Source organism: Chryseobacterium sp. C39-AII1, from assembly GCF_039672645.1.
Classification (GTDB): Bacteria; Bacteroidota; Bacteroidia; order Flavobacteriales; family Weeksellaceae; genus Chryseobacterium.
Map to the genome: position 1 here is coordinate 1 of NZ_JBDFPQ010000010.1, position 115343 is coordinate 115343.

The 115343-nt window shown below is 33.8% G+C and carries 115 protein-coding genes, 1 tRNA gene, 6 pseudogenes and 1 riboswitch (1 of these 123 running past the window's edge); of the genes and pseudogenes, 54 read left to right on the forward strand and 68 right to left on the reverse strand.

Annotated features, from left to right (window positions below; translation table 11 throughout):
• The 3 genes from ABEG63_RS14765 to ABEG63_RS14775 all read right to left on the reverse strand — a co-directional run.
• Positions 1-725: DUF6443 domain-containing protein (locus ABEG63_RS14765; protein ID WP_346585817.1), on the reverse strand; the 725-nt coding region annotated here is incomplete at its 3' end.
• Positions 726-736: 11 nt separating this feature from the next.
• Positions 737-3562, reverse strand: coding sequence for a hypothetical protein (locus ABEG63_RS14770; protein ID WP_346585819.1), 2826 nt, complete (start codon positions 3560-3562; stop codon positions 737-739).
• Between the two features lie 10 nt (positions 3563-3572).
• Positions 3573-5138, reverse strand: coding sequence for a T9SS type A sorting domain-containing protein (locus ABEG63_RS14775; RefSeq protein WP_346585821.1), 1566 nt, complete (start codon positions 5136-5138; stop codon positions 3573-3575).
• Between the two features lie 313 nt (positions 5139-5451).
• Here ABEG63_RS14775 and ABEG63_RS14780 point away from each other — a divergent pair, with 313 nt between their 5' ends.
• Both ABEG63_RS14780 and ABEG63_RS14785 read left to right on the forward strand, forming a co-directional pair.
• Positions 5452-6060 carry a recombinase family protein gene (locus ABEG63_RS14780; protein WP_346585823.1) on the forward strand — a complete coding sequence of 203 codons (609 nt, stop codon included), beginning with the start codon at positions 5452-5454 and terminating at the stop codon, positions 6058-6060.
• A gap of 153 nt (positions 6061-6213) precedes the next feature.
• Positions 6214-6408, forward strand: coding sequence for a hypothetical protein (locus tag ABEG63_RS14785; RefSeq protein ID WP_346585825.1), 195 nt, complete (start codon positions 6214-6216; stop codon positions 6406-6408).
• Between the two features lie 276 nt (positions 6409-6684).
• Here ABEG63_RS14785 and ABEG63_RS14790 read toward each other — a convergent pair whose 3' ends face one another.
• A complete protein-coding gene (locus ABEG63_RS14790; RefSeq protein WP_346585827.1) occupies positions 6685-7497 on the reverse strand; it encodes a hypothetical protein in 813 nt (270 codons plus the stop codon).
• 1466 nt (positions 7498-8963) lie between these two features.
• On the opposite strand from ABEG63_RS14790, the gene ABEG63_RS14795 reads away from it, so the two are divergent.
• Positions 8964-9785 (forward strand): hypothetical protein, encoded by an 822-nt coding sequence (locus ABEG63_RS14795; RefSeq protein WP_346585829.1) that lies wholly within the window; start codon positions 8964-8966, stop codon positions 9783-9785.
• Positions 9786-9910: 125 nt separating this feature from the next.
• Here the strand turns inward: ABEG63_RS14795 and ABEG63_RS14800 are convergent.
• A pseudogene (locus ABEG63_RS14800) lies at positions 9911-11141 on the reverse strand (IS3 family transposase).
• A 317-nt stretch (positions 11142-11458) separates the two neighbouring features.
• Between ABEG63_RS14800 and ABEG63_RS14805 the strand changes: the two are divergent.
• The 5 genes from ABEG63_RS14805 to ABEG63_RS14825 all read left to right on the forward strand — a co-directional run bounded on the left by ABEG63_RS14805 (position 11459) and on the right by ABEG63_RS14825 (position 15171).
• A complete protein-coding gene (locus ABEG63_RS14805; protein ID WP_346585831.1) occupies positions 11459-11785 on the forward strand; it encodes a helix-turn-helix domain-containing protein in 327 nt (108 codons plus the stop codon).
• 974 nt (positions 11786-12759) lie between these two features.
• A complete protein-coding gene (locus tag ABEG63_RS14810; protein ID WP_346585833.1) occupies positions 12760-13071 on the forward strand; it encodes a hypothetical protein in 312 nt (103 codons plus the stop codon).
• 320 nt (positions 13072-13391) lie between these two features.
• A complete protein-coding gene (locus ABEG63_RS14815; protein WP_346585835.1) occupies positions 13392-13853 on the forward strand; it encodes a hypothetical protein in 462 nt (153 codons plus the stop codon).
• Positions 13854-14013: 160 nt separating this feature from the next.
• The gene (locus tag ABEG63_RS14820; RefSeq protein WP_346585837.1) at positions 14014-14706 is read left to right on the forward strand and encodes a YafY family protein; all 693 of its coding nucleotides are present in this window, start codon (positions 14014-14016) and stop codon (positions 14704-14706) included.
• Positions 14707-14778: 72 nt separating this feature from the next.
• The gene (locus tag ABEG63_RS14825) at positions 14779-15171 is read left to right on the forward strand and encodes a RidA family protein (RefSeq protein WP_346585839.1); all 393 of its coding nucleotides are present in this window, start codon (positions 14779-14781) and stop codon (positions 15169-15171) included.
• 306 nt (positions 15172-15477) lie between these two features.
• On the opposite strand, the gene ABEG63_RS14830 is transcribed toward ABEG63_RS14825, so the two are convergent.
• The 5 genes from ABEG63_RS14830 to ABEG63_RS14850 all read right to left on the reverse strand — a co-directional run bounded on the left by ABEG63_RS14830 (position 15478) and on the right by ABEG63_RS14850 (position 19680).
• Positions 15478-16422, reverse strand: a complete 945-nt coding sequence (locus ABEG63_RS14830; protein WP_346585841.1) for a DUF4421 family protein — start codon at positions 16420-16422, stop codon at positions 15478-15480.
• A 33-nt stretch (positions 16423-16455) separates the two neighbouring features.
• Positions 16456-17217: a LytTR family DNA-binding domain-containing protein gene (locus ABEG63_RS14835; protein WP_346585842.1), complete on the reverse strand. Its 762-nt coding sequence runs from the start codon at positions 17215-17217 to the stop codon at positions 16456-16458.
• Entirely contained in the window at positions 17198-18259 is a 1062-nt protein-coding gene (locus ABEG63_RS14840) for a histidine kinase (RefSeq protein ID WP_346585844.1), read from the reverse strand. Before ABEG63_RS14840 ends, ABEG63_RS14835 begins: the two co-directional genes overlap by 20 nt.
• 118 nt (positions 18260-18377) lie before the next feature.
• Entirely contained in the window at positions 18378-18980 is a 603-nt protein-coding gene (locus ABEG63_RS14845) for a porin family protein (RefSeq protein WP_346585846.1), read from the reverse strand.
• A 304-nt stretch (positions 18981-19284) separates the two neighbouring features.
• Complete coding sequence (locus tag ABEG63_RS14850; RefSeq protein ID WP_346585848.1) at positions 19285-19680, reverse strand: SgcJ/EcaC family oxidoreductase; 396 nt, start codon at positions 19678-19680, stop codon at positions 19285-19287.
• 197 nt (positions 19681-19877) lie between these two features.
• On the opposite strand from ABEG63_RS14850, the gene ABEG63_RS14855 reads away from it, so the two are divergent.
• Positions 19878-20207 (forward strand): hypothetical protein, encoded by a 330-nt coding sequence (locus tag ABEG63_RS14855; RefSeq protein ID WP_346585850.1) that lies wholly within the window; start codon positions 19878-19880, stop codon positions 20205-20207.
• On the forward strand, positions 20204-20692 hold the full coding sequence (locus tag ABEG63_RS14860) for a hypothetical protein (RefSeq protein WP_346585852.1): 489 nt from the start codon (positions 20204-20206) through the stop codon (positions 20690-20692). Before ABEG63_RS14855 ends, ABEG63_RS14860 begins: the two co-directional genes overlap by 4 nt.
• A gap of 554 nt (positions 20693-21246) precedes the next feature.
• Here the strand turns inward: ABEG63_RS14860 and ABEG63_RS14865 are convergent.
• From ABEG63_RS14865 to ABEG63_RS14890, 6 genes are all read right to left on the reverse strand, one after another.
• A complete protein-coding gene (locus ABEG63_RS14865) occupies positions 21247-22236 on the reverse strand; it encodes a zinc-binding alcohol dehydrogenase family protein (RefSeq protein WP_346585854.1) in 990 nt (329 codons plus the stop codon).
• A 20-nt stretch (positions 22237-22256) separates the two neighbouring features.
• The gene (locus ABEG63_RS14870; RefSeq protein ID WP_346585856.1) at positions 22257-23093 is read right to left on the reverse strand and encodes an alpha/beta hydrolase; all 837 of its coding nucleotides are present in this window, start codon (positions 23091-23093) and stop codon (positions 22257-22259) included.
• 75 nt (positions 23094-23168) lie between these two features.
• On the reverse strand, positions 23169-24065 hold the full coding sequence (locus ABEG63_RS14875; RefSeq protein ID WP_346585858.1) for an AraC family transcriptional regulator: 897 nt from the start codon (positions 24063-24065) through the stop codon (positions 23169-23171).
• A gap of 81 nt (positions 24066-24146) precedes the next feature.
• Positions 24147-24707 (reverse strand): reactive chlorine resistance membrane protein RclC, encoded by a 561-nt coding sequence (rclC, locus tag ABEG63_RS14880; RefSeq protein ID WP_346585860.1) that lies wholly within the window; start codon positions 24705-24707, stop codon positions 24147-24149.
• Between the two features lie 100 nt (positions 24708-24807).
• The gene (locus ABEG63_RS14885; RefSeq protein WP_346585862.1) at positions 24808-25347 is read right to left on the reverse strand and encodes a carboxymuconolactone decarboxylase family protein; all 540 of its coding nucleotides are present in this window, start codon (positions 25345-25347) and stop codon (positions 24808-24810) included.
• Between the two features lie 354 nt (positions 25348-25701).
• The gene (locus ABEG63_RS14890) at positions 25702-26562 is read right to left on the reverse strand and encodes an AraC family transcriptional regulator (protein WP_346585864.1); all 861 of its coding nucleotides are present in this window, start codon (positions 26560-26562) and stop codon (positions 25702-25704) included.
• A 654-nt stretch (positions 26563-27216) separates the two neighbouring features.
• On the opposite strand from ABEG63_RS14890, the gene ABEG63_RS14895 reads away from it, so the two are divergent.
• The 8 genes and pseudogenes from ABEG63_RS14895 to ABEG63_RS14930 all read left to right on the forward strand — a co-directional run bounded on the left by ABEG63_RS14895 (position 27217) and on the right by ABEG63_RS14930 (position 32347).
• Positions 27217-27678: a hypothetical protein gene (locus ABEG63_RS14895; RefSeq protein WP_346585835.1), complete on the forward strand. Its 462-nt coding sequence runs from the start codon at positions 27217-27219 to the stop codon at positions 27676-27678.
• A 111-nt stretch (positions 27679-27789) separates the two neighbouring features.
• Positions 27790-27993: pseudogene (locus tag ABEG63_RS14900) on the forward strand (IS5/IS1182 family transposase); the annotation flags it as partial.
• A 100-nt stretch (positions 27994-28093) separates the two neighbouring features.
• The gene (locus ABEG63_RS14905; protein ID WP_346585866.1) at positions 28094-28972 is read left to right on the forward strand and encodes a hypothetical protein; all 879 of its coding nucleotides are present in this window, start codon (positions 28094-28096) and stop codon (positions 28970-28972) included.
• 1011 nt (positions 28973-29983) lie between these two features.
• Positions 29984-30355 carry a hypothetical protein gene (locus ABEG63_RS14910; protein WP_346585868.1) on the forward strand — a complete coding sequence of 124 codons (372 nt, stop codon included), beginning with the start codon at positions 29984-29986 and terminating at the stop codon, positions 30353-30355.
• Between the two features lie 88 nt (positions 30356-30443).
• Positions 30444-30719: a hypothetical protein gene (locus ABEG63_RS14915; protein ID WP_346585870.1), complete on the forward strand. Its 276-nt coding sequence runs from the start codon at positions 30444-30446 to the stop codon at positions 30717-30719.
• Positions 30720-30841: 122 nt separating this feature from the next.
• Positions 30842-31252 (forward strand): hypothetical protein, encoded by a 411-nt coding sequence (locus ABEG63_RS14920; RefSeq protein WP_346585872.1) that lies wholly within the window; start codon positions 30842-30844, stop codon positions 31250-31252.
• A gap of 22 nt (positions 31253-31274) precedes the next feature.
• The gene (locus ABEG63_RS14925; protein WP_346585874.1) at positions 31275-31610 is read left to right on the forward strand and encodes a hypothetical protein; all 336 of its coding nucleotides are present in this window, start codon (positions 31275-31277) and stop codon (positions 31608-31610) included.
• A gap of 494 nt (positions 31611-32104) precedes the next feature.
• Positions 32105-32347 (forward strand): hypothetical protein, encoded by a 243-nt coding sequence (locus ABEG63_RS14930; protein WP_346585876.1) that lies wholly within the window; start codon positions 32105-32107, stop codon positions 32345-32347.
• A 256-nt stretch (positions 32348-32603) separates the two neighbouring features.
• Here ABEG63_RS14930 and ABEG63_RS14935 read toward each other — a convergent pair whose 3' ends face one another.
• The 7 genes from ABEG63_RS14935 to ABEG63_RS14965 all read right to left on the reverse strand — a co-directional run bounded on the left by ABEG63_RS14935 (position 32604) and on the right by ABEG63_RS14965 (position 38879).
• Positions 32604-32969, reverse strand: coding sequence for a response regulator (locus ABEG63_RS14935; protein WP_346585878.1), 366 nt, complete (start codon positions 32967-32969; stop codon positions 32604-32606).
• Between the two features lie 80 nt (positions 32970-33049).
• The gene (locus ABEG63_RS14940) at positions 33050-34807 is read right to left on the reverse strand and encodes an ATP-binding protein (protein WP_346585880.1); all 1758 of its coding nucleotides are present in this window, start codon (positions 34805-34807) and stop codon (positions 33050-33052) included.
• Complete coding sequence (locus tag ABEG63_RS14945) at positions 34804-35220, reverse strand: hypothetical protein (protein ID WP_346585882.1); 417 nt, start codon at positions 35218-35220, stop codon at positions 34804-34806. Before ABEG63_RS14945 ends, ABEG63_RS14940 begins: the two co-directional genes overlap by 4 nt.
• Before the next feature lie 488 nt (positions 35221-35708).
• Positions 35709-36404, reverse strand: coding sequence for a CPBP family glutamic-type intramembrane protease (locus ABEG63_RS14950; RefSeq protein WP_346585884.1), 696 nt, complete (start codon positions 36402-36404; stop codon positions 35709-35711).
• A 519-nt stretch (positions 36405-36923) separates the two neighbouring features.
• Positions 36924-37649 carry an IS3 family transposase gene (locus ABEG63_RS14955; protein WP_346585886.1) on the reverse strand — a complete coding sequence of 242 codons (726 nt, stop codon included), beginning with the start codon at positions 37647-37649 and terminating at the stop codon, positions 36924-36926.
• Between the two features lie 194 nt (positions 37650-37843).
• Complete coding sequence (locus ABEG63_RS14960) at positions 37844-38077, reverse strand: transposase (RefSeq protein ID WP_346586057.1); 234 nt, start codon at positions 38075-38077, stop codon at positions 37844-37846.
• A 205-nt stretch (positions 38078-38282) separates the two neighbouring features.
• Positions 38283-38879 carry a Crp/Fnr family transcriptional regulator gene (locus ABEG63_RS14965; protein ID WP_346585888.1) on the reverse strand — a complete coding sequence of 199 codons (597 nt, stop codon included), beginning with the start codon at positions 38877-38879 and terminating at the stop codon, positions 38283-38285.
• Positions 38880-39209: 330 nt separating this feature from the next.
• On the opposite strand from ABEG63_RS14965, the gene ABEG63_RS14970 reads away from it, so the two are divergent.
• From ABEG63_RS14970 to ABEG63_RS15010, 9 genes are all read left to right on the forward strand, one after another.
• Positions 39210-39806: a Crp/Fnr family transcriptional regulator gene (locus tag ABEG63_RS14970; protein ID WP_346585890.1), complete on the forward strand. Its 597-nt coding sequence runs from the start codon at positions 39210-39212 to the stop codon at positions 39804-39806.
• Positions 39807-40209: 403 nt separating this feature from the next.
• Positions 40210-40821 carry a DUF4142 domain-containing protein gene (locus ABEG63_RS14975; protein ID WP_346585892.1) on the forward strand — a complete coding sequence of 204 codons (612 nt, stop codon included), beginning with the start codon at positions 40210-40212 and terminating at the stop codon, positions 40819-40821.
• Between the two features lie 215 nt (positions 40822-41036).
• Positions 41037-41303 (forward strand): CCC motif membrane protein, encoded by a 267-nt coding sequence (locus ABEG63_RS14980; protein WP_346585894.1) that lies wholly within the window; start codon positions 41037-41039, stop codon positions 41301-41303.
• 647 nt (positions 41304-41950) lie between these two features.
• Positions 41951-42451 carry a nicotinamide-nucleotide amidohydrolase family protein gene (locus ABEG63_RS14985; protein WP_346585896.1) on the forward strand — a complete coding sequence of 167 codons (501 nt, stop codon included), beginning with the start codon at positions 41951-41953 and terminating at the stop codon, positions 42449-42451.
• 5 nt (positions 42452-42456) lie between these two features.
• Positions 42457-43251, forward strand: coding sequence for an SDR family oxidoreductase (locus tag ABEG63_RS14990; RefSeq protein WP_346585898.1), 795 nt, complete (start codon positions 42457-42459; stop codon positions 43249-43251).
• Positions 43252-43262: 11 nt separating this feature from the next.
• Positions 43263-44015, forward strand: coding sequence for an SDR family oxidoreductase (locus tag ABEG63_RS14995; protein ID WP_346585900.1), 753 nt, complete (start codon positions 43263-43265; stop codon positions 44013-44015).
• 11 nt (positions 44016-44026) lie between these two features.
• Positions 44027-45496 (forward strand): alpha-amylase, encoded by a 1470-nt coding sequence (locus tag ABEG63_RS15000; protein WP_346585902.1) that lies wholly within the window; start codon positions 44027-44029, stop codon positions 45494-45496.
• 48 nt (positions 45497-45544) lie between these two features.
• On the forward strand, positions 45545-46198 hold the full coding sequence (locus ABEG63_RS15005; protein ID WP_346585904.1) for a DUF6766 family protein: 654 nt from the start codon (positions 45545-45547) through the stop codon (positions 46196-46198).
• Between the two features lie 27 nt (positions 46199-46225).
• Positions 46226-46402, forward strand: coding sequence for a hypothetical protein (locus ABEG63_RS15010; RefSeq protein ID WP_346585906.1), 177 nt, complete (start codon positions 46226-46228; stop codon positions 46400-46402).
• 74 nt (positions 46403-46476) lie between these two features.
• On the opposite strand, the gene ccoG is transcribed toward ABEG63_RS15010, so the two are convergent.
• The 4 genes from ccoG to ABEG63_RS15030 form a co-directional block, all read right to left on the reverse strand.
• Positions 46477-47931 (reverse strand): cytochrome c oxidase accessory protein CcoG, encoded by a 1455-nt coding sequence (ccoG, locus tag ABEG63_RS15015; RefSeq protein WP_346585908.1) that lies wholly within the window; start codon positions 47929-47931, stop codon positions 46477-46479.
• A gap of 62 nt (positions 47932-47993) precedes the next feature.
• Positions 47994-49514, reverse strand: a complete 1521-nt coding sequence (locus ABEG63_RS15020; protein ID WP_346585910.1) for an FAD-dependent oxidoreductase — start codon at positions 49512-49514, stop codon at positions 47994-47996.
• Between the two features lie 76 nt (positions 49515-49590).
• Positions 49591-49848, reverse strand: a complete 258-nt coding sequence (locus ABEG63_RS15025) for a GlsB/YeaQ/YmgE family stress response membrane protein (RefSeq protein WP_346585912.1) — start codon at positions 49846-49848, stop codon at positions 49591-49593.
• Positions 49849-50038: 190 nt separating this feature from the next.
• Positions 50039-50557 carry a transporter gene (locus ABEG63_RS15030; RefSeq protein ID WP_346586059.1) on the reverse strand — a complete coding sequence of 173 codons (519 nt, stop codon included), beginning with the start codon at positions 50555-50557 and terminating at the stop codon, positions 50039-50041.
• Between the two features lie 13 nt (positions 50558-50570).
• Between ABEG63_RS15030 and ABEG63_RS15035 the strand changes: the two genes are divergently transcribed.
• From ABEG63_RS15035 to ABEG63_RS15050, 4 genes and pseudogenes are all read left to right on the forward strand, one after another.
• Positions 50571-51056 carry a hypothetical protein gene (locus ABEG63_RS15035; protein WP_346585914.1) on the forward strand — a complete coding sequence of 162 codons (486 nt, stop codon included), beginning with the start codon at positions 50571-50573 and terminating at the stop codon, positions 51054-51056.
• Positions 51057-51460: 404 nt separating this feature from the next.
• Positions 51461-51754 (forward strand): annotated as a pseudogene (gene ssb / locus ABEG63_RS15040) (single-stranded DNA-binding protein); the annotation flags it as partial.
• Positions 51745-52104 (forward strand): annotated as a pseudogene (locus tag ABEG63_RS15045) (DUF932 domain-containing protein); the annotation flags it as partial. The pseudogenes ssb and ABEG63_RS15045, both read left to right, overlap by 10 nt.
• 62 nt (positions 52105-52166) lie before the next feature.
• Positions 52167-52610, forward strand: a complete 444-nt coding sequence (locus tag ABEG63_RS15050) for a JAB domain-containing protein (protein ID WP_346585916.1) — start codon at positions 52167-52169, stop codon at positions 52608-52610.
• 257 nt (positions 52611-52867) lie between these two features.
• Here the strand turns inward: ABEG63_RS15050 and ABEG63_RS15055 are convergent, their stop codons facing one another.
• From ABEG63_RS15055 to ABEG63_RS15120, 14 genes are all read right to left on the reverse strand, one after another.
• Entirely contained in the window at positions 52868-53326 is a 459-nt protein-coding gene (locus tag ABEG63_RS15055) for a DUF3872 domain-containing protein (protein ID WP_346585918.1), read from the reverse strand.
• A 14-nt stretch (positions 53327-53340) separates the two neighbouring features.
• Complete coding sequence (locus tag ABEG63_RS15060; protein ID WP_346585919.1) at positions 53341-53832, reverse strand: conjugal transfer protein TraO; 492 nt, start codon at positions 53830-53832, stop codon at positions 53341-53343.
• A gap of 64 nt (positions 53833-53896) precedes the next feature.
• Complete coding sequence (gene traN, locus ABEG63_RS15065) at positions 53897-54796, reverse strand: conjugative transposon protein TraN (protein ID WP_346585921.1); 900 nt, start codon at positions 54794-54796, stop codon at positions 53897-53899.
• Positions 54797-54817: 21 nt separating this feature from the next.
• Entirely contained in the window at positions 54818-56110 is a 1293-nt protein-coding gene (gene traM, locus ABEG63_RS15070) for a conjugative transposon protein TraM (protein WP_346585923.1), read from the reverse strand.
• Positions 56107-56385, reverse strand: coding sequence for a hypothetical protein (locus tag ABEG63_RS15075; RefSeq protein WP_346585924.1), 279 nt, complete (start codon positions 56383-56385; stop codon positions 56107-56109). The genes traM and ABEG63_RS15075 overlap by 4 nt, the downstream gene beginning before the upstream one ends.
• A gap of 10 nt (positions 56386-56395) precedes the next feature.
• Positions 56396-57019, reverse strand: a complete 624-nt coding sequence (traK, locus tag ABEG63_RS15080; RefSeq protein ID WP_346585926.1) for a conjugative transposon protein TraK — start codon at positions 57017-57019, stop codon at positions 56396-56398.
• 15 nt (positions 57020-57034) lie between these two features.
• Entirely contained in the window at positions 57035-58027 is a 993-nt protein-coding gene (traJ, locus tag ABEG63_RS15085; protein WP_346585928.1) for a conjugative transposon protein TraJ, read from the reverse strand.
• A 1-nt stretch (position 58028) separates the two neighbouring features.
• Entirely contained in the window at positions 58029-58634 is a 606-nt protein-coding gene (locus ABEG63_RS15090; RefSeq protein WP_346586061.1) for a DUF4141 domain-containing protein, read from the reverse strand.
• Between the two features lie 48 nt (positions 58635-58682).
• Positions 58683-61193: a TraG family conjugative transposon ATPase gene (locus tag ABEG63_RS15095; protein WP_346585930.1), complete on the reverse strand. Its 2511-nt coding sequence runs from the start codon at positions 61191-61193 to the stop codon at positions 58683-58685.
• Position 61194: 1 nt separating this feature from the next.
• Positions 61195-61521 (reverse strand): DUF4133 domain-containing protein, encoded by a 327-nt coding sequence (locus ABEG63_RS15100; protein ID WP_346586063.1) that lies wholly within the window; start codon positions 61519-61521, stop codon positions 61195-61197.
• An 11-nt stretch (positions 61522-61532) separates the two neighbouring features.
• Positions 61533-61838 carry a DUF4134 domain-containing protein gene (locus tag ABEG63_RS15105; protein WP_089696771.1) on the reverse strand — a complete coding sequence of 102 codons (306 nt, stop codon included), beginning with the start codon at positions 61836-61838 and terminating at the stop codon, positions 61533-61535.
• A 396-nt stretch (positions 61839-62234) separates the two neighbouring features.
• Positions 62235-62678, reverse strand: coding sequence for a hypothetical protein (locus ABEG63_RS15110; protein ID WP_346585932.1), 444 nt, complete (start codon positions 62676-62678; stop codon positions 62235-62237).
• Positions 62679-62873: 195 nt separating this feature from the next.
• The gene (locus tag ABEG63_RS15115; protein WP_346585933.1) at positions 62874-63275 is read right to left on the reverse strand and encodes a DUF3408 domain-containing protein; all 402 of its coding nucleotides are present in this window, start codon (positions 63273-63275) and stop codon (positions 62874-62876) included.
• A gap of 10 nt (positions 63276-63285) precedes the next feature.
• Positions 63286-64053, reverse strand: coding sequence for a ParA family protein (locus ABEG63_RS15120; protein ID WP_346585935.1), 768 nt, complete (start codon positions 64051-64053; stop codon positions 63286-63288).
• A 572-nt stretch (positions 64054-64625) separates the two neighbouring features.
• Here ABEG63_RS15120 and mobA point away from each other — a divergent pair.
• Positions 64626-65075 carry a conjugal transfer protein MobA gene (mobA, locus tag ABEG63_RS15125; RefSeq protein WP_346585937.1) on the forward strand — a complete coding sequence of 150 codons (450 nt, stop codon included), beginning with the start codon at positions 64626-64628 and terminating at the stop codon, positions 65073-65075.
• Positions 65065-66348, forward strand: coding sequence for a conjugal transfer protein MobB (gene mobB / locus ABEG63_RS15130; protein WP_346585939.1), 1284 nt, complete (start codon positions 65065-65067; stop codon positions 66346-66348). The genes mobA and mobB overlap by 11 nt, the downstream gene beginning before the upstream one ends.
• A gap of 14 nt (positions 66349-66362) precedes the next feature.
• Here mobB and ABEG63_RS15135 read toward each other — a convergent pair whose 3' ends face one another.
• Both ABEG63_RS15135 and ABEG63_RS15140 read right to left on the reverse strand, forming a co-directional pair.
• Positions 66363-66938: a PDDEXK nuclease domain-containing protein gene (locus ABEG63_RS15135; protein ID WP_346586064.1), complete on the reverse strand. Its 576-nt coding sequence runs from the start codon at positions 66936-66938 to the stop codon at positions 66363-66365.
• Positions 66939-67205, reverse strand: a pseudogene (locus tag ABEG63_RS15140) (DUF1016 N-terminal domain-containing protein); the annotation flags it as partial.
• 341 nt (positions 67206-67546) lie between these two features.
• Between ABEG63_RS15140 and mobC the strand changes: the two are divergent.
• Complete coding sequence (gene mobC, locus ABEG63_RS15145) at positions 67547-69544, forward strand: conjugal transfer protein MobC (protein ID WP_346585941.1); 1998 nt, start codon at positions 67547-67549, stop codon at positions 69542-69544.
• 48 nt (positions 69545-69592) lie between these two features.
• Here mobC and ABEG63_RS15150 read toward each other — a convergent pair whose 3' ends face one another.
• The 4 genes from ABEG63_RS15150 to ABEG63_RS15165 form a co-directional block, all read right to left on the reverse strand.
• Entirely contained in the window at positions 69593-71668 is a 2076-nt protein-coding gene (locus ABEG63_RS15150) for a DNA topoisomerase (protein WP_346585943.1), read from the reverse strand.
• A gap of 25 nt (positions 71669-71693) precedes the next feature.
• Positions 71694-73097: a DUF3945 domain-containing protein gene (locus ABEG63_RS15155; protein ID WP_346585945.1), complete on the reverse strand. Its 1404-nt coding sequence runs from the start codon at positions 73095-73097 to the stop codon at positions 71694-71696.
• 282 nt (positions 73098-73379) lie between these two features.
• Entirely contained in the window at positions 73380-73607 is a 228-nt protein-coding gene (locus tag ABEG63_RS15160; protein WP_089690748.1) for a hypothetical protein, read from the reverse strand.
• Between the two features lie 15 nt (positions 73608-73622).
• The gene (locus ABEG63_RS15165) at positions 73623-74399 is read right to left on the reverse strand and encodes a LexA family transcriptional regulator (protein WP_346585947.1); all 777 of its coding nucleotides are present in this window, start codon (positions 74397-74399) and stop codon (positions 73623-73625) included.
• Positions 74400-74460: 61 nt separating this feature from the next.
• On the opposite strand from ABEG63_RS15165, the gene dinB reads away from it, so the two are divergent.
• From dinB to ABEG63_RS15185, 4 genes are all read left to right on the forward strand, one after another.
• The gene (gene dinB, locus ABEG63_RS15170) at positions 74461-75609 is read left to right on the forward strand and encodes a DNA polymerase IV (RefSeq protein ID WP_346585948.1); all 1149 of its coding nucleotides are present in this window, start codon (positions 74461-74463) and stop codon (positions 75607-75609) included.
• A 23-nt stretch (positions 75610-75632) separates the two neighbouring features.
• Complete coding sequence (gene dnaE, locus ABEG63_RS15175) at positions 75633-78686, forward strand: DNA polymerase III subunit alpha (protein WP_346585950.1); 3054 nt, start codon at positions 75633-75635, stop codon at positions 78684-78686.
• A gap of 21 nt (positions 78687-78707) precedes the next feature.
• The gene (locus ABEG63_RS15180) at positions 78708-79316 is read left to right on the forward strand and encodes an alpha-ketoglutarate-dependent dioxygenase AlkB (RefSeq protein ID WP_346585951.1); all 609 of its coding nucleotides are present in this window, start codon (positions 78708-78710) and stop codon (positions 79314-79316) included.
• A gap of 241 nt (positions 79317-79557) precedes the next feature.
• Entirely contained in the window at positions 79558-80379 is an 822-nt protein-coding gene (locus ABEG63_RS15185) for a hypothetical protein (RefSeq protein ID WP_346585953.1), read from the forward strand.
• A gap of 36 nt (positions 80380-80415) precedes the next feature.
• Here the strand turns inward: ABEG63_RS15185 and ABEG63_RS15190 are convergent, their stop codons facing one another.
• Positions 80416-81621 carry an AAA domain-containing protein gene (locus tag ABEG63_RS15190; RefSeq protein ID WP_346585954.1) on the reverse strand — a complete coding sequence of 402 codons (1206 nt, stop codon included), beginning with the start codon at positions 81619-81621 and terminating at the stop codon, positions 80416-80418.
• 94 nt (positions 81622-81715) lie between these two features.
• Here ABEG63_RS15190 and ABEG63_RS15195 point away from each other — a divergent pair, with 94 nt between their 5' ends.
• Complete coding sequence (locus tag ABEG63_RS15195; RefSeq protein WP_346585955.1) at positions 81716-82150, forward strand: very short patch repair endonuclease; 435 nt, start codon at positions 81716-81718, stop codon at positions 82148-82150.
• Here the strand turns inward: ABEG63_RS15195 and ABEG63_RS15200 are convergent.
• On the reverse strand, positions 82143-82700 hold the full coding sequence (locus tag ABEG63_RS15200) for a hypothetical protein (protein ID WP_346585957.1): 558 nt from the start codon (positions 82698-82700) through the stop codon (positions 82143-82145). The two genes, ABEG63_RS15195 and ABEG63_RS15200, sit on opposite strands and share 8 nt — an antisense overlap.
• Positions 82701-82793: 93 nt before the next feature.
• Here ABEG63_RS15200 and dcm point away from each other — a divergent pair, with 93 nt between their 5' ends.
• Positions 82794-84020, forward strand: coding sequence for a DNA (cytosine-5-)-methyltransferase (dcm, locus tag ABEG63_RS15205; RefSeq protein WP_346585959.1), 1227 nt, complete (start codon positions 82794-82796; stop codon positions 84018-84020).
• A 36-nt stretch (positions 84021-84056) separates the two neighbouring features.
• On the forward strand, positions 84057-84869 hold the full coding sequence (locus tag ABEG63_RS15210; protein WP_346585961.1) for a TdeIII family type II restriction endonuclease: 813 nt from the start codon (positions 84057-84059) through the stop codon (positions 84867-84869).
• Positions 84870-84965: 96 nt separating this feature from the next.
• Here ABEG63_RS15210 and ABEG63_RS15215 read toward each other — a convergent pair whose 3' ends face one another.
• The 3 genes from ABEG63_RS15215 to ABEG63_RS15225 all read right to left on the reverse strand — a co-directional run bounded on the left by ABEG63_RS15215 (position 84966) and on the right by ABEG63_RS15225 (position 88740).
• The gene (locus tag ABEG63_RS15215) at positions 84966-87398 is read right to left on the reverse strand and encodes a DEAD/DEAH box helicase (RefSeq protein WP_346585963.1); all 2433 of its coding nucleotides are present in this window, start codon (positions 87396-87398) and stop codon (positions 84966-84968) included.
• Positions 87365-88276 (reverse strand): Hachiman antiphage defense system protein HamA, encoded by a 912-nt coding sequence (locus ABEG63_RS15220; RefSeq protein ID WP_346585965.1) that lies wholly within the window; start codon positions 88274-88276, stop codon positions 87365-87367. Before ABEG63_RS15220 ends, ABEG63_RS15215 begins: the two co-directional genes overlap by 34 nt.
• 170 nt (positions 88277-88446) lie before the next feature.
• Positions 88447-88740 carry a hypothetical protein gene (locus ABEG63_RS15225; protein ID WP_346585967.1) on the reverse strand — a complete coding sequence of 98 codons (294 nt, stop codon included), beginning with the start codon at positions 88738-88740 and terminating at the stop codon, positions 88447-88449.
• A gap of 114 nt (positions 88741-88854) precedes the next feature.
• On the opposite strand from ABEG63_RS15225, the gene ABEG63_RS15230 reads away from it, so the two are divergent.
• Positions 88855-89025 (forward strand): hypothetical protein, encoded by a 171-nt coding sequence (locus ABEG63_RS15230; RefSeq protein WP_346585969.1) that lies wholly within the window; start codon positions 88855-88857, stop codon positions 89023-89025.
• 20 nt (positions 89026-89045) lie between these two features.
• On the opposite strand, the gene ABEG63_RS15235 is transcribed toward ABEG63_RS15230, so the two are convergent.
• Entirely contained in the window at positions 89046-89354 is a 309-nt protein-coding gene (locus ABEG63_RS15235; protein ID WP_346585971.1) for a helix-turn-helix transcriptional regulator, read from the reverse strand.
• Positions 89355-89993: 639 nt separating this feature from the next.
• Here ABEG63_RS15235 and ABEG63_RS15240 point away from each other — a divergent pair.
• The 3 genes from ABEG63_RS15240 to ABEG63_RS15250 are packed head-to-tail and all read left to right on the forward strand — an operon-like array spanning position 89994 to position 96845.
• Positions 89994-93008 carry a SusC/RagA family TonB-linked outer membrane protein gene (locus ABEG63_RS15240; RefSeq protein WP_346585972.1) on the forward strand — a complete coding sequence of 1005 codons (3015 nt, stop codon included), beginning with the start codon at positions 89994-89996 and terminating at the stop codon, positions 93006-93008.
• Positions 93009-93018: 10 nt separating this feature from the next.
• On the forward strand, positions 93019-94407 hold the full coding sequence (locus tag ABEG63_RS15245; RefSeq protein ID WP_346585974.1) for a RagB/SusD family nutrient uptake outer membrane protein: 1389 nt from the start codon (positions 93019-93021) through the stop codon (positions 94405-94407).
• The gene (locus ABEG63_RS15250) at positions 94407-96845 is read left to right on the forward strand and encodes a prolyl oligopeptidase family serine peptidase (protein ID WP_346585976.1); all 2439 of its coding nucleotides are present in this window, start codon (positions 94407-94409) and stop codon (positions 96843-96845) included. The genes ABEG63_RS15245 and ABEG63_RS15250 overlap by 1 nt, the downstream gene beginning before the upstream one ends.
• Before the next feature lie 29 nt (positions 96846-96874).
• Here ABEG63_RS15250 and ABEG63_RS15255 read toward each other — a convergent pair whose 3' ends face one another.
• From ABEG63_RS15255 to ABEG63_RS15270, 4 genes are read right to left on the reverse strand one after another with little or no spacing between them, the layout of a single operon-like run.
• A complete protein-coding gene (locus ABEG63_RS15255) occupies positions 96875-97153 on the reverse strand; it encodes a DUF6520 family protein (RefSeq protein ID WP_346585977.1) in 279 nt (92 codons plus the stop codon).
• 48 nt (positions 97154-97201) lie between these two features.
• A complete protein-coding gene (locus tag ABEG63_RS15260; protein WP_346585979.1) occupies positions 97202-98683 on the reverse strand; it encodes a MauE/DoxX family redox-associated membrane protein in 1482 nt (493 codons plus the stop codon).
• A gap of 7 nt (positions 98684-98690) precedes the next feature.
• Entirely contained in the window at positions 98691-98858 is a 168-nt protein-coding gene (locus ABEG63_RS15265; RefSeq protein ID WP_346585981.1) for a hypothetical protein, read from the reverse strand.
• 7 nt (positions 98859-98865) lie between these two features.
• Positions 98866-99093, reverse strand: coding sequence for a hypothetical protein (locus tag ABEG63_RS15270; RefSeq protein WP_346585983.1), 228 nt, complete (start codon positions 99091-99093; stop codon positions 98866-98868).
• Positions 99094-99388: 295 nt separating this feature from the next.
• On the opposite strand from ABEG63_RS15270, the gene ABEG63_RS15275 reads away from it, so the two are divergent.
• From ABEG63_RS15275 to ABEG63_RS15285, 3 genes are all read left to right on the forward strand, one after another.
• On the forward strand, positions 99389-101059 hold the full coding sequence (locus tag ABEG63_RS15275) for an AraC family transcriptional regulator (RefSeq protein ID WP_346585985.1): 1671 nt from the start codon (positions 99389-99391) through the stop codon (positions 101057-101059).
• Positions 101060-101098: 39 nt separating this feature from the next.
• Positions 101099-101947, forward strand: a complete 849-nt coding sequence (locus ABEG63_RS15280; protein WP_346585987.1) for an RteC domain-containing protein — start codon at positions 101099-101101, stop codon at positions 101945-101947.
• Between the two features lie 162 nt (positions 101948-102109).
• Positions 102110-102403, forward strand: a complete 294-nt coding sequence (locus tag ABEG63_RS15285) for a helix-turn-helix domain-containing protein (protein WP_346585989.1) — start codon at positions 102110-102112, stop codon at positions 102401-102403.
• Positions 102404-102502: 99 nt separating this feature from the next.
• Here ABEG63_RS15285 and ABEG63_RS15290 read toward each other — a convergent pair.
• Positions 102503-102647, reverse strand: a pseudogene (locus tag ABEG63_RS15290) (YWFCY domain-containing protein); the annotation flags it as partial.
• A gap of 519 nt (positions 102648-103166) precedes the next feature.
• Here ABEG63_RS15290 and ABEG63_RS15295 point away from each other — a divergent pair.
• Both ABEG63_RS15295 and ABEG63_RS15300 read left to right on the forward strand, forming a co-directional pair.
• A complete protein-coding gene (locus tag ABEG63_RS15295; RefSeq protein WP_346585991.1) occupies positions 103167-103337 on the forward strand; it encodes a hypothetical protein in 171 nt (56 codons plus the stop codon).
• Between the two features lie 10 nt (positions 103338-103347).
• Complete coding sequence (locus ABEG63_RS15300) at positions 103348-104922, forward strand: recombinase family protein (protein WP_346586065.1); 1575 nt, start codon at positions 103348-103350, stop codon at positions 104920-104922.
• Here ABEG63_RS15300 and ABEG63_RS15305 read toward each other — a convergent pair.
• A tRNA-Leu gene (locus tag ABEG63_RS15305) sits at positions 104876-104955 on the reverse strand. The two genes, ABEG63_RS15300 and ABEG63_RS15305, sit on opposite strands and share 47 nt — an antisense overlap.
• Positions 104956-105035: 80 nt before the next feature.
• On the reverse strand, positions 105036-105803 hold the full coding sequence (locus ABEG63_RS15310; RefSeq protein ID WP_346585993.1) for an MBL fold metallo-hydrolase: 768 nt from the start codon (positions 105801-105803) through the stop codon (positions 105036-105038).
• A 54-nt stretch (positions 105804-105857) separates the two neighbouring features.
• Between ABEG63_RS15310 and ABEG63_RS15315 the strand changes: the two genes are divergently transcribed.
• The gene (locus tag ABEG63_RS15315; RefSeq protein WP_267405204.1) at positions 105858-107285 is read left to right on the forward strand and encodes a TonB-dependent receptor; all 1428 of its coding nucleotides are present in this window, start codon (positions 105858-105860) and stop codon (positions 107283-107285) included.
• Positions 107286-107299: 14 nt separating this feature from the next.
• A complete protein-coding gene (locus tag ABEG63_RS15320; RefSeq protein WP_267405205.1) occupies positions 107300-107749 on the forward strand; it encodes a GAF domain-containing protein in 450 nt (149 codons plus the stop codon).
• A 164-nt stretch (positions 107750-107913) separates the two neighbouring features.
• On the opposite strand, the gene ABEG63_RS15325 is transcribed toward ABEG63_RS15320, so the two are convergent.
• The 4 genes from ABEG63_RS15325 to ABEG63_RS15340 form a co-directional block, all read right to left on the reverse strand.
• The gene (locus ABEG63_RS15325; protein WP_267405206.1) at positions 107914-108354 is read right to left on the reverse strand and encodes a PaaI family thioesterase; all 441 of its coding nucleotides are present in this window, start codon (positions 108352-108354) and stop codon (positions 107914-107916) included.
• Positions 108355-108375: 21 nt separating this feature from the next.
• Positions 108376-108966, reverse strand: a complete 591-nt coding sequence (locus tag ABEG63_RS15330) for a 1-acyl-sn-glycerol-3-phosphate acyltransferase (RefSeq protein WP_346585995.1) — start codon at positions 108964-108966, stop codon at positions 108376-108378.
• Between the two features lie 306 nt (positions 108967-109272).
• On the reverse strand, positions 109273-110994 hold the full coding sequence (locus ABEG63_RS15335; RefSeq protein ID WP_346585997.1) for a PspC domain-containing protein: 1722 nt from the start codon (positions 110992-110994) through the stop codon (positions 109273-109275).
• A gap of 12 nt (positions 110995-111006) precedes the next feature.
• Positions 111007-111336 carry a PadR family transcriptional regulator gene (locus ABEG63_RS15340; protein ID WP_267405209.1) on the reverse strand — a complete coding sequence of 110 codons (330 nt, stop codon included), beginning with the start codon at positions 111334-111336 and terminating at the stop codon, positions 111007-111009.
• Positions 111337-111639: 303 nt separating this feature from the next.
• Here ABEG63_RS15340 and ABEG63_RS15345 point away from each other — a divergent pair, with 303 nt between their 5' ends.
• Entirely contained in the window at positions 111640-112335 is a 696-nt protein-coding gene (locus ABEG63_RS15345; RefSeq protein WP_346585999.1) for a hypothetical protein, read from the forward strand.
• A 6-nt stretch (positions 112336-112341) separates the two neighbouring features.
• On the forward strand, positions 112342-112932 hold the full coding sequence (locus tag ABEG63_RS15350) for an HD domain-containing protein (RefSeq protein WP_267405211.1): 591 nt from the start codon (positions 112342-112344) through the stop codon (positions 112930-112932).
• 220 nt (positions 112933-113152) lie between these two features.
• Here ABEG63_RS15350 and ABEG63_RS15355 read toward each other — a convergent pair whose 3' ends face one another.
• From ABEG63_RS15355 to ABEG63_RS15370, 4 genes are all read right to left on the reverse strand, one after another.
• A complete protein-coding gene (locus tag ABEG63_RS15355) occupies positions 113153-113536 on the reverse strand; it encodes an acyl-CoA thioesterase (RefSeq protein ID WP_267405212.1) in 384 nt (127 codons plus the stop codon).
• A 113-nt stretch (positions 113537-113649) separates the two neighbouring features.
• Positions 113650-113839, reverse strand: a riboswitch (cobalamin riboswitch).
• 48 nt (positions 113840-113887) lie between these two features.
• Positions 113888-114688 carry a hypothetical protein gene (locus ABEG63_RS15360; protein ID WP_346586001.1) on the reverse strand — a complete coding sequence of 267 codons (801 nt, stop codon included), beginning with the start codon at positions 114686-114688 and terminating at the stop codon, positions 113888-113890.
• A 238-nt stretch (positions 114689-114926) separates the two neighbouring features.
• Positions 114927-115094 (reverse strand): hypothetical protein, encoded by a 168-nt coding sequence (locus ABEG63_RS15365; protein WP_346586003.1) that lies wholly within the window; start codon positions 115092-115094, stop codon positions 114927-114929.
• A 30-nt stretch (positions 115095-115124) separates the two neighbouring features.
• Positions 115125-115343, reverse strand: the final stretch of a protein-coding gene (locus ABEG63_RS15370) for a phosphotransferase (RefSeq protein ID WP_346586005.1). 774 nt of this gene lie beyond the right edge of the window; the window shows 219 of its 993 coding nt (coding positions 775-993); the start codon falls outside the window, past its right edge; it ends in the stop codon at positions 115125-115127.

The following is a 115343-nucleotide window of genomic DNA, read 5'->3' on the forward strand; positions in this document are numbered from 1 at the left end:
ATAGAATTCGGAGGCAATACAAAAGCAAGTTGGTTGTACTCATTATATACATAGTAGGTATCCACCTGCTCATTACCATTGAATTTTCTCATCAATATAAGCTGCCCTTTTGCATTTTTGAACTGTATTGTCTTGTTTCCATCTTCATCAGTCACTGTACTTTTAGACAGCCTTTCCGCAGGATAGGTTCCGGACTTGGTAAGTACACTTTTGGTAGCGCCGTTTTCCCATGAAGTAGATACGGTGAATTTATCAACCTCTCCTGCTACATTGGCCTCATAACCAAAATTTACAGGCTTGGAAGCCCATTGGGTTCCTACGTTAATCTGCTGCAATACTTTACTCAAAGGGGAACTTTCCAGCACGTTTTCAGAATAGATCTTTTCAGAGCCATAGGTAGCAGATGCATTGCTTAGTGGAGAGGTATATAAAAGTCCGTTTTGAGTTCCCGTCTGAGGAACCGGAAGATAATTTTTAACCTGTCTTCCCAAATGATCATATTCCACATGCCCTACAATATCTTTTCCTGTAGGAGATCCTTTGATGTCGATCACCTGAATCGGTTTTCCCCAGCTGTCAAAATATTGTACGCTTTCTGTTTTCCTGCTACAATCATCATTGAGACAGGTGGAGTTATAGATATAATTTTCAGTACCTGTAAGCTCTGTTTGTGCCGAAATGGTGGCCATAACCAGGATACTGAATATGCTTAGAAATTTTTTCATGATTGTTGTTTTTATGGCTTGTAGTTGTATTGATATTCTCTGGTTTTCTTCGGTACTTCCGTTCCGTTGTTATCAATATCTATTCGCTTGGAGGTTTTTAGTCTTCCTGCATCATCGTATTCATAAATCTCTCTCATGCCTGAAGGTGAAGTTACGCTGGTAAGGCCGACGATAGGATCATAGGTATACGTTGTGATCTGATAATTGGCCAATGCCGGATTGTTTCTAAAATTATCCAGCGTCTGAATCAAAGCAGGTTCTACATTGCCTGAAGTATTCGTATTATCTGCGTCTGAACCCGTAACAATACCCTGAGTATAGGCAGATACCTGCGCATAGGTAGCGCCTTCTACTTTAGCAATGACCTGGGTATTGTTATATCCATAGATTAATGTTACCGGAAATCCTGTAATATCTGTATACTGAAGCAGATTTCCTTTATTATCATACAGATCCATCTTCATGTTTTCTTTTGTGCTTCCCTGGAGGTTCACAGATTCTACCGAGGTAGGCATCAAAGAAGGGGCTGCATATTTGGTAATCGCTTTAGAAAGGGTAATTCCGTTTTGTTTTTCTTCAACAATCACAGGGCTGCTGGTCATATAAGCTGCTTCAAGGTGACCATACCCTGAAAGATTGACCGGATAAGTCATAAATCTTTCTACGACATCACCATCTACGGTGGTTTTGGTATACACCGGTTTAAACGCATTTCCTTCAATCTGAGTTTCAGAAGAATTTTCAAGCTTTTTTCCGTCTTTATAATATACAGTACTTTTATTAAGAGTCTTCTTTACATAAGCAGGTTTAGAAGAGAAATTTCCACCAGAGGCATTTACAGTATATTCGTCCGTGGAATAATAATCCAGTTCAAATTCACTTTCCTCACTTGATAAAAGATTATTCTGCTCGTCATAGACTTCTCTTTTAAAAGGAAGCCCCTGCTTGGTTATTCTATAGTAAGGCCAAAAATAAATAGGCTCTAACTGAGTTCCTCCGGTTTGATATTTAGGGTAGTCGTTCGCTGTTTTGAATCTATTCTTAATATATCCTTTTCCTGTTTCTGAAACTTTTACGCTGTTATAAATAATATAAGAAGAGTTGCTGTATTTACCAGCATCTGCTTCATTATAGAATTCGTAACCACTGGTACTGTTTACCTTATCAAACGAATCATATTCATAATTAATGATGCGCTCTGCATTGGTATCCGAATTATTTTTATAGAACTGGGTATTTTTTATTCTGTAACCTGTTGCGGGCATAGCATTTCTGAAAGGTCCCGGTCGAAGAGTGGCTCCCAGTATATTGATGGTTCCAATACCATTCATTCCTCCTATGGAAGTAAACTCTACCGTATAATCACCCGGTTTATTGGAAAAGTTAAACTCCTGTAAATAGTTTCCATTTACCGTTAAATTAGCAATAAGAATTTCATTACCTTTTTTTAATTTCATTGTAAGACGCCTAGGTGGAGTAGCATTTACAAAATTAAGATCAGGAAGCCCGGGAAGATCAGGAAAATCATCATCATCTTTTGGTGGAAGTTGGAGGTCTATTTTAAGTTCCCCCCTAAAATATTGCTTTTTATTGGCGTCACCAGGAATGGTAAAGTTATAAGACATACTTTGTGAAGAGTTTACGCTAAAGGAAGAAACATTACTGCTGATTTGAAAATCCGGGTTATAGCTATATTCTTCTAGCCCCTGCAAATAAGTTGGATCATTATGATTAAAGAATTTTTCATTGGCTTCATAGGTATACTCAGTAACGCCTCCGGTAGGAGAGATGATTCTTTTCAGCATTTGGGAATCAGAATACACAAATGAAGTTTGTTCTACTTTTTGTCCGTTTTTATCATTCTTTCGAATATAATTCAAAAGCCTTTTCCTTTCAGAAGCTTTGAACGGTAAGCTGGCGATACTATAATTGAGATCATAAGAGTAAACTGTTTTACCTGCGGGATTCTTCATTATAATTTTCTCCAAGCTATAAGGATCATTTACTGTTTCCTTTAATGCATCATTGTAAACATACTCCAGTAACACCTTACCATTAGGTGTGCTCACTGACTTAAGCTTACAGTATTGATACATAATATATGCATTTGATATCTCATTTTTCTTTTCATACTCTAGTGAAACTACTTCTGTATTTAAAGGATTTAGAATCTTGGTTAGAAAATAGGCAGATTTAAATCTATAGGTCGCTCCGTCAGAATAGCCACATGTAGTTCTACTGTAATCAAACTCATTGAAAATGTACTTATAGCCATTGTCTATAGTAATAGAAAAACTTTCGGCCCTGAATGTATTGGTGTCAGTATTATCTCTTATGTATTCTATTTTTGAATGATCCGGGGTAAGGTTAATCAATGAAAATGTGTTATTGATAACATCTCTTTTTATCCTAAACTTTCCCGAAGCACCGGGAAAATTATAGTAATAAATATCATTATATTCATTACTAGAGTCACTAAAATAGCATTCATCCACTTTGTCCACAATCTTTTTGTAAATAACGCCTGTACCAAAGAACGACCATCCGGCTCCTACATCACTGGCAGTTTCAGACTCTATTAAATTATTTAAATTATAGCTTAAGCTTAAAGGATATCCTATACCCTTATCGGCTAATGGCACATTGAATAATGGGATATTAATCTCAGGAAGACCACTCGCCAATGATACCGGAATATCAGAATATGTTGACATGGAGGACATAGAAGGTGATGCAATAGGAGAAGTTACCATTCCTCCGTTTCCTATTCCCAACTGGGAATAATAATGATTGGCAGATATCAGTAATACCGCCCACATTAATAGGTGTTTTTTCATAGTTATGTTTTTATTTCTTAATCAATTTCGCATTCGCGGTTTTATTTTCATCCGTTTTTATCGTCACCAGATAAGCTCCTTGAATCAAAGGCTGCGTATTAATTTTGGTTACTTTATTTTTAGTTTTTAGACTTTGAAGTTGTCTTCCAGACATGTCATAAAGATTAATTTCAGCGTCTTTAAAATCAAAACCGATTTCTACATACGCGTAATCTGATACCGGATTCGGATAAATTTTAACATTCTGTTTTTCAATCAGCTGATCGATTTGCTTATCGCCCAGTTTCACGATTTTCCAGTTCTCTTTTCCTAGTTCTTCAGCGCTTGTTCCTGCCAAAATAATCGAACCATCTCGGTTCAGTTTTATATCAGAAAGTCTTTCTTCACGTTTTCTGGATTCGCCTTTTACGTGCTTTCTCCATTGCTCATCTCCATCCTGATTCAAATATAGCATCCAGAACGTCTCATCATCAGCCTCAATTCTGCCTTCAGCCTGAGTGTAACCACCCAGCAAAAAGCCTTTAGACTTGTCATCTGAAGAATTAATGACGCTCATTCCCATAATTACATCTCTGTTTTTGAAGTTGTAAGATTTTTGCCAAACTTCTTCACCTCTTTCGTTCAACGAAATCAGCCAGATATCCGTTCCTTCTTCCAACCCCACGGTTTTATTTCCTGATCTTTCAGAACGGCTCTCACCTCCGATTAGATAACCATTTGATGTTAAAGAAAGTGTTCTTAAATGATCATCACCTTTGCCTCCAAAATTCTTTTCCCATTCAACTTTTCCATCTTTGTTAAGTTTGACAATCCAATAATCGCCTTCGCCAAAGTTTTCAGTTTGCTTTGGGGTTGCAGATAATAGGTTATTGGTTGTAGTTTTTCCGCTGCGCGAATAGATTCCTAACAAGGCTCCGCCGTCTTTCGTAGGAATCATTTTTTCAATTTCATCCAAACCTTTCCCTCCAAGTATAATTTGAGATGCTATGCCTCCGTTTTTGTCTAATTTGATGATTAAAGCATCTTTAGAGCCGTAACCTTTTGCTGAGTTTTGAACATTCGCAGCCACCATAAATCCAAGATCCGTGGTCTGAATAACCGCTCTGGATTCTTCATCAGAAGCAGAACCAATAGTTTTCTGCCATAATTCATCTCCGAATTCATTCAAGCGAATCAGCCAAATATCAGATCCGCCTTTAGCATCATCCTTTTTATCCAATCCCTTTGAGGAATAAGAGGCTCCTGCTAACAAAAAACCGCCCTCCTGAGTGGCAACCGTTGCCGATAAAAAATCATGATTGTTTCCCGAAAAATACTTTTCCCAGACTTCTTCGCCTTGTTGGTTAAGCTTTACCAAATGAAAATCGTAGCCGTTGTTTGAAGTAGCAGATGATAGTTTGGAGGTGGCAGCTTGAATACTACTCCCTGAAATTAAGTATTGTCCATCAATAGTCGTAGTGACTTGGCTTATAAAATCCTGTGTCGAGGATTTGATGTCTTTCTGCCAGACAACATTCTGAGCAGAGGTACTAAGGAATGCGCACAAGAAAAGTGCACCCGCGTAGATCTTTTTCATACTCGTGTTTATTTAAGTTTTATTGTTACTAATTCTTTAAGGTTGCAAAAGTAATCCTTTCATTTTACAACGAAAAGATTTATTAAAGGAAGTTAACACTGAAATTAATAACCTTCTGCAAAAATAATGTGGGGTAACGAAAGAACTTGACGTGATTGTAAAAATATAGAAAGGTTTTACAAAACGGTAGTATTATGAGATTTTTTAAATACTTAGATTTTCAAATCTTGATTTTTGAAATAGTTTCTCAAAATCTCATATCATTAAACAAAGTTTCATAAATTTACAGAGTATGAGTTTAATATAACAGAATATGAAAATAGGATATGCCCGAGTTTCAACCAAAGACCAAAATTTAGATTTGCAGATTGAGGCTCTTGAAAAAGCAGGCTGTGAAAAAATTTATCAGGAAAAAATTTCCGGTGCAACAAAAAATCGTCCCGAACTTGATAGGATGATTGAACAGTTTAGGGAAGGTGATGAACTTTATGTCTGGAGACTTGACCGATTAGGTAGAAGTTTAAAAAACATTATTGATCTTGTCTTAAGTTTGAGTGATAAAGGAATTATAATAAAAGGTCTTGTGGATGGAGTAGATACTTCAACTATTAATGGACGACTATTTTTGAATCTCATGGCTTCCTTGGCTGAATATGAAAGAGAATTAATAAGAGAAAGAACCAATGCAGGTTTACAAGCTGCCAGGGCAAGAGGTAGATTGGGAGGAAGACCAAAGGGATATACAAAAGAAACAATATCTAAATTGTTAATCATGAGGTCTATATATAAAAACCCTACTTTAACTCCGAAAGAAATTTATGAACCACTTGGATTAACCAGGGCTACATTTTATCGGTATGCTAAAATTTTGGATCATCATACAGATGAAGAAATAAAAAAAATGTCAAATAAAAAGCAATAATATAATTTATAAGCATGTTTTGTCTAATATTTTAACTAAAAATATATACTTTTGAAATATGGCATCAAGAAAAGAACGAAGAGAAATAGAAAGAAATTTAAAAAAAATTAAAAAAATAAATTATCCCAAAATACTGTATAAAATAAAATATCAGTGAATAAACACCAAGCAGATTTATTAATTAGAAATATTCCAGATAAAACTGCATTATTTGGTATTCCTATACCTAAAGAATATAAGGATTTAAGAAAATCGGGACTAACTTACAATACAGATAATTTGGATAGAGAGTTATCATGGTATACTCATGAAATTCTTGATAATTCAGGGTTTTGTTTGCAATACTAATTTTCTATTTTTCTCGGAACTTTTTTATCTAAATAAGTTTAAACAGATTCAATTTAAATATATTACTTAGCCTTAAAATAAAGTAGTTAATTTAAGAAGAACAGTTTGAAATTTTAAAAGAAATAAAACTAGGGTCCAAGATTTCGTTTTGCCGAAAATTTGTACAATTGAAAAAAAAACTGTCTCTATGGAAGAGACAGTTACAAATTAAATACACACAGACCAAATAATTTATTAAATGTATATGGTCTTAGCTTTTTTCACACAGCATTTTATTTAGTTCCCTAACTTGAATATTAAAATTTGTGTTGCATAATCAAATAGTGTCATTCCATTCCCAGAGCAATTCCCTGACTGACCACGACCCATTTTAATTGTCCAAGTATTTGATGTTGTTCCGTCAAACAAAGTTGCAAAAGTAATTGTACCACCATGGTTGGATGCACCACCCTCAATATGAGATGCCGTACTATGAATACGTCTTCCATGTAAACCCGGAAAATCCATGAAATATGAACTAAGTGTACAATTGGCAGCATTATGAGTTCCTTCATATACAAAAGTAATTTGATAAACCCCATTAGGAAAAGTAACAGTACTTGTCGCTTCATTAAAAGTTAATCCAGGAATATTATTTCTTCCGATTGATAAAGGAATATTCTGTGATCCGCCAATTCCCTGATTTGCTAGAAAATTCGATTGTGGTGATCTAAGGACTAATACCGTCGGAGAAGGAATAGCTAGACTATTAAGGCTTCCTAAAGTTTTTACAACACCGTTGGCGTCAGCTGTTAAAATATTATCGCTTGTATTTCCAGTAACTAATCCTTCAAATTGTACTGGATCTGCAGAAGCCTTAACATGCAATTTCTTTTCAGGATTAATAGTACCTATTCCAACGTTTCCCGTTGAAGTTACAGCGAAATCATTCGATTGCTGTGTAACCGAAGGAACCCCTGTAATATTATTGTCTTTTCCTCCATCAACATGAAATGTTGCTTTGGGATTAGAAGTATTAATACCGACCTGCGCGGAAATTATAGCGCTACAAAATAAACCTGTTAATAAGGCATAATAATTTTTTTTCATAATTTTTTGTATGTTTTTAAATGAATTTAGCTTTATATACTTTTAAGCATATGTATTTTCTTGAAGATATTTATTAAGTGAAAAATGTTGTATATTTTTTTACAAGTAAGAACCTAATAAAGATGGAGAAACAAATATTTAGGTATGAATATTCGTGTAAGTACTTGGTAAAGTTGATATTTTTTTTTCATAAAAGTGTTTTTCATAAGTATGCAAATTAGATACCAAAAGGTAAAAGTATTTAAAATTAATCTATTTGTACAATTATTGATTTTGACTTTGCCTTGTAAATAAAGCCTAATTTTTTTGTGAACTAAATGAAAATATCTAAACATAATTAAGGTGAGAGTTGCAATTTATGAAAATGTATGATCTTTTTTCTTCACGGAATTTAGTAAGTACATGAATTTAAACTTCTATATCTGAGACATTAAAATATTCTGTTAACCTTTCTTTTTTAGATCTATTAACAGTCTCCGCAGCCCGCAGCTGGTAGATTAAACTAAATTTTCCCATGAATTAATAAAAACATTTCTGAATTCACCTGATCATGTATTATCAGAATTTAGCGTGAAGTGAACAGAATTTAGGATAAAGGTTGTCGCAGTATTTTTAGTTCAACCCACCTGTCCATTAGTCACTGTACTTCCTACTAATAGAAGCCTTATTCCAATACTTGATCTAATCATTATTTCTTTATTTGTTTCAGATGTTTATAAATGGTAACTAATTACTTACTATAATTACAATGAGAATGATGAATAATCCATTAGGTCAGATTAAAAGTCGAAGTTCAAAAACTCGATAAAATTTTTAAAGCTTACTTAAAATGAGGTGAGGTAATAAATTTTTTGTAATTTAAAAGTATAAATCTCACATTATTAATTATTAAACTCAAAAAGTTTTGGTTTTGGTTCTACATTATTATCTTTTAAACTAAGATAACTTTTATCTTTTTATACTCGAAAAATAAAGAGTATAAGAATTGTATTCTCACAAAGTAAGCAATCCCAATTTCGATTTTCTATTTATTGTTAAGGCTTGTAAAGTGTTTCAAATTCGAAACGAAGTCATTTGTAGAATTTATTAACAATAATTAATATTTATTGGGAATTTTTTTTTGTATTCAATTTTTGTTATATTTGCTTAATAAAAGCAATTAATTTTATTAAAAATTAAGGTTTAATAAAATTGATTGTCATCTTTTCAAATCACGAATTAAAATGTTGTTGATAATTGGAGGCTGATCTATTTTAGATTTTCGATAAGATGTATTTAAACTTAAAAATAGCCTTGTCATGAAAGTATTGAATCACCATCCTTTTAAAGCTGCTGGGTAATTTACCCTTTTCACAATTGGTTTTTATTATTTGAACTATTATAAGCTTTGCTTTGGCAAAGAAGACTGTTATAGCTATGCGCTAATTTCTCTGACCAAAATTATATAACTTAATAAAGATATTAATATGAAACTGAAAAATGTTTACTTACTTACTTGCTTTCTCGGAAGTACTTTTTTACTACACGCTCAAGTAGGGATAAATACGCCCAATCCTCAAGGTGCTTTTACTATTGATGCAGGAAAAGATAATCCTACCAGTGGGGCTCCATCTGTTGCTCAGGCTGCAAATGATATTACCGTTAGTGCCGCAGGTAATATGGGCGTAGGATTAACGGTTCCTACTAATAAATTGCATGTATTGGGTACAGATCCTATTCGTGCAGAAGGTATTCAGGCCGGCAACCCAAATACAGATCGACCGATGGTTGTAGATGGTAATGGGGTATTGAAATCAATTAATACATTGAGCGTTCTGGGGATTCCAAACCCAGCAATCTTTAGATTAGAAACAGGAATTACTAATTTTTTAAATGGTGTCGCGGCTGGTGGTAATCAAATTGTTCCAATGTCTGTGGTGAAAAATACAATTAGTGGTTTAACCTATAATCCTTCCACCAGTGTGATGAGTATTCCTCCAGGAAATTATCAGATGGTATTTGTATATGAAGCTACACATTCTAATACGGGATGTACATTAAGTTCTTACATAGTCGATTTCCCTACAGGATCTGGTACTACAACTCAAAGAATTCATAATACTGCCGCACATAATGAAGGCGGTGGATCTAATCATGGTGGAACGATAACCTATACTACTCAAATAACAGCGACAAGAAATTGGACAATTCAATTGGGTAGAGGGCAGTCTGGAAACTGTTCTGGAACAGGAATGAATTTAGCACCTTTATCTACGCATCTTTTGGTCTTCAGAATTGGAGATTTATAATAATCAAACTATTAAAAAATAAATCAAGGTAAAAAGTTCCCTTTACCGTTTCAAAATATTAAGGCACAAAAATTCTAATAACACAAATATTTGACTATTCCAAAAATAGGTTTACAAGTTTTTAATTAAAATATTAATCCGGAAGATATTGATTTTTCGGATTTTTTGTGGATCATTTCCGGGGTTTTCATCTTCAGACTAAGATGTGGTCTTTTGTTGTTGTAAATATAAATACTTTCTTTCACCATTTGTTTTAGATCCTGAATGTTTTTGCATTTATAAATTAAAAATTCCTGCTTCAATATTCCATTTATTCTTTCTGCCAAAGCATTTTGATAACAATCATAGCCATCTGTCATTGAGGGTGTTATTTTGTTTTCAACAAGTACTTTCTGATACACTTGGGAATAATATTGCAATCCTCTGTCTGATTGATGAATAAGCGGAAGATGAGTTGTTCTGTTTCTGACGGCCATTTTCAGAGCTTTTACTACATTTTCACCATTCATATTTTCACTCAGCTCGTAACCCATTATTTTTCTGCTTTAAGCATCCGTTACCAAAGATAAATAACAGACATTCGACTTGGTTTTTACATAAGTGATATCACTTACAAATACCTGTTCTTTTCTTTTGAGACAAGCCGTTTTCAAAAGGTTGGGATATTTTCTGAGTCAGTGTTTGGAGAAAGTAGTTCTTGTATATCTTTTCTTAGGTTAAAATAAGCAGGTTTTCTCTTCGTAAATAATTGAACAGCGCATCTCTGCCTATTTTTATCTTTTCCAGCCTGAATTTATTTTTAAGCAAATAATAAAGTTTTCTTGTTCCTATTCCGGGCTGTTCAAAGCGAATCTCCTCAATGAATTGTTTTACTTTCTCCAATTCTTTTTCCCGAACACATAATCTTTGGCGCTGCTGGTAAACGGCTTGTCTGCTTATCCCAAACAATCTGCAGATTTTGGATAAACTCAATCCTTTTTCCTGGAGTTCTCAGACTGTTTGGGCGTAAACTTTTTTCCAATCTGCGTGCCGTACTGCTGTCGGAGATATCAATCATCATATTAAGAACTTTGGTTTTCAGTTTCTCATCAGCTAATTCTTTCTCTTATCTTTTAATCTTTTCGGCGGGTGTTTCTTTGGATTGTAACATGGTATGAATGGTGGGTTACTCCAATCTAAATTACCATATTTTCTGAGCCAAACCAAAACGGTGCTTCTCCCTTGGATACCGTAATGTTTTTGCGCCTGTTTGTAAGTGAATTCGCCCTTTTCGACACGACTCAAAACACCTAATTTAAAAGCCATTGTGTAATCTTGTTGTGTACGCTTTTCTACTGTCTTTTCTCGACTTTCCATAATAAGTCTATTTGGTGTAAACTTATTGTAGGACGGAACAGCAAACTAGCACAAAAAAGACCGCCCTTTTGAGACAGCCTCTGACCTAAACTTAATACATTTGTCATAAAATATTAAGTTTGATAAAATTTTTATTTTACAAATTATATTTTGCCTAAATTGTTTTATAAATTTTATTTAAACAAAAATAATAATCATAAAATAATAATCATAAAATAATAATCATAAAATAATAATCATAAAATAATAATCATAAAATAATAATCATAAAATAATAATCATAAAATAATAATCATAAAATAATAAAGATAGCCTATATGACACCAAATTATAAAAAAATTTATTACGATATTTTTAAAGAAAAGTATCCTGAACAACTAGATGATCCACAAATATTATATCTTCTCGATAATATCAACACAATCGAGGATGTTCTTAAAGTCAATGCACTGATCTCTGAATCTTCAAGAGAAAGCGAAAAAAATAATCAAAGACTAAAAAATTACGATAAAGCAACGGTATTGAAACTATTGCAATATCAGAAAAAACACAATTTATCAACAAATTTTATGTCAAAAAAACATAAAATGAGCAGGACAACTATTATGAAATGGTGGAAAATATTTGGTGAAGAGATTTTATAGGTAAATGAAGTCGTTTCAACCCAAAAACATTGCAGAGATCAAAAGAAACATAATTTATCTAATATGGTCATGGCCAAAAACATGAGAGTCGTACAACAATTAAAAAGTGTCGTAAAAAATTTAATTTTGACACTGGATAAGAGATATCTTAATTTAATAGTAGCTTTAAGTTTAAAATCTGATAATGATATTTTCGTGGTATTTGCGGAAAAAGAAATATAGTAAGAAAATACATTTCCAGTATACTAAGAAAAATTATAATGCTTTATATACTTAATACAGATTTATAATTTAGTGCTGATATTTTCAAACACTAAGTATCTTATACAAAAAGAAGCTGTCTTAAAAAAAGACAGCCATATAACATAAATACTTAATACATTGACATGAAATATTAAGTACGATAAAGATAACAATTTTTTCAAAAAAAATTGATAATTTATCCCAAAAATAAATTTATTTAATTTCAAATGCTATTTCTAAAATACACTAGTCATATGATTTTGAATCTGGGAGACTGTAAATAATAGTAAATTTCCAAAAGTTTAGATGATCCTATTTGAACAAAATTAAGAAAAAACAGAGAATTAGATTTGTCGTGAACACGGACCTGGCATCAATCAACCTACATTTTATAAAAGGAAGAGCAAATTTTGAGGTTGGATATAAAGCAACTTACAAAAGTGAGGAACTTGAGAAGAAGTTTTCATAGTACAAAAGTCGTAGCTGAACTTATGTTAGAAAGGTGTGATTTCAAAAAGTTTTAACTCTTTCCGAGTGATAGGAACTAGTTAATCCTTGCAGATTGAATATGGAATCCTCTTATAACCGAAGAATACCTAGAGCAATTATTTTACGACATAAATCATATGGCAAAATAAAATTAGAATTTACAGTGATACTTTTAGAATGTTTAGGTATGTCAGGTTTCAAAAATTAAAAGGGTCTATTGTTTTATCTCACAAAACGATATTATGGAAAGTATAACACCACAAGAAGTAATGCATTTTACTGCACTATTTTATCACAATTGGACTCAGAATGATTTTGAGTTAGCTTTTAAAAATTCCCGTCTTGGATGGGACTACCACTGGAATAAGCTACAAGGTAAAATTCAAGATAATGCAAATCCAACACAAGCAATTGTTTCTATAGTACTTAATATGGACGATGAGCATCAAAAAATGCTTTTAGACTATATTTTAAATGAGAAATATGTAAAAGAAATTGCGGAACATAAAGATTGGCAGATTGAATTATCAAGACTTATTGAAAACAGAAAATAATCTCAAGAAACGATATATTAGCTCAGCAATAGCAAAGCAATTATAATATGGACTCATGAAGAATAGAAAAAATTTTATTAAGTGTGCTTACAGTGACATAATTGTATTTAATGGAAATTAATTTTTACAATCATCTTAAATATACGACCAATAAATTGAACGAAATATTATTTTGGTCATTCGTAAAAGGTTTAGTAATTTCAGCAAGTATTGATATCCGAGACCAATATTTTTCAAAACTCTAGATATTTTTATATTTTGAAAATGATGATCAAAGTTTTTCAGACGGTTAAAAGTATATATATTAAATAAAATTTATTATGAAAAAAATTCTTCTATTTTCACTATTTATATTCTTAACCAATTGCGGAACATGTGACCACTGTGATGATTCTCCGGTACAATATGAATATACAATAAAAAATATATCTGGGGTAAAAATTGAAATCATTCCTCATAAAATAAATTCATCCGGGATTGATGAAATTCTTCTATCTAAAAGAATCACAATTGAAGATTCTAAAAGCTACACTGAAAAATACTCTGACGGTGCTCCTTATGACGGTTATAGCTATCGTGATTTATTAAAAAATCCCAGTAGGATTGATATAATTTTTAATGATTCAAAAAAAATAATTTATGAAGAGTGTGCATATAATGGTTCTTGCAGCGATCCAAGAAACATTTTTAATTATGATTATAATAACGAAACTACTGAAACCTACACTATAACTATAGACGACTATCAAAATGCAATTGATTGTAATGGAAATTGTTTTTGAGAATCTGTTTAAGACTTATTCAATAAATGTAAACAACCTCTTAAATAGCCAACTACACCTTTTTTCCAGGATTCAGAATCTCTTCAGTATTATGAAATATCACATAAGTGCAAACAAATAATCTCAAAAAACGATAATGTTTTTAATGTAGAACAACACAATGAATGACAATGATATCAAGCGTCTTTCAAGGCTTGCAGCAATCATCACACAACTTCAAACAACGAGACTTGTAACAGCAACAAGTCTCGCTGAAAGGTTTAGCGTAAGTATAAGAACAATATACCGCGATGTCAGAGCGTTAGAACAGGCTGGAGTTCCAATTTTAACTGAAGATGGCAAAGGTTATTATATGATGGAAGGCTATAGAATACCACCTCTAATGTTCACAGAAAAACAAGCGAATGCGTTAATTCTTGCTGAACAATTAGTTTTAAAAAATAAAGATCAATCTTTTGTCAAAGACTATTGTGATGCAATCGACAAAATCAAAGCAATATTAAGAGAGTCCGGGAAAGATAAGGTTAATTTATTAGGGCAGCGGACACGCTTTGATCAAAATGTTAACAGAGAGCGGAATAGTAGTAATATCTCAGAATTACAATATGCATTAACAAATTTTTTGTTAATCAGTATTGACTATATAAACAAAGATGATTTAGCATCAAATCGTATCGTAGAGCCGTTTGCTTTAATCAGTACCACCGAAAACTGGCTCCTCATTGCTTGGTGCCGTTTAAGAAAAGAATTTAGGTATTTTCGTTTAGACAGAATATCAAAAATGGAAGTTATGACAGAGAAATTTGAACCACACAAGATGACTTTACAGGAATATTTTGATAAATTTTATTAACTTTTTGCACCCCTGACATAAGGCTGTCACAAGTGCATTTTACCTTTGTTGCTCACAATTAAAAATAGTAAAATGCAAAAAACATCATTCGATCCTTGGACTTGGGGAAAAAACACAAATTCAGTACAAGCAGTAGAAGTTAAACAGTCAGAAGGAACTTTATATTGTTCGGGACAAGCAGCAATTAATTCGGAAGGTATTCCTAGTTCTGAAGACATGAGAAGTCAATTAGTACAGACCATTGCCAATTTGGAGCAACTTGTTAGTGAGTCAGGTTATGAGTGTAAGAATATTGTTAGATTAAATGTTTTTACAACCAACACTAATGATTTTTTTAATACCTGTATGGACATTTATGTACCGTTTTTGATGAAGCACGGTATACAGCAGGCGACAACATTACTTGAAGTAAAAGGTCTTTTTGCAACTTTGACTGTTGAGCTTGAAGCAACTGTTGTTAAGTAATTAATTTGAGTTCGTTGTAAGTGTAGCTAAAAAATAGCAAACCGTCATCTATCTTATTAGGTTGGATGACGGTTTTTCTTATGTTATAAAATATGGTTTTTCTATCAAATCAGAAAACTATTGGGATATCAATAAAACACATTTAAGTAATAAAAATAATTATTCTTCTAATGGTAGTGAGCATACTGAAAACAGCATATTAAGGTTTCTATATTTTTGTTGACAAAACACGTAAATACACTTTAATTTGAGTTTGCATCATAAGCAAATATCTTCTAAAATAATTCTAGCCTCATTAAATATCAATTATTTAAACTTTTTGAAAAGATTATTAAAATGTTTCACATAAGATAATTGCATAGTAACCGTTGTTAAGTTCAAGTCATTTGTATTAAGGGGATACAAAGACTTGTTCTCAACCATGACTACCATTGAAACTCCCCAGTTTCGTTTATAATAATTTGCAGCAAATCTAGCATAAGCGGTGGGATATATCTCTGTCTTAAATTTCTTAATGTTTTCTATGGTATTTCCCAAATTTGCACCTCCTTTTGCCATAACTGAAATCATCCACTGATTATTGATAACTAACGAATATGCATATCCTGCATTCAAGCCTAATTGAACATTTTCAAAATGATTGGAAAGGATTACGTCTTTGTTATTTTTCATCCCTTTGGTTTGATAATAAAATGCACCCCCACCTAAGAGCCAACTACCTGCAGACTTATATTGAATTTCATTCAAATCAAAAGCGGCCTTACTAGAAAACTGTTCGCTATTAATAATGTACGTTCCTTCCCCACCAATTTGTATTACTGCCATTTGTGGAAAAAATTCATCAACATGTCCGATTTTTTTTTCTGTGTAAAATCCCCGATATTTCTGAATGAACAAGTCTAAAATAATTTTGCGTCCGTAATTATGCAACTGAAAATCTACAATTTTTGACTTTCCATAAGTTCGCTTATTTTTTAATGGAATAAAACCATATCCGGCATTGATAGAAAAAACTGTATTCTTAAGAGCAATACCTATTCCTGTGCTGAGAGGATAATTAGGTGTATAAGTATTAGTTCCATCACTAACTTGTAGAAAACTTGTAGAAAAATTTCCCGTAAGCCTAAATTTTTGCGGATAAGTTCCTACAAAGGTACTGTCACGAAGTTGAGCTTTAACACATATAGGAAACAAAAAATAAATGATCAGTAAAGTGGTTTTAGTACTTAGTTTTCCTATTTTAACTTTCATATAAAAATTGTTTTTCAACCCGAATCTCCATTATTACGCACCAAGCCACTTTATAAATTTTGTTTTCTTCTCTTTACTGACAACGATATCTTTATCATAGCTTTTATATAAATTGATTCTAAGTTTCCTCGGGAAATATTCAGATACATCCTGAATTGCTTTTCTATTAACAAGATACTGTCTGTTTACTCTGAAAAAAGCGTTTCCCAATTTTGATTCAAGCTCCTCAAGACTTTCATTCACAATAAATGTCCTAGATGAAAAGTGATGAAGATAACACAAATCGTTCTCAACACAAAAGAATGCTATCTTATCTACAGTGAAGGGTAGCAGTCTGTCGCGGTACCGAACCAGCAAAGTTTTTACGGCATTGTTGTTTATGGCAGAAATTGTTGCAAGTGCTGATTCATAGCGCTCCGCGAGATCTCTAGTTATTGCTTTTTGAATATATTCATATTTATTAAGTGCCTGAGATAATGATTCCGTACTGAATGGTTTCAGTATATATTCTATACCGTTTGCTCTAAAAGCTTCGAGTGCATAAATATCAAAAGCGGTACAAAATATAACTGGTACAATTAAGTTTACAGACTTGGCTATTTCAAAACTTAACCCATCCCCAAGCTGGATATCACTGAAAATAAGATCTGGCGCCTCATTGTTATTTAGATAAAGAATAGCTTCTTTTACTGATGTCAAAATCGCAGTGATTTCAATGTTAGGACGCAATTCTCTAAGTACGCCTGCTAAATCTTCTGCGACGAGCAATTCATCTTCAATAATTATAATCTTCATTTTTAATAATTTTCATGGCTACAGAAAAATTAATACCGTCATTTTTTATGATAATCTCCTCACCACACCATAACAGATATCTTTCTGCCAAGTTACCAAGCCCACTATTAACAGATGCTTCACCAGCATTTCTTTGATTAATCAGATTTGACACTGTAATTAAATCCCCATCTTGAAAAATATTAATCCTTAATGGACTTTCAACAGTAAAAACATTATGTTTTATGGCATTCTCTAAAAGTGGTTGTATTGAAAAGGAAGGCACAAGGTCATTCAACGATTTCCGGTCAACAATTGTTATATTCCATTCCAATGCATTTCCAAACCGAATCTTTTGCATTTCCAAATAGTTTTTACAGAATCTCAGTTCCTCTTTCAATGTTGTATCTTGTTGGTCATTATGAGTTACCGCTGACCTTAAAAAGTCAGATAATTGTAAAAGATAATGCTCTCCCAATTCTCTATCTTTTTTATATAATGCTTTAAGTGTATTCAAAGAATTAAACAAAAAATGAGGATGAATTTGTTGTTTTAAAAGAAGATTTTCTGCCTGCGAAGAACGTAATTCCAACTGAGAAAACTCCAATTCATTCAGTACTTTATTGTGTCGGTAGATGATAAAGTCGTGAAGTAAAAGAACTATAGTTGTCAGTAACGTTGCAATTGCAACAAAAGCTGTCATCAACTTTAGATTATGCATCCTGCTGGGAAGACCAGCCATCTTTGCAAATATTGGCCAAAGTATAAGATATATTACTATACCAGAAAAATAGCTTAAACTGTATCTTAATAATTTAAATCTGAATTTATCCAGTGGAAACTTTCTGTAAGAATATTGTAAAATTAACAACAACAAATTACTAACAAGAAATATGTATAAACTGGTCTTAATCGCTATTATAATAATCTCAGAGACAATCTCTTCGAATAAAAACAGCATTAAAATAATAAAAAGAAATGCCAGAAAAACCAAAAGGGTATTGATTCTTCTTAAGTCTCTTATGCTTTCTGCACTGATAACAATTTTCTTCTTTTTAATCATATTCTAATTTAATAATCTACTACTTCTACTCGTCCATCACAGCCGATTGCCAGATTGAACAACCACTAAACTTCTATATTTAATGGAATTTTATAATGTACAGCAAAAATCAATACAATTAGAAGTTATAGAAGAGTCCGAACTGTACGGAATTATTCTGAAAGTTTGGGTTGAAAAATGCTGCAGATTTCTTGCTTAGATCTGTAAAAGATTGAAAATATCTTGCATTGATACCAAAACCGCTTTTAAAAACATATCCTATACCTCCCACTGCACCAGCGTCAATTTTTTTCGCAAAATCATCATCGCCTACACTTAATGCTTTTACATCCTCATCTACAAGAATTCCTACTTGCGGTCCTGCCTCGAAAAACAGTCCTACAGGCATTTTATATCTAAGCAAAATAGGAACTGCGAAATAGGACAGCTTAATCTTCTTATCGCTGGATAAGCTACCTTTTAATGTAGCTCCTTGCTGTGAATACAAAAACTCTTCTTCTATTGAAAATTTATCACTGATCCTAAATCCTAAAATTACACCAGCTTGAAAGCCTGTCAATCCTTCTGTGTTAAAACTAGCATTGGTAAAATCACTGTAATTTACTCCTGCTTTCACTCCAAAATGAAGGCGGTTCACGATATCTCCCATAAAACTTTGGCTGAAACAATTTGCTGAAATGAAAACAATCACTGCAATTGATAGATTTTTAAAAATTTTCATAATTCTAAATTTCTTGTACTTATTTTATGGCTCAAAAATATAAGATTGTAATTGTAAAAAAATGAAAAATAAAACCGAAACGGACATAACCAAAGGTGAAACGGATATATAAAAAGCTACTACTTAAAATACCTAAAAATCCTTTGTCTCTATTCTCTTTGGTTCACTATAAATTGTGTTTGATATTATATGGCAAAAAAATATTTTATAATAGTTCTATCTAAAAAAGTCTTGCAAGATTGCTCACATTTTGCTAGTTAATAAAAATCTCCAAAGCTTAACTTTGGAGATTTTTATTTTGCATTTATCTATTACTCTCAACAGCATTGGCTGCGGTTGGATGATCAATAATAAATTTCCAAGTTCCATCTTCCTGTTTACGAACTACCTCGACGTCATGACCTGAGATTTCAACATCATTATTATTTTCATCCTTTGCAGTAGCTATCCAGCTCCCTCTTAAGATTGCAATTTTATTTTGCGAATCAGGGAAAGATGCTAAATAAGTAAATTTAAAATTGGTAACATCTAAAAAAGGAGTCAAGGCTTTTTTAATCTCTTCAAGACCATTTACCTGCTCACCTGAATCTAGGATAAAAGTGGCATCTTCCTCATATAGTGCTAACATTGCATCCATATCTTTTGTTTGGATTGCTTTTTCCATTAAAAGATCGCAATCTTCTGGTTTTAGTGCTTTCATAATTGATTTTTATTTATTGTTATTGATTATACCCAATATGATAGGTATGCTAAAATTTTGGATAATCATACTGATGAAGAAATTAAAAAAATGGCAATTAAAAAGTGACAAACCCTTGAAATTAAAACTGTATTTTAGATTTTTGAACTAATAATTAGGTTGAAAAAAACTAAAAAAAATCACAAAATCATAAAGTTATGGAAGCATTATATCAGGGAAGAATTGAAAATATTGATTTACCATTTAAACATCAATTTACAAAACAAAAAATTTGGATAAGAATAATTAATAAAGGAAAATTCTTAATTGCAAATGATAAAGACTTTACCAATATCATTCTACAATTTGAAGTTGTTGATGCAGATATCAGTTTTGAAACTAAAAAGTATGTAGGAAAAGCGAGAAATATTGACAAAACTGACTATTCAATCATTAAAATTGATACCAGTAGTAAGGAGGTACAAATTTCTCTTTATAAAAGTGGATATCCCAATGACCCAATTATAATTAAAAACGTTAAATTATGATAATATTTATACTATGCATAGTAATAATCATTGTCCTTTTTGCATATCAAAAAGCATCTGATAAAGTAATAGCTAATGAAATTGATTCTAAAAAATATAAATCTCGTATTAAAGACTTAGAAAACCTACAAAATGATAAAATAAAACAGAAGTATGACTTAGTATTAACAACTATTCAAAATTTAAATAAATATTCTTCATTAAAGTTTTCTTCGCATATTAATAAACCTAACCTTTTACAAGGTAAATTGATGCTTGAAACCAAAAGGTATGATTGCCTTTTTTCTATTTTTCAAAATTACATCAATTTGCAAATATCAAATAAATCAGATCAGGTAGAAAATGATTTTTTAGACAAAGACTATCATTTCTATTATACAAATGACGATCCTACATCTGAAAAATTATTACGAGATATAATAATATTTTTAGAAATCAGAAATAATGTAAATATAGATTTACGGCAAATAAATAAAGATATATAAATGAAGAATAAAGTAAGGTTAGACGAACTTATTACTGATTAATTGATTTTTTATGCCTGATGGTATTAAAATTTACTCACAAATATTTAAATCTCAAAAAACCATCTGTTTATAAGGATCTGACAAAAGCTCCGGAAGAAATTTATAAGCCGCTAGGATTGACTAGGGGCGACATTTTACCGATATGCTAAAATATTAGATAATCACACAAATGAGGAAATAAAAAAAATGGCAGTAAAAAAATAATTACATACGCAAATAGATAGCGTACTAAAAATTTAATTTTGGATATTGTGTAATATAAAACTAAAAAAAAATGGAAAATAATTTTGAAAAAATGCAGAGGATTATTGGAGATAATGCAAAATGGGATATTTAATGATCTAAGAATTAAAAAATTCCCGAAACCTTTCTTTTTCGGGAATTTTAATGTATTACAATAAGTAAACTATTCTATAGTTCTTTCTAAACTTTCAAACATAACGTTAGTTAGAAGCTTTTAAAAACTTACCTAAGATATTAGTGATTAAATGACGAAAACAGATAGAATCATTCTAAAATTTAACAAGAACTTTACCAAATGGTCTTTCTTCAATAAGAAAACGTTGGGCTTCAGAAATGTCTTCAGCATTAAAAACTTTTGCGATTATTGGTATTAATTTTTTTTCTTCAAACAATGGCATCAATTCATTCCAGACTTCTTTTTGTGCTTCCATATCAAACCATCCGTTAAGGCTTTGTCCGCGCATCTGCAAACCTTTCCAAACGAAATCTGTAATGTTTGCAGTAAATGTAGTACCTGCCGAATAGCCGATGGTGACGAGCATTCCATTGCGGGAAAGCGCACTAATGGCGTCGCCGGTAAGATTTCCGCCGACACTGTCTATGACGATATCAACACCTTTACCTTCTGTTAAACGAAGAACTCCTTCTCTGATACTTTCTTTTGAAAGGTCGATAATATTCTTAAATCCTAAGGAGATTGCTTTCTCTACTTTTTCTGATGATCCTGCAGTGCTGATGACTTGCGATGCACCTAACATTTCAGCCAGCTGAACGGTCGCATTACCTACACCACCGCCAATGGCTAATGACAGAACACTTTTTCCTGGCTTAAATTCTGCTTTGTTCAGGCAAGCTTGCGCAGAAAAGAAACTGACAGGAAAGGCAGCTGCTTCTTCATCAGAAATATTGTCCCCAATTGCAATAAGCTCACTTGGATTTACAGTAATGTATTCTGACCAGATCCCATCTACATTGATCCCACGAATTTGCCCATCTGTTGTGAAGCACGATATCATTACTCTCGTACCTTCGGGAAATTCTGCATTACCCTTTGCCACAACTCCAACTCCTTCATTTCCAAGAATTCCGGAAGATCTTCTTCCCTTCATTTTTCCGCTTCTGATTGTATTGTCCACTGCGTTAACTGCGGCAATTTTAACCTTAACGAGTATCTGAGTGTCGCCTAGAGCAGGCATAGGTTTCTCTACAATTTTTAAAACATCGTAGTTACCCGGAACTTTAAATTCAATTACTTTCATTTTAATATTTAGTTTATTGTTTAATGAGCTAGAAATAAATTGATGTAGCCGGCAATGAGTTCGGGGTGTTGATGTTGCAAGCCGTGCCCTGAATCGTTGATGATAATATGTTGCATAGACGGTGCATTCCTCAAAAGTGGAAACCAGTTTTCTACAGCGAAACTAATGTCATGATCTGAGGAAATAACCAAAACAGGGATGTCCAGTGTTTTGTATTGCCCCCGAAAATCGTGTTCATCTTTTTTCATCATCGCAGAACCTTCGAAATAATGCTGAAATTTGTCAGGTGTAGAAGGAATTTTGCTGCGATCCAGACGTTTAGAAATTCTTTCACTGGACGCTTTCGCCGCTGCTCTACTCAATTCAGAAGTCGGTTCGAAGAAAATAACGGTTTCATCGTCCAAATCATTTTCTGGTTTTAAAGCTCTTTCGAAGAAAGTAGGATCAAACGAAACTTCGTTGATTCCCGGAGGATTGGTTCCAATCAATATTGTTTTTTGAACTGCAGCTTTATTTAAAAATAAGGCCGCCTGCGCCACGAGACCTCCATAAGACCAGCCGGCAACAGAAAATTGAGTGTACCCCAAATGTTTCATCAATTGAATTCCAACGGCTGCCATCTCTGTAATGTCGGATGAGAATTCACCTTCCGAATCTCCAAGTCCCGGATAATCAAAAAGAATTATAGTATGCTCAAAAGATAAAGAATCTAAAAACAGAGGATCCCAAGTATCTAAAATTCCCCGGAATCTGTTGTAAAAAAGTATAGGTGAACCCTGTCCGAAAGATCTGTATGCAATGTTTCGGTTATTAATGACTGCCAATTGATTTTCAGAATTTGAAAATGATGAATTCATAGTATTACGTATTTATTGATTTAATCAAATGTAGCTCATCAGATGATCACGTTATAGCACAAATCGAGGATTATCTTATCTTTTTCTCTGATTGCGGATCTCACTGGGAGAAGTTCCTTTTATTTTCCTGAAAAATCTGGAAAAGTAAGGTATATTGCTAAATCCAAGTTGATAAGCCACATCGCTTATATTCATATCGGTTTGAAGAAGTAGAATTTCCGCTTGCTCTGTGACAAATTCGTGTATGATTGTGATGGTGCTTTTCCCTGTTTCTGCACGCACGAGATCTGAAAGGTAATTTGATGTGAGATTTAATTCTCCCGCTATCGAAGAAACGGTGGGAATACTCTTAACAGGCTGTGAAAAATCGTTGTAATGATTTTGTAAAATTGATTTGATTTTTAATGATATAGAAATTGGGTTGCTTGATTTTTCTTTAAACTGTCTTTCATAAAAAAGTTCTGCGTAAGTAAGAATCACATTCAGCAACGAAAGAATGACCTCAATATTGGCATCAGCTTTTTTTTCCAGAAGTTCATAATGGATTTTTGTGAACAGCCAGGTTACGGTTTCTTCCTCCGCTGGGGTCATAAATAAAGCATTACTAATCTCGTAACTAAAATATTTATAATAGTTTATCTTATTGGCAATCGCACTTTTCTTCACCAAATCAGGATGAAAAACGAAAGCATACCCATCCCAAAACGTTAGACTGTCCCAGGAAGCAATCTGTCCCGGTTCTGTGAAAAGCATTAATCCGTTTTCTGTATAATATTGAGAACGGCCATATTTAATGTCGCCTGTAAAGTTTTTCTTTAACGAAATTCTAAAAAGATTGACCTGAATCTCCTCACTCGTCTGAGGGAAATTAGGAATTGCTTCTTTACAAACCCTGCTGTCCATCAAAGGATGCAATGGCGGATGAAGATTCAGATATTTGTTATACTCTGTTAAATCACTAAATACTCTCATAACGAAAAAATTGCAAAAATGTTTTTATTTACAGCTTTCAATTTTATAAATCTAAAGCCCATATTTCAATAGTATGGAATGCTATCCTTTTTTTACTAAAATTCTCTGTGCAGCATCCGAAGCAACCACGAGTCCGCCAGCTAGCATAATAATATCTTTGATTACTAATCTTCCCGCGCCCGACAAAAGAGGAAAACCGTGTTCCGGGCTGCCTAAATCCGGCACATAAGCTTCGGGAGTCGTTATCAAAAATGAAAGAGTGACCAGTGACATTCCAAAAGTTAGCAGGCCGCCAACCATCCCAATCTTCGGAAACCAAATCCCGAGTAAGATCAATACACTAATCACTACGATAGATATTCCAAGAGCATCAGCAAAAGTATAGGTATCATTCTTTTTATGCCATTCTATATTGGCAAGAATTGATTCACCTTCTTTATTTTTATGCGTTTTGTATTCATCCGGGTGATTATAAAAAAAATTCATCATCGGACTGTTTGCCACGAAAGGAACAATTCCTTCGGCTTCATATTGATATGCTTTCAACCCGCCTATCCAGGCCATTACAATAAAAATTGCAATTCTCAGAAAGTTGATAAAATGCTTTTGACTGTCAGCGATGACCTCAATAATATTTTTCATTATTAAAAATTATTTTACTCTTCATAGGTTTAAAATGTAAACTAAAAGCCTTCTGATCTCTGTCAACCGGCTTTTAGTTAGAATGATTTGCAAAAGTCAGTTAAATAGCTTGTGCTAATGGAAAATCTATAGGAACCTGTGTATTGGCAAAAACATAGTTTGTGAAGGTTCTCAAAGTGATTAAAGAGATCAGTTCAATTAAAGCTTTTTCATCATAACCGGCATCAAAGAAGCTCTGCAAAGCCAAATCATCAGCCATACCTCTGTTACGGGTAATGGATGCAGCCAGTTTCAATACGGAATTTAATTTAGAGTCAGCCGAGTGCTCATTTCTGATATCTATCGTTTCATCTTCAGTAAACCCTCTCATTTTGGCAATGGCAGTATGAGCTGCGAGACAGTAATCACAATGATTGATTTGGGAGATGATAAGATTGATTGCCTCTTTTTCTTTTGCTGTAAAAGAAGAATCGTGGGACAGAGCCGCTTCGGTATCGAGCATTGATTTTAAAGCGGTTGAAGAATAACCAATGGTAGCATACAAATTGGGGATTCTACCCATTTTTTTTGAAACAGATTCAAGTATAATTTGAGAATCTTGAGAAAGTTGTTCTGTTTTAGGAACTGAGATTGTTTTCATTTTTTTGATTTTAATGTTAATTATTTTTGATTGAAATGTATTTAGCAGTTTTATTCTGATTCACTATTATATCAATACTTTTTTTGTATCTATTGTGAGAACAGTTTTAAAGATGAGATTTTGGCGATATACTTTCAGCAAAAATGCCAGTTTTAAAGAATGAGTTCATTTTTATACTTTGCAGGGATAAATTCAGTTATTCCTCCAACGAAAAACCAGGGTATCAGAAAGAGGACGGCAAAATTGTCGCTGATGATTGAGCTTTGAAATCTTCATAAAGATGGAGTGTTTCATTTGTTAAATATTTATACAAATGTATAACCTTCAACAAAGTGAGTCCATGGACAAAAGTGATTAATACTGGTGCAAATCCGCTACGATGGAAATCCCTGTTTTATTTCTGAAGGTCTGAGGTGACACGTTGGTGTATTTTTTAAAAATTCGGCTAAAGTAAGATTCATCCTCAAATTTTAAGTTATAAGCTATTTCCTTAATACTTAGCCTTGTCAAATGTAATTGCTTTTTTGCCTCCAAAATCATTCTTTCAGTAATCAGCTGAGAAGGTGTTTTTTTGAAATAACGGATACAGCGCTTACTAAAATTATTAGTTGTCAATGAAAGAAGTCTTGCATAATCGGATGGTTTTCTATGCTCAAGATAATGCTCGTTTAAAAGTTCGACGAAACGTTCCATCAAAAGATCGTGGGCGGAATTACCTGCTCTGTTTTCAATCGTTCTAATTTTTATACTGGACGATTTTGCAAGAAATAATTGTAATAGAGCTCGAATAACAATCTCAGAAGGATCGGAATTTCTGAATTCATTCAGAAATTCTTCATAAATAATTGCAAGGCTACGTAATTCATCATCATTTAATGAGACAACAGGATCAATGTAAATATTATTAAATAACAAACCATTGCAAGCAACTTCCTTCCTGTGGAATTCAATACAATAAAAATCACCGTGAAACTGCAGTATTTTGCCTTCCAGCTTACAAATCTCCTGAAGATATATCGTTTGAAGCGGTGTAGCGAATAATAGGGCTGGAGCTTTGAAAGAAAATTTACCAAAGTCCGCTTGGAAACAGCCTTCACCTGATGTAAGTAATATAACAGTATACATAGAAAATTGCGATGCAATTGTAAGTTCATGGAGTTCAACTTCATCAATTTTGATTAATGCTTCAACCAAATTAGTTGTAATTTTTGGCATGAGTTATATTTTAACATATTTTAGGTAAGTTTATGATTAGATGACTGATTAACAAGACACTGTCCTATTAGCAACTTACGTTTTTACACAAATAAAGAATTGGTTACCTGTAATTTTTGATTTTTATATAATTTTAAGTAAAATAACAAAAAAATTCATTATTAAAAAAGTAACTATTTTAACTATTATCTAATCTTAGATAGTAATATGATAAAAACATTTATTAAGCAATATTCTTTTTTGTATTTTAGACATTAAAGACGATAGGTAAAAAATACTTAAAGTATATTTCTTATTGGTCGCAACTGCAAAGTGTTCTACATGTTAAAATAAATCTCAAAAAACGATATATTAGCTCAGCAATAGCAAAGCAATTATAATATGGACTCATGAAGAATAGAAAAAATTTTATTAAGTGTGCTTACAGTGACATAATTGTATTTAATGGAAATTAATTTTTACAATCATCTTAAATATACGACCAATAAATTGAACGAAATATTATTTTGGTCATTCGTAAAAGGTTTAGTAATTTCAGCAAGTATTGATATCCGAGACCAATATTTTTCAAAACTCTAGATATTTTTATATTTTGAAAATGATGATCAAAGTTTTTCAGACGGTTAAAAGTATATATATTAAATAAAATTTATTATGAAAAAAATTCTTCTATTTTCACTATTTATATTCTTAACCAATTGCGGAACATGTGACCACTGTGATGATTCTCCGGTACAATATGAATATACAATAAAAAATATATCTGGGGTAAAAATTGAAATCATTCCTCATAAAATAAATTCATCCGGGATTGATGAAATTCTTCTATCTAAAAGAATCACAATTGAAGATTCTAAAAGCTACACTGAAAAATACTCTGACGGTGCTCCTTATGACGGTTATAGCTATCGTGATTTATTAAAAAATCCCAGTAGGATTGATATAATTTTTAATGATTCAAAAAAAATAATTTATGAAGAGTGTGCATATAATGGTTCTTGCAGCGATCCAAGAAACATTTTTAATTATGATTATAATAACGAAACTACTGAAACCTACACTATAACTATAGACGACTATCAAAATGCAATTGATTGTAATGGAAATTGTTTTTGAGAATCTGTTTAAGACTTATTCAATAAATGTAAACAACCTCTTAAATAGCCAACTACACCTTTTTTCCAGGATTCAGAATCTCTTCAGTATTATGAAATATCACATAAGTGCAAACAAATAATCTCAAAAAACGATTACTTTGATCATCAATTATATAAAGAAAGATACTCAATCGAAAGAACAAATGCTTGGATGGATAGCTTCAGGTCTATACTCAATCGTTTTGATACCACTATTACAAGCTGGATAGGATTCAATTATTTAGCTTTCATTGTGATTGCCATTAGAAAGTTTCAAAAAATAAAGTCGAGATGAGTTCATAAATAAATTAATAATCATAGAAAATAATTAATTATTCTTATTTAATTATTATATTTACAATTATTAAGACTAAGCAACCTAAAACAAATTAAATATGAAAACACGATTTCAATTAGTCGGATTATTTTTGATATCCGCCTTTACGTACGCTCAAGTAGGTATTAATACCACTACTCCCGATGCATCTGCAATTCTGGATATCAACTCATCCAATAAAGGAATTTTAGGCCCAAGAATCAGCCTTACATCGGCTACAATGCAATTGAGCTCAGCACCAAACGCAAATGGATTATTGATATACAATACAGGACCAGTCATTACTCCTGGTTACTATTTTTGGAACGGAAGCGAGTGGAGAGTTTTTAATACGTCATCCGGAAATAACGGAGGCGGTGGCAACAATAATTTAGCTAATGTTGAAAGGATTGCCGTAATGGGACCCTTGGTTTCTACAACAGATAATGGAAGAGCCGGATATGCACTTTCCATCACTACACCGGATGGAAAATTCTCAGTAAGAACTTTCATACCTACAAGCACCGCATTTTCTCAGGTAAATCTACAAATTAGAAATAATACTACCGGAGTAGTAGAAATTATCTCTAACGGACATTACCTTTGGAGCGGAGCAGGAGGATATATGCAGAATCAGTTGAGATTACCTAGCGGTTCTTGGGCAGGAGATAATGCTACTTCCAGCGCAAGTCTCATTGATGCTACGACTGGAGCAAGAATACAGACAGCATCTACCAATCCATATTGGGGAGATCCTGAAACTTATGCAGGTGGTATGCCGGAACAACGTCTTTATTCTTGGACTACAAATGATGGAAACGACAAAACATTTTACAAACTTTATTATATGATGGGATCCTCTACTCCTTCCAGTGTTGGGAATACTACAACCTGCCCGGCAGGAACATGTACTTCTACAAAAGCTTTTTTCACGATAGATCAAATAACAGCGCCATAGATTCTAAAAACACATATTTTTGATTTAAAGAGACTTTAGGTCTCTTTTTATTTTTTAAGTCGTAAAAATGAGTATAGTTTTAGGGAAGTTTATATTTGTTGTTCTAAATTTCACTAAATTTATTTCTACAAAAACATAACAATGCGTCCTAATTATACAAAAATATATACCGATCTGATTCTTGAAAAGCAGCCTTAAATATTAAATGATTTGAAAATTCAAACTCTTATATCTGATTTAACAACTGTAGAAAAAGTTCTTAAATTGAATGATTGATATTTGGTTCTAAAGGAGAAGACACAATCAATAATCATAAACTTAGAAGTTATGATAAAAAAACAATTATAAAAATATTACAGTATCAAAAGAAACACAATCTATCTAATATGTTTATGGCGAAGAAATATAAAATGAGTCGTACCACCCTTCAAAAATGGCATAAAATATTTAGTCATGAAATTGAGGAATAATTACTTTGATGTAATTTTTTCTACCCCGAACTATTCTAAATACTAATCTTTACTAGATTTAATGGCAATCATAACAAAACAAGAGCAGATATAATGTCTGCTCTAAATAATCTGATTCATATAATTTTACTACCTTATGATGGTAATTTGAACAAAAAAAGGGATAAGTAATTATATTATAAATGTGTTTTTAGAATCGTATATGAATCAGATGTATAAAAAAATAAAGTGTGTAGTCTGGGACTCTACTGATATATATATATTTAAAAGAACTTTATTAGAAGGCGTTGGCTGTAATTCTTCTGAAGTCAGCCAATATCCAGAAAAAGTAAAACAATAGATTTTTTTTCATAATCAGTAATTTAAAAGGGTTTTAATAGATTATTAAATAATAAGCATTTACATTAATAATTTTCTAAAATTAATTAAAATAAACTTGTAAATTCCAGTGATATTGACCACTCAATTCCAATTTAAAGTGACCATGTAATTTCAGATTAAATTGACCACCCTTGTTTTTGATAAAAACTACTGTTTTTTTATGTGTCAATTAGTATTCAAATATAATAATTTAAATGGATCAACTCTAGTAAAATATTTTAATTACTTAAGTCTTGTAGCAAATATTGAATCAGCTTCCAAAAAACAAAAAAACTATCAAAATCTCACCCTATTTCAAAAGGTTAGAAATACGCTCGTCCATAACGGAGGAATAATGTTGACTGATAAAAACAAAAAACTAGAATTCCACGAACTTTATAAATTTTTAAAAGATAAGAAAGTTGCAATGGCTGGTAGCTCTGGAATTATTAGAATTATTAATATTGATTTTCTAGAAGATTTTAGTTTGTTATGTAGACAGGTATGCGATGAAATTGGTGACGAAATTAATACAAAACTTCCTCTGACATAGATATAGCAAAATAAAAAATATACAAACTACTTTCCTTAAATATAATAATAAAGATGAAAAAATAATATTAATAAAAATAAATGCATTTATGGAAATACCATACGGTCAAATTATAGCTTGGGCAGGAGGGTTAAGTGTTGTTGTTTCTGGTGTTGCTGCTTGGATTGGACAATTATATCTTAGTAATAGGACAGAAAGTTGGAGATCTACAACAGAGGCAAAATTAAAGATACTTGAAAACCAGCTTTCTGAGAAATCTCAAATATTGAATAACTTGATTGATGTACAAAAGTCAAATTACACTGTTAGTCAAGAAAAAAGGATTAAATCTATTGAAATATCTGGAGTAATGTTGACAAAATAAAAGGTGAAATTGATCCGATAATTGAATTCATTTATAATAGTATTACAGAAACAGAAATCAATAATCTGAATAATAATGATTTAGATGAGTCAAGTAAATTAATTTTTAAGAAATTGCAAGGTATGAACTATTTTAATTTTTTTCAACTTTCGAATAATTTCATTATAACACTTTTTCTCGAACGTCCTTTTTTGGGCGAAGATTTATATCTTTCTTTAACTATATATAATAAATTTTTAGGAAGAGCAGTATATTTAATGCAAGTAGGCTTCGATAATAAATCGATTAAACACTGGGCTCAGGACAAAGCTTTACAAGAAATGTTAAAAAGGTTTTTACCTGAGCACCAAGTAAATGCTATAATAAATAGTGAGTTAAATAGGCATGATGTGATGTGTTTTGTATTTGAAAATAAAATTATTGAGCAGATAAATGACATCATATCTGGTAAAATAGCTTCGACAAGTTCTTTGGCACAAATTAAAATAATGAAAGAAGTAATAAAAAATCAAGATAATATAAAAGCAACTTAAAATAATTTCAAAAAACGATAATATGAAAAATATAAAACCTAACGATAAAATGAATTTTCACAAAATGGAAAAATATTGCGAAGCAATAAAAGAGTACTTAGAAATCTATAACGCAAAATATCAAATGAATCATTTGGGTTTTGATGCAAAAAATGAGTTAAAAAATTTGATACAAAATTCAGAAATTAATGAAAAAAAATATTTTTTAGAGGTTGTTGAGTTTACTGGCAAATTGACGAGGGCATTAAATAATGGACATGATACATTTCCTTTTTTAAATTGGATGGGAAAAGGTGAAGAAGATACTTTTACAAAAAAGAATTTTGATGAAATGATGATAAAAGTTTGTGAAATTTAATCTCAAAAAACGATACCAATAATTGCAAAAAGTGATTATATGTAATACATTTTGTATTTTGAATAGTATATGTAAAGAATGTACGGTCGAGATTCGGCAGCTACATTCATTTTTTTTACTTTGAAAGAGATTATTGTAACTAATATATAAGGGGGAATGAATCTTATAAGCCTATCAAAACAAACAAAAAACATATTAAAATTCATCTATAAAGTCATTCTTTCCATGTGATAAAATTAGTTACGTTCTGAAACAAATTTTGTATTTGTTGTCTAAAATTGTAACAATGTCAAAATTCTCTGATAACATTGTATTTTTGAGAGAAAAGAAAAATAAGACTCAGCAAGAACTGCAGATCTATTAATTCTTACCCTACAGTACAGGGCATAATCAAAAAACTTCCCCGAAGAGAATTTAAAAAACACAAATGATGAAAAAAAATATTCCGTGCAAAGGGAATAGAACAAAGTTAAATAATTAAAAGATAAATTACAATGAGTCAGCTTAATTTATTTAATGCAGAAGAATTGTATAAGTTTCCAAAGGGCCTTTTGGAGTACAAGGAAAATTTCCACAGCAGGGAAGAAGCTGATCTTTTGAAAGGCAAGCTTCATAAAACTGCAACCTGGGAACAACGAACTCAGAAAACGTATGATAAGATGGTGCTTTCGGTTTCTGAAACCGGATATCAGTTAGGTTTTACTAATCTAAGTTATTTCGGAAGGTTGTTTGAGTAACATCACGGAATGAAACCTAAGAAATGGAGTGCACAGCATCGGTTGAAAGACAAATAAGTTTAATAACAGAGACAAACTGTAATCTGTTAAATTATAATTTTTGCAGAGATTAACGTTAACGATTTGTGTATGAGGATACAAATAAATCAATGAGAGTATTTATCACTTAAGCCCAACAACCCGCTTATTTCCACAGTTGATTTCTTTTCAGCGTTATTGCATGGTCTCAACAACATTGATTTAAATAAGAAAGATATTAACCTGTTAAGGCAGTACAATGAGCCAATGTAGTCAATACATCATCAAGATTGAATGGTTTGCTAATAAACGCATCCGGTTTGCACGATTGGTCCAGTTCAACAGCAGCTGCGTGGGCACTCATCATAATAACAGGAATGTTTTCTAAATCATTCGTCATTTTTATATAATTGCATATATCCACGCCAGAACCGTCAGGAAGCATCACGTCCAATAGATAGACATCAGGTACAATTATTTTAGATTGGACATAGAAATCCCGAACATTGGGACAACAGATTACTTGATAGTTGTCGTACGCCAGTAGTATTTCCAACGCCTCCCTTATATTTTTTTCATCCTCAAGGATCATTACTGTTTTCATATTGCTATATTAGTGATGCTATAAAAGCCAACCCTACTGACTATACAAATACTGTGCAACAAATTCTGACATACAATAAATTATCTTCTAGCGGATTTAAAACAGACTAAAAAAGTAGTTCCTGATCCTAATGTACTTTCAACAGATATTTGGGCATCCAATTTATCTGCAATCCTTTTAACAATGGAAAGACCGATACCTGAACCCTCAAATTCTCTTGTGTTCGGCATTCTTTTGAAAATTTCAAAAATATTCTGATTCGAGGATAAGTCCATTCCAATCCCGTTGTCCCTGATCGTGTAGCACGCCCTGTTGCCCTCAAGTCTACTTGAGATTTCAATTTCAGGCTGAGCTTCTTTACTACTGTATTTGATGGCGTTGCCTACTAGATTTAAAAACAGTTGGTAGACCAGTGTTCTTTCACCCCAGATGGGTAGGCAATCCTTTACATGGTACCGGAGGTTCTGAACATTGTATCGCTGAATAGCTTCCTCTATAATCCCCAATATTTTAGGTTGCGGATCAATGGTCTCAAATTCAAACTCCACCTGTGTTCTTCTGGAAATCATATAGACTTTATCCATCATTTCGGTAATCAGTTTTGAGCCTTCAATAATATTTTCTGCCATTTTCAACCTTCTTTCCTCGTACATATCTTTTTTAGAGGCAATCAACTGCGCAGAAAGCTGAATGGAGGTCAGAGGATTTTTCATATCGTGCATCAGGGTATAGCTGAAAGTCTCCAGAGCATTATTAGAGCGGATCAGCTCCCTGTTAAGCTCCTCAATTTCACCACCTCTCATCGCAAGGGCCTGCTGCACAAGAAGACCTATTTTTTTGAGGAATTTCACCTCAGAGTCATTCCATTCTTCCGACTTGCCCTCTGTGGTCCAGATCCACGCATCAAATGAGGTCCTTGGAGAAAAAGAGGTAATGCCTTTACTGTCATCGGTATGATGAACTTTTTCAGGTTTTCCGGCCCATACCTCATTAACGATTCTTTCTTTTCTGAACGCATAGATATACCACTTGCTTTGAGGAAGAACATCCAGTCGTACTACACCTGGAAATCGGTTAGCTTGTTCCGTTTCTTTGTCCTCGAATTGATGCGTAACATAAATCGAATCATAGCTGATATCATTGATCTTCCGGTCAATTTGTACGATCTGCTCAAGAGAAGGAACATTTCCATATTGCTTCAGTCCCTGATCATGACGGATGATCACACCATCAGCGGACATAAATTCCATAATTTGTGATCCATACTGCTCAAGGATATTAAATCGACCTCTGTTAACCAGTAGCTGGGTTTTGAGTTCGTCTTCCATATTTCCTATGGCATTTTGGAACATGGTCTGCTCTTTTTGCTTCCCCGCCAGGTAGTTGTTGACAGCGTATTGGGTTAAAAACACACAAACGTGACGCTGTGAAAGATCCACGTGCCTTGCCTCATAATGCTGGCAGGTGACTAGTCCCCAAAGTTCTCCGTCGATGATGATTGAAAAGCTTGCGCTGGCTTTAGCCCCTGAATTTCGGATGTACTGGAGGTGTATAGGTGACATGGCCCGAATGCTGGTCCTGCTTAGATCCACATCTTCCTTTTTCAGACCAATAATCCCATGGACTGGGGCATCAACATCAGCCGTATGCCTAGCATGAAATACCTTATACAGTTCTCTTGCCTGTTTTGGGATGTCAAATACGGGATATCGGTATCCTAAAAACGATTCTTTATCTTCAAGTTTCGATTCGGCGATCACCTGACCACCTTCATCTTCCAGAAACTGATAGACCATCACACGGTCATAGCCGATGATGTCCCTGATGAGTTCGGTCAACGACTGCCAGTTGTTCTGGTGACCACGGCGCTGATATATTTAGCGTAATAGTAAAGTCTTGTGGTCTGTACCTGCTCCTGAAGGGCTAATTCTGTTTCAAGATAAATCTTACCGTCGTATCGATAAATACTAAGGAAGTATTCACGTTCATAAAGACGGATACGCTCCACGTACCGGTAAAAGATCTGATCATCGATTTTATTTTTGATTTCCTCAAAGCTAACGGAGGGCAGGAGTACTTTCATAGTTTCTGCGAAAGAAACTCCGATTACATTGCTATATTGAATTCCCGGTAAAAGTGCATTATCACTTGCCGCTACGCATTGATCGCGGTCAAAGACTAGTAGGAAGCCCAAATCCTGAATCTGACCGGAAAGGTGGATTTTTTCCTCGTGACATTCTATGATTCTCATCAAGTTCAATTAGTATTAAAGTCATCACTATATAAACTATCAAATGAAACTTGATGTAACCAAATAATCTGTAAAGTTGTAGACCTTGCAAAATTGCTTAATTTTTTTTATTTAGAGCATTTTGATAATCCAATTTTTCTATCACCGCGTTTTGAGAAAGATTTCCGCATTATAAATAACTAAGAGTGTTATCCGATCTCCGATTTATATCGTTCACAAATCTAAATACATTGTTTGCTTCTCCCAACTCTGTTCAATTTTGGACGTAGCAAATAATTGATATCAGCTTCCTACAATGATGCTGGTAGTGGAAGCATAACCGTTTGGTTGTGCAAACTTATATAAATACAATAAAAAATTATATTATACGCACCTGCTTCAATATGTCTTTCAATACTTTACATACACATACCAGCTTGTATCATTCATAAGAGCAAGCAAAAACATCGGATTAAAAATTTAAAAACTATTCGGTCATCATTACAAACTTATAACCAGATGATCAGAGGCCATAGATTATTGGCCATATGCAAAAGTATACTCCATTGAAGACCATTTTTAGCAACTACATATGCCAATAGCAATCCATTGATCATGAATGGGAGCAGGGTGGTGATAACAGTTACAATACCCAAATTATTAAAATCAAAATTATAATAATGCCAAAGCCCGAAAGCGATAGCCCCTCCCCAGATCAAGATAAGCCGATAAGTTCTCTTTTGCAATATGATGATAGCTGAATTTATCTTCTTATTTGGTACGAGTAGCGTACACAAACTGCCTACAAATGTTATAGCTGTTGAAATACTGAATTCGTAGAAATTAAATCCAAATATCCGGCAAATAAGCAGATATGAAATAGAAACAGGAGAAATTCTGAACCACCTGAAATTTTTTTCAAGTAGCCCACGGAATGCAGTCTCCTCCACGATGGGAGCAAGAATGACGATTTCTGTGATCACTTGAAACATAGACATTGATTTCATGTAATCCGGAATCATACCTGAAGATTCAACAAGTTGGACAACTCCAAATCTTGTAAGTAAAATCTGAAATAACAAGGTAAACAGAATCACAAACAGCATTGTTGGCAAAATCAAGGCAATGAGCTTTATTTTTGCCCTTGTTTTTGATAATGTATTAATATTTTGATAGCCTAAGAGAAAAGGGAAAAGGTCTTTCATAAATATTATTTAATAATTATAATTGCTACAAATCTATGCTAATTTTATTCTTTCATAAATAAGGCAATAATTTTTATCATAATTTTAGATATTTAAAAACAATGATTCTATGAGAAATATGATTGTTATTGACAAATAATTATTCATAGAAATCAAAATAAGAGCTATTAAGAAATCAGGCAGAGATTAAGTAAGAACAGTTTATTTATCTTTTCGCAACACATCTTTTTCTTTCAATGCTAATTGAGAGTCAGTACAGAATATAATCTGGTAATCATCTGTTCCCTTTACTTATTCAATTGATGGCCTCTGCATTATAATTATTCCAAAAGTTTTAATTATTTCATAGCTCAAAGAGAAGTTTTTTAATTTAGAAAAAATTTATGAAAGTGGTCTTATCTTACAATAATTCGTTGGTCAAAATCCAATGGAATTTTCCCTTTCTTCCAAGAGTCGGAGAGACTTTACCCGTTTCGGAATTTCTTTCTGAAAAACAGAATAATTGTAATCTCACCCATCTTAGGTACACTCAAAAGTAGAGTTTTTGGTTAATAATTTACTGTTGTCGTTGTTGAAACTTTGTTGGAATGTGGGAAAATCTTCTGCGTGTTGTGTTTTTATTTTTCCATATTTCAACAAAAAATCTCTAGGTGTGAGATATTGCAATGATTTGTGAGGGCGCTCATTATTATACATCCACATCCAGATCTCTGAATAATTTCTCATCTGCTTGATGTTCTCAAAAAGATAAACATTTAAGAATTCTGTCCGGAAAGTCCTGTTGAATCTTTCTACCAGAGAGTTTTGCGTAGGTTTCCCTGGTTGTATATAATGAAGGACTATTTCATTCTTGCCGCACCAGTCTTTTAATTTTTCTGCAATAAATTCCGGACCGTTGTCAACCCTTATTTTTTCCGGTTTCCCCCGCCAGTCGATCAGTTGTTCCAACTCGGAAACTACTCTTGCCGATGGCAAACTAGTATCGATGGTAATATTCAAGATCTCTCTGTTAAAATCATCAATGATGTTAAGGCTTCTCACGCTTTTACCATTCTCCAAAGTGTCGTGCATAAAATCCATACTCCAGGTTACATTCGGATAAACTGGTCGGAGCAAAGGCTCCTTCACCCTTGCCGGAAGCCGTTTCTTACGTTTGCTTCTCAGATTCAGCTTCATCGATTTGTAGATCCTGTAAACCCGCTTATGATTCCATCCAAAGCCCATGTTTCTCAAGCGGTGGTGCATCGTTCAAAACCCCCATGTTTGGTGTTGTTCTGCGAGCAAAACCAACTCTTCCCGGATCTTATCATCTTCATTGTTTTTTCTCTTTTTGTAATAAAACACAGAACTGTTTATGATGAAAAGTCTACACGCATTCCGAGTGCTTATCCCGTGCTGTGATCCGGAATAAACAACCAGTTCCCGCTTCTCGGAAGGTGTTAAAGCTTTTTTGCGATCACATCTTTCATCACCACATTTTCCAGGGTAAGTTCCGCTACGATTTTTTTGTACTGCGAAAGTTCCTTTTCAAGTTCCTTCATTTTGGAGAGTTGCTGCACATCCAAACCTCCATATTTGCTCTTCCATTTGTAAAATGTCGGCTGGCTGATGCCGTGTTCACGGCAAATTTCATTCACTGTTTTTCCTTGATTTTGTTCAGATAGAATCTTGATAGATCTGAACTTCTTAAAATTTACTGTTTTTCATTGTCTTCCAAATTTAAAAACTATATTTTTAAATGTTCCTGTTTGTGGGGAAGATTACAGTTACCTCTTTATAATAACTATAAACTAAATGTAGATATAGGGAATCATCTTACAAATAGATTAAGAAATTAGGATACCATAGTATATTTAAATATAATTATAATGGTTAGGATTAGTAAAATATTTTGCTGTTAATAAGTTTTAGTATACCATCACTTTCCATTCTCTTAATGGTTCTAATGACTGTTTCAATTCGTAAACCCGTTATGGCAGCCAGCTGTTTTCGGGTCAAATACACTTCAAAAGAATATTTTTCTTTGAAACTACCATAGCTTTTAAAATAGTCTAGCGCACCCAAGAGTCTTACCTCCGCTTTCAATGATAAATTATGCTGCATCATCACAAATTTTTGATACAATCGTTCGGATATAAACTTGTTGATATCTAAAGATACATTTGGATGATCGGTAAGTAATTTAAAGAAGTTATCCTTTGGAATAGTAATTATTTCGCAGGGAGTTAATGTTATTGCATTTACAGGATATTTTTCGGAAATAAACAAGAGCAACTCACAAACGCTTTGTCCTGTAAATAAAATACTTTGAATAATCTCTTTTCCATCTTCATCATTATGATTTAATTTAAGTCGTCCTTCCAGTATTTGATAATAACGTTTTGGTGTATCACCTTCTTGGAATATTGTTTTATCAGCTTTAAACTCCATTATTTCTCCTCCATAAGATTGTAGAATTTTTTTTTCAATAAGCATACTAATTAATTTTTATTAAAGTTAAGAGAATTTTGAAGATGCCTCTCATTATATTTTTAATTACAAACGAGACTATTTTAAGGTGATATAAAATTAATAAGATCAAATTTTTTAATTCAGTAAGTAGTCAGTAAATTTTATAAACTATTCTATCAGTTCATTGATATCTGTTAGTTGTACTTTATGCGTATGATCTATGTCATACATCCGAAATGTCCTTTACTATTAACTTTGGGCGATAGTTAATTGCGCACTTGGCAGTGATATATAGCATTTAAATTCTGCAATTAAATTATACAAAAGTTTAATACCCTTAATAATTTTTACAATATGCTGGTCGATGAAGATTTACTCTTTCATTATGGAGGACAATTAGTTCACTTTACCAAAAATGATATCATATTCAGAGAGTCGGAAATTCCCAAATTTTATTTCCAAATAAAATTTGGCAATGTAAAAATTAACAACTATCATCAGGAAGGAAAAGAATTTATTCATAGTTTACCATCTACAGGACACTGCATAGGGGAAACTTTTATATTCTCCGAACGCCCCTACCCAGTCAATGCTATAGCAATGACTGATGTAGCAGTGATTAGAGTTGGAGTAAGCAGGTTTTTTGATCTGATTCATAATGATAAAAACATATTATTTAAACTTTACCAATATACTTCTGAGAGAATGTATTATAGGTATGTTATGTCAAATAATCTGTCCTCTGCTAATACTTTCAGTAAAATACTTTGTGTTATGGACTGTCTGAAGCAGTATCATAATGTGACAGATCAATACGCTTATCAAATTCCTTATACTCGTCTTGAAATTGCTTTACTAACAGGGCTTAGAGTCGAAACTGTGATAAGAGTATTAAAAAAGATGGAACGTGAAAATATTGTAAAAAATATTGGTGGAAAAATATTTTATTAATTCTTTTAATCGTTCACATTTATCCTACTAGTGGTTAATCTGTTTATTTTATCATTCAATACTATAAGATGATTAGAAAAAATCTAACTAGACCATATATAAATTTGCAATTAATATTTATATTTTTTTCGTAGGTATTGCGAAAATAAATTATAGTTATATGACTTAAGTCATAGGGTAGGTTTTTATGGAGCTGTAATTTTGAAATACACCATAAAAATAAAAGATTATATGAATGTCAATTACAAAAATACTGAAACAAATAACCTGTGCGGCTTACTTTTTCATGATATAGGCAATAGCCAATCACGGGGGGTAGTTTGAAAAAGAAGTAAACAGACTAGTATAAAAAATGAGTAGAAACTACTTGACATTCATATCAACACCAACAAATTAAAATATTATGAAAAAGACAATTCTAATCATTGCAGCCATTGCTGCAATAACGGCGTGTAACAAAAAAGAAACCACTACTGTTGATCATTCAGCTGATCACAGCGAAATGTCTGCTCCCGTGGATTCGGGTTCAATATCCGGAGATTCTCTTTCAACTTCCCAAACGTCTTCTGAAGCAACATCATTAAATGATCAGGATCGAAAATTTGCTGATGCAGCAGCAAAAGGAGGAATCATGGAAGTGATGGCTGGAAAACTTGCATCTCAAAATGCGACTAACTCAGCGGTTAAAAAACTGGGTGAAATGATGGTAAAGGACCACACTAAAGCCAACGAAGAATTACAACAATGGGCCTCTAAAACTGCTTATACTCTGCCTACCGGTTTAGATGCAGACCAACAGAAGACATACGATGATCTGAAGGCAAAAAAAGGAGCTGATTTTGATCGTATGTATACCGATATGATGGTTAAGGATCATGAAAAAACAATAGCTGATTTCAAGAAAGAAGCTGCTGATGGTGCCGAATCCTCTCTGAAAAATTTTGCCACTAAAACGCTTCCCACTTTAGATCATCATTTAATGGAATCTAAAAAAGCAAAAGATGCTGTAAAATAATGTCGAATAAATATCCGGTAATCTGCCTTGAAAGGGTTATCGGATATTATTCGAAGGACGTTATATTGTTTCTGAAAATCTGATGCTGACGGTTTGATGGTTTAAATTATTTATTTACAACCCAGAAAATGAATGTTTATAAAGGCAGTGTTTAATCATTAATGCCGGCTGCATTTTATTACTGGAATAATCTACTGGCTTCAAAACCTATCATCATGAGAAATTCCAAATTACCCAATGCTACAGCAGTGCTAGTGCTCGGAATTTCTTCTGTAGCCTTATGCTGTTGTTACGGAATCCCGGGAATACTTACGGGAGGCATCGCTCTTTTTCTTTACAGAAAAGATAAAAAAGTATACGATAAAAATAAAGGAGGTTACTCCAATTTCGGCAATTTAAAAACAGGAAGAATGCTAAGCATTCTTGGGATGAGTCTAAGTTCCCTTTGTCTCATTTATTTATTGTTGGTGCGCTATCTTTAGTTGTTAAGGGATGAGGATATCCTCTACCATTGCTGAGGTATAAAAAACTTTACCCAGATCTAACGTCGGCCATTTTAATCAGATTACAATTTGAAATGGCCAACGCATCAGCTTTTTAGGGTCTAATGACCACATGATAACGAATAAACACCAAACCATAAAATATAACAATATGAATGCAGCAGTTTTTCATTCGCCGGTAACGATTTATGCATAGATGCTGTAGGTTTTGACCAGACAGAAATCTGATGGATAGAGCAAAGGCAGTTGACAATTTTAAAAAAGGTTCTATCAAAGTGCTGGATGCGTGTATGAGTGGAGTACGGCGTGGGGGGGCAATATTGGGAGTTTATCCCATGAATTATGACAATTTTAGGATAGGTCAGCTTTTCGATAAAGGCCTTACTTAAAGCGGGGCAATCTCCCGTTCATGCAATCATTGATAAATTAATGAAATATGTGGAAACCGGGCAGGTAAAACTCGATGATATCATAACGCACCGCCTTTCCCTTGATGAGGTGTCAAAAGGATATGAAATATTTGATAAAAAGCAGGACGGATGTGTAAAAGTCGTGCCTGATCCTTGGAGATAAGTAATCTCTATAGTATAAGGAGACGTATTCTTAATTAATTAAAATGTATTCTCATGGAATTTAAACAGTCTTTGTTGGATTATATTGGCGGGGCACTGAAATCTGCCGATGAATCAATTTCTATGGCAGAAAGTGTTACTGCTGGCTGCCTGCAGTTTTCATTTTCGCAGATCAAAGATGCCTCTGAATTTTTTAAAGGCGGGGTAACCGCCTATACTCTTGAGGAAAAAGTACAACTTTTGAAAGTTGATGAGCAGGAAGCGATAAAGTGTGATTGTGTTTCTAAGGAAGTTGCCAATGAAATGGCGTTGAATGTTAGTGCATTATTCAATACGGATTGGGGAATATCTGTCACCGGATATGCAACTCCTGTGAAAGAATCGGATCAAAAAATTTTCGCGCATTTTTCATTCGCCTACAAAAATGAAATCATTTTATCCAAAAAACTGGAACTGCACCATAAAACAAAGGCTTCAACAGCCCAGCTGTATTACGCGGAATTTATTATCGGATGCTTTAAATGTGAACTCAATCAAATGATTATTTTAAAATAAACAATATGGAAATCAAAAGTCAATATGTGCTGATCACCGGTGCAACCAGTGGAATCGGATATGAACTGGCGAAATTATTCGCAAAAAATGGCTACCATCTGGTTATTGTATCGCGCAGTCATGATCAACTGCTTGAAAAAGCCAATGAATTTAAAAAATATGGTGTTAAGGTGGTAACACAGGCAAAAAATCTCTTTAAAGAAGATGATGTTTTTTCTATGTATGCCGAACTTAGACTCAACGATATCAGCGCGGAAATATTGGTGAATGACGCAGGACAGGGCTTCTATGGAAAATTTGAAGATACAGATATACATCGGGAATTGGATATTATCAGGCTCAATATCAATGCAGTTCTGATTTTAACCAAACTTTTCCTAAAGGATCGTATCAGCAAAGGATCAGGAAAAATACTGAATCTGGCTTCAATTGCAAGTAAAGCACCCGGTCCATGGCAATCAGTTTATCATGGAAGTAAAGCTTTTATCTTATCATGGTCTGAGGCGATTCGTCAAGAGTTAAAAGATACCGGAATTACGGTTACGGCACTTCTTCCAGGATCGACCGATACAGATTTCTTCAACAAAGCCCAGATGAACAGAAGTAAAATTATGGAAGATAAAGAGAGTTTCAGCACTCCGGAAGAAGTGGCTAAGGATGGCTATGATGCTCTGATGAATGGAGAGGATAAAATAATCTCGGGGTTGAAAAATAAATTAACGGTAGCCATATCTAATCTGGCAAGCGATAGCATGGCAGCATATCGTATGGGAAAAATGCAGGAACCACAGGATGTATAAATTTTAATAGTATGGAGAGGCAGCAATTGGAGAATAAATCAGTGCTCATTACAGGAGCAGACAGCGGAATAGGTAAAGCAATTGCCTTATTATTTGCCAAAGAAGGTTCGGATATTTCGTTTATCTATTATAAAGACGACAAAGATGCAGAGAAAACAAAATTGGAAATTGAAGCTCTAGGCAGGCGTGCTATATGTTTTGGTGGCAATATCAATGATATAGAATTCTGTAAAGCTACCGTCTCAAAAACAGTTGCTGAGTTTGGGAAAATTGATATTTTGATAAATAATGCAGGAACACAAATTCCTGCAGATAATATTATTGACCTTACAGAAGAAAACATCAGAAAGACATTTAATTCAAATATCATTGGAATGATTTTACTTACCAAGGAAGTTTTTCCCCATTTAAAAAAAGGGAGTTCCATTGTTAATACGACCTCCGCAGTGGCTTATATGGGGCATGAAGAATTATTAGATTATTCAGCTACGAAAGGGGCAATTGTTTCTTTTACGAGATCGCTGGCATTACAGGCGAAACCTAAACGTATTAGGGTCAATGCAGTAGCACCTGGACCGGTGGCGACACCCCTTACTAAGAAAACTTTTGGTGAAGAAGAAGACGATCAAAGCAAGCCTCCACTGGAAAGAAAAGCCAATACGGATGAGATTGCTTCAAGTTATCTCTTTTTAGCTACCGATGCTTCAGCACAGATGACGGGTCAGGTTCTCCATCCGAACAGTGGGCTCATTGTTAATGGTTAAATTTATTGGTTATGAACGGAGTAATGATTCAGTTTTTTCACTGGTACCATCGCGGGACTTTATGGAATGAGTTTTCAGAAAAGGCAGCCTATTTAAAACAGCTTGGTTTTACCGCGGTATGGTTTCCTCCCGCAACAAAGTGTTTTCTCGGTAAGGAAGGCCGGGGTTATGACGTATATGATCTATATGATTTAGGAGAATTTGACCAGAAAGGTAGTATTTCAACCAGATACGGAACCAAGGAAGAATACCTTAATGCAATTGAAGCAGCACATGAGGAAGGTATGGGTGTATATGCTGATATTGTTCTTAATCACAGAATGGGTGGAGATGAACCAGAAAATATCTTTGTACAACAGGTTGAGGAGGATAATCGTATTAAGACTATAGAACAACCTTTTGAAGCATCAGCAATGACAAAATTTACTTTTTCTGCCCGGAATGGAATGTATTCAGATTTTAACTGGGATTATCGTTGTTTTAGTGGAATAGACTGCATTAAGAAAAATGGAGAAGAGGTACGGGGTATCTTTAAGATTATAAATGAGTATGGCACCGAATGGAACCCTTCAGTGAGTCATCAGTTCGGAAATTATGATTATCTCATGGGCGCCGATGTAGAATACAGAAACCCAGATGTTGTTCAGGAGATGAAAAACTGGATCAAATGGTATCTTGAAAGTACCAAAGTCGACGGGATAAGGTTGGATGCCTTAAAGCATATTTCTTCAGAATTTTTAAAAGAGTGGATTACTTATATTAAAACAGAAATTAATTCTGACTATTATATTTTGGGGGAGTTCTGGAAAGAAGAGGCCGGAAAAATAAATTATTTCTCTGATGAAATGAGTAATTTAATTTCATGTTTCGATGTGCCCCTACACTATAATTTTTTCAAAGCATCTGAAGAAGGAGATCAGTACGACCTGCGTCAGATTCTTGATAATTCTTTGTTACAACAGATGCCAGTTTTTACTGTTTCTTTTGTTGAAAATCATGATACACAAAAGCTTCAGGCATTGGAGTCCACTGTTAAAGAATGGTTTAAGCCAGTAGCTTATTCCATCATTTTGTTATCAGAAAAAGCCTATCCATGTGTCTTTTATCCTGACCTATTCGGAGCTAAGTATTCGGATATGAAAGATGGTAAAGAAATACATGTTGAAATCCGTAAAGTTGAGACCCTACCAAAATTAATGGAGGCAAGACAACAATTTGGATACGGCTCACAAGTCAATTTTTTTGATGATCCCAATTGTATTGCATTCATACGTATGGGTAATAAAAACAATAAAGGCTGTCTGGTTATTATTTCAAATAATGGAAAAGCCTGCAAAGAAATAATTTGGGGTGAAGAATATTCAAATGCTGTATTCTATGATTTTTTGCAACAAAGAAAAGAAGAAATTGTGTTGGATAATAATGGCAAAGGAATTTTTACAGTGAATGCAAGGTCAGTAAGCGTTTGGGTTAAAAAATAAATAAACCCTATTTTAAAAATAAATTCAATCAAATAAAATCAAGTATCAATGAATACACATAATTTCTTTTACCGTAACAGTTTAAGTATTGTTCTTTTTATATTGATGTTTGTCTGCCTGTACGGGCAGGTCATGACGGGTTGGAAAACTGAAAACAAAGAATTGGCTGAAGAAGGGCAGCATCTTTTAAGTATCGGAGAATATCTACACAGCGGCCATTTTGTTCAGGCCACTTTTGAAAACTGGGAAAGTGAATTTTTACAAATGATGCTGTATGTTGTTCTGACTGTTTTTCTCAGACAGAAAGGGTCAAGTGAATCAAAGTCTTTGGATGAAAAAGAAGATGTTGATAAAGAACCTCGAGCTCATTCTAATGCACCCTGGTCGGTTAAAAAGGGTGGTGTATGGCTTATTCTCTATAAACATTCACTATCAATTGCTTTTGGTATTCTTTTTATTATCAGTTTTACCTGTCATTTTTATGGAAGTTATGAAGAATACAGAGGTGAGCAGATTGCTAAAGAACTTTCTGTGATGCCAATTCAGGAATATTTGTATGATGCCCGTTTTTGGTTTGAGTCGTTTCAAAACTGGCAGAGTGAGTTTTTAGCAGTTGCTTCGCTGGTTATCCTTTCAATTTGGCTCAGAGAAAAAGGTTCTCCAGAATCAAAGCCAGTTGATATGCCGCATAATGAAAATTAAATGTTTAGTTACACAAAAAAATACGAAATGAAGCCACAATTGATCACAGAGGTACCCCTGCAAGAAAAAGGAAGTTTTCACGATACGGAAAGTATTCGTTTAGCTAAAGATTTTGAAGATATAGTTGATTTGTATAAGACTTTAAAAGATCGCCTTTTGTCGGTAAATTACTGGAATTATTATGCTAGTGGAGTTGGCTTTTAACTTACGCGCTTTGCAAGACAGCCTTCAATTTTAAAGAATATGGTCTTAGAAAGTTCAATCCGTATCAATTTATTTTAAAATTGTATTTTAAACGGACCTTCAAAATAGGTTTCATACGTATCCAAGAGATTTCCTTTCTGATCATAAACTCCAAGTTTTAGATTTTGTTTTGACAGTGTTATCTGTTTTTCGGGAAAGCTTATATTAATGGTTCCTTTCACAATTTTGTCACGTTCGACTATTATTTTACGGGAAGCGCTGAAGGTAATTTCACCATTTGCTGGTTCTAATATTCGAATACTGACTACTTTTTTGTCATTTGTTTTATTTAGAAAAGTAAAGTTATAAGTATTCGTAATTTTTCCGTCCCGCACGAAAAAGGTACTGCCTGCGGGTTTAATAAATTTGGCTTCCATATCGGCACGGTTGTAAAGAAGATATCCCAATAAAAATTGTAAAGCAACTAAAAGAATGACAAAACCTTTCATTCGTGCATTAAATTTAATAGGCTGACCGTTCTCTATTTCCTTTTCTGAAGCATATCGTATTAGTCCTCTTGGTAATCCTACCTTATCCATTACTTCGTCACATGCATCAATGCAAGCTGTACAGTTGACGCATTCAAGCTGCTGACCATCTCTGATATCAATCCCTGTGGGGCAGACCACAACACATTGATAACAATCAATACAGTCGCCTTTTCCCGCAGCTCTCCTGTCTTCACCCTTTCTCCATTTTGCTCTGTTCTCACCTCTGTTAAAATCATAGAAAACATTGATCGTTTCTTTATCAATCAGTACTGCCTGTAATCTTCCGTAAGGACAAACCAATGTGCATACCTGTTCCCTAAACCATGCAAAAACAAAATAAAATGCAGCGGAGAAGAGAATCATTACTATGAAATTGGTCGGATGTTCAAAAGGTCCCTCCTGCACAATCCTGAAAACCTCCTTATATCCTACAATATACATAAACATAAAATGGGTAAAAATCAAAGAAAGTAAAATGTAGATAGACCATTTCAAGGTTCTTTTCCCTATTTTTTCAGCATTCCACTCCTGACGGTCAAGCTTCATCTGTCTGTTTCTATCACCTTCTATAGCATATTCAATTTTTCTAAAAACATTTTCCAGAAAGATTGTCTGAGGACAGATCCATCCACAGAATATTCTTCCAAATGCGATTGTAAAAATAATAATGCATATCAACGATACAATTGCACCCAAAGTAAGGATGAAAAAATCTTGTGGGTAAAAGGGCTGACCGGCAATAAAAATCTGACGGTTAAAAACATCAAATTGTAGTGAAGGGTTACCATTTATCGTGATAAATGGGAGTGTAAAATAAAATAGCAGTAAACAAAAGGCTACTAAATTCCGGTAATTGGTATATCTGCCTTTAGGTTTTTTGGGAAATACCCACTTTCTTTTACCGGATTGTTCCATGGTACCAATTGAATCCCTGTAGGTTTCCGGCTCTAATACCTGTCCCTCGCCGCCTTTAAAATCTGATGTATTATGATCTTTCATGTGCTGTTTTTTATTTGATTACGGCTGAAATAAATGTTCACCAATGTTGAGGTAATTGTCAGCTATTGAATTTCATTATCAATTTTTTTTAAATCCGACATTGCAGGTCCGTTGAGCAGTTTACCTTCAATATCAAAACGTGATCCGTGGCACGGACAGTCCCAAGAAACTTCGGAAGGATTCCATGCCACATTACAGCCCGTATGAGGACATATGGGGCTTAGCAGATGCAATTTATTTTTATCATCGCGATAGGCCGCATACGTATTGCCGTCATGCTTGATTATTCTTCCCTCACCACTGCTTATCTCATTGAGTTCAGTAATTTTATCTGCCGAAAATTTATCTTTTACAAAATGCATAGAAGCATTGACCACTTCATCGAGAATGTTTCCTGCGCTAGCTATAGGCTTGATCCGTGCCGGAGACAGGAGTTTGGCTAACTCTGTTATTTTATTCTCCATTAAATCGGGAATAATCAGGGAGCTCATCGATCCGAAAGTCATTCCATTACCTGTGAAACCTGTAGAAATATAAATATTGTCTTCACCCGGCATTTTTCCAATATAGGGTAAGCCATCTGCAGACTGATAATATTGAGATGACCATTTTGCCGTAACTTCTTTATACTTAAAATTGTAATCTACATATTCCATGAGATCTTCAAAATGTTTTTCGGTATCATTTTCATCACCGGTTTTATGGTCGAAACCTCCCACAATTAGGAAGTAATTATTGTCTGATTTATGATAACGGGCATAGTGATATGGATCATAAAGATCGGCAGTCTGCGCCATGGATTTTACAGGGTTGGCAACCTTCAGGGTTACTGCATAGCTTCTATAAGGAGCCAAAAGAACACTGAAACGGTTGTTTCCTGGGGGAATATGGGTAGCCCAAACTAAATTTTTTGCCGTGAATATTGTTTGATCGTGGGTTGTAACCGTAACGATTCCGTCTTTATTTTTTAAATCTGTAACTTGTGCTCCTGTGACAATTGCTCCGCCTTGTTTAATGTATTCTTTGAGTAACTTATTGATATATCTGAGTGGGTGAAATTGTGCCTGACCTTTAATTTCAATGGCTTTTTCAAATTTCAGGGTAAATGGAATGTTGTAAACCTGTTGAGTATCTATTCCTACTTGATGATGGGCTTCTAAGATATCAACCAATTTTTTTGATTGCTTTCCATCAGTACTGAAAAGATAATAATTACATTCGTTAAAGTCACAAGAAATATGGTATTGCAGAATATTATGTTTGATATACCGCACTGTTTCTTTTGCGGAATTGGCCAGTAATACTGCTGAGCTTTCTCCAAAATTTTTAATGATTTCGTCGTAAGATGAATCAAAAAAATTATTGATATGTGCAGTGGTTCCACCGGTTGTTCCAAATCCAGGATTTTCTTTTTCAATGAGAAGACAATTACGACCCCTATTCTGAAGTTCCTTTGCTAAAGTCACTCCTGTTATTCCTGCACCAACAATGATGGTGTCAAAATCAGTCGCTGTATAACTCTGTAACGCTTCTTGCTCTATGTTATACTGCCATAAGCTTTTATTATTACCGTCTCTGTTCATAATAATTTTTTTAGTGATTGGTGTAAAAGAAAAGTGCCGGCATACTTTTAATGAACCGACACCTAGGTGTAAATAATTATCTTTTTTTAGTAAAGGCTCCATAAATGATCAGAACAATAATGGCTCCTAGAACAGAGATTCCTATAGTTCCCAGATCCCAGGGATTTCCATCATCCCCAATTCCGAGTACCCCTGCAATAAAACCTCCTACCAATGCGCCCACTATTCCAAGAATAATGGTTATAATCCATCCTCCGCCTTGATTTCCAGGCATTAAAAACTTGGCGATTGCCCCTACTATTAATCCAAAAAGGATCCATGCTAAAATTCCCATAATATATTTTTTTGTGATAGTAATGTGGTTTTTGTTAGCAGGTAAATAACCAAATGTATACCAATCAGATCCATCAACAGCAGCGGAAAATTAATAATTATTATACTATGATTACGATCATAAATAAGTCGAATTATAAGGGAAAGTTTGCGATTTTCCAAGAATTATAAATGCTTTAAAATAATAGAATTTAATGACGGTAAAAAGCACCGATGAAATAATGTTTCGCTGCGGTATCTTGTATTCCATAATTAATTCCGATATCTAATTTAAAGTCTTTGACAACTTCCATTTGAATTACAGCATTAATAAAATTGGAAAGCTCATGGGCTTTAAAATTATAGGTGTAATAAGTTTCAGCTATCCAGTCTATTCCTTTTGATAATGGATGACTAATTGTGAATGTTTGCAGGAATTCAGTATGCATTTCCGGTTGATCCAGATCCTTGAGTTTATCTACTTCCACCTGTAGACCCAATTTCCATTTTCCAGGTAACTTATAGGACATAGGTACAATTAGTCCACCTTCCAGGCAGCTCTCTTCATCATATTTTGAAGTAGGCAATTTGACGTAGGGAAGGATTGCCAGAGCAAAGTCACCATGGTCGTTTCCTATTACATTCTGTTTAATCCTGAATGTTATATCACCTATTCCGTCAGTTATATGACATAAAAAAAGGATTAGGAAATTCGTATCGCTAAACCAAATAAAATCCTATCCCTTGTACAAACTATTAAGCAAAGATACAGTAGAATTAGAAATCGTACATTCTATTCCCGTTGTAAAGAGGGGCTTCAAATCAAAAGTACTTATTTGGGAGATTATCAACTGTATTTTATATAAACTTAAAACATGCGTTCAATGGTATCTTTTACCTATCTTTCAGTTATTCAGGAAAGAAGTTCTTCATCATAAAACAATCTTTGGCTATTATCGTAAATGTAAAGCTGGGATATGGAAATCTTGTTGGAATCTTATTTTACAAAAGAATAAATCAAAAATTGATGTATCCAGCACAGATGTAGATGGCAGCCACAGCCCAGCCTTACGAAGTGGTGAAGTGGTCGGTTATCAGGGACGAAAAAAGCGCAAAACGACCAATGCTATATATCTGACCGATAGAAACGGCTTACCTTTGGCAATGTCAATCACTGTTTGTGGAAATTTTACCAAACAATTGTTTAAATATTCTTTAAAGTATGAGTAATGAGTTCTCAGTTTTTTAATGCTTTACTTCATTGTACAGCTTTCATATTGGGAATTTTAAATAAACAATATGAAATTTCCTTTTATAATTAATGTAAACTTGGATTTATAAAAAATAAATTTTAATTTTTTATAATAAACCGGCAAAAAGGCAGCTAAGGTATAGCGGTCAGGCCATTCTTTTGCCAGCCAAAAGACTACGGCATAAACGGTTTCCTCCCTAAAGGTACCCTCCAATTATTCCGTTTCCTTTTTGCTTTCACCGCTGCCCACTAAGATTATCTGCTTTCTTTTTTCCAGTTTTTCTTTTAAAAAATATTTAGCGAAGCCCACGAGGGCTTTCAGAGAAAGGAAGGAGAAGAGATTCAAAACATATCTAAATCTACAATCTTAAAAAGAACAGTTATGAACATTATCGGAAGACTGACAAGAGATGCTGAAGTCCGCACCCTGTCAAACAAAAAACAAGTAGTCAATTTCTCTATTGCTACCAATGACAATTAACGCAATAAACAAGGCGAGCGAATCGAACAGACAACTTTCTTTGACTGCTCCTATTGGATTTCTTCAAAAGTAGCGGAATTACTTAAGAAAGGGACATTAGTAGAGCTAATCGGAAGAGTTTATACAAGAGCATGGATTGGAAAAGATGGACAAGCACACGCTGGCCTGAACTTCCATACATCACAAGTGACGCTGAAATGAAAAAATTAATTCAATTGGCACTTTGTCCCAATAAAGAAACTTTAAACCATCTGCAGAAAGGAAATGCTGAAGAATTGTCTACGGTTTTTAAAAACACGGTGGAGGATGCATTTGCCTATGCAATGATGAGTGATGCCCAACAAATGGAAACCACAAAAGAGACCTTATTCGGTGCTTACAATGCGGTAACGGGTTTCTATCAGAATGTAAAAACTTACAAAGATGACGAAGCCAAATTACAATCCATAGTTATGGGCGGAACAGCTCAAATGAAGTCTCAAAAAGCGTTTGAGCTTTGTGAAAACGTTGCTCATTTTGTAGTAGACAATTTAAAAATGAACTGAAAATAATTTATTAATTAAAACATACGGTAAATGCAAGTCTCCACCGTATAGGAGCATATCAAATGAAATTCAATATTGTAAATGAAATAAAATTAAGCTATTCACGAAAAGGTAATTCCGACATAGTAATCAGTAATTCATATGATGCGTTAGAGGTATTTCGACAACATTTTGATTCTGATGAAATAGATTATAGAGAATCTTTTTTCGCTTTATTTTTAAATCAGAGTAATAAAGTTTTAGGAAACAGAAAGATTTCTGAATCCGGAATTTCTTCAACTATAGTGGATGTTCGGATAATTATGCAAACAGCCCTTCTCTGTAATGCTTCGTCTATAATTGTAGCACATAATCATCCATCTGGAAATTTAAAACCCTCTAATGAAGATTTAAAAATTACAAAGAATATTAAAAATGCATCCGAATTCTTGAATATTAAATTACTAGATCATTGCATTTTAACATCGACAGATTATCTGTCTTTTGCCGATAACGGATATTTATAAAATTTCTAACTAATAAAATAAACGACAATATTGAATTGTCGTTTATTTATAATTTTCGGCGAAAAGACAATTCCTTCCTATGGTCGGAAACGTCTTTTCGCAAATCATAAGGAGTAACCCCATTGATAAAAATTTTCTTACTTAAATTTTTTCAAAAAGGTTACATTTATTTCGAAAGGCTACTTCTTATAGCCTGTAATGTGAAGAAAAATTAAAGGTTATTTCTGATAAAATAGCCTAATACATTATATTTTACATTATACAGGTTCTGCGTTTTGAGGACTAAACTGTATGGTTAGCTTTTGCTCATTTCCCATATTGTCTGAAATCCAAATGTCAAAACTTTGAGATACTGTTGATTCAGAAGTATAATATAACCTAAATTCCTTTTCAGTCAGGAGATATGAATCGTTGGGTAAAAAATGAGGTTTATTGAATAAACGTAATGTACCCTTTCCCTCAAACTGAAAATACCTGAAGAAATACTCAGTTTCACTATAGTTTCCAACAGGAATAATGCGACATCTGATCTCCACAGTTTCTCCAGAAGCTATATATTTTGAAACAGGCATTACCTGCACTTCAAACGGAAAATTTTTCTGTACCTGTAATTCATCTTCTGAACAAGAGGAAAAACAAAGCTCGACTGCAAATAAGGTTGCTATAAGATACAGAGTAGCAAAAAAATGTCTTTTGATATTGATTAAATCTTTCATAACAATTTTTTATTTTATAAGTTAAATCTTATTCCAAGACCAACGCCAGGTCTTATTTTTTCAAGTGAAGTATTCCATATTATTTTTGCTTTATAAAAGCCTGTTAAAACGATCCGATCCGACAGATAGGTTTCAATACTAAGTTTTACACTTCCCCCATACACCCACGATGATTCATTCAAGAGTACGGCTCCGTCATAGAGTAGTGTCTCACTTTTATTGATATTCTCATATCCTCCGGTGGCGGAAAATGTGGAATTGATTAAAAAGCTTTTTGTCCGGTCAGAAATCAAGTTGAAACTATAACCGACTTCAAGACTGTAGTTTTCAGCTGGAACATCAATCGTTTTATACGTAATGATCTGTCTGCCGTATTCAAATGAATACATCGAATAGTTCCCTTTTTTTGAATAGATAATAAAATCGGTATTGACGAAATAATTTCCGGATGACTTTTTTAACAGTAATCCTGTATTGATTCCGATACTTTTTTGCTTCGGTAACATTCTTTGTGCTTTGACTACGTAAAAACATAAAAACACTGTTATTAACGATAATAAACTTTTCATGTTAGTTTAGTTTTAATTGAATATCATTGACCACTTGGGCACTGATCAAATCTGAATTTTCTATCTGAATCTTCTGATGTCGTCCGCCATCTTTTTCCATCAATTCAATCTCTAATATCTGATCTTCTAAAAGCGTAAACTGGTCCATGAGATAAAGAAATTCACCGTCGGATTGGTAGTTGACTGTAGGGTTAGGAGAATAAGTCCGGAGAGGAGATAATACCTTATCCTGAACGACAGTTCTTTTTAGATTCTTTTTGTCGGTAATTTTGAAAGTGACAAAATCAACGTCAAAAGAAACATTGCTCTTGTTTTTAATTTGAAAAATAAAATAAAACTTTCCTTCGTGTACATACAGAGATTTTAACAGAAACTGAATTCCAAAACTTTTTGAACCAATGTGCTTTACTGTTCTTTTGGGAAGTTGGTACAAGGTTTTTATCAATAATTCAGTCAATGATGAAGATTCGCCCTTAAGTTCTTCAAACAGGACATCTGTCGAGTATTCTTTTTCCTGATTTCGCTGTAATTTCAGAAGGTCATAATTCAGAGTGTCTGGATAAGAACTGTAAAAAACATCAAAATTGTAAAATTTACCATCCTCAGTAATGACCGAAAAGTTTGTTTCTTCATCGAAATCTCTTACTGAGGATTTTATTCTGAGAACATTCGCTACATCCTCCGCTTTATTGGCAATCAAATTTTCGCTTCCCAGATCCACGTATCGTATGGGAGATGGAAATAATAAATGTGTTGTTTTATTGTACGTAACTTCCATCTTGTAAGGTTCCAGTTTGGCCTGAGAAAGCGATGCGAAACCTGAATTTTCCTGAGCTGCTAATCTGCAGATACCGAAGAGTATCAACAGAACCGAGAAAAATATATTAAGTCGTATTTTCATTAATTTTAATTTAAAGGTTAATTATTTTTTTGAAACTAAAAGCACCTGATGCCCTGCCTTAACAGTAACTTTAGGCTGTCTTACTTTCTTTTGAAAGTATCCTGAAACTCCCTGAACCAAACCTCTGGTGAGATCGGCAGCAACCTGTTGTCCTGCCGATTGGGTCATCATAATATTGGTGCCGGAATTCTGGCTCATGTTGGATGCTATATCCTTAATAGCGGTCTGTTCTGAAGAGTAGGGAATGTAAAGCCCCAACTGCCCATCATTATCATGAATATTAATCTCGACAGGGGTTATAGTGCCTTTGTATTCAATTCTTGAAATTGCTAGTAACAGTCTTCCTCCCTGAAGTTTTCCTGCTGCTTTTAGTACAGTACCTGAAGGAATGGTTGTCTTTCCAAGGAGCAAACCTTGTGTTAGTCGTAAGGGCACCATACTTTCATTTACCAATGTCATGGTTTCATGTATTACTGCATGGATACTGCTGTTATTTTGGGATACAGTATTTTCCTGTTCATTCTGTAACCCCGCAAATCGATTATGACTGATGGATGCTGAAAATGTACTGTCTGAAGGTTCTCGATACAAACTGGATACGACGTTGCGTTTTTGAAGTTGTACTGCCGTTATTTTAACTTTGTTTTCTTCAGGCTTTGCCTCAGAGGTTTTCTTTGGTTCTGGTTCTTCCTGCTGTTTTGGCGCAGGTAGATATTTTGCAGCCATCTGATAAGACTTTTCCATCAATTCTAACTGATCATTAATTCCTACAGTACTTGGAACTGCATCCTTATGTGAAATTTCATTCTTAAGCCTGTTAATTTCCCTTTTTAATTGGGTAACCTCATGGTCGTCTTTGCTGTAAAATGAGCTTAATGTTTGTTGTGCATTACGGTAGCTGTTTAAAGCATTCTGATCTGCGTTCGTATTGTTATGAGATTCTGGAGATAGAGCGGTCAGCTGATTCGAGCCGTTTGCTTCACTCCAATAATCTGAGAGGCTTGTCATAGCATTTCTTTTTTCTTCATTTTTCTGCTCCAACAATTCTAGCTCATATGCCTTCTGCTTATCTGCTTGTAATTTGTCATCCGCGGCTTGTGGCACTTCAGCATTTAAACCTACCTCTTGATTAGTTGTTTTATCATCTTTTGGTTTAAAAATCAGATACAAGGATACCATACAAGCAATGAACATTAAAAAGTAAATGATCGGCTTTTTAAATTTTTCCCACCTTGGCTTACGATCCAAAGGTTCATTTTCGTCTGAGGAATGTATACTTCCTTCAGTGATTCTGATTTGACTATTCTCTTTCATGGGGATGTTTTATGGGGTGAATAATTAGCTGGGTTTTCAAGCGGCTGATGTTGCATCTTTATCTTCTTTGGAATGTTATTGATATGTCCAACTGAAAGAATGGTTCTACTTTTTGAATCTTTTGACCATAGATGAATAACCGTTAAAATCGTCATTATCGCATACCCTGCAAAAAATATCTTGGTCAAAGAGCGTTGTCGTTTGGTAGATAAGGATTTCCATTTCCGTTCTGCTTTATTAACGAATTCCTCTATTTTTAATCTTATTTTTTTCATATAACTGTTTTTATCGGTTAACAGTTTCAACATCTTTGTTCTCAATGACATTAAATTTTTCAATCGTAAACCCCTGAGGGTTGCTGTCTGACCTGACGGAATTGACCAGTTGACAATTCGTTACAAGATTTCGGATCGTTAAATTACTTGCGCGGATAATGAATTGCTTCCCATAAGTCTTTACAGCATAGGGATAGTTGTTAAAATCTGCTACTACACTGTCAATTTCAATTCGCTGTTGAATATTTCCGCTGATGATCCTGTTGTAATACCCTTTCTCAGAGAGATCCTTATAGTAATTGAATGCAGATTGGTCGGCCATATTAAAAGCTCTTTTTACATTGCTCTCAATAGCACTTTTATCAGGAGCTACTGTAAAAAAGAGTTCGTGAAAACGTCTTACATGTTCTCTGGCTTCTACAGGTCTGTTGATAGACATATCCTGGGATAGGGCAACCATCAGTGATTTACCATTGTCAAGGACATATATCTTTTGTCTTTGTTCTTCTGCAAAACTGTACGATTTGTACACAACAATGCCGACAACTCCAAAACAAAGGATGGCAAAAACAAAGGTGAACAATCTGATTTGCTTAAAACTGTTCTCTATATTTCTTAAGGTTTTAAATTCCATTTTTTTGTTTTTTGATTATTTAAGAAGTTGTCCTGAAATATTACCTGCCGCTGCGCCAGCAGTAGCACCCGCAACATTTCCTGACTTTTGTGCCATCTGGGTAACATTACGCATAAAGTTTCCGGCTCCGCCCGCCTGAATGATCCAGCCTGTAACGGTAGGCACAGTGAAATAGCCAATGATTCCAATGATCATGTAGATAATGTAGACCGTATTGGAAGTATCTGGAATAAAGTTGGGATCTGCCAGCATTTCAATATCCCTTTCGATAATAAGGGATTGAATCTTTGCCAGGATAGCACTGAACATATCAGCAACAGGAAGCCATGAATATACACTGATGTATCTGGTCAGCCATTGGGTCAGTGTTGATTGGAAGCCATCCCAAACCGATATTGCAAATGCGATGGGACCAAGAATCGAAAGTACAATGAGAAAGAAAGTTCTGATCGTATCGATAACCAATGCAGCGGCCTGAAAGAGTATTTCTAAAAACTCTCTGAAACCATCCCGAATATCTTTTTTAATGGCAAACATTTCACGTTCGATATACATTCCCGACATTGTCACGAGATCTGAAGGTGACCATCCCAGTTCTTCCAATTTTTTGTCAAATTCTTCATCAGAAATGAGATAAGCCATTTCAGGATTTCGAAGCATAGCTTCTCTTTCCAACAGGTCTTTTTTCTGTTGCAGTTCATTGAGATCCAAGACCTGACCCTCCAGCATCGAATGGCTGCCTTGAACGACCGGACTTAATACTCCGTTGATACTGCCCAAGACAATTGTTGAAAAGAACATAATGCAGATTCCGATGGCAAAAGGTCTCAGCATAGGAAAGAGATCGATAGGTTCGGCACGACTTAATGCCTGCCAAACCTTTACAGCCACATAAAATAATGCTCCTAGCCCTGCAACTCCTTTTGCCACTGCTGCCATGTCTGCACACATCGGCATCATCTCTTCATAAACAGAACGAAGCACCTCATGTAAATTAGTAGGTTCCATTTTACCAGTATTTTTGATTAACAGTACCATACAGGTTGAGAACTCTTTGCGTATTGTTCTGCTTTTTGGCTCTCAGATAACTGACAGAGATATTCTTATTGGTATAATATCTTACCAGATTGTGATAATCTTTAACCTCTTTATATACTCTGTCGATGATTTCCATTCTTTCCTTGTCATTCAATGATAGATTGGTAGAAGTGACAATCTGCTTTAGTTCTTTAAGCAGTTCAGTGCTTTCGTTTAAAAGGGTTGAGTAACCATTAGCTATTGCTGTTAATTCCTGTGCATTGAAATTGGGATCATTCAGCATCTTTCCGAAATTATTGACATACATTTCGGAAACGTCACCCACCAATAAAACAGTCTGCTGAACTTTACGGGCGTCTTTCACCAGATTATTAACTGCTTTTAACTTGTCATAATATTCTTTCCCTTGTTCATACACCTTTTTAACTTCATTGAAATTTTTAACTACATTTGATACTGTAGATGAGGTCTGTACGATTTCATTCGCTGAGTTGAGTATTCCTGAAGCCAGATTAGCTGGATCCGTAACCACAAATTGTGCTTTTGCAAATGATGTTATAGCTAATGCAACAGCCATAACTCTTGTAATGATTAGATTTTTCACTGTTATAAAATTTTAAATGATTTAAGTTTCTTTTGTATTCGATTTGATTCTCTTAAGAGAAATCCTCTTGATGGCATGTTCTACATTGCCATCAAGTTCAGAAGCCAATTGCATGACTTCCATTTTCTCCGTTTCTTCTGTGGTATAGGCCAGATATTCTTCTGTGGAAACTTCCGTGGCATATACAGCAGAGTACGTTCCTCCTAATCCGATCCAGACTTCTTTATACAGTCTTTTCGGATCATTATTCATATTGATGGAAAGAACCTGTGCTTTTTCTTTGTCTGTAAGACCCAGCATAGACTGAATATCATCAAACTTGTTCATGTATTTCCGCTGATCCAAAAGGATCTTACAGTCTGAATTGTTGATGATGCTTTCCTTAACAATAGGAGACTGAATGATGTCATCCACCTCCTGTGTAACAACAATGGCTTCTCCAAAGAATTTTCTTACAGTTTTGAAGAGATATTTGATGTATTCAGCCATTCCTTCTTTAGCAATTGCCTTCCAGGCTTCTTCAATCAGGATCAGTTTTCTGATTCCTTTCAGTCTTCGCATTTTGTTAATGAAAACTTCCATGATGATAATGGTTACAATGGGAAAAAGGATTTTATGATCTTTGATCGCATCAATCTCGAAAACAATAAACCTCTTGGACAAAAGATCAAGCTGTTGGTCAGAATTAAGCAGGTAATCATATTCACCATCTTTATAGTACGGTTCCAGTACATTCAGGAAGTTGGCAATATCAAAATCTTTTTCCCTGACTTTTTTTTGCTCTAATACTTTTTGGTAATCATTTTTCACATACTCGTAAAAGCCATTAAATGAAGGGAACTGCTCATTATTTTTGATTCGGTCAATATAGCCGCTGACTGCATTTGATAAAGCAACTTCCTCGGAGCGGGTTGGCGGTTCATCATCTCTTTTCCATAGTGTGAGAATAAGTGTTTTGATGCTTTCCCTCTTTTCAATGTCGAAAATGCCGTCGTCGGTGTAGAATGGATTGAAGGCAATCGGATTATCTTCTGTATAGGTAAAATACACACCATCTTCACCCTTTGTTTTCCCTTTGATCAGCTCACATAACCCCTGGTAAGAATTTCCGGTATCAACTAACAAAACATGAGCTCCCTGTTCATAATACTGTCTTACCATATGGTTGGTAAAGAAAGACTTTCCACTTCCCGAAGGTCCTAAAATGAACTTATTTCGATTGGTGATGATTCCCTGCTTCATTGGAAGATCTGAAATATCCAGGTGAATAGGTTTTCCCGTCAGCCTATCAGCCATTTTGATCCCAAACGGAGAGGGTGAATTCTGATAATTGGTTTCCTCAGTGAAAAAACACAATGCTGGTTCAATAAACGTATAGAAGCTTTCCTCACTCGGAAAATCCCCGGCATTTCCAGGAATGCCAGCCCAGTATAATGTGGCAGTATCTGTTGTATTATGCCGCGGCTTACATTCCATGAGTGCCAAAGCACTTCCTGTGTCATTCTTAAGTTGTTTCAATTCATGGGGATTGTCAGACCACGACATCACATTAAAATGAGCACGGATGGATTGTAATCCAAAAGAATGAGCTTCGTTGAGGTACTTCTCAATCCATTCCTTATTGATCTGATTGGCTCTGCTGTACCTTGCCAGTGAATGCATATTTCTGGCGGATTTTTCAAACTTGTTCAGATTGTCATCACTGTTATCAATAAACAAATACTGATTGTAGATATGATTACAATTGAGCAAAAGTCCCACCGGAGAGGCAAATGAAAGCAAGCAGTCACTTCGGTCAGTACTCAGTTTCTCATATCGACTATGAGATGAGACTGTTCCCGGAAGATCATCGGTATCTGACAAGGTGTGTATGGTAATACGGTTGTTACCAATACGCAATTCTTCTGCTCCTAAATTCAGATCCTGAAGAGAAGGGTTGATTTCTCGGGATAAGGTCAGATATTGTTCAAGAAGACCTGATTGTTTTTCAGTTCCTGTAATTTCATCGGTGGTCATCTTTTCTAAGAAAATAGATCCGCTGTCGTTCATGATTCTTTCAAACTGATCAACCGCTTCCATAAATCGACTCATCACTTCCTTATCCCTGATTTCTTTTGGAATCAAGACTCCTTTGCAAAGTGTTGAGAAATTACTCTGCATCCTCATTCTTTCCTTCGTAGTCTTCGTAATAAAGAGGTAGCAGTAATGATTAAGAAAAGGTCTTTCATTAAAGTGTCTCTCAAAAGACTTTGATAAAAAGCTTTGATCGTCATTGGATAAATCAGGGCGGTAATTCTCTTTGATAAACCAGTCCTGTTTATGAACAATACTGTAATCAGGTAAAGTCTTTATGGCTTTGAACCAAGCCGAATGGATCGCTTCATACTCAGCTGATGCAGCAGTAAATAATTCGGGAAGCCTTACCTTGAAACAAACCGTAACATCAGCATCTTTTGAAATAATGCAATTCTCTTCGACAGCCAGCAGTGGAAATCTGCTTTCCAACGTTGCCACTTTGGATTGATTTCTCATGCTACAGTTTTTTAGAGTGTACCTTGATATACCTGAAAATGGATTTTCGGCTGATGATGTACCTTGGATGCTTCTTTTTTGCTCCCAATTTCATTAATCCATGTTCTCCATATTTTCTGTTGAGAGAAAAGGTCTTCCAAATGAGAAGACCAGCAGTAGTTCCTCCAAGAAGTAAGCAGATATAGGTATTGACACCAGCCATATACATGATCATGATAAATACGAGTATTCCCAATAATCCTCCTGCAAAAATGAACAGGTACTGTGCTTTCAATCCTTTGAACTCAACCGTTGTTCCTATTCCCTTGTTGATATGATAGGTATTCATCATCAATGATTTTAAAGGAAGAATGAACGTAGGATGGTAGCTGCAACTATTAAAAAGATACAGGCTCCAAACCAGCTGGCTGCGGTTTTGCTGGTATCAGGATCGCCACTGCTGAATTTGTTGTAAACCTTAACCCCACCAATCAAGCCGACCACCGCACCAATGGCGTAGATCAGTTTCGTTGCAGGATCAAAATAGGAAGTAACCATCTGCGTAGCTTCGGTGATTCCTGCAGAACCGTTTCCTTGGGCATTAATACCCAAACCTATAAGCATAAGAAATGCTGTGAACATGATTTTTTTTCTTTGTCTTTTCATAATGAATAGAATTTTATGATTTTGAAACCCATGCTTTATGGGCTTTGAGACAAAGGTTATGGATATGCTGATTTTAATCAGAGTATGACTTTTAGAAGAGATTATTTGGCATTCAGAGGAAGGTTAGTATCGAGGATTTTTATGTTTATATTTTAGATATTTTTGAGGTCATATAGACTTTCGATGCCTTTCTTTTTTCTAATAGTAGCTTAGATAGATAAATTGATTTTATTTATAAAAAAACCTAGCCGAAGCTAGGTAAAAACTAATAACCATGAAAACTCAATTAAACATGAGAATCGTTTCTCTTAGGAGCAATAAGAATGCCTAACTATTCTTAAAATATCATAATTCTAGTTATAGAGCGTTAATTTTGTGTTTTTTTACTATTTGTTATCAAATAAACTTTCCAATGTCAAATTCTCTAATATTATCATTCTGCAAAAAAGGAGTACTGTCTTCATATTCATCATCAAAACTTTTATCTAATAGCTCAGCTATTTTATAGGAAGCATTTTCAATAGAATTTTCTAGTAAGGTATATAAATCGGTTCCGTATATTTTCTGAACTACAGCGACTGCTGTTTTCTTTTCAGATGTATCACAGACTTCTTGTTGTAAGATCATCTTCGTAGTATCTAGTTCCTCGAAGGTAACCCCCTGTGCAAAACCATTATCTTCTTCGATAATTCTATATTTTTTCCATTCTTCTTCCTCTTCAAAAAAATCAAGTTCACTATTAAGATTTTTTTCCGGTTCTTCCTGTAGATTTTGAACATAGATGTTTTCGTTGACATCATATTCTATGTCTAAATTAGATGGATCAATTTCCAATTCCATTTTTTGCCTTTCAATGGGAGAGGTCGGCAGCTTGTGACTTTGAAATATTTTTGTTTCTCCCATAATGTTATGAGTGTTGTATGGAGCTCTCTTATCCTCTTTCGAAGAGCTTGGGGCTTGCTTAATAATAATTTTATCATGCAGAAGTAATAAGATTATGATGACTAAGCATATAACAATGACGATTTCCATAATTTACAGTATTGGTTTAAAATGCTGGTTAAAATATTCTGTGATGTCATTTCCATAATCCAAGAAATGTTGTTCCAGAATATTATCAATATAAGAGTAAAGCGTCGTTCGGTCTTCTCTTGTAAGCTGAACAATTCTCAACAGTCTTTCATGATATTCAGGTCTTATGTAGACCACCTTGCCATTACGACCTGAAGGAAATCGATTGATCAAGAATGTATCTTCATAGGTTCCTTTTTTGGTAGAATTAATTTTTGATTTTTCCTTAGATTTTTGAATAGATGGTTCTTTTTTTTGATGTGTTGGTTGTAACGTTGCAGGTTCTTCACCACTGATGACCTGCATTAAATAATCTTCGTCAACATGAGGGTTTTCATGCTCTGTACTTTCTTTATCTGTAGCCATCATTCTCCTTTTATAATTGTGTGATTTGTAAAAACTCTTCAATAAACAAATTCATTTTTGTAGCTTTTAGAAGCGGTGATTCTGCCGGTAATAAGCTGGATCTGAAAATACTGTTATTCATGTCATCAGATTCTTTACGGAATTTTTTGCTATCCATAATCCTAGTATTCATGATGTTAAGCTGGAGTTCTGTAATTACCTTTTCATAAATGTCATATAATCCTGTTTTTTCACGTCCATCAGTCTGATTCCAAAACAACCAAATGGACTGTTCTCTACTGTCATTTTCTGTTTGTGGTAATCCTAAAAAGGCTTTAGTAAAACCTAAAGTGCTTTCTACAACCAGACGGTCAGCAGTTAAAGGAGCAAAGATAAAGTCCATAGCTTTTAATGTACTGAGTACCCCTTTTGTATTGGCTGTTCCAGGGAGATCAAAAAATATAACATCAGGAACAATAGTCGTTTGTTGTAAATAATCTGATGCGGATTCCAATGCTGTATCTGCTTTTGACCTAATAATAGGATATGCTTTTTTGTTGAGATGTTGAAACTGCTTCATAGCTGCCTTTTTATAATAATCATTCACCATGATTGCCTTTTTATCACGCTCTCTCATATTACTTAAGCTATATTGTGGAAAATCACAATCTATAACCAGTACATTGTATCCTAAACGGTAGTGAAGTACACTTGCCAAGAGTGTTGTGATAGTCGATTTTCCAACACCTCCTTTTTGTGTAGAAAAACTTATTTTCAATGTTTTCTTTATTGTTTCCATTTTGTGAAATTTGATTGTTATTTGCTTGATTTGTTGTTTTTTATTGTGTATTTGTAATTTTCAAATAGGTATGTTTTTTTACCTGTTATAAACTTATTTGTATACTTTGAAATATTGTTAAATGTCTTTATGAACTCAGGTTTTGCAAGTGGTACTGTCGTTTTTAAATATTTATAAATGCTTTTACATTTTTATTTCTTGCTTTTTTTACCGCTTGTTTTAAATAATACCGTAAATAAAATACCTTATGAGATCAATGGGTTACTGTATGCACTATCCGGTAGTTTATGGCGCTATTTGGAAACTATGGAAGTTATGAAGTGGAGCAAATAGGATCTAAATTGCAGTATGGATAAATAGTGGATAAATCCGGTTTTTGCTACGTAATCTAAAATGTAATGTAAACTGCTCAAGCAGTTTTATCTGCTATGTTAATAGTGTTCACCTGAACACGGCAAGTTGTGTTTTGAGTGCCTCATAACTGTTTTTTGTGCCTCAAAACAACTTGCCCTGCCGGGAGCTTTAAAACACTCTCCAAAGTCGAGGTTTATAACTGTTAAAATAGAAATCTAATGGATAATCAGAAAAAAAACAATAGAAATAAAGGAGGAAGAAAACCTAAGGTTGATCCCTCTATTCATCGTTATGTTTTTCGTTTGAATGATGATGAGAATAACAAATTTTTGTCTCTTTTTGAAGCTTCAGGAATCGATAATAAAGCTCGATTTATTACTTCTGTACTATTTTCCAAAGAGATTAAAACAGTAAAGATTGACAAAGGATCTGTTGATTTTTATATGAGACTTACTTCCTTTTATTCTCAATTCAGAGCAGTCGGTGTTAATTATAATCAGGTTGTCAAATTATTATATACTCATTTTACTGAAAAAAAAGCCGCTGCATTTTTATATCAACTGGAAAAACAAACTGTTGAACTTACTATTTTATGTCGAAAAATCATTGAATTAGCAAATGAATTTAACTCAATTCATCATAGAAAATTGAAAGAAAATGATCGCTAAAATTGGACGAAGCAGCAAGTTATATAGTGCATTGGCTTACAATCATCTTAAAGTTGAGCATGGAAATGCAAAAATATTATTTACCAATAATATGATTGAAACTCCAGACAATAAATATACAATTCCAAAGCTAATTGAATCGTTTGAACCTTATTTAGCGGCCAATAAAAACACGGAAAAACACACGCTGCATATATCACTTAATCCCGATCCGAATTATAGAGTAAGCGATAAGGATTTTGTAAAGATAGCAGAAGATTACATGAATGAAATGGGCTATGGAAAACAACCCTATATCATATTTAAACATACCGATATTGACCGAACCCACATTCATATAGTTTCAGTAGGTGTGGATGAATATGGTAAAAAAATCTCAGATAAATTCGAGAAAAAAAGATCAATGGAGATATGTAGAAAGCTGGAAAGAAGTTATAATTTGCTACCAGCAACACAGCGAAAAGAATCTGAAAATAAACTGATTTTTAGTCCTGTTGATTACCGGGCAGGAAATAGTAAAAATCAAATAGCTTCTGTAATTCGAAATATAGCTGATTATTATTCATTTAAAACGCTTGGAGAGTACAACGCTTTGCTTTCACTTTTTAATATTAGCGTTGAAAAAATTGAGGGTGAATTGCATGGAAAACTACAGCGAGGTTTAGTCTATTTTGCATTAGACAAAAATAAACAAAAGATTGGGCATCCCTTTAAGGCTTCAAGCATGGGTAAAATGGCGGGACTGAACGCCTTGGAATCACACTTTTTGAAAAGTAAAGAACTTGTGCTAAACTCCTCTAATAAATCTGAAATAATGGCTATTATTGATCATGCTTTGAAATCCAGTAATAATGAAAAGGCTTTTATTGAGAAAATGAAGTCCAAAGGTTTTAATACGATGGTACGAAGAAATGAATCAGGACGTATATATGGTATTACATTTATAGACCATAATTCCAGAACCGTCTGGAATGGATCAAGTCTCGGAAAACAGTATTCAGCCAACGTATTTAATGATCTTTGGAAGAATCAACAAAACCATAGAAAAACTTCCGATTTAAAAAAGCAAGAATCTCAATCTGCTCCGACAGATAAGTTCTTCTCTGCTGAAATCCATTCTTTATTTGGTTTTTTGAATGGTGAAAATAATAATGACATCTATAGCAATGAAAATTCATTCCCTGGGCTTTTACCATTGGTACAAGGAGAGGATCACGAGAACGAAATTTTTGCACAACAAATGATGAAGCGAAAAAAGAGAAGAAAACGATAAAATGGTAAATAAATCTATCCTTCTTTTGCTATTAGAGCCTGCACTTTTCGCTGCAATTCTTTTTTATCTGGTAAGTATAACTGGTATTTTGAAACAAATATTTTATTAGAAATTCCACCCGTTGCATATTCTACTAAGACTTCATCTTTTTCTGCAGAAAGAATAATTCCTATAGGTTCATTGTCATCCACTACATTTTCTTCTGATTTAAAGTAGTTAAGGTAAAGATTCATTTGACCAATATCATGATGTTCGACCTCCTTGATTTTTAAATCAATAAGAATAAAACATTTTAGAATACGATGATAAAATACCAAATCAATATAAAAATGCCTTTTCCCTAACGATATTTTGTATTGTCTGCCAACAAACGTAAATCCTTTTCCTAATTCAAGAAGGAACATTTGAAGATTATCAATGATTTTCTGTTCCAATGCTTTTTTAGTAACCATATTTTCTTGTGGAATCTTTAAAAAATCAAGAACATAAGGATCTTTTACAGCCTCTTCTGCATCTGTAATAATATGTCCATGTTCAGAAAGTTTCAGGACTCCTTTTTTATCTTTACTCAACGCAAGTCGCTCATACAAAGAAGACTTGATCTGACGGTCAAGTTCTCTGTAACCCCAGTTTTCAATTATTGCCTGTTTTTCATAGAATTTTCTGGAATTTTTATCTGATATAGCTAACAATGTGATGATATGGGTCCAACTTAATTTGGCAGGCACTGCCTGCCATTTTGGATAAGCCAGATAAAAACGACGCATATCAAGTATATTACGCCTGCCAAATCCTTTGCCATATCGTTGTTTCAAATCTTTGGAAAGTACTGCTAATAAATTACTTCCATATTCAGCTCGTTCCTCACCATGTTGTTAATACTCCACAATGTGCCTGCCAATTTCCCAATTGGATTTCACCAGTTCACTGTTGATGGCTCGCACGGCATTTTGCCTTGCCGTTTCTATAGTTGAACCAATGCTGTTAAGTAGATTATTATAATTTGATTGTAGCGTATCCATCTTGATTTGTTGTAATGACAAATGTAAATATTTTCAATAAAGAGCAGGTCATCCAAATGCATCTAAATTATATTGTAAACAATGCCAATGATAGCCAAATGAAGCCAATAACAGCCTTTGATATTTTCATGAACTGATGACTTCTACATTCATTCCTGAACTTAAAATTATATCATATGCAGGGTGAAGACGACTTAAGGGGGCTTGCTAAAATCATGGGATTTATGAGAGCTGTAAGCATTGTAATGGTACTTATGCATCTATACTGGTACTGTTATCACGCTTTTGCAGAACAAGGTTGGACATTGGAAATTGCCAATACAATACTGACTAATTTTCAAAAGACTACCGGATTGTTTTCCTATCCTGTATATACCAAAGTTTTTGCCTTGGTATTATTGGCTTTAAGCTGTCTTGGAACCAAAGGAGTGAAAGATGAGAAAATTACATGGGCAAAAATTAGTAAAGTATTAATCATTGGTTTTCTGTTGTATTTTTTCAATTTTCCTTTATTGAAACTGAATTGGTTTCTAGGGACATTTCTTTACTTTATTTCAATTTCTGGAGGATATATTTTTCTCATGGTGGGCGGATTATGGATGCACAGACTATTGACCAATAACTTAATGGAAGATGTGTTCAATAATGAGAATGAAAGCTTTCTGCAGGAAACGAAGTTAATGGAAAATGAATACTCCGTTAATTTACCCACTAAGTTTTATTACAACGGAAAATGGACTCAAGGATGGATCAATATTGTTAACCCTTTCAGAGCCACTATTGTTTTAGGCACACCGGGATCAGGGAAATCTTATGCAATTGTAAACAATTTTATTAAGCAGCAGATTGAGAAAGGCTTTTCCATGTATATCTATGATTTTAAGTTTGATGATCTTTCAACTATAGCCTATAATCATTTATTGAAACATTCCGATAAGTATAAGGTTAAACCAAAGTTTTACGTAATTAATTTTGATGATCCGAGGAAAAGTCATCGTTGTAATCCCTTAGATCCTAATTTCATGACAGATATATCAGATGCTTATGAAGCCGCTTACACTATAATGCTAAATCTAAACCGCAGTTGGATACAGAAACAAGGAGATTTTTTTGTAGAGTCACCCATTATTTTGTTGGCAGCGATAATTTGGTTTTTAAAAATTTATGAAGACGGTAAATATTGTACTTTTCCTCATGCTATTGAACTACTGAATAAAAAATATTCAGACGTTTTTACCATTTTAACTTCTTATCCTGATCTTGAAAATTACCTGTCTCCGTTTATGGATGCATGGCAGGGTGGAGCACAGGATCAACTCCAAGGACAGATAGCTTCAGCTAAAATTCCTTTATCAAGAATGATTTCCCCACAACTATATTGGGTGATGACCGGTGATGACTTTTCACTCGATATTAATAACCCAAAAGAACCTAAGATTTTGTGTGTTGGAAATAATCCGGACAGACAAAATATTTATTCGGCTGCATTGGGGTTATATAATTCCCGTATCGTAAAGCTGATTAATAAAAAAGAAAAGCTGAAAAGTTCGGTTATTATTGATGAACTTCCTACCATTTATTTCAGAGGGCTTGATAATCTGATTGCAACAGCAAGAAGTAATAAAGTAGCGGTATGTTTAGGATTTCAAGATTTCTCTCAATTAACAAGAGATTATGGTGACAAAGAAAGTAAAGTAATACAGAACACGGTAGGTAATATTTTTAGCGGACAGGTCGTGGGAGAGACAGCGAAAAACCTTTCAGAACGCTTCGGAAAAGTATTACAGAAACGTCAAAGCATGACCATCAACAGAAATGATAAATCTACTTCAATATCTACTCAGTTGGACAGTCTGATACCGGCTTCAAAAATTTCAACCTTGTCGCAAGGTATGTTTGTAGGGGCAGTATCGGATAATTTTGATGAACGTATTGAACAAAAAATGTTTCATGCTGAAATCGTTGTTGACAACGAAAAAGTTTTAGAAGAAGCAAAAGAGTATCAGAAAATCCCGGAGATCTTATTTTTTACAGATTTGCAGGGTAATGATAATATGAAAGAGGTAATTGATGGTAATTATAAACACATTAAAAATGATATTATTTTGATTATCCAAAATGAGATGGAAAGGATTAAAAATGATCCTGATTTAGAGTATTTAATTCAAAATTAAAAAGACTGTTTCATATGGAGACAGTCTTTTTAATGCGATTCTAAAAAATTATTTGTTTTTGGGTTCAAATGTAAAAGAGGTTGTATAATCTTCGTTTAAAGCAATGTAGGCGTTAAATTGATTACCAGATTTACTTTTCATCCCTCTAATGAGAGAAGTCTTACCTTTTTTAACAAGACTTTCAATATCAGGAAGGCTCAATTGTATTTCACAAATATTTCTAAATTGTAGCCAATTGCAATTTTCATCAGGACATTTTATTATTGTATGATGAATAATCAAGTGCTGTACTTTACATTTAGGGCATACTAGCTTTGGAAGATCACTTCTCTCTACATGATTTTGTAATAATTCTTCTGTGACAGATTGAGTATAAACTTCAATTTTTTTTTGAAAAGCAGTAGCATCCAATTCTTTATTTTTAATACGTTGAAAATCCAATTCCCATTCAGCAGTCAAAGATACATCAGCAATTTTTCTATCTTTTACCAGTTCATACACTCGAAGACCTTTTTCAGTCGGAATGAGTGATTTCTGCTTTCTGAGAATGTAACCTCTGTCAAGTAATATTTCAATGATAGAAGCTCGTGTAGCCGGAGTGCCTATACCTAAATTTTTTAAAACTTTTTTCTGCTCTTCATTTTCAATTTCTTTTCCGGCATTTTCCATGGCAGACAGTAAACTTGCTTCAGTATAAAGTGCAGGAGCCTGAGTTTTTTTATCCAATATATTGATCATTTTAGTCTTTACTTCCATTCCTTCTTTTAACTCAGGGAATTCTTGTACTTTTTCAAGATCATCTGAAAAACTTCCATAGATACTTCGCCAACCTTTTTGCAATACCTTAGATCCTTTGGCTGCAAAATCGTAATGAAGTATTTTCAAAGTAATAGTAGTAATTTCCTTTATACAGGGTTGTGAAACTGATTCAAGCAATCGAAAAGCAATCAGTTCATAGATTGCTTTTTCTTGCCCTGACAGAGCAGACGGAACCTTTTCAGTAGTCAATAAACCATGATGATCTGTCACCTTTAGGTTGTTAACTATTTTTTTATTGAAGTTTCCCCAAGGAAGAATGCTCGTAAATGGTTTGTATTGTTCGTTTTCATGCAATGCTCTTATCAGGTCAGGTATTTCTGGCCAGACGTCCTCCGGAATATATTGACTTCCTGTTCGTGGATAGGTGATGAATTTTTTTTCATACAGACTTTGAGCAATATTCAACGTTTCTTCTGCTGTAAAGTTGAATCTTTTGTTGGCTTCTTTCTGTAGTCCCGTAAGATCAAATAACAAAGGAGACTGTTCAGTCACTGTTTTTGTATCAATTGCTGCAATAGTAGACTGTATACCGTTTCTTTCTATTAATTTAACAAGATCTTCAGCCTGTTTTTTTTCAGTAAATCTAGTAACACTTAGACTTTTAAACTCTACAAAATCTTTATTATGCAATAATTCAATCTGCAAGTATTTCTGGGATGTGAAATTTTGATTTTCCTGATATCGTTTACAAATGACTGCTAATGTTGGAGTCTGAACTCTCCCTAATGAATAAATACCATCACCTACTGCAATACTTAATGCCTGTGTTGAGTTGATTCCCAATAACCAGTCGGCTCTGCTTCTGCACTGGGCTGCCGCATATAAACCATCATAATAATTCCCGGGTTTTAAATGTTTAAACCCTTCTTGAATGGCTTTTTCTGTTAAAGAGCTGATCCATAATCTTTGAAAAGTTTTTTTACAATTAAGATATTCATAGATATATCGGAATATAAGTTCACCTTCCCGTCCTGCATCAGTAGCAACAATAATGCTTTCACATTCTTTAAATAACCTTTCAATAACTCTTAATTGGTGACCTGCTCTTTTATCAATAACCAATTCCTTACCTTTTTTTACTTTTCTTAAAGTCAGGATAAAAGGATTGGGTAAGAAGGGTAAAGCTTTTTTATCAAAACCTGATATACCGTAATCTTCTGGCATTCCAAGAGCTATAAGATGTCCAAAAGCCCAGGTGACAGAATATCCGTTACCTGCCAGATAACCATCTTTTTTTTCTGATGCTCCCAGTAAATTGGCAATTTCTCTCGCTACACTGGGCTTTTCTGCTAATACTACTTTCATTCAATGTTTATTTTGGCAGTTCGTATTATATTCTGGGTCTGCGGACACGGGTCTGCGGTTTATTTTGCTGTTCCTGCTGCTTTTTATCTTTTGGAGACTGTTGCCCTTTTTTTAAAGATTCCTTTAAACTTTTGGTGGCTTCGTTGGTTTTGCCTTCCGAATTGACAGCCGTCTGGGTGGTATGCGTGTCCGTAGGTTTTACCTGCTCAATTAATTTAACTGGATTTTGGAAAGAAAAATCAATTTTTCCATTTTCTAGATTTAGCGTAATATAGCCTTGATAAGGCTGGTTTTTTTTATCAATCAGACCATCGATATAAATGGTTTGGCCCTGCTTGAATTGATTATATTGCTCATCACTCAGTTCTTTTCCTCTGAATGTTCGGGGAATTTCATTATTCTGATTGGTTTGGTTTTGTTGCTGATTTTGGTTTTTATCAAAAAGAAATTCAACATATTTCTTATCGGCATTAAATTGAACATGCGCATTAAAAGGTTCCCCTTTGGTGGAAATCATTCCTTCCAGATATAATGCCTTGCCTTCCATCAGCATTTGCTTTTGTTCTTCATTTAATTTGATACCTTTAATTTCATTGGGAATTTTAATATTCTCAACTTTGTAAGCCACAAGTTCATTGGTTAATCGGTCTCTGCTAATAAGAGAAGGTATGATTTCATCAGTCTTTGGGTTAATAAGGTCTACAACACGTCCCATGTTGCCATTTTCCATTAGATTTTTTTTATCCTCAAGACTGAATTCATGTCCAAGGAATTTAAAGTTTAAATTAGGTTCTTTTCTTATTCCATGGATATTGATGACAACGTCTCCTGCATCATTAGTGTTTAGTGAAAGACGGGCATCCATTCTGGTAAGAGCTGTCCCAAGATTAATGGTTACAGGAACAAGACCATTGGTTTTAAATCCTTTTAACATAGGATCTAAGGCATTGGCTTTTTCTAGTTTTTCCTGGGTTAAGCCAAATTTTGACATCATATTCCAGTCAATTTGATCAGCAGAATACTGATATTCTTTTTTCGATAATGGAGTAGTACTCATAGTATTGGTATTTGAGGTTAATATTTTGTAGGTATTTAGAAATTCTTCCCCTTCAGTACTGGGGTTTTTAAGATGGTGCTGGATCTGTTTTCCTATATTTTCAGACTCTTTAAGTGGAGATTTAAAGAAATTGAATAGGGTCGGGTTTTTGAGCTGACTTAAAAAGTTGGAGAAAAAATTAGAGAATAAATCCCCTTGCTTATCAATTTTTAAAAATTGATTTTGATACTTTTCTGTATTGGGTACTGTCTTCAAATCCCCTTTATTGTCAACTGTTTTGACTGCTTCAATCTTATTGGTTTTTGGATTTAAAACCAATAGAATATTGATTAAAGAAGGATCTGGATTTTGAGCATTAGTAATATTTTCCATGATGCTAAATGTTTATTTAACATCGAATGTAAAAGATTAGAGTAACATAAATTGAAGATGGAAGTGAGTGGAGAAATTTGGCTTAGATTGTCAGCGATATTATCACCAAGATATTTTAAAAGAACTTAAATAATTTTTTGATAGCTCTTTGTTATCTCTTATTATCTAAAAATAGTTAACTTTATAGTGTCTCTAGTAAGAGATATTTTTTTTTCATCATTTGTGTTTTAATCCTGTTCCATGAATAATAGAACAGGATTTTTATTTTTTGCCAGAAAGTTTTTAATATCCGTTCAGATGAGAAGTCTTATTTTCAAAAACATTGATGTCTATAATTTTATTATTAAAAATATCGTAAATAAGCTCTACTGAAAAATTTGAAACTTCATACAAAACATATTTTGATTGAGAAGTTGTTCTTTCGCTTATTAAACGTCCATGAGTAATAACAAAATCATATTGAGCTTGGCGGTCAGGTAAGTTCTGGAAATCGTAATAAGATATGATCATAATAGGTTTAAGTTATTAGTTTTTTTTTGAAATCTTTTCATCGAGTCCCTGAATATCTTTTCGGATTTCAAGAAACATTTCTTTTAGATTGTAATTTTCAAGACGGTCAGGTTCAAAGTCTTCTGGGAAAATTCCTGAAGCATACTGCCATATTTCAACGATTTCTCCTAAAGGAACATCATAAGGTTTATAAAATGAGTTGTCTGCAGAAACAGTTATTGATTTCTTATTTCTGAAAGTAAATCGTTTATAAGAAATACCATCATTTAATGTAACAAAAACATAACTTTTATTTGGTTTCAGATCATCAATATTTTCAAGATATTTTCCAATAATATAAGAGCCATCTTTAAAAGGAGGCATGGAGTCCCCTTGAGCAGGAAAAGCTCTGTATTTACCATTGGTTAAGAAAGGTAAAGAAATCCTCTGTAAGCTTTCAATATATTCAGGATCACTGTACCCTGACAGATAGCCCATAGATGCCTTTTGCGGAACAATTTCAATGCTGTTATTACCCAGTTGATCCACAACAACGGGTAAAACAATTCTGTTATCCGGAAGTTTTAATACATCTTCCAACGGATACTTTCTGATATCTACCGTGAGAAGTAAATCAATACTTAAATTAAAATACTTGGAAATCCTGATAAGCAACTCATAGGGAGCCTCAGAACGTCCATCTTCGTATTTGGAATAGCGAACCCTGCTCATCAAAATTTGATCTGCAAGCTCCTGCTGAGATAAATTTTTCTGAGTTCTTAAAAACCTGATGTTATCTGAAAAAATTGACATTGATACAAATTGTATCTGCAAATATAATAAAAATGATACAATTAGTATCTAATTTTGTAACGTGAACCGAGCAATTGTACATATGGATCTGGATACATTCTTTGTATCCTGTGAGAGACGTAATAACTCTCAACTTGACGGGATTCCCCTCATCATAGGAGGTGGTGACCGTGGAGTGGTAGCATCATGTTCCTATGAAGCAAGAAAATTCGGAGTACGTTCTGCTATGCCAATTCGAATGGCACTCAGATTATGCCCGGATGCGAAAGTAATTCGGGGAGATCATGAATTGTATTCCAATTTATCCCATACTGTCACTCAGATTATTCAGGAAAAAGTTCCGGTCATGGAAAAGGCAAGTATCGATGAATTTTATCTCGATCTTTCAGGAATGGATAAGTTCTTTGGGTGCTACCAATGGACTAAAGAAATTGCCACAGCCGTAACCAAAGAAACCGGACTTCCCATAAGCTTTGCTTTATCAGCCAATAAAACAGTTTCGAAGATTGGAACAGGAGAAGCAAAACCTGTCGGAAGATTGGAAATTAAAGATTTAGAGATTAAACCGTTTTTAAATCCGTTATCAATCAAAAAAATTCCGATGGTGGGCGATAAAACATTTCAGTTGTTATCAAGAATCGGAATACGTACTATTCGTACCTTATCGGAAATGCCTGTTCTCGTCTTACAGCAAATGATTGGATTAAATGGAAAAGAGCTTTGGAAAAAAGCCAATGGTATCGATGAAAATCCAGTAGTGCCTTATTCCGAAAGGAAATCTATTTCTACAGAAAGAACTTTTACCAACGATACCATGGATGTTATAGAACTGAAAAGGCTGATCTCAGGAATGGCAGAGCAATTAGCCTATCAGTTAAGAAAAGAAAAATGGCTAACTTCTACGGTAGTTGTGAAGATCCGTTACGCCAATTTCGACACCGAAACCAAGCAATGCAAAGTTTCTTATACTTCTGCTGATCATACTCTATCAAGAGTAGCTTTGGAGCTTTTTAATAAAGTATATACAAGAAGAATGAGGCTTAGGTTGGTAGGATTACGCTTTACCGGGCTCGTTCACGGTAATCATCAGATGAACCTTTTTGAAGATACCGAAGAGCAGATGAGCCTATATCAAACAATGGATTACCTGAAAAACCGCTTTGGTATTGATGCAGTAGGCAGAGCCTCTGGTTTTGATTTTGAGAAATAAAATAGAATTATAAATTTTCCAGCATGTTTTTAAATTGTCATTCTTTCCACAGCCTTCGTTATGGAACTTTATCCATAAAAGAAATGGTAAAGCAGGCTTCCGATTTAGGAATTAAAGAATTAGTGCTTACCGATATCAATACCGTTACGGGCATTTATGATTTTAAAACAGAATGTGAGAATGTTGGTATTAAACCTGTTGCAGGAGTTGAAATCAGAAAAGAAGGGAAACTGCTTTATATTGCTGTAGCAAAAGAATTCTCAGGAATTGGTGAAGTCAATACCCTCATTACGGAGCATAATTGTGATGGCAAAGAACTCTCGGAAACGGCACCGGAATTTAAAAACGTTTTTATTGTCTACCCTATGAGCAATATTCCTGCTGAACTTAAGGAAAATGAATTCATAGGCATAAGAATAGAGGAATTGAATTTTCTGATCAGACCTGAATATCAGAAGCTACTATCGAAGATGCTTGTTTTACATCCTGTTACTTTCAGTACTGATGAAGAATATGAACTTCATAAAATTCTCAGGGCAATCGATAACAATACCTTATTGTCAAAGCTTACCAAAAGAGAGGTCTGTAGAAAATCTGAATATTTTATAAGCGAACAGGCTATTGCAGCAGCATTCGAAAGATACCCTGAAATTATTCAGAGAACAAAAGATAGGCTGACACAATGTAGTTTTGAATTTGATTTTAAAAAGGTCAAGAATAAACAGTTTTATACTAAATCAAAAGCTGATGATGTAAAATTGCTCAGGAGGTTGGCGTATTCAGGCTTGGAAAAGCGATATGGCAACCGACATGAAATAGCTCAAAAAAGAGTGGAAAAGGAGTTGAAAGTAATTGATGAGCTTAATTTTTGTTCTTATTTTCTGATTACCTGGGATATTATCTGTTATAGCAACAGCATGGGCTTTATGCATGTAGGAAGGGGGAGTGGTGCCAATTCTATTGTGAGTTACTGTTTGGGAATAACCGACATCTGCCCGTTGGAGCTGGATCTTTATTTCGAAAGATTCCTTAACCTTAACCGAAAATCTCCACCCGATTTTGATATCGACTGGAGCTGGCAGAACAGGGATACCATACTGGAATATATTTTTGACCGGTACGGGAAGGATCATGTTGCTTTTTGCGGAACCAACGTAGAATTTAAGTACAAATCCATTTTCAGAGAAGTGGGAAAAGTATTTGGACTCCCTAAGGAAGAGCTGGATGAGTTGGCAAAGAGACCAATGATACAGCATGACCAGAATCAGGTAGTACAACTGGTGCATCAATACGGCAAGCTGTTAGAAAAATTTCCTAATCAGCGAAGCATGCATTCCTGTGGAATTTTAATCTCAGAAGAACCTATTACAAATTACACCGCTCTAGAAATGCCTCCTAAGGGATTTCCGATCGTTCAGTTCGATATGAATGTCGCCGAAGATATCGGCCTCGAAAAATTCGATATTCTTTCCCAGAGAGGATTGGGTACCATCAATGATACGGTAGAGCTGATCAAAAAGACAAGAGGAATTAGTGTCGATATCAGAGATACCACTTTGTCTAAAGATGAAGGGAAAGCCAATGAATATCTGGCTATCGGAAAAACCATAGGCTGTTTTTATATCGAATCTCCCGCAATGCGGGGGCTTTTAAGAAGATTAAAGTGCGATAATTACAGAATTCTTGTTGCCGCTTCCTCCATTATCCGTCCCGGAGTGGCACAAAGCGGAATGATGCGCGAGTATATTTTCAGGCATAACCATCCCGATCAATTCGAATATTTCCATTCGGTATTCGAAGAACACCTGAAAGAAACCTATGGCATTATGGTCTATCAGGAAGATGTAATCAAGATTGCCCAGTATTTTGGCGGTTTGTCTCTGGCAGATGGAGATATTCTCCGCAGAGCCATGAGTGGAAAAGGTCGTTCCATTGAGAAACTCAGAGAGGTAAAAAACAATTTTTTTGAATCCTGCAAAAAGTGGGGACATTCAGAAGCATTAACGGCTGAAGCATACCGACAGATAGAATCTTTCGCAGGATATTCTTTCTGTAAGGCACACTCCGCTTCCTATGCAGTAGAAAGCTATCAGAGTTTGTATCTCAAAGTATATTACCCCTTAGAGTTTATGGTTTCGGTGATTAATAATCAGGGAGGGTTTTACCGTACAGAAGTCTATATTCATGAAGCAAAAATGTCGGGAGGAAATATTCAGGTTCCCTGTGTGAATACCAGTGAATTTCAAACCATACTCCAAGGAAAAGATATTTATTTAGGCTTGATGGTATTAGAAGGCCTCGAAACAAGGATTGCCCACGGAATTGTAGAAGAACGGGAAAGGAATGGTGGCTATAGATCATTAGAAGACTTTATAAAACGTATTCCTATAGGTATTGAAACCGTGCAGATTCTGATTTTTATAGGTGCTTTCAGGTTCACAGGAAAGCCCAAAAATGAGCTCCTCGTAGAAGCAAGAATTTTACTGGTCAACTTTAAACCCGAAAACAGAGGGCTTATGCTCATTGAAGAACCTGTTCAGGAATTTAAGTTGCCCCAATTGAAAAGAGAAGCCTTTGAAGACGCTTTTGATGAAATAGAACTCATCGGATTTCCGGTTTCATGCAGTCCTTTTGATTTATTGCAGACAAAATACAGAGGCTCCGTTTTTGTAAAAGATCTCTTGGCATTTCACAAACGACAGGTAAAAATGTTGGCGTATCTCATTTCCAGAAAACATGTTCCCACCAAGAAAGGCACGATGTATTTCGGAACATGGATCGATGCAAACGGGGAGTATTTTGATACGGCACATTTTCCGGATAGTCTGAAGCAATACGATTTTCAGGGGGGAGGATGTTATTTATTGCTAGGAACAGTGGAAGTAGATTTCCATTTTCCTACCATCACTATTCACAAAATGGCAAAAATGCCCATGATTCCAGATCCTCGGTATGCTTATGACAAAGAAAAGCAATATGATATTCACCGCCAGATTAAAGAAGATGTGAGTATGACCCATAGAAAGCCTTATCCTCAGGCGCATGAGATCGGATTGATAAGATACAAAATAGAATAACCCTACTATTACAATATAAAAATGAATCAGTTGAGTTTATTTAACACAGAAGAATTCTACGAATTTCCGAAAGATCTTTTGGATTACAGGGAAAGCTTTCTAAACAAGGAAGAAGCAGACCTGCTTAAAGATATATTATTACATACAGCTCCATGGGAACAGAGTACTCAGAAGATGTATGATAAAACCGTGCTGACCCCACGATTAACAGCATGGTATGGGGATTCAAAATATGCTACATTAAAAGAAAATAAAAAGCCTACGAATCCATGGACTCCAGAATTGTTTTCTTTAAAGCAAAAAATTGAGGAAGAGTTTGGCTGTCAGTTTAATGGGGTTTTACTTAATCTCTACAGAGACCACAATGATTCTGTTGCTTGGCACAGAGATAAAGAAAGCCGTTATGGGAAACGTCCTGTGATTGCATCCATCAGTCTGGGACAAACCAGAAACTTTGATTTTAGAAAAAAGGAACATCATCAGAGTAAATATAGTCTTCCGCTTCCACACGGTTCATTGCTCATCATGAAAGGAGATTTGCAGGAACATTGGGAGCATCGAATTGCTAAATCTACATTCCTGATGAAGGAGCGGATTAATCTAACTTTTCGTTTTGTGAAAGAAATATAAACAAAATAATCCTGACCATTTTTAGTGGAGGGTACATTTTAATGATTTATAATGGTCGACAATCTAATTTTAATCCATCGATATGACAACAAACGAATATGGAAATTAAAACCATTTTCTAAAAAATAGAGTGAAGTCAAGTAGTTTCAAAATAAGATTCGTTCATAATAATTATTAGGTAATTTATATTCAATTAATAGATGATCTTAAGAATTTATTACTTTTGTGAAAACTTATAATCATGAAACAACTACTGCTGTTCTGTGCAGTGCTATTTTTGCATTTTTATTCTTGTCAGCTGAAAATTGACTCGACAGTTATTTTATACAGTAAAAATTCCCTTATTTATTCAAGTATGAGTAATTCCTGCTATGGAAATGGAGATTATAGTAAAAAGTATCAGGCTCAAAATATGCTTTTTGTAAGTGGAATTTCAGAATGTATCAACTATTCTAGTAAAAAAGATATTATCAGTTTTTATTTTGATGGAAAAAAATACTACATGGCCGATGAAGCGGAACAAAAGAATGCATTTTTTGTAAATGGTTATCGAAAACAATTATCAGATCTAAAAAATAAATTCAAAAATTTTACACCATCTGAACTAGATAGTATTGATGGTTGGTCACGGCGTTTATCAGAAGCTTATATGCGCCAACTTAGGAAGGAGGCTTCAGATAAAGTTTTTAGTAAAGAAAAAAATGGAATCGCCATTCTTGCTGCGCATCCTATTGAAGAGTATTCATTTACCGGAGCAAAGTTCAAAATATTAAATTTCAGTCGAAAAACTATTAAATATATTACTTTCAATTTCTACGGTAAAAATGCAGTAAATGATAGAGTAGGTAAAAATGTTAGTAGAAAAGGTATTGGTCCAGTTGAAAGTTCAGCAACGGGATCGTGGTTATTTGAGAATGTTTGGCTGACCGATATAGTCGAATCGATGAAGTTAATTTCAGCTAATATTATTTATATGGATGGCACAACAAGGGTCATAACAATAACAGATAACCATTGGTTAGATGAAGAAGATTTGGATCATTTAGATCGTCTGCTTGAATAAAAGTCTAAGTGATTAAAAATGCTGTTAATCTCTTGTTTACAATCGATTTAGCGCACTAATCAATTTTTCCTTCTCCCCACTTCCCGTAGTTGAAAACCTCATCAACGGAATTCCATATTTCTCCAAAATCGCATTCTTCATGACATCTCTTTCAGCTTGTCTGCTTTCCAATTTATGGTACTCATAACCATCAACTTCTATGGCTAATACAGGATTTTTTCCCAGCTTATTGTAAATTAGAAAATCAAGATGGGTGGCGTGATGCCTTGCATATCTTTCTTCTTCAGGACTTAATTTTGAATAATCTAACAGTAAATTTCTTAATGGATGATGCAGAATAACGCCATATTTTGAAAATTGATCGTCGGACAACACTTCTCTAATTAATGCATACATGAGATTCTCACTATCAAAAACAGATTTCTTTTTTTGAGCCGATAAAAGGGCTCTTCTTTTTTCTTCATAACCTTTGTACAGGTAATCGAAAATGGAATGTACCTCACTTTTGATCGTGCTGAAATTATTGTAATCGATATATCGGATCAGATCTGAGATATTCGTTTCATTGTCACTTTCATTTCCGTTCACTAATAGAATCAGCTGATCTTTGGCTCTGGAAATAGCAACATTCAGGCGGTTGGAGTTGTCGGTAAATTCAGAGATTTCATTATCTACGGTAGAGAGAATGATCACATCATTTTCTCTTCCCTGAAATTTATCCACCGTATCGGCTTTGATATCCGTTCCCTGAAAGGTTCTTTGAAGTGCGATGGTCTGATTTCGGTATGGCGTTACAATTCCCAGATTCACACCTTCCAGCTTTTGCTGTGGAATGATTTCCTGAATAATCACATCAATCTGCCGCTGATTCTCTCTTTGGCGGGCATGATTGCCCTCAGTTGTTTTATAGACTAGCAATGGCTCTCTTTCCGTCTGTCCTTCCGAAAGGATGACTAACTGATCATTATAGAACTTACGGTTACAAAAATCAATGATTTTTGGATGACAGCGATAATGTTCTTTTAACAGTGTTTTAGGTACCTTCGGAAATACTTCTGTTACGGAAGAAAGCAGGCTATGACTGGAATACCGATAAGGTTCTGGAATATCATAGTTCTTAAAGATCTGATCTGTATTTACTGCTGTTTCAGAATCTACTACATTGGGAAGCTGTTTTAAATCTCCTACGATAACAGCCTGTTTTGCGCAGGATAATGCGAGGACACCCGTTGCAAGATCCACCTGTAAATTTGTTTAAGCTAAACTGAAAATATTATTTACAATTCTAAATTTGACACTGTTTTTGCTCTGTAATGTCAAATAATTGATATTTATAATGGAAAAATATATCTTCAATACCACGCCAGAACGCTCTAAGTTGATGTCGAAAATAAAGGGCAAGGACACGCAGCCTGAGATCATGTTCAGGAATGCACTTTATTCATTGGGTATCCGCTACCGGATAAATGTTGCTAAGCTTCCCGGCAAGCCGGATATTGCTATCAAGAAATACAAGCTCGCGATTTTTATCGACGGCGATTTCTGGCACGGCTACAAATGGGAAGAAAAAAAGATTAGAATCAAGTCGAATGCAGAGTATTGGATAGAAAAGATAGAAAGGAACATGGAGCGCGACATCGAAAATACAATCGCATTGGAACGCATGGGCTACACTGTGCTGAGATTTTGGGAGCATGAAGTAAAGAAAGACTTGCAAAGCTGTATATTCCGTGTCAAGTCTTTCCTCGAAAACCTAACTAATGTTATATAAGCTTTTCGAAAGTTTCGTTCCTGATATCACACACATAGCTTCCTTTTGCGTTTCCTTTAGTATCATCGACCCTTTGCTGGTAATAATGGAGGTTGCAGGTAGCAAGGTAGCTGTTGAATTTTTTGAATTCGGTTTTCCATACTCCGTATAAAGGTTGCACAACCATTTCGTTGGCTCCCATTTTAAATTTTACGGCTTTCCAGTCGACCCAGTAATATATTGTTATGCCCGGATATTTCTCTTGGTATCTCAGCTTGTCTTTTTCGTTAAAGACGACTGCGTAAGTGGGATCGATGCCATACAGTTTTTGAGCTTTGAAAAATGGGGTAGATTGTAGCTTTAAATCTGCAAGTTGCCCAGTCTGTGTATTGATGAGGTCTGGGGCATAAGGGTCAGTTGCCTTTGCCGGGTTTATAGCTAGATTAAGTTCGTTGCCATACAGCCTTACGAAGGCTTCTTCAATCTTTTCGCCGTCTTTGCACCAATGGGATTTGTCCTGAAGGTCATGGTGCTCTATTTTTTTTCCCTCAATATCAAATAGTTCGTACATAGTTGAAAGTTTTTGTAAATATAATGGTTTATTTTTATTGTTCGGTTTATTAAAAAAGTTTATATTTGTAACCATTGTTTAATGTTGTGTATTATGGTTATTAATGAGTATTTGTCTTTGGCAGAAACAGCAGAATTGCTGGGTAAGAACAAGGAGACGCTTAGGCGTTGGGATCGTGATGGGAAGCTTGTAGCAGTCAGGGAACCAATCAGCAATTACAGGATGTACAAGAGGGCAGATGTGGAGAAAATATTTAAAGGATTTATGCATGAGCCCTTCAACGAAGGAAACTATGTGGAAGCTGAAAATGACTATAAAGTACTTGAGCTATTTGCAGGTGCAGGGGGCTTAGCTGTTGGCTTAGAGAAGGCAGGGCTTAAATGCGTAGCTTTAAACGAAATCGACAAGTTCGCATGCCAGACATTGCGTAATAACCGCCCGAACTGGAGGGTTATGGAAGGCGATATCAAGGATTTTGATTTCACTGAATATAAAGACAAGGTAGATGTGGTTACTGGGGGATTTCCTTGTCAGGCATTCAGCTATGCAGGCAAGAAGCTTGGGCTTGCGGATGCTAGGGGAACATTGTTCTACGAGTTCGCGAGGGTAGTGAAGGAAGTAAACCCGCCTATCTGTATTGGCGAAAATGTACGAGGTCTCCTTAACCATGACAATGGCAAAACCTTGCAGGGGATGATATCTGTATTGGACGAAATCGGTTATAAAGTTGTACCTGTGGAGGTCTTGAAAGCCATTAACTTCAAGGTGCCTCAAAAGAGGGAAAGGCTGATTTTGGTTGGCATACGTAAGGATATTAGCCTTGATTATCAATACCCTTCTCCATATAATAAGGTTTATAACTTGAAGGATGCTTTGAAGAAAGGGGAGCTTTACGATTCGGACGTCCCCCTGTCAGGAGGTGCAAAATATCCAAAAAGGAAAGCAGAAATACTGGATCTTATCCCGCCAAAAGGCTATTGGCGCGATTTGCCTCTAGACTTGCAAAAAGAATACATGGGAGGCAGCTTTTATTTGGGCGGCGGAAAAACTGGGATTGCCAGAAGAATCGGATGGGACGAGCCGAGCCTTACCCTGACTTGCAGCCCTGCACAGAAGCAGACGGAGCGTTGCCATCCGGATGAGACCCGGCCATTTACGGTAAGGGAATATGCAAGGATCCAGACATTCCCAGACGACTGGGAGTTTGCAGGTTCGCTAGCCCAGCAATACAAGCAGATAGGAAATGCAGTGCCTGTAAACCTAGGGACTGAAGTGGGCTATTCCATTATAAAATTCCTTAATTCGCTTTACAAAGGATAATTTGCTATATTTATAGCCAAAAATTACCTGATAAGCATGCCAACAAGGGAAGAAGTATATACAATTGTTCGTGAAACAGTTGTAAGTTCGATATCAAAATATATTAGGAACAGGCGCAACGTGGTTCCTAACTTCCAGATACTTGATTTAATAATACCAACGGAGCGCAAGATACGTTCTGTTGTGGGAGGAATGGAAACGTCTTTAGGGACTACGTTGTGGGAGCCTTTAGCCAAAGCAATTGCTAGATCCAATGGGTTTGAAGTCATCAATTCAAACCTTCAAGCTCCGGCCAATATGCCTGCAATACTTCAGAATACAGTGCAAATGCTGATTGAGGGCCGGAACAATAAGAACGTGACTTATAATGCCCAGTACTGCCATGATAGGATCAAGGAATCGTGTCAGAATTTCCTTATTAACCCAATCAACGACTTTATTCCGGCACCTAAAGGCTTCGGCGTGGATATTTGGCTGAAGAAAGGCGGTATAGATTATTTCTTTGATACAAAAACGGTTCAAGCAAATGTAGGCAGTTATGCACGATGCTTTGTTCAGGTTCTGAATTGGTATTCTTACTTTTATTCTAAGTACCCGAGTGGAAATGCATTTTCAAGGATCGTTTTTCCCTACAACCCTTATGGCGAAATCGATTTTTGGTCAAAGACAATAGGGAAGGGTTGGCCTTTAGAACCTTATAATGAAGGCTGGGTGCAGGATGATTTCTGGGATTTTATTTCTGGTATTGAGAATACTTACTCGATAATTTATCAAGCTTTTAACAGTATTTCGGAAACAGGAGACTTGGAAGATGTAATACAAGAAATATTTTATGGAAATAGCCAATAAACTATTTACTATAGGATATTGAGGATAGAAAATGTTGCAAAGGCTTTATATAAAATCTGCAACATTTTTTATTAAAGGATATTATATAATTGAAAATTATTCTTCTATTATATTTCTTATTTTTTCAAAAATTTTCTTTTCATAATTATCAAAACTATTACTTATACTTTTTGCTTGCTCAGGCGTTTTTGCATCATAGAAAGCAACTATTTTATTAGGAACTCCATAATCACTAGCAATTTTTGCTTCCTCCGAAAATGCATTGTATTCAAGTTTAATTAAAAGTATGTCAATACCTGAAGTCTCCTCTAATGATTTGTTTTCAATTTTTGAAATATAGTACTTATACATTAGGTTGAACACTCCTAAATATTTAACCAGTTGATATTTGAATGTATTATAAATTAACTCTGCTGTCTCTCTCATTGCAGAATCTACACACATTGAAATTTCATCATTATTAAGAGTAATATTATTTCCTTTCAATTTTTTACCTGTCTTTTTAGATTCCTTTTTTAGTTTATTTTCTAACTCGACTTTCTTTTTAGAGATAGTTCTTTGTAAGAAATAGTCATAATTACCTTTAAATCCATCTGAAATGTATTTATGTAACGCTATATATAGAATTGAATATGTTTTTTGATTAAACTTATCAGTATATAGACTAGTTATTAAATGCTTTAAAGCTTCACTCTCGACTTGAGGTAAAATAATATTTAAAACAATTTGAAAGCCATCTTTATCTAAACTCATTGTAGTAGAGTTTAAACTACTAATCAGTTTTTTTATAAGTGATATTTGTGTAGATGTTAATTGGGAAATATCTTTATAAATATTTATTTTTTGTCTTTTACTTATAACTTTAAATTGATTGATTATGTAATCTGGAATTCCAAATTGTTCTTGAAGTTTTTTTAATTCTTCAATTTGTTTTTTTGTTCTATCGTCTAAATACTCTGCTTTAGTCATTTCAAATTCTACTTCGTTTTTCGAAGTCTCAATATCATAATTTTTATGTTCTATTGGTTTTCCTTCTTGTTCAATTACTTCTAAAAATTCATTGTCAAGAGTAATAACTCTACCAACATAATGCTCCATAAATCGACCGGCTCTTCCTGCGATATTTTTTGCATCAAATTTCAGTAACGGTTTGATATGTTCACCACCCCCTTTACTGCTTTTGTAAACAATCATATTTTTTGCAGTCGTATTAACGCCTTCTGTTATTGTAGTTGTAGCGGATAAAATATTCAAGTTGTTTTCAGCTTGATTAAATAAATCAATGATTTCTTTCTGAATGTATTTCGGAACAACACCGTGGTGAACACCAATCCCTTTTTTTAAAGCTTTAATAACAATCCATCTTTCGTCAAAAGTTGTTGTTAGATGATTTAAGAAATCAGAAAAGGTTTCAGTTGAAATTTCAATTCTTTCATAATCTCGGGCTATTTTCTCTGCATTTGATTTGGTGTTACAATAAATTATTGCGTTTTCGTTTTGTAAAAGAATACGGTCAAATAATTCTTGAATCTTGGCTTTTTTTGTTCCTTTTCCTTTCAAATTGACATCAAGAGAATCAAAATTGGTTTGTATTTTAATATCAGCAGAGTATTTATTTACTTTTACAATTTCATATTCATTAAGAAGTACTTTTTCAATCTTAAAGTCTTCTAAAAATAAATCAAATGACGGATTGTATTTGTCATCGGTTTTCTCAAATACATCAATGTATGGGCCTGCAATAAATAAATCAACATTTGTATTGATTGTTAAACCAAAAAATAACGACATTCTATACGCAATATCTCTTTCGTTTTCTTTGCTTTCATTGTCAATAATATAGCTGTTATCAATTTTATAAACTTCATCAACAAAAATAAAATCTACGTTAAGTTCTTTATTTTTGTCTAGATATGACAAATACCTTTCTGGTGTAAAAATTAATATATTATTTTCTTCGGGATTTATTTCCGAATCACTTAGAGTATGGATTTTGAAATCATTTAATAATTTTATCTTTCCCTCTTTTATTCTTGATAGATTTTCTGATAATAATGCAATGCTCGGAAATATTAGAATTACGTTTTTGTAATTCATTTTATTGATTATTTCATACACTAAATGGGTTTTTCCAAATGAAGTGGAAGCAGATAAGAAATAACGATTTATTTTTCCAGTTGTAAAAAAGTCTAAAACTTCTTTTTGGTAGAGATGTAGTTTTGAATTTTCGTTTGTATATAAAGTCGATTCAAAAATCACAGCTGAAATAACGTCTAATTTCACATTTTCTTCATTTTTTAAAAGTATTTTGTCTTCATTGAACTTATGTAAAATATCGTAGTAATGAGGTACCCCAGCCTTTGAAGATAGGTGAATTAAAAAACGGTAATCTGCATCGTCTAACTCGTAACTTTTAATGAAGTCAAAATATTCACAAACTTTTTCTAGGAATTTATGTCTTGGTAATTCCTGATTTTGAAATTGATTTAAAGCAATTACAACATCAAGGGTTCTTTGTTGTCTATCCATTCTATAATTTGTTTTTTACATTGCTTTACATCAGATATTGGAAGTAAAATGAAAAAAATTGAATAATCGATTCCGATGTTTGGGAAGCTTGTGGTGTTATATTTCGTATTAATGTGCGTAATTATTTCGTTGATTGAATCATTGTAGCCATCTTTATGCTGGTCATAGGTTATTAGAATTGGATAAACTAATTTAATGTTATTTTTTTTTAATTCTTCAACCATATTGCTTATCAATCTTTTATTCCAATCTTCTAAAAGCTTATAAATCTTAGTTGTCTTATCTTCTATATTCCCTCTGAATTGTCTAATTGTAGCAAAATTGGTATTAACCAAATAGTCATCACTGATTGCTTTAGAAATGTTTTTGAATACATCATTCACTGCTGCTTTACCATTTTGCCAAAATTTGGTTTCTCCAAACCACAATTCTAATTCATCATCTTTTTGTATAAGGTGGAAACAATCATATCCTGTAACTTCTGTCTTCTTTTGAATATCGTAAAAATAACCTCTACTGATTAAAGTATTATTCTTATAAAAAATTTTCAACATTGAGTACAGGAGGGCTTCTCCATAAAAACCAAGGCTAAGTTTATATGTTTCTTTAGCTTTATGATTAAATTTAAATTTTTGACCGAAAGCATTTTCAAACATACCTTGATGAAATCCACCATCTAATTCATACTGGTCATATGAATAGTATAAAATACTCTCATAAATAATTTTAGATAATTTTTCTAAATCATCAATTTTATAGCAGTCGTCATTTAAATCGTTGTGAGTAATACAAGATTTCTGATAGCTTAATGTTTGATTAGGTAAGTTATATTCCAGTATAATACTATTGGTAATTAAATCAATTAAACTTTGTCTCATTTAGTTTGCATTGTATTAGTTTCTTATTTCAAATATACAAAACCATATAATCAGCTGATTACGGTTTTCAGTAAAAAAATGATAATCCCAACTGTTGTCGGGATTATTTGTAATCACTAAATTTTAATTATCATTGTAATTCCGTCAAGAGTCTTATGAAATTACGTTAATTAAGAATGAGTCACATTAATATTTGCAATGGTACGAACATTCTTGTCTACTACTAATACAGTTTTATATGTATCAGTTGAACTAATTGCTTCATTATAGTGAACATTGAAAAATTCTGTACCTTCTTCTGTTACTAAATTTCCGAATTCTAATGTGAGTAATAATTCAGTAGGGTTTATACCCTGCGGATCATTTTTTATTAAATGATATCCTGGTTTTTGTCCATCAGTAGGGAACGTACCATTTACATTAATTTGAGGAGTTTTACCTTCATTTTTGTAATAGCTGTCCATTCGCCGATGTTGTTTTTTGTTTCCATTGTAATTATTATTAGTTTGTTGTTCGAATACAAAATTATTATAAATTAGATGAATTGTAATTTTTTACATTTAAATAAAATCACATCTATGAAATTACTAAAAATCTACAGCATTTTTTCAACTATTGCAATTGTTGTTTTATCAATTGGTCTATATCAAACGAATAAAGACTATATCAAAGCCAAAAAAGAATTTAAAGAAACAGAAGAAGTTCTAAAAAAATGTTCTGAACGTTATTATGAAGAAATTGGTAAATAAGAGAAAATCCCAACATTTAGTTAGGATTTTCTCTTATTTTTATTTTTAAATTCTTTTTGTAAACCATCAATTTCTAATTCTATTTTTTGCAGTTCTTTTGAGTCCAATTTTGTGAAAAGAAATAATATATCAATGTCTAAAAAGTTGCTGAGCTTCACAATATTTTCAATTGTTGGATTGGTCAATCCTCTTTCAATCCTACCTACGTGATCTTTAGAAATATTTAATTCCAATCCTAATTGGAATTGGGATAATTCTCTCCTTAATCTATGGACTTGAATTAATTTACCAATTTGAAACTTTAAATCCTCTATCTGCCATTTATACATGAAGTAAATTTTGATCTTTTAAATTCTTTTCATGAAGATATATATGTCGTTTATTATTTTTTTATTATATTTGTAAAATAGGTTACAGATAATGTAACTTTGCGATACTTCAACGAAATATTAGAAGCTATTGCTTAGAGTCTCGGTTCGAAAACTGGTAATTTTTAAATCCCTGAGATGATAAGTAAGCGGCTCACGACCTAGGCGTGGGTCTCTCTTATCTTGGGATAGGTATACCAGTACCTCGAATCGGATAATGTAGAGTACCCATGCCGTTTTATTTTCCAATGCTGTTCTGCTTTTCTACATTATTACTATTTCTAAGCTGCTTATCCACATAGAGTATCTACGACATGTTACAATGGGGTGTACAGCCCATTGAGGCTTTGCAGCTTTCAGAGAACACAAATTTCATTCATATTAATTTTTATGATATGCTTTGGGTAGGGAGTGTTTTTATTACTAGAATGCTTCCTCCCAGGCATAAATTTACGATCAGGAACCTAAAAAAACATACAAGAAACAGAAAGTGTAGAGTAACCATAGAAAAAAGAAAGCCCTTTCCGCATGATAGTTTATTGGCATTAGACTGTGCAGGAAAGAGCCGTGAGCTTAATTTAATTAAACGTATTCAAAAGTATGAAAAAAAACTTTTGCAGCCTGAGTCATCTTCAAATGGCTTTGGGCTTCACATTGCTCGCTTCCAGCGTAGCAATAGGGCAGATGCGTACCATTTCAGGTACTGTCACAGAGAATAATAAGCCGTTACAGGGGGTATCGGTATTTCAACAAGGTAGTGAGTCCGTCGCAATTACAAATGACAAAGGGTACTACCAAATTCAAATTGTAGGAGCCGAAGCAGTTCTTGTGTTCAGGCATCCGGATTATCCTGATCGTAAGGTGGTGTTGGGAGATCGAAAGGTAATGAATATTACGTTAGGAGGGCAGGAAAAGGAGATTGAAGAAGTTACTATTAATGCAGGATATTATAAGGTAAAGGAAAAGGAGAGTACAGGAAGTATTGCCAAAGTAACCGCGAAAGACCTTGGAAATCAACCGGTCAATAATGTGCTATCTGCAGCACAAGGAAGAATGGCAGGAGTAAGTATTACCCAAAATTCGGGTATTGCAGGCGGAGGCTATGATGTGCAGATCAGAGGGAGAAACAGTTTAAGAACATTATCCAATAGTGCTGTAGATGGAAATCAACCGCTATATGTTCTGGATGGTGTTCCAATGTCTACGTCAGTGACTTCTACCTTTTCGTCACAAATACTTCCTTTCAGAAATATTAATCCATTAAATAGCCTAAATCCCAATGATATTGAAAGTCTTGAAATTTTAAAGGATGCAGATGCAACGGCAATTTATGGGAGCAGAGGAGCTAATGGAGTCATTTTAATTACTACAAAAAAAGGAAATAAAAATAAGTCTACCATTAGCATCAATTCAAGTCTGGCTTTCAGTAATGTCGCATCTCATCTGAAAATGATGAATACTTCAGAATATATTGCCATGCGTAAATCAGCATTTACAAATGATAATATTTCTGCATATCCAGCAACGGCATATGATGTAAATGGAGCTTGGGATGAAAACCGTTACACTGATTGGCAAAAAACACTTATTGGTAAAACTGCCACAACCTCTAATACGAGTGTAGGTTTATCAGGAGGCTCAGACGGCTGGACATATCGTGTTAATGTCACACATAATGAGCAAACAACGGTCTACCCTGCCGACTATCAATATAAAAATAATACCTTATCAATGGGGTTCACTCATAGGTCAAAGGATAAAAAATTAAATATTGCGCTGTCAAACAATTTTTCACAGCAATTTAATAATGTGATTAATGAAGATTTAACAACTACAAGCATCTTTTTAAGTCCTAATGCTCCAACATTATATAATGCAGATGGTTCATTAAACTGGCAAAATAATACTTTTACCAATCCGATGGCTTCCTCGGTTGTTACGTATCAGAATGATACAAAACAGATCAATAACAGCCTGAATATTTCTTATCAGATTTTTCCCAATATAAGTTTCAGTATTAATTCTGGGTTTAATTATCAGAATTTTGAGGAATTTAATTTAAGGCCTCATACAAGATATAATCCTGCCTTAAATTTTACAAGTGCCAACGGATCAAGTACTTTTATAAGTAGTTTTTCTTCATTTTCATATAATGTAGAACCTCAATTGACAGCAGATTATAAATGGGGAAGACACAAATTAAATGTATTAGTTGGAACTACAATCAATTCATCGGAATCTAAACAATCTTCTATTCAAGGTTCCGGATTCGAAAGTAATGCACTTATGATGAATATCAATGCAGCAAAAACAAAGATATTTTCTGATATTATTTCTACAGACTACAAATATGTTGCTGTTTTTGGAAGGGTAAATTATCAGTTTGATAATAAGTATATTATTAATTTTACAGCAAGAAGAGACGGCTCCAGCCGCTTTGGACCGAACAACAGATTTGCAAATTTTGGAGCTGTCGGAGCAGCATGGCTCTTTTCAAAAGAAAATTTTTTGAATAGTAAAAAATGGCTGAGCTTTGGTAAAATAAGGGGAAGCTACGGAATAGCAGGCAGTGATAATATTGGAGAGGCTCAATATCGGGATACATATTCTGTTGCGTCGTCAAGCATTTATAATGGAGTAGTAGGACTTGTTCCCACCAGATTGTTCAATGGAAATTTTAGCTGGGAAAAAACAAAGAAACTTGAATTTGCGCTTGAAACCTCATTTTTTAAAGATATAATAGGGCTTAACATCTCTTGGTTTAGAAACAGATCAGATAACCAGCTAGTAGGATTGCCTATGCCTGCAACAACAGGATTTACCTCGGTTCAGGCCAATTTGGCCGCAACTGTTGAAAACACAGGTTGGGAGTTTGAATTCAGAACTTCCCCAGTGAAGACAAAAACGTTTTCATGGCAATCAGATTTCAATCTGACTATACCTCGAAACCGCTTATTGGAATTTCCGGGGCTTGAAGGCTCTACCTATGCCAATCAATATGTCATAGGCTCTAGTACATCAATTGTTAAACTCTACAATTTTTCGGGAATCAATCCCAATACAGGGCTTTATTCATTTGCCGATGTCAATGGAGACGGTAAAATATTATCTCCTGACGATAATAAAAGTATTGAAGATTTAGCGGTTAAGTTTTATGGCGGATGGTCAAACAGGTTGAGATACAAGAATTGGGATTTATCGTTTTTATTTCAATTTACAAAACAAAGAAATTATAATTATCATAGTTATATGCCTGTTGCAGGAACGATGAATAATCAAGCTCAGGTAGTTTCGAATGTTTGGTCTGAAACAAATCCAATGGGATACTATATGCCTTATTCCACCGGTGTTAATGCGGGAAAGAATGCCGCTCATGCCAATTTCATGCGAAGTACCGCAGCAGTAGGTGATGCATCATTTATTAGACTGAAGAACGTTCAGCTTAATTATAGAATCCCTTTAAATAATGCTGCTACCACAGAGGTTATTCTGTATGTTCAAGGGCAGAATGTTTTAACGTGGACAAAATATTTTGGACTAGATCCGGAATTTGTGACAACAGGTTTTTTACCACCCTTAAGAACATGGTCAATTGGAACTCAAATTAACTTTTAAATCTTACAAAATGAAAAATACTATTATAAATATATTTAAGTGTCTGTCAGTGGGTGTTGGGATGATTTGCTTGTTTTCATGTGAAAAATTTATTGACACAGACCTACCCATAAATCAGATAGGAACTTCTGAGGTATTTTCAGATATATCATCTGCAAATGCAGCTTTAGCAGGTTTATATGCCGAATTATGGAGCTCTTCAATGATTTCAGGGGATGTTACTGGTTCTGCAGCTATTCTTGGAACATATACAGACGATCTTACCTGCTACGCCCCTTATATTCAAAATGGGTTAGTCGATGTATATAACAACGTACAAATTCCAAGCAACACGATTGTTTATAATTTGTGGTCGAAAGCTTATAAACACATCTATTACGCAAATTCAATTATCAAAGGGGTTAAAGAATCCTCTTCAATTTCTCAAGTAAATAAAGACCGTTTAATAGGTGAGGCAACTGTCATACGCTCTCTGCTGTATTATAATCTAGCTCAAATTTTTGATGAAGTGCCTTATACGGATACTACGGATTACCTATACAATAGCCAGCTAAAAAAAATAAGCAAAGTACAACTCATGTCAAATCTTGAAAGTGATCTCCAAACAGTATTAAATGGTTTGAACGATCAATATGCGAATCAGGAAAGAATCTATGTCAATCGAAAGGTGGCAGAACTTCTATTAGCAAAGGTATTTTTAAGTCAGGAAAAATGGAATCAAGCAGAAAATCTGCTTTTTCAAATTACGCAGTCTCCTTTATATGTCTGGGAGACAGATTTGAGTAAAGTTTTTACCAAAACAGGAAAACATATTTTATGGCAGCTAAAACCTGCAAATTCAACAGATGCTACCAAAGAATATCTTCTCTATAATTTTACGACAAGCTTACCAACATCTTTTTCATTATCGGATGCTTTAGTGAATTCCTTTGAACTAGGTGATCTACGAAAAACAGCTTGGATGCTTCCAATCGTAATCAATCAAAAAACCTATTTCCGTCCCATGAAGTATAGAAATCCCGCAAATTCCAATACCACTGAAAATTCAGTAATATTTAGAATTGAAGAAGTGTATTTATTGTATGCTGAGAGTTTAGCGAATCAGAATAAAATACAGGAAGCTAAAATAATAGTGGATAAAATTAGACAAAGAGCAGGATTGAATCCTTTACCTATAGGTCTTTCAAAACAGGAAATGATTGACAAAGTTTTAGATGAGTCCAGACATGAGTTTTTTGCTGAAATGGGACATCGTTTTTTTGATCTTAAGCGTTTAAAAAAAATAGATATTCTTGCTTTATCTAAACCAAACTGGAAAAGTTTCCATAGTGCATTTCCAATTCCTGAAAAAGAAATGGTCATTAATCCTAATCTTAATCCGCAAAATCCTGGGTACTGATGGAAAAGTTAATGTTATTCCTTTTAATGTGTATATATCAATGGGCATATACACAAAAGGAAAAAGATTCCATTCCCTACACCGAACAAAATAAAGCCTATGATATTTATTTAAAAAGTACATCGAAAGAAGGGAAATGGATAGCGTTTTTTAAAGTGTATGATAGCAACAGTGACAGCCTTTTCATAATGAATCGATTAAATCCAGACAAAAAATATTATAGAATAAAGGTTTTAGATCATCAATGGAGCAGGGATAAGCTCATTTTAAAATATCAGAATCAAACAGAAATTTTTGATTATCACAATGGCAAGAACAAGATTTTACCCGCTTGCGAAAGCATAGGTACAATAGAACATGAAAATGTACTTGTTCTAAAAACCTCAGACAACGTACAGATTTACGATTTAAGTAGAGAAGAAATAATCGGTCGTATCAATAATGTTATAAATGTTTTTTACGTAAACAACCGTATTTATCTGCAGATTAAGGAGAACAATAAATTTCAAATCATAGAATGGAGTGAAATGAAAAAAAATAAACTCTATTCTTCGTCAGAACAGATTTCGAACGTTGTGGGAGCACAGGTTAATTCATTTTTAATATTTAAAAAACAGAAAAATAAGTTGAATGATATTATATATTATAATACGAAACATCAATTGGAATATAAGTTTTCAGAAGTTCAGCCACTACAGTTTAATTCGGCAACAGCATACCAGAGATCCGACGGCAGAATTGTGATTAATGCCGAAAAAGTTAAAGATAAAAAATCAGCTGAAACACCGGAAATCTGGTTAACATCTGACAATAACCTTATTGAGAAATTTAAAAAGTCCGAAACAACAAAGTTTCTCTGGTCACCAGTAGAACAAAACGTCAAGGTGATGGGAACGGACAAGTTAAACAGGGTGGTGGATATTGGCAATAAGACTTATTTCTTAGCTTTTAGTTTTTCTGAATTACAAGACTATACAGCTAAAAAAGTACCTGCTATAGTGTATCGTTATAATGCATCGAGTAATCAATATGATTATATTGATACAATAAGATCAAATGTCAATTATTCTCCTGATGGTAACTATCTTATTTATAAGCACGGACAGAAATGGAAGTTGTTGGATGTGAATACAATGAGTTATAAATATATAGGAAATTTGAACTTCGAGAATGCTTATTTTACAGATGAGAATAATGTTTACTTTGATGGTCCCACAGGTATATGGAAATATAATAGCAAATTAAGTAAGATTAAGCAAGTGTTCACAAATAATAAAGGCAGTTGTAAAATTTTAGATTTTAAGAATAAATCAAACTTTGCCAATTATCCTTTTGAGCTTTCATTTTATTCTAAAGTTCTTAATGAACTTAACTATATATTCGAAGTGAATGACGAAGCGAGTTTTACAAAATCTATATTTGAAAAATATGCGGACAAGTATTATCAAATAGCTGATTTTACCACATCTAAAATGATTTATCAGAAGACGGATAAGGCAAAAAATGCTTATTTATTTACTGAAGAAAATTTCAATAAACCCAAACGGATTATTGATTTAAGCAGAGCATCTCCTAAAAAAGTACTTTTTCAATCCAATGCTAACGATAAGGATCAATCGAAAATGAAAGTGGAAACTATTAAATACAAAAATAGGGAAGGGGTTGAGCTAAAAGGTATTTTGTATTATCCTTTAGATGTTGAAGCAGGAAAGAAGTATCCTATGGTGGTACATGTTTATCAAATTCAGAGCGATAAAATTAATGAATATCCTCTTTTTTTAGAAAACAGTGTAGATGTTGGGTTCAGCATCAGGAAGCTTATTGAAAAAGGATATTTTGTCTATATGCCGGATATTGTTTTTGATAAAAAAGGAACTGGAATTGCAGCATTGGATTGTGTTAATAAATCAATAGATGCTTTGGAATATAATGAATTGATTGACTTCAATAAGATGGGCTTAACTGGACATTCGCATGGGGGATATATTACCAATTTTATTGCGACGCATTCAGATAGATTCGCAACATATGTTTCAGGTGCTGGTAATAGCGATATTGTTAGATCTTATTTCTCATTAAATGAATATTTTGTGAGCCCTTTTTACTGGCAGTTTGAAAATGGACAATATGAAATGAATACTCCGTTTATAATGAACAAAGACCTATATTTCAAAAATAATCCAATATATTATGTTGAAAATGTATCAAAACCAATGCTTTTGTGGACAGGAAAAAAGGATTTGAATATAGAGTGGGGGCAAATCATGGAATTTTATATAGGACTAAAAAGAAATAATAAAAATGCAACGGTCTTGGTTTATCCAGATGAGGGGCATACGATTATTTCTAAAAATACTGCTAAAGATCTTCATGATAAGGTTCTGCAATGGTTCGGTTATTATTTGAAAGGAGAAAAAAAAGCAGAATGGATGAATTAAAAAAGGATGCCTGTAGGCATCCTTCTTTTTTAATTTCTGTGTAATGTTACTCCGCATTCAGTTTCACTTAAGAACTGCTGCATAACTTTGGGTGAGCCACCAATCAACTCGGTACAAACGGGTCCGCTGGTAGGATTGCAATCAACTTCTCCTACAAAGATACATTTCTCATCCGGAGCTGATGCATCAAAGTAATAGGCTGTTTCGCTTGCTTTTTTTTCTGTTTTTGCCTTATTAGTAGCAAAAGCACTTCCGACACCAAATACCAAGATGGCTACGGGAACTAGAATGGTTTTAAGATTTTTCATAATAATAAAGTATTAAGATGTGCCTACAATTAATTCAGGTTTTCGGCATTACCTGTGAAGTTGTTCAAGTATCGGTTGCGCAAATTGATACTTGACAATTTCATTTCCAATTAAAATGTATAAGTACTTACCATCAATAAACATATCCTTCAGTTTTTCACCATGGCGATCCGGTACCAAAAAACTTCCGGAATAATACTGCTGATCCGTCTTATAAATATCAATGATGCTTGCTTTGTTCCATTGCAAAATTCCGTCATGAATTGCTTTGGAATTTGAATTAATAAACAAAAGCTTATCTGAAATGACTGCATTCTTTACGGATTGCTGTAAAGGGTTTTTGATTTTCGTAGTTCCATCAGACAGCTTAACAGTTTCCATACTTTGCTCCTTTTTGAAGCTGATTAATCTAAATTTGTTACGCTTCCCGAATGTATTGTTAAATGAAACAAATTCATTTTTATAATAATATACATAAACAAAAGATTTGTTGTCTAAATCGGAAATAAGTAAGCCGTCATTTTCTATGTAACCTGTATTTTCTGTTCCAAGAAGATCATAATGAAGATTCATTTGATGATTTTTGTAATCTCCAATGATAAAGCTTTTGTATTTTGAACTCTGTGATCTAAATAAAAAAGAATTATCTGAAGTTGCATACAGTTGATCAAAATACATTTCATCAAAACTTACAATACGTAACGAATCCGATTTCTCTAAGCTTCCTCTATAAATAATTGGTACAGTCCCATCATAGATATAATAATTTGGAGATCTCCAATTTACTTTCAGGCTTTTAAAAGGATGAATGTTTGTTTTTAAAGGAATTCTAAATTTTGAAAAACCTTTAAGGTCTTTTCTTACAATGGTAATATTTAAAGGAGCTGTGGTATTTCCTAAATAAATATTACCATCATCCTGCCCGGCAAAGTAAAAAGAGTTATAATTAAGATCAAGTGAAACTTCATTTTCTATCGCATGAGGAATATATCTGCGAGTAAAATTATTATCTATTCTTAGCTGCTTTTCTGATTTAATATATAACAGAAATACACTGAAAGAACTCAAAATAATGATTGTGAAAATTAAAAAAGTATATTGTAATAGCTTTATTTTTCTACTAGTTTCAACAACAATAACGGTAATAATTAGGACTAATACACAAACTATATTAAAATACAAATGTTGTCTCCAATTCATATTTTCAAGAATTCCTCCACAGGAACAAGGTACAAATTCACTGTACTCAAGAATTAAATAAATATAAACAGTAAAAGCAGACATAATACCTATTGAAGAGTAAAGTCCAATTAATTTGCTTTTTTGAAAGATAAGTGCTGCAACAATAATCAGCTCTGCTATAATGACTAGATATGATATCGTTCCTGCATATGTGCTAAGCAAGGGTGATTGAGCAATTTGAATCTGAAAATTTTCAAAATCCAATACTTTGCTTACACTAGCGTATATAAAAAGCAAAATAAAAAAATATACAGCCGTATTGATTATTAGTTTGTTTATATTTTTCATATCAATGTTAACATTTATATAATAATATCCATGATACTTTCATTCCGCCATAATTGGGCATCTTGTTTTTTTGAAGTATAGGCATGGTTGTAGTGTATTTACCAATTACTTTCCACATGCCACTAATAGGACATTCTGTGCCTGACTCAGCAATTGTTTCTTTTTTAGTATCCATAAGTAAACTAATTAGATACTTTCCAGTTATCCCGATCTTTAGGAGGATCGTTTTCTGTAATCTCTATTTCTTTCTCTTGACTGGTGCTGTCCGATTTCGAAGAAGTTGTATAATGATTTTCCTCTGTTGCTAGTTTTGGGATTTCATTGTGATCTAAAATTTCTTCTGATCGGCATGACTGTGCAGTAATGACTAATAAAATACTTGCTAGAATATAGATTGTTTTAATGTTCATGATTTGGGATTTAAAAGTTGATTAATCCCGGCCGGTGTTAGATGTTACTGTTAGAATTCTGAAGCGAAATTAGAGAGCTAAGCCTTCAAAAAAAAAAGTTTAAAGACCTGATTTATAAACTGAAAATACTTTTTTTATAAATCAGGTCAGACTATTTTTATATAGCAATGTGCTGATATTCAGTTATTAAATCTCTTTTATAAGGTTGTGTAATTCCCTGCTTTTGGAAATTACTTTAAGCTCTGTTCATTTTGCTTAATTTTATATCATAATTACCAGATAATAATAATTTACTATGAAAACTATTTTTGGCTTGAATAGAATGTCAATCATTCTTCTGTTTTTTTGTGTTTTTTTCAAGGCAACTGATTTCGAGAAATTAAGAGCAGCTTATGATAATTTTGCAGAGAATGATGAGAGAGGATTGGAATTTGTTGGTTTCTATATGAAGCAAGCTAAAGCTGAAAATAATTTCAAAGAATTATCTCAGGCTTATCGAGATGCAACAAGCTTTTCAGAAAATAATAAACTTCTGTATGCAGACAGTATAATATGGGCAGCTCAGCAATCAAAAAATCGTGATGTTATTGGAAATGCATATTTGACAAAAGGAAGTGTTTATTATTTTACTTACAGAAAATATCAAAATGCCCTAGATGAGTATCTTAGAGCATGGAGATATCTGAAAAATTCCAATAATTCATATTTACATTATAAGAATTTATATCATATTGGATTGGTGAAGAGTTATTTAGGGTATTATGAAGAAGCATTTCAAATTTTTTCAAAATGTAGATCATATTATCAGGTTTATAAACTTAATGATCACCTACCCAATTTAAAATACAATACCAAAAAAGGTTATTTAAACAGCGTCAATCAAATGGCTATCTGCTTATTCTATCAAAATAAATTAGATGATGCATCAGAACTTATTGAAGAAGGGATGAGAGAATCTGCAAATGACTTGAATTTTGATATAGAGAGAAGCAATTTTTATAAACTAAGAGGAGTCTTAAATTTTATTAAAAAAAATGATAAAATGGCATTGTCCGATTTTAATATTGCTTTAATAGGAATAGAGAAAAAACAGGACTTTACAAATACTTCATTAATTTACTTTTTAAAAGGAAAAATTTTTCTGAGAAATAATCAAGTAGAAGAAGGATATACCAATTTGAAGAAAATAGATTCCATATTTGTAGAACACAGATTTGTTTTACCGAGAGTCAGGGAAGCTTATGAATTACTTATAGACTATTGTAGAGATACAAGAAATGCCGAAGATGAACTCTATTACACAAAGCAACTTTTAAGTTTTGATAAAATACTATCTACAGATTTCAAATATTTGTCAGGAAAAATTTATAAGGAGTATGACACAGAGGATTTAATTCGTTCAAAAGAAAAATTAGAGTCATCATCATTGTTTGGTTATATTTTAGCCGGAGCTACAATAACGACATGTATTTTATTTTCAGGTGCTAAATATTACCAAGTCAAACGAAAAAAAACAAGTACTGAAAATAAAAAAACTTCATCAATTGATCCAATATATCTTGATGAGAAAGATAAATTACCGCAGAAACTATCTAAGCTCACAGATAAAGTTGTAAATGATATCTTGAATAAGTTAGAAATCATGGAGGGAAATAAATTCTATTTAGAAAAAGGATTAACACAAAATCAACTTGCTAAAAGATTAAAAACAAATACAACTTACTTATCTGGTATTATTAATGAATACAAAGGTTCAAATTTCAATACATACATTAATCTTTTAAGAGTGGAGTACGCTAAACAAATGCTAACATCAAACAACGAATGGAGAAAGTATTCAATAGAGACCATAGCAAAGGAATGTGGATTTACGAATAGGTCTAATTTTTCTAAGATATTTATAGAAGTTGTAGGTGTTAATCCAGCTGAATTTGTGGAGAGGATCCAAATGAATCGTAGTGAATAGTCAACTTCCTATTTAATTCGTATTTTTTAATAAAAAAATATGGATAAAAACTTATTTATTAAAGAATGTAAAGTAAAATTAAGTTCTTTAGAAAAAAAATTGAATCTGATTGAGGCAAAGTTTCAAAATGAGAAAGTTGATTTGTGTGAAAGAGCGTTAATGGAAATTGATATTCCTGTTAGAGAAATTAAAATTTTATTAGCGGAGTACAAATTTGAAGCCCTTGCCGAAGAAGTTTATTTCTTTAAAATAGTTAAACCTCAATTTATTTCTAAGTTTATTTATTATTCTAAATTACTTTCGATCGAAGTTGCTATTCCAAATGCAGGAAAAGCCATACTTAAAGAATATTTTGAATGTGAACTTCTGACGCTCAAAACTTTTTACGATCAATACACTGATTTTTACGAATATTATCGTCGTAAAGCAACTTTTCTTGACGATAAGTACTTTGTGAGGAATCAGTTCGATCTTAAAATAAAGCTTGAAACAGGACTTTATGACTACGATGAAAAGTTTGCGACTTCTCATGATCATATCGTATCAAAGATCATAGCCAACGATTTACTTGAAAAATATCTGTTGGAATCAATCAAGAATATTGATGGATATACTTTTAAAGAATCAGAAGAAAAACTCATTTTATTATGGTCTTCTTCAAAGTCTTCATTGGTTGAACTTCTCTATGCTTTATACTGTTCCCATGCTTTTAACGGTGGAAATATTGAGTTTTCCGAAATTGTAAGATATACTGAGAAAACCTTAAATATTGACCTTGGAAATTTCTACAAAACGATACATGAAATCAAGAATAGAAAAACAAATAAAACTAAATTTTTGCAACTTTTAAACGAAAATTTAAGTAATAAGCTGTTAGAGGACGATTAAAAAAGCTTAAAAAAATGACATTTACTAAGTAAGAGTAAATTTTTTAGAAAGACAATCTATCTATTTATTATCCTTTACATATAATCTCTCGGTAGTGCGAAGAACTACCGAGAGATTCTTATATTTTTTTTAAAACTTTGCGATAACCATAAAACAAAAATCATGAATATTGATAAAGCAGAATTTCTTTCATGGATGGACAGAATTATGACAAGATTCGATATCTTAAGTGAAAAAGTAAAAGAAAGTCAAAATGCATTACGGAGTATTGATGGAGAACAATTATTAGATAACCAAGATGTTCTACAGTTATTAAAAATCAGTCCCAGGACTCTCCAGCGGTATCGTTCAGAGGAAAGGTTATCATATTACACCATCAGCGGCAAGCTTTACTATAAGCTTTCTGATGTTCATCAATTAATTAGAGACAGTTTTAAATCTTCTCACAAAAAATAATCTGACAGCTATTAATAATTTGTTGAGTTTTCGGAAAATGCACCGTTGAGATCCCCAGCAGCTTAATGTCAAAAGAATTACTTCAAAGATTTTAGCTTATAATGGATGAATGAATAATCCTGTGGTCTTCTGAAAATTCGAAGATTTTATCAATAATCTCTAAAACCCACCCGTGCTCCAAAAAGAACGTGTAGCACAACCGATAAAATTGCATTAAAACCAGCAGAATACTTACTGCTCTCATAAATCAGATTATTTTAGCTAAAACTCTAAAATCATCTTCTCCTTGCATAATTATTTTTTTTAATTATTATGGTCGAAAGTAATGTTGAATCTTGGGGATTCTGATAATTGCCATTGTATGGCTATACATTTCTGCTATTATCTCAATGCACTTTTGAGAAGAAACCATGAAATTTAAAATTAATTAGGTTAGAAGTTTAGTATTTATCTGATTATTTGTATTTTAGTTGAATCTAAGAACACTGAATTTCTTCATAATATTTTTCTTGATACCATTTGAGAATTAAATTTGCGACTAAACTATATCTGCTTAAGAATTATTATTAAAATTTAAATGAAAATTACTGTTTTTAAAAGCATTATTTTATTTGACTATTATGCAAAATATTCAGATAGGAGTCTAAGATTTTTAAAAGCTTACTTTTAGATAATCACTTCCGAAGCCAAGTACTACAGTAAGAATGTCTTTGTTCAAAGAAAATAAGATGTACCTGATATATTTATTTTAAATACATCAGGCATGAAAAATAAGATTGACGTTAATATTATTAACATTGAGGAGATTGTTAAAATCTTTAAAGAAGAGGAGGGAGTTGACTTAACCTATGAGGAAGCAGAACAAGTAAGTATTTTTCTATCAATGCTTTTAAAAGCTACAGTAAAATGTTTTTTAGAAGATAATTTTTTTTAAAATTTCAAAAATGAAAAGAGCTGATTTATATATTCGAGTTTCAACTGATGAACAAGCAGATAAGGGATATTCACAGAGGGATCAGGAAGAGAGATTGAGAAGGTACTGCGACCATAATAATATTGCTGTCGGTCATGTAATCTATGAGGATTATTCAGCAAAAACTTTCAATAGACCAGAATGGGTCAAGCTGCTTGAAACACTCAAGAAAAAAAGTTCAAGGACAAATTTGTTACTATTTACAAAATGGGATCGTTTCAGTAGAAATGCTGGTGATGCCTATCAAGTGATAAATGTCCTTAAAAAACTTAACGTTGAACCACAGGCCATAGAACAGCCGTTGGATTTGTCAATTCCTGAGAATAAAATGATGCTGGCTATTTATCTCGCGGCTCCTGAAGTTGAGAATGACAGGCGTGCCCTAAATACCTATTACGGAATGCGTCGAGCAAAAAAAGAAGGTAGATTGATGGGTAGGGCTCCTTTCGGATATGTAAATAAAATTTCAGAGAATGGTAGAAAATATGTTGCTTTAAAAGAACCTGAAGCTTCTAACATGAAATGGGCGTTTAACGAAATGGCAAAAGGTATATTTTCTGCTAGCCAAATTATGGATATGATGAATAAAAAAGAAGGCAAATCAGCTAAGCTAAGTGCCTTTCTCGCCAGCTTGCGAAACACTGCATATTGTGGGAAAATATTTGTCGAGCAATATAATGAAGAAGAAGCGCATTTCGTTCCGAGCATACACGAACCTTTAATTAGTGAAGAATTATTTGAAAAGGTTCAAAATATTATGGATGGAAATATTAATATTCCCAGACCCAATGTTAAAGTTTTGTCTGATGACAACCTTCCCCTCAGAGGATTTCTTACGTGTCCGGACTGTGGTCGTATTGTTACTGGAAGTGCATCTACAGGACGTTCAGGACAGAAGTATTATTATTACCACTGTAAAACCCCTTGCGGATATCGCTATAAATCAGAAATTGTAAATAACAAATTTTTGGAGGTACTCCAATCTTTGGAAATGAGAGAGTCCATAAAGAAATGTTTAAGAAAAGTCTTGAAACAAAACTTTGAGAAGTTAATAAATAATCCTCAGCACGAAAGAAAAGCAGTGTTATCAGAAATTGATAAATTAAACAATAGGTTAAAGCTTGCTCGAAACAAGTTATTAGAAGATGTAATTGACGATGATGAGTACTTTGAAATTAAGAGCGATTGTAAAGCCCAAATTGAAAAATTGGAAAGGAAATTGACTAAAGGAAAAGATCACAAGAAGATAGATTTTCCAAAGCTATTAGATAATGCTCTAAACCATGTCGTAAATCTTGCTAAAGTCTATAGTGATGGGGATATTCAGATAAAACGTAAAATAATTGGTTCGATTTTTCCTGAAAAATTAGAATTTTTAGAAAATCATTATCGAACCGCTCGAGTCAATGTTTTCTTGTCCTATATCTTTCAAATAAACAATGAGTTAGGAGCCAAAAAAAACCGGAAAGAAAGTGAATTATCACATCTTTCCGGTCTTGTACCCAGGACCGGGATCGAACCGGTACTCCTAAGAACTGGTGTTTGAGACCAGCGCGTCTACCAATTCCGCCACCTGGGCTGGTGTGTTACCTTGTTTCTAATTGGTGTGCAAATATAGGAACTTTTCTTTATACTCCAAATGTTTTTGCAAACTTTTTTCTAGAAATTTATTTCCAAACCATCGTAGGCAAGGTGTATTCCGGGTGGAAGTTGTTTATCTTCAATATTATGCAATCCTAAATGATGACTGATGTGTGTTAAAAATAATTTTTTAGGTTTTAGCTCTTCAAACAAATTAATAACATCAGGAAGGATAAAATGTGCCGGATGCGGATCAAATTTTCGGATACAGTTTAAAATTAAAACATCAAGATCTTTTAATTTTTCTTTTTCCGTGTCTGAAATAAAGCCTGCATCAGTAATATAAGCCGAGTTTTTAAATTTATACCCGAACGCCGTAATTTTATAATGAATCACTTCAAGCGGAGTAATTTCGGTATCTAAAACTGTGAACGGTTTATTTTCAATTTCATGCAAATCAAAAGCAGGCGCTCCGGGATATCTTACATCTGCAAAAGCATAGGGAAAACGATTTTTTACCTCTTGTCCGACTCTTTGAGAACAATAAAGGGGCATATTTTTTCCACTTTTAAAGATTAAAGGGCGCATGTCATCCAAACCAATTACGTGGTCGTTATGTTCATGAGTAAGAAGTGCGATATCTACATTACTTTCTTGATTAATAAGCATTTGTTGCCTAAAATCAGGGCCGCAATCAATTAATATTTTTCTGTTTTCGTCCGTAGTTATAATTACGGACGAACGGAATCTTTTATCTTTTGGATTTTCGGAAGTACACACCTCACAAGTGCAGCCAATAACGGGTACACCCTGCGAAGTTCCAGTTCCTAAAAATTTCAACTTCATTTTCTTTTGAGGTTGGTTTAATTTTGGTAAATTTACGAAAAATTTAATGTCCTAATGTATCAGAAACTAACTCCTAAACAAAAAGCATTAACAATTAATCTAGATCCTACTATTTATGGTACTTTCGCAGAAATTGGAGCAGGGCAGGAGACAGTCCGACACTTTTTTAGAGCTGGTGGAGCTTCAGGTACAATTGCTAAGGCAATGTCTGCTTACGACAAAGATTTTAGTGATGCGATCTACGGAAAAGAAGTAAAAAACAGGTATGTTACACAAAACAGACTTCGCAAAATGCTTCGCTATGAAGTGGCTTTAATTGAGGAAAGAATTTCCAGAGAAAACAACCCGAACAGAAAGTTTTTTTCTTATGCTAATACGGTGACTACCATCAATTTTGATAAGACGGTAAGAGGTCATGGTTGGGTAGGAATTCGTTTTCAGGTGAAAGAAAATGAGGATTATAACGAGATTGTAATTCACGTAAAATTCAAAGAAAACGATGCTACTTTGCAGCAGGAAACTTTAGGGAATCTTGGAGTAAATCTTATTTTCGGTGCCTTCACATATTTTGACAATCCACGAAGATTAATCGAATCTCTTTACGATGATGTGGCAAAAGACAATCTTGAAATTGATATGATCGATTTCAGTGGTCCTGCATTCTCTTATGTTGATAATCGATTGATGTCTTTGCAGTTAGTGAAAAACGGAATGACGGATGCCGTAATTTTCAATTCTGAAGGGAACAATATGCTTCCGGCGGATGTTTTGTACAAGAAAAATATTTTCGCGGTAAGGGGAAGTTTCAGACCGGTAACAAAGGTAAATATCGATATGCTGAAAAACGGTATGGATATGTTCCTGAAAGATGCGGTTTGTACCCATGAAGAAACGGAAGTTTTGATTGAAATTACGATTTCAAACCTTCGTGCAGACGGAGATATTGATGAAAGAGATTTCCTTGATAGGGTAGATGTCCTCGGTAGATTAGGCTATACAGTTATTATTTCGAATTACTCAGAATATTATCGATTGATTGATTATTTTGCGTCTTATACAAGTGGAAATATTGGTGTAGCAATGGGTGTAAATAACCTATTGATGGTATTTGACGAGAAGTACTATAAAAATCTTTCAGGTGGAATTTTGGAAGCTTTTGGTAAATTCTTCAGAAACGGAATGAGAGTGTATCTTTATCCTTATAAAGATCCTGAGACCCACGAATTGCTAGATTCTGAAACGCTTAAAGTGGAAGAAAATCTTAAAGAATTGTATAAATATTTCAAGCTGAATAATCGTATTGTTGATATTAAGAATCATAATCCCGATTTCTTGGAAATTTATTCAAGAGATATATTAAAGAAAATTGCTTGTAACATGAAAGGTTGGGAAACTCAACTTCCTGATGGTGTTGCAGAAATGATAAAAGAGCGAGGAATGTTCGGATATAAAGAAGAACTTTCATTAAAACAATTCTCTTAAAAAATTTAATTAAAATGTCAGAATTAAAGAAAAGACTTTCATCTATTCTTGAAAGTCCTAAACATAATACAGAAGAAAAATTAGAAAAAGTTTGTCATCTTTTGGATCAGGAGATTTCTTATTTCAACTGGACGGGTTTTTATTTCAAAAACGGAGATAAAGACGAATTGAAATTAGGTCCTTATGTTGGAGCCCCTACAGATCACGATATTATTCCTTACGGAAAAGGAATTTGCGGTCAGGTTGCGGTTTCCAATGAAACTTTTGTAGTGCCTGATGTTCACGAACAAAGCAATTATCTAAGTTGCTCAATCGATACAAAAGCTGAAATTGTAGTTCCGATCTTCAAAGACGGACAAAATATCGGACAAATTGATATTGATTCTCATACAATTGATCCGTTTACAGATGAAGATAGAGAACTTTTGGAATGGCTTTGTAATGAAGTTTCTAAGATTCTATAATTAAGAATTTCTAACCACAAAAGTTGCAAAAGTAAGTATAGTTTATTAAGAGTGTTTATTGAAGAGTATTTTCTTCTTCGGCTTTTGAGACTTTTGTGGTTTAAAATATAAACTCCGATTATCAACGATAATCGGAGTTTTTTATATAAATATTATATTTAAAATTATCTTAAAATAATATTATTCGTCATTGTTGTGTGATTGATTAGTTTTCCTTTTTCATCACTAATTTCAATTTCAGAAACGTGCATCGATTTTCCTTTTCTGATGAATCTTGCCACAGCCGTCACAATTCCATCTTTTTTACTTCTTAAATGGTTTGAATTGATGTTCGTACCGACACCATAATATTTAGAACCATCAATGAAGATATTAGACAGGCTAGAGCCCATTGTTTCTGCCAAAACACAACTTGCGCCACCGTGCAAAATACCAAAGGGCTGATGAACTTTCGGCTGAACAGGCATCGTGGCAGTCAGGGTTTCATTTTCAAGATCAATATCTATGAATTTTATTTCCAGCGTTTTCGCTAAAGTTACCTCGCCGCCCCAACTGTTTAGAAATGCTAATATTTCTTCCTTCGTTTTATCTTTCGTATAATACATAAATCTGTTGGTTGATAGTTATTAGTTGCTGGTTTCCGTTCCCATGATATTTGGATTCCAGTTTTCAGGAATTTTCGGAACAATATCATTTTTGATATAATAATTCTGAATTTCTTCCATAATTTCTGAAAAAGAAGCAGAAGCAATTCTTTCATAAGGAATTGTATATCCTAAATAAACGATGTTTCTTTTGAAATCTCCGGCTGCCAAAACAATAGGAACTTTTGCCGCCAAAGCCATGTGATAAAACCCTTTTCTCCATTTCGGAACCCAGCTTCTTGTTCCTTCCGGAGTAATTACTAAACTAAAATCTTCTTTTGCAAACTGATTGGCAACGAAGTTTACCAAGTCGTTTTTCTGACTTCTGTCGATCCCGATTCCTCCCAAACCTCTTACCACACTTCCGTACCAAGCTTTGGTGTGAGCATCTTTAATGATGATTTTGATGGGTTTCTCCAAAGACCAATAGGCAAGGTTTCCTAAAATATATTCCATATTATGGGTGTGGGGTGCCACAACAAGGATACATCTGTTAAGGCTGCTTGCATCGCCTTGCAGAACGACCTTCCAGCCCAATAATTTTAGCATTGCTTTGCCAATTAGTTTTTTCATAGATCTTGTATTAAAAACAGAAAAGTATAACCAAACTTTGGTTATACTTTACAAATATATTGAAATATTATTGCTCTTTAAAACAAACCGCTGATTAAATCTACGATTTTCATTACTATTTCTAAGGCTACTTGTACCATTTGTTTATGTTTTTGATTTGGGTTATTAATTTTGTACGAAGATAGTATAATTTTCTGATATACAGTGTTTAAAATTAAATTATTTTCGATAGTTTTGAGAGAAGAAGAATGTGAATTTCAAGCTTTTGACCATTCATTCACATCTTCTGCCACTCTCTAAAGTTTATTATTTGGTTTTAATGGAAATTTCATCTTTACCATCCTTGATCTTGATGTCTACATTTCCTTTCATTTTTTTGATGCTGGATTTCATAGAATCAATCACGTTATCAGCTTGTGAAGCAGGAACTTTTTTACCGTTGATGATAATACTGTCCTTATCGTCTGAGCTGTACTCAATCGTAGAACCGTTTACAGAGATTTTGTTTTTCTCAATTTTGATTCCGTTGTTGTTATGGTCGTCATCCTGATCATTATCGTTGATTCCGTCTCCGTCTAAATCTCCGTCAAAATAAATTTTGTCTTTATTTACCGGAATAATCACCATTCTTTGCGGAACCACAAGCTCATAGCTGATTCTGTAATCTCTGAATCTGTGCTCGTAAGGATACTTCATGTAGTTTGGAAGAAGCACTTTATTGTTTTCAACCTCTACAGGAACCGTAATTTGTACCGGAACATTGTATCCGTTTCCTTCTTTTTTAATGATTAGATAAGGTGTTTTTACATCAGATTTTCTTACAACATCTACATCCGGATAATCTTCTTCGAAAACTGTTTTCTTATCCGAATAAATATCGCTGTCATACCCTTTGAAGTTTTGTGGAATAACCACTTGCTTTACATCAACATACAATGTGTCTGAAGTTGTATTGATCGCTACATTTTCAACATCTTCTTTGCTGCCTCTGTAGATAAGGTCTTTTTTCGCCATGCTGATTCCAAAGTAAGTACCCAATCCGATTAATAAAAGGAATAAACCTCCTAATACCCATCCGATATTTCTCAATTTAGTTTTCGGAGAGAAAATTTTGATACTTAATAAGCTGAAGATAATTGCCGGGATCAAAGCTCCAACCACCATGATAGCAGTTAATACTTTGTCTAAACCATTATCATCCATATAGAATTTCATTTCAGAAGCTCCTGGGAAATCTGCATTTACTCCGAAAATCCCGATGATTGCGAATATTCCTGCAATGCTTCCTACTGTCATTAAAACGAAAAGTGAACCAATGATATATTTAAAAACATTCCATATTCCGCTGCTTGCGTTGCTGATGTAAGGTTTGTTTTCGATATATATTTCTCCGACCCTCTGAGTAGATTCATTGGCGAATTGCACCAATTTGTTAGACTCATTCTTAAGATTGTCGAAGTTCATAGGCTTTCCCTGCATTTTCAGGAAATCTGCCGCAGATTCTGCTTTTGGTAACACGGCCCAAAGAATAATATATAATAAGAAAACCAATGTTGAAGAAACTGCCGCTGTGAAAGCTCCCAGGATGAAAATTCCCAACCAGATTGCTCTCATTGCTGTAATATCCATTCCAACATATTGAGCTAAACCTGCGCATACTCCGGCAATTTTCTGTTTTTCTGGATCACGGAACAATTGTTTTTTATCACTATATTCAGTTCCTGCGCTTCTTTTTTTCGAAGTATTTTTTTCAGAATAATATGCCTCTTCCTGCTCTTCTATTTTTTCGGGTGTTCCAATTTGTGCAATTACCTTCTCTACATCCGAATCGTTGATTACTTCGCGTTTTCCTAAAGAATCTTTGAAGATTTCCACCATTCTGATTTCTATGTCGTGCATTACCTCATCTGCTTCCGAAGCATCCAGAGCGCTTCTAAGAGCATTCAGATAATCGCTAAGCTTTATGTATGCATGTTCTTCTATCGTAAAAGAAAAACCTGCAAGTCCTATTGAGAGTGTTTTGTTCATAGCTTTGTTTTTTTAATTTTTTTGAGTGATTTGGTTTACAGAATCTGTCAATTCATTCCAGGTATTTTGAAGTTCATTTAGAAACAGTTTACCTTTTTCTGTGATCTGATAATATTTTCTAGGCGGCCCTCCGGTAGATTCTTCCCATCTGTACGATAAAAATTCTCCGTTTTTCAATCTTGTTAAAAGAGGGTAGAGGGTTCCTTCCACTACATCCAGTTTTCCTTTTTTTAGTTCATCTATAAGGTCGGAAACATACATTTCACGATGATTGATGAGACTTAAAATACAGAATTCCAGAATGCCTTTTCGCATTTGCGCTTTGGTATTTTCAGTATTCATCTTTAATAAGTTTTGTTAATTAGTTATATCTAAAACCGATTTCAGTTCCTAGCTAGTTGAACCTATTTCGATTTTACATTACAAAGATATGTAAATAAAATGGTATTATGCAATACAAAGTAGTGTAATTTTTTAAATATAATATTTAAATTACTGATTTTCAATGGAATAAATTTTAATTGAAATTTTGCATATTTTGATTTTCAACTTAAAAAAGTGTGAAAGACTTTAAAATTTTGTATTTTTGGCAGGAAATTGGGTTATTAATCTAGCCAGAATTTAAATTTTTATTTAAACACAATTATGATATATTCTAAATTTTTATTGCCATTTATTTTAGTTGGAACAAGTTGCTTTGCTCAATATAAGTTTGAAATGAAAGATGCTTCTGCTTATTATGATGCAAAAATTATGATGGAAGACTGCTCGGGGGACGAATGCCGAGGTAAAGCGGTTATTGACTTATTCAAAAAAAATGGTTCGAAAATCGAACAAACATTAACTTCTGAGAATTTAGTTTTTTATTTAAATCAGAATAATAAAATATCACAGGAAGAAATTGTTCGATTGGATAAAAATGTGGTTTCAGATGGCCCTTTAATTTTTGATGATTTTAATTTCGACGGAACTGAAGATGTTGCCGTAAGAAACGGAAATTTAGGAAATTACGGAGCTGCTTCTTATGATGTATATGTTTACAATGTTACCAAGAAAAAATTTGTGCCTAGTGAAGAGCTTACCGATCTTGCCAGCAACTCTTTTGGAATGTTTGAAGTAGATCATGAAAGGAAACGGTTGATTACCTATGCGAAATCGGGAGCGGCAATGCATTATATTACAGAATTTACTGTTATTCCCAACCGAGGTTTGGTGAAAGTATATGAAGTGGAAGAAGATGCGAGTGGCGGTGAGCGAGTGATTGTAACAACCAAGGAATTTAAAGATGATAAATGGATAAAAACGGTTAAAAATTATCCAATTGATGAATATTATAAGTAACAGATAATGAAGATACAGAAGGAGATCGATTTTATTTTGGCAGTTGATGCCTTAAAGAACGTACAACGAAGAAATTACAATGCAGATGATTCCAGAAGAGAAAATACAGCTGAGCATTCTTGGCAGATTATTATTTTGGCTCAAATTCTTTTTCCTTATGCGAAAAACAGAGCGGATATTGATTTGTTAAGAGTGATCAGAATGCTTTCCATTCACGATTTGGTAGAAATTGAAGCGGGTGATACTTTTCTTTTTGATGAAGCGGGAATGGTTGGTAAGTTTGAAAGAGAGAAAGTTTCTGCTCAAAACATTTTCGGAATTCTAGATGAGCCTTTAAGAACTGAGTTTTTCAATCTTTGGCTTGAATTTGAAGAGGAAAAAACTCCGGATGCTATTTTTGCCTGTGCAATTGACCGAATTATGCCTTTTATTCTGAATTCGCATACTTCTGGAAAAAGCTGGACGGAAGCCGGAGTTACTGAAAAACAAATCCGAAATATGTTGGAAAACGCCATCAGCAGAGCTTCTGATGAAATGGGAGAGGCTTTCCAAACATTATTGAATTTGAGTTTGGAAACTGAAAAGGTGTTGAGATAATTTTTTAACGGAATATCTTATTTTCCCATGGATTGCGCAGATTTTTACAGATGATTATATTTAATTTTCAATTACATAAAAAATATACACCATCATTCGTGAAATTCGTGATAAATAAAAAATATAAAAGTTTCGGCGAGCCTTTGGCTCGCCGAAACTGCTTTAAAAAACATTTGAAAATATTGGGTTCGGGCGGCCGAAGGCCGCCCGAACCTTTTCTTTATAGTATTTGAATTGGTTTTTTGAATTCGTCGATCGCTACAAAAGTGAAATCACCTACAATCGCTTTTTCCTTTTCATAAGAATACATTTGTTCGGTGTAGATTTCAACATTTACCTTCATACTCGTTTTTCCTACATGAGAAACTTTTCCTACCAATTCTACGATAGTACCTGCAGGAATTGGCTTTTTAAAATCAATTTTATCGCTGCTTACCGTTACCACGCGTTTCCTGGCAAATCGGGTCGCGGTGATAAAAGCCACTTCGTCCATCAACTGCATGGCAGTACCTCCGAAAAGCGTATCGTAATGATTGGTTGTATTAGGGAAAACCGCTTTAAAAATTCTGGTTACGGATGCTTCAATTCTTTCTTCTGTAGTCATATTTCATTATAAATTAAGGCGAAATGAAATAGTATCAAACAACAGAACAATAACAGGAATCTTAGAAATTCCTGAAACATCTATTAGATCAATAAAACTTCAAATCGCGAAAGTTTTTTGTTTAAGAAATAGGCAGGTCTCCTGACTCGTAACATCATTTATCTCCTTCCCATCTCGCCTGATAACGAAACAGTGGACTTTTGATAAAGACTTTAGTTACTTACAGTTGCGCGACAGTTCGTGATTTTCACACGATTCCCTTTTAATCTGCAATTAAGCAGAACCGATTTCTGAAAAAGCGATTGGCTTTTCTGGGTGCAAAAATAAGGATAAAACAGTAGAAAATAAGATTTATTCCGGATTATTATAAATTATTTGATTGATGGCTCTTCCTTTATTGATGCTCCAAAGGGTGGTATAACGGTTTTCACCGGAACCATTAATCATATAAAGGAAAATATGGTCATCATCCAAGGCGGTTACCCCAATATTTTCAAAATCCATAGAAGGCTGGAACAAATTTTTAATCGCATCTCTCACAAATACAGAACCTCTTCCGGGTTGTTGTACTCGGATAGATTTTATTTCCGTCATACCTTCAGGGATTTCATTGCCAATTCCCCAAGGTTTTACTTTATCAACCGTCAAAATTTTCCCGCTTGCATCTTTTTCCTGTCTTTTAAGATGAGCATACGAAGGGTAAACATCAATGATAACCTTCGTTCTCTGATTAGTCGGAATTTTCTGATTAGTATCGTCTGTAAAAATTAATGATTTTCCGTTTTTAGATTTTGAAGGTGTAAATTTCGGAAGCTGATCAATAAAGGCAACACGCTCTTTATTTACCATTCCTTCTTTATTCAGGCTGTCGTATCTTACGAAAGGTTTTTCAGAATCTTGTTTTTCAGGATATTTTATCCAGATCCATTCTGTTTCTCCCGGTGCAGGTTTTACGTAAACAAAAACATCTCCCGTTTTCATGCGAATTTTATCAATAATTTTTCGGTAGTCGTCTTTATGAACGCGTACCATCGCATAACCTTCCTGAGCTTTTACTACCCCAAAAGGAACTTTATTTTGCCCTTTTACAGAAGCTAAAGAAAACAGACTGAAAACAGATAAATATAATGCCTTTTTTACGGAAATCATCATGAAATTTTTTTGACTGTTCAAATATATAAATTAAATACTTTTCTGAAGATAATTAAACTGTTGCAATTCTTTTAAATCTTTAATTTGTTTTAAATAATTATCAAAAATCGGGTAAATCACAATAGTCAATTATTTTTCATTAAGAATTTGCTGCATATTAATGCTGTTGCTTTTGCATCATCTAATGCTCTGTGAAATTTAAAATCTTCTTTTATATTCATTTTTTCTAGCATTCTTTCTAATGAAATTCCAGATGTAGAATCAAAATAGAAAATTCACTTTTTATTTCAAAAGTTTTCTTGTCTAGTTTTACGGCACCAATTTCTAAAATATTCGTTTCATTTTTTCCAAAAGTTTTGCAACTTCCTTCTAAATCATAAATTACGAGATCGCTTGAAAATTTCATAAGGTAGTTTTAGTTTTTTAAGTTTGTTTGCTATTCAATTTCAATTTTGTGGTAAGACATCCAACGCTTCAAATTCCCAACCATCCTTTTTAAATGATCTTCATTCAGGAAAATATTCGTCCAATATTCAAATCTATCGCATTGCACACTTATATAATAGCTCATAATTGCTAAACATCCGAAAGGAAGAAGCTTTTTTTCTTCATCGCTAATTTCAATCACAGATTCATACCCTTTCAAAAAATTGTT

Excerpts from the sequence above, each read along its gene's own strand:
- ABEG63_RS14790 (WP_346585827.1), bottom strand. The coding sequence starts at position 7,497 with ATGAAAAAAAATTATTATGCCTTATTAACAGGTTTATTTTGTAGCGCT.
- ABEG63_RS14945 (WP_346585882.1), bottom strand. The coding sequence starts at position 35,220 with ATGAGAATCATAGAATGTCACGAGGAAAAAATCCACCTTTCCGGTCAG.
- ABEG63_RS15115 (WP_346585933.1), bottom strand. The coding sequence starts at position 63,275 with ATGGCTACAGATAAAGAAAGTACAGAGCATGAAAACCCTCATGTTGAC.
- ABEG63_RS15120 (WP_346585935.1), bottom strand. The coding sequence starts at position 64,053 with ATGGAAACAATAAAGAAAACATTGAAAATAAGTTTTTCTACACAAAAA.
- ABEG63_RS15245 (WP_346585974.1), top strand. The coding sequence starts at position 93,019 with ATGAAAAATACTATTATAAATATATTTAAGTGTCTGTCAGTGGGTGTT.
- ABEG63_RS14915 (WP_346585870.1), top strand. The coding sequence starts at position 30,444 with ATGGAAATACCATACGGTCAAATTATAGCTTGGGCAGGAGGGTTAAGT.
- ABEG63_RS14975 (WP_346585892.1), top strand. The coding sequence starts at position 40,210 with ATGAAAAAGACAATTCTAATCATTGCAGCCATTGCTGCAATAACGGCG.
- ABEG63_RS15000 (WP_346585902.1), top strand. The coding sequence starts at position 44,027 with ATGAACGGAGTAATGATTCAGTTTTTTCACTGGTACCATCGCGGGACT.
- ABEG63_RS14810 (WP_346585833.1), top strand. The coding sequence starts at position 12,760 with ATGGAAAGTATAACACCACAAGAAGTAATGCATTTTACTGCACTATTT.
- mobA (WP_346585937.1), top strand. The coding sequence starts at position 64,626 with ATGGATAATCAGAAAAAAAACAATAGAAATAAAGGAGGAAGAAAACCT.
- ABEG63_RS15225 (WP_346585967.1), bottom strand. The coding sequence starts at position 88,740 with ATGGACAGCTATTACAAAAATGAAGGTAAAACTCCTCAAATTAATGTA.
- ABEG63_RS14770 (WP_346585819.1), bottom strand. The coding sequence starts at position 3,562 with ATGAAAAAACACCTATTAATGTGGGCGGTATTACTGATATCTGCCAAT.
- ABEG63_RS15195 (WP_346585955.1), top strand. The coding sequence starts at position 81,716 with ATGGAAAAATATATCTTCAATACCACGCCAGAACGCTCTAAGTTGATG.
- ABEG63_RS15220 (WP_346585965.1), bottom strand. The coding sequence starts at position 88,276 with ATGAGACAAAGTTTAATTGATTTAATTACCAATAGTATTATACTGGAA.
- ABEG63_RS15345 (WP_346585999.1), top strand. The coding sequence starts at position 111,640 with ATGATATATTCTAAATTTTTATTGCCATTTATTTTAGTTGGAACAAGT.
- ABEG63_RS14780 (WP_346585823.1), top strand. The coding sequence starts at position 5,452 with ATGAAAATAGGATATGCCCGAGTTTCAACCAAAGACCAAAATTTAGAT.
- ABEG63_RS15060 (WP_346585919.1), bottom strand. The coding sequence starts at position 53,832 with ATGTTACCGAAGCAAAAAAGTATCGGAATCAATACAGGATTACTGTTA.
- ABEG63_RS15275 (WP_346585985.1), top strand. The coding sequence starts at position 99,389 with ATGAAAACTATTTTTGGCTTGAATAGAATGTCAATCATTCTTCTGTTT.
- ABEG63_RS14925 (WP_346585874.1), top strand. The coding sequence starts at position 31,275 with ATGAAAAATATAAAACCTAACGATAAAATGAATTTTCACAAAATGGAA.
- ABEG63_RS15150 (WP_346585943.1), bottom strand. The coding sequence starts at position 71,668 with ATGAAAGTAGTATTAGCAGAAAAGCCCAGTGTAGCGAGAGAAATTGCC.
- ABEG63_RS14805 (WP_346585831.1), top strand. The coding sequence starts at position 11,459 with ATGACACCAAATTATAAAAAAATTTATTACGATATTTTTAAAGAAAAG.
- ABEG63_RS14965 (WP_346585888.1), bottom strand. The coding sequence starts at position 38,879 with ATGCTTATTGAAAAAAAAATTCTACAATCTTATGGAGGAGAAATAATG.
- rclC (WP_346585860.1), bottom strand. The coding sequence starts at position 24,707 with ATGAAAAATATTATTGAGGTCATCGCTGACAGTCAAAAGCATTTTATC.
- ABEG63_RS15280 (WP_346585987.1), top strand. The coding sequence starts at position 101,099 with ATGGATAAAAACTTATTTATTAAAGAATGTAAAGTAAAATTAAGTTCT.
- ABEG63_RS15005 (WP_346585904.1), top strand. The coding sequence starts at position 45,545 with ATGAATACACATAATTTCTTTTACCGTAACAGTTTAAGTATTGTTCTT.
- ABEG63_RS15270 (WP_346585983.1), bottom strand. The coding sequence starts at position 99,093 with ATGAACATTAAAACAATCTATATTCTAGCAAGTATTTTATTAGTCATT.
- ABEG63_RS15200 (WP_346585957.1), bottom strand. The coding sequence starts at position 82,700 with ATGTACGAACTATTTGATATTGAGGGAAAAAAAATAGAGCACCATGAC.
- ABEG63_RS15360 (WP_346586001.1), bottom strand. The coding sequence starts at position 114,688 with ATGATGATTTCCGTAAAAAAGGCATTATATTTATCTGTTTTCAGTCTG.
- ABEG63_RS15090 (WP_346586061.1), bottom strand. The coding sequence starts at position 58,634 with ATGGCTGTTGCATTAGCTATAACATCATTTGCAAAAGCACAATTTGTG.
- ABEG63_RS15010 (WP_346585906.1), top strand. The coding sequence starts at position 46,226 with ATGAAGCCACAATTGATCACAGAGGTACCCCTGCAAGAAAAAGGAAGT.
- ABEG63_RS14835 (WP_346585842.1), bottom strand. The coding sequence starts at position 17,217 with ATGAAGATTATAATTATTGAAGATGAATTGCTCGTCGCAGAAGATTTA.
- ABEG63_RS15110 (WP_346585932.1), bottom strand. The coding sequence starts at position 62,678 with ATGGAATTGGAAATTGATCCATCTAATTTAGACATAGAATATGATGTC.
- ABEG63_RS15160 (WP_089690748.1), bottom strand. The coding sequence starts at position 73,607 with ATGATCATATCTTATTACGATTTCCAGAACTTACCTGACCGCCAAGCT.
- ABEG63_RS15210 (WP_346585961.1), top strand. The coding sequence starts at position 84,057 with ATGCCAACAAGGGAAGAAGTATATACAATTGTTCGTGAAACAGTTGTA.
- ABEG63_RS15180 (WP_346585951.1), top strand. The coding sequence starts at position 78,708 with ATGAATCAGTTGAGTTTATTTAACACAGAAGAATTCTACGAATTTCCG.
- ABEG63_RS14995 (WP_346585900.1), top strand. The coding sequence starts at position 43,263 with ATGGAGAGGCAGCAATTGGAGAATAAATCAGTGCTCATTACAGGAGCA.
- ABEG63_RS14905 (WP_346585866.1), top strand. The coding sequence starts at position 28,094 with ATGAAAACACGATTTCAATTAGTCGGATTATTTTTGATATCCGCCTTT.
- ABEG63_RS14845 (WP_346585846.1), bottom strand. The coding sequence starts at position 18,980 with ATGAAAATTTTTAAAAATCTATCAATTGCAGTGATTGTTTTCATTTCA.
- mobB (WP_346585939.1), top strand. The coding sequence starts at position 65,065 with ATGATCGCTAAAATTGGACGAAGCAGCAAGTTATATAGTGCATTGGCT.
- ABEG63_RS14955 (WP_346585886.1), bottom strand. The coding sequence starts at position 37,649 with ATGCACCACCGCTTGAGAAACATGGGCTTTGGATGGAATCATAAGCGG.
- ABEG63_RS14985 (WP_346585896.1), top strand. The coding sequence starts at position 41,951 with ATGGAATTTAAACAGTCTTTGTTGGATTATATTGGCGGGGCACTGAAA.
- ABEG63_RS14865 (WP_346585854.1), bottom strand. The coding sequence starts at position 22,236 with ATGAAAGTAATTGAATTTAAAGTTCCGGGTAACTACGATGTTTTAAAA.
- ABEG63_RS15320 (WP_267405205.1), top strand. The coding sequence starts at position 107,300 with ATGTCAGAATTAAAGAAAAGACTTTCATCTATTCTTGAAAGTCCTAAA.
- ABEG63_RS14885 (WP_346585862.1), bottom strand. The coding sequence starts at position 25,347 with ATGAAAACAATCTCAGTTCCTAAAACAGAACAACTTTCTCAAGATTCT.
- ABEG63_RS15105 (WP_089696771.1), bottom strand. The coding sequence starts at position 61,838 with ATGAAAAGACAAAGAAAAAAAATCATGTTCACAGCATTTCTTATGCTT.
- ABEG63_RS15250 (WP_346585976.1), top strand. The coding sequence starts at position 94,407 with ATGGAAAAGTTAATGTTATTCCTTTTAATGTGTATATATCAATGGGCA.
- ABEG63_RS15020 (WP_346585910.1), bottom strand. The coding sequence starts at position 49,514 with ATGAACAGAGACGGTAATAATAAAAGCTTATGGCAGTATAACATAGAG.
- ABEG63_RS14890 (WP_346585864.1), bottom strand. The coding sequence starts at position 26,562 with ATGCCAAAAATTACAACTAATTTGGTTGAAGCATTAATCAAAATTGAT.
- ABEG63_RS15165 (WP_346585947.1), bottom strand. The coding sequence starts at position 74,399 with ATGTCAATTTTTTCAGATAACATCAGGTTTTTAAGAACTCAGAAAAAT.
- ABEG63_RS15215 (WP_346585963.1), bottom strand. The coding sequence starts at position 87,398 with ATGGATAGACAACAAAGAACCCTTGATGTTGTAATTGCTTTAAATCAA.
- ABEG63_RS14820 (WP_346585837.1), top strand. The coding sequence starts at position 14,014 with ATGAATGACAATGATATCAAGCGTCTTTCAAGGCTTGCAGCAATCATC.
- ABEG63_RS15295 (WP_346585991.1), top strand. The coding sequence starts at position 103,167 with ATGAAAAATAAGATTGACGTTAATATTATTAACATTGAGGAGATTGTT.
- ABEG63_RS14910 (WP_346585868.1), top strand. The coding sequence starts at position 29,984 with ATGTGTCAATTAGTATTCAAATATAATAATTTAAATGGATCAACTCTA.
- ccoG (WP_346585908.1), bottom strand. The coding sequence starts at position 47,931 with ATGAAAGATCATAATACATCAGATTTTAAAGGCGGCGAGGGACAGGTA.
- traJ (WP_346585928.1), bottom strand. The coding sequence starts at position 58,027 with ATGGAACCTACTAATTTACATGAGGTGCTTCGTTCTGTTTATGAAGAG.
- ABEG63_RS14990 (WP_346585898.1), top strand. The coding sequence starts at position 42,457 with ATGGAAATCAAAAGTCAATATGTGCTGATCACCGGTGCAACCAGTGGA.
- ABEG63_RS15185 (WP_346585953.1), top strand. The coding sequence starts at position 79,558 with ATGAAACAACTACTGCTGTTCTGTGCAGTGCTATTTTTGCATTTTTAT.
- ABEG63_RS14825 (WP_346585839.1), top strand. The coding sequence starts at position 14,779 with ATGCAAAAAACATCATTCGATCCTTGGACTTGGGGAAAAAACACAAAT.
- ABEG63_RS15095 (WP_346585930.1), bottom strand. The coding sequence starts at position 61,193 with ATGAGAAATCAATCCAAAGTGGCAACGTTGGAAAGCAGATTTCCACTG.
- ABEG63_RS15330 (WP_346585995.1), bottom strand. The coding sequence starts at position 108,966 with ATGAAAAAACTAATTGGCAAAGCAATGCTAAAATTATTGGGCTGGAAG.
- ABEG63_RS15235 (WP_346585971.1), bottom strand. The coding sequence starts at position 89,354 with ATGTATAAATGGCAGATAGAGGATTTAAAGTTTCAAATTGGTAAATTA.
- dnaE (WP_346585950.1), top strand. The coding sequence starts at position 75,633 with ATGTTTTTAAATTGTCATTCTTTCCACAGCCTTCGTTATGGAACTTTA.
- ABEG63_RS14840 (WP_346585844.1), bottom strand. The coding sequence starts at position 18,259 with ATGATTAAAAAGAAGAAAATTGTTATCAGTGCAGAAAGCATAAGAGAC.
- ABEG63_RS14860 (WP_346585852.1), top strand. The coding sequence starts at position 20,204 with ATGATAATATTTATACTATGCATAGTAATAATCATTGTCCTTTTTGCA.
- ABEG63_RS15285 (WP_346585989.1), top strand. The coding sequence starts at position 102,110 with ATGAATATTGATAAAGCAGAATTTCTTTCATGGATGGACAGAATTATG.
- traM (WP_346585923.1), bottom strand. The coding sequence starts at position 56,110 with ATGAAAGAGAATAGTCAAATCAGAATCACTGAAGGAAGTATACATTCC.
- ABEG63_RS15265 (WP_346585981.1), bottom strand. The coding sequence starts at position 98,858 with ATGGATACTAAAAAAGAAACAATTGCTGAGTCAGGCACAGAATGTCCT.
- ABEG63_RS14970 (WP_346585890.1), top strand. The coding sequence starts at position 39,210 with ATGCTGGTCGATGAAGATTTACTCTTTCATTATGGAGGACAATTAGTT.
- ABEG63_RS14875 (WP_346585858.1), bottom strand. The coding sequence starts at position 24,065 with ATGAGAGTATTTAGTGATTTAACAGAGTATAACAAATATCTGAATCTT.
- ABEG63_RS15240 (WP_346585972.1), top strand. The coding sequence starts at position 89,994 with ATGAAAAAAAACTTTTGCAGCCTGAGTCATCTTCAAATGGCTTTGGGC.
- ABEG63_RS15340 (WP_267405209.1), bottom strand. The coding sequence starts at position 111,336 with ATGAATACTGAAAATACCAAAGCGCAAATGCGAAAAGGCATTCTGGAA.
- ABEG63_RS15350 (WP_267405211.1), top strand. The coding sequence starts at position 112,342 with ATGAAGATACAGAAGGAGATCGATTTTATTTTGGCAGTTGATGCCTTA.
- ABEG63_RS14950 (WP_346585884.1), bottom strand. The coding sequence starts at position 36,404 with ATGAAAGACCTTTTCCCTTTTCTCTTAGGCTATCAAAATATTAATACA.
- ABEG63_RS14775 (WP_346585821.1), bottom strand. The coding sequence starts at position 5,138 with ATGAAAAAGATCTACGCGGGTGCACTTTTCTTGTGCGCATTCCTTAGT.
- ABEG63_RS15055 (WP_346585918.1), bottom strand. The coding sequence starts at position 53,326 with ATGAAAGATTTAATCAATATCAAAAGACATTTTTTTGCTACTCTGTAT.
- ABEG63_RS14815 (WP_346585835.1), top strand. The coding sequence starts at position 13,392 with ATGAAAAAAATTCTTCTATTTTCACTATTTATATTCTTAACCAATTGC.
- ABEG63_RS15050 (WP_346585916.1), top strand. The coding sequence starts at position 52,167 with ATGAAATTCAATATTGTAAATGAAATAAAATTAAGCTATTCACGAAAA.
- ABEG63_RS14795 (WP_346585829.1), top strand. The coding sequence starts at position 8,964 with ATGAAACTGAAAAATGTTTACTTACTTACTTGCTTTCTCGGAAGTACT.
- ABEG63_RS14850 (WP_346585848.1), bottom strand. The coding sequence starts at position 19,680 with ATGAAAGCACTAAAACCAGAAGATTGCGATCTTTTAATGGAAAAAGCA.
- ABEG63_RS15325 (WP_267405206.1), bottom strand. The coding sequence starts at position 108,354 with ATGTATTATACGAAAGATAAAACGAAGGAAGAAATATTAGCATTTCTA.
- ABEG63_RS14980 (WP_346585894.1), top strand. The coding sequence starts at position 41,037 with ATGAGAAATTCCAAATTACCCAATGCTACAGCAGTGCTAGTGCTCGGA.
- ABEG63_RS15260 (WP_346585979.1), bottom strand. The coding sequence starts at position 98,683 with ATGAAAAATATAAACAAACTAATAATCAATACGGCTGTATATTTTTTT.
- traN (WP_346585921.1), bottom strand. The coding sequence starts at position 54,796 with ATGAAAATACGACTTAATATATTTTTCTCGGTTCTGTTGATACTCTTC.
- ABEG63_RS15100 (WP_346586063.1), bottom strand. The coding sequence starts at position 61,521 with ATGAATACCTATCATATCAACAAGGGAATAGGAACAACGGTTGAGTTC.
- ABEG63_RS14920 (WP_346585872.1), top strand. The coding sequence starts at position 30,842 with ATGAACTATTTTAATTTTTTTCAACTTTCGAATAATTTCATTATAACA.
- ABEG63_RS14930 (WP_346585876.1), top strand. The coding sequence starts at position 32,105 with ATGAGTCAGCTTAATTTATTTAATGCAGAAGAATTGTATAAGTTTCCA.
- ABEG63_RS15075 (WP_346585924.1), bottom strand. The coding sequence starts at position 56,385 with ATGAAAAAAATAAGATTAAAAATAGAGGAATTCGTTAATAAAGCAGAA.
- ABEG63_RS15230 (WP_346585969.1), top strand. The coding sequence starts at position 88,855 with ATGAAATTACTAAAAATCTACAGCATTTTTTCAACTATTGCAATTGTT.
- ABEG63_RS14895 (WP_346585835.1), top strand. The coding sequence starts at position 27,217 with ATGAAAAAAATTCTTCTATTTTCACTATTTATATTCTTAACCAATTGC.
- ABEG63_RS15365 (WP_346586003.1), bottom strand. The coding sequence starts at position 115,094 with ATGAAATTTTCAAGCGATCTCGTAATTTATGATTTAGAAGGAAGTTGC.
- ABEG63_RS14855 (WP_346585850.1), top strand. The coding sequence starts at position 19,878 with ATGGAAGCATTATATCAGGGAAGAATTGAAAATATTGATTTACCATTT.
- ABEG63_RS15355 (WP_267405212.1), bottom strand. The coding sequence starts at position 113,536 with ATGACTACAGAAGAAAGAATTGAAGCATCCGTAACCAGAATTTTTAAA.
- ABEG63_RS14870 (WP_346585856.1), bottom strand. The coding sequence starts at position 23,093 with ATGAATTCATCATTTTCAAATTCTGAAAATCAATTGGCAGTCATTAAT.
- dcm (WP_346585959.1), top strand. The coding sequence starts at position 82,794 with ATGGTTATTAATGAGTATTTGTCTTTGGCAGAAACAGCAGAATTGCTG.
- ABEG63_RS15310 (WP_346585993.1), bottom strand. The coding sequence starts at position 105,803 with ATGAAGTTGAAATTTTTAGGAACTGGAACTTCGCAGGGTGTACCCGTT.
- ABEG63_RS15315 (WP_267405204.1), top strand. The coding sequence starts at position 105,858 with ATGTATCAGAAACTAACTCCTAAACAAAAAGCATTAACAATTAATCTA.
- ABEG63_RS15300 (WP_346586065.1), top strand. The coding sequence starts at position 103,348 with ATGAAAAGAGCTGATTTATATATTCGAGTTTCAACTGATGAACAAGCA.
- ABEG63_RS14935 (WP_346585878.1), bottom strand. The coding sequence starts at position 32,969 with ATGAAAACAGTAATGATCCTTGAGGATGAAAAAAATATAAGGGAGGCG.
- ABEG63_RS15255 (WP_346585977.1), bottom strand. The coding sequence starts at position 97,153 with ATGAAAAATCTTAAAACCATTCTAGTTCCCGTAGCCATCTTGGTATTT.
- ABEG63_RS15155 (WP_346585945.1), bottom strand. The coding sequence starts at position 73,097 with ATGGAAAATATTACTAATGCTCAAAATCCAGATCCTTCTTTAATCAAT.
- traK (WP_346585926.1), bottom strand. The coding sequence starts at position 57,019 with ATGGAATTTAAAACCTTAAGAAATATAGAGAACAGTTTTAAGCAAATC.
- mobC (WP_346585941.1), top strand. The coding sequence starts at position 67,547 with ATGCAGGGTGAAGACGACTTAAGGGGGCTTGCTAAAATCATGGGATTT.
- ABEG63_RS14830 (WP_346585841.1), bottom strand. The coding sequence starts at position 16,422 with ATGAAAGTTAAAATAGGAAAACTAAGTACTAAAACCACTTTACTGATC.
- ABEG63_RS15335 (WP_346585997.1), bottom strand. The coding sequence starts at position 110,994 with ATGAACAAAACACTCTCAATAGGACTTGCAGGTTTTTCTTTTACGATA.
- ABEG63_RS15025 (WP_346585912.1), bottom strand. The coding sequence starts at position 49,848 with ATGGGAATTTTAGCATGGATCCTTTTTGGATTAATAGTAGGGGCAATC.